The sequence below is a fragment of the Agrobacterium sp. CGMCC 11546 genome (assembly GCF_013365515.1).
GTDB lineage: Bacteria > Pseudomonadota > Alphaproteobacteria > Rhizobiales > Rhizobiaceae > Agrobacterium > Agrobacterium fabrum.
Genome location: NZ_CP047387.1, coordinates 2,026,522 through 2,139,764, shown reverse-complemented (window position 1 = coordinate 2,139,764; position 113,243 = coordinate 2,026,522). Strand labels below are relative to the sequence as shown.

Annotated in this window: 103 protein-coding genes (2 of these 103 only partly in view); 53 read left to right on the top strand and 50 right to left on the bottom strand. The window is 59.5% G+C overall.

Annotated elements, in window-relative coordinates:
- Positions 1–1,106: the 5' portion of an alpha-hydroxy acid oxidase gene (locus GSF67_RS10720; RefSeq protein WP_006311728.1), read on the bottom strand. 28 nt of this gene lie to the left of the window's left edge; 1,106 of the gene's 1,134 nt are visible here — the first part of the coding sequence; the start codon lies at positions 1,104–1,106; the stop codon falls past the left edge of the window.
- A 175-nt stretch (positions 1,107–1,281) separates the two neighbouring features.
- On the opposite strand from GSF67_RS10720, the gene GSF67_RS10715 reads away from it, so the two are divergent.
- Entirely contained in the window at positions 1,282–1,863 is a 582-nt protein-coding gene (locus GSF67_RS10715; protein WP_180217551.1) for a hypothetical protein, read from the top strand.
- A 29-nt stretch (positions 1,864–1,892) separates the two neighbouring features.
- Here GSF67_RS10715 and GSF67_RS10710 read toward each other — a convergent pair whose 3' ends face one another.
- From GSF67_RS10710 to puuD, 3 genes are all read right to left on the bottom strand, one after another.
- Positions 1,893–2,615 (bottom strand): sulfite exporter TauE/SafE family protein, encoded by a 723-nt coding sequence (locus GSF67_RS10710; protein WP_006311730.1) that lies wholly within the window; start codon positions 2,613–2,615, stop codon positions 1,893–1,895.
- 166 nt (positions 2,616–2,781) lie between these two features.
- Positions 2,782–4,092 (bottom strand): guanine deaminase, encoded by a 1,311-nt coding sequence (gene guaD, locus GSF67_RS10705; protein ID WP_006311731.1) that lies wholly within the window; start codon positions 4,090–4,092, stop codon positions 2,782–2,784.
- Complete coding sequence (gene puuD, locus GSF67_RS10700; RefSeq protein WP_035214920.1) at positions 4,089–5,351, bottom strand: urate hydroxylase PuuD; 1,263 nt, start codon at positions 5,349–5,351, stop codon at positions 4,089–4,091. The genes guaD and puuD overlap by 4 nt, the downstream gene beginning before the upstream one ends.
- A gap of 463 nt (positions 5,352–5,814) precedes the next feature.
- Here puuD and GSF67_RS10695 point away from each other — a divergent pair, with 463 nt between their 5' ends.
- On the top strand, positions 5,815–6,153 hold the full coding sequence (locus GSF67_RS10695) for a hypothetical protein (protein WP_035214922.1): 339 nt from the start codon (positions 5,815–5,817) through the stop codon (positions 6,151–6,153).
- Here the strand turns inward: GSF67_RS10695 and GSF67_RS10690 are convergent.
- The 5 genes from GSF67_RS10690 to GSF67_RS10670 all read right to left on the bottom strand — a co-directional run bounded on the left by GSF67_RS10690 (position 6,129) and on the right by GSF67_RS10670 (position 13,082).
- Complete coding sequence (locus tag GSF67_RS10690) at positions 6,129–7,058, bottom strand: LysR substrate-binding domain-containing protein (protein ID WP_006311734.1); 930 nt, start codon at positions 7,056–7,058, stop codon at positions 6,129–6,131. The two genes, GSF67_RS10695 and GSF67_RS10690, sit on opposite strands and share 25 nt — an antisense overlap.
- Before the next feature lie 237 nt (positions 7,059–7,295).
- A complete protein-coding gene (xdhC, locus tag GSF67_RS10685) occupies positions 7,296–8,150 on the bottom strand; it encodes a xanthine dehydrogenase accessory protein XdhC (RefSeq protein WP_006311735.1) in 855 nt (284 codons plus the stop codon).
- Positions 8,151–8,164: 14 nt separating this feature from the next.
- Positions 8,165–10,504, bottom strand: a complete 2,340-nt coding sequence (xdhB, locus tag GSF67_RS10680; RefSeq protein ID WP_006311736.1) for a xanthine dehydrogenase molybdopterin binding subunit — start codon at positions 10,502–10,504, stop codon at positions 8,165–8,167.
- Positions 10,505–10,698: 194 nt separating this feature from the next.
- Positions 10,699–12,168, bottom strand: a complete 1,470-nt coding sequence (xdhA, locus tag GSF67_RS10675; RefSeq protein WP_006314671.1) for a xanthine dehydrogenase small subunit — start codon at positions 12,166–12,168, stop codon at positions 10,699–10,701.
- Between the two features lie 137 nt (positions 12,169–12,305).
- On the bottom strand, positions 12,306–13,082 hold the full coding sequence (locus GSF67_RS10670) for a 3-hydroxybutyrate dehydrogenase (protein WP_006314669.1): 777 nt from the start codon (positions 13,080–13,082) through the stop codon (positions 12,306–12,308).
- A 232-nt stretch (positions 13,083–13,314) separates the two neighbouring features.
- Here GSF67_RS10670 and GSF67_RS10665 point away from each other — a divergent pair, with 232 nt between their 5' ends.
- From GSF67_RS10665 to sbmA, 4 genes are all read left to right on the top strand, one after another.
- Positions 13,315–14,376: an LLM class flavin-dependent oxidoreductase gene (locus GSF67_RS10665; RefSeq protein ID WP_035216115.1), complete on the top strand. Its 1,062-nt coding sequence runs from the start codon at positions 13,315–13,317 to the stop codon at positions 14,374–14,376.
- A gap of 54 nt (positions 14,377–14,430) precedes the next feature.
- Positions 14,431–15,183: a type I methionyl aminopeptidase gene (map, locus tag GSF67_RS10660; RefSeq protein ID WP_006314667.1), complete on the top strand. Its 753-nt coding sequence runs from the start codon at positions 14,431–14,433 to the stop codon at positions 15,181–15,183.
- A gap of 210 nt (positions 15,184–15,393) precedes the next feature.
- Entirely contained in the window at positions 15,394–16,584 is a 1,191-nt protein-coding gene (locus tag GSF67_RS10655; RefSeq protein ID WP_006314666.1) for an MFS transporter, read from the top strand.
- A gap of 194 nt (positions 16,585–16,778) precedes the next feature.
- Entirely contained in the window at positions 16,779–18,047 is a 1,269-nt protein-coding gene (gene sbmA, locus GSF67_RS10650) for a peptide antibiotic transporter SbmA (protein ID WP_006314665.1), read from the top strand.
- A gap of 50 nt (positions 18,048–18,097) precedes the next feature.
- On the opposite strand, the gene GSF67_RS10645 is transcribed toward sbmA, so the two are convergent.
- Entirely contained in the window at positions 18,098–19,081 is a 984-nt protein-coding gene (locus GSF67_RS10645; protein ID WP_006314664.1) for a polysaccharide deacetylase family protein, read from the bottom strand.
- 149 nt (positions 19,082–19,230) lie between these two features.
- Here GSF67_RS10645 and GSF67_RS10640 point away from each other — a divergent pair, with 149 nt between their 5' ends.
- The 5 genes from GSF67_RS10640 (at position 19,231) to GSF67_RS10620 (ending at position 23,756) form a co-directional block, all read left to right on the top strand.
- Positions 19,231–19,815 (top strand): NnrU family protein, encoded by a 585-nt coding sequence (locus GSF67_RS10640; RefSeq protein WP_006314663.1) that lies wholly within the window; start codon positions 19,231–19,233, stop codon positions 19,813–19,815.
- A gap of 155 nt (positions 19,816–19,970) precedes the next feature.
- On the top strand, positions 19,971–20,642 hold the full coding sequence (locus GSF67_RS10635; protein ID WP_006314662.1) for a tetratricopeptide repeat protein: 672 nt from the start codon (positions 19,971–19,973) through the stop codon (positions 20,640–20,642).
- Positions 20,643–20,775: 133 nt separating this feature from the next.
- The gene (gene der, locus GSF67_RS10630) at positions 20,776–22,206 is read left to right on the top strand and encodes a ribosome biogenesis GTPase Der (RefSeq protein ID WP_006314661.1); all 1,431 of its coding nucleotides are present in this window, start codon (positions 20,776–20,778) and stop codon (positions 22,204–22,206) included.
- 208 nt (positions 22,207–22,414) lie between these two features.
- Entirely contained in the window at positions 22,415–23,023 is a 609-nt protein-coding gene (locus tag GSF67_RS10625) for a DUF2026 domain-containing protein (RefSeq protein WP_006314660.1), read from the top strand.
- 121 nt (positions 23,024–23,144) lie between these two features.
- Positions 23,145–23,756 (top strand): hypothetical protein, encoded by a 612-nt coding sequence (locus GSF67_RS10620; protein WP_006314659.1) that lies wholly within the window; start codon positions 23,145–23,147, stop codon positions 23,754–23,756.
- Between the two features lie 191 nt (positions 23,757–23,947).
- Here the strand turns inward: GSF67_RS10620 and GSF67_RS10615 are convergent, their stop codons facing one another.
- The gene (locus GSF67_RS10615) at positions 23,948–24,997 is read right to left on the bottom strand and encodes a bifunctional monoglucosyl/glucuronosyl diacylglycerol synthase (protein ID WP_006314658.1); all 1,050 of its coding nucleotides are present in this window, start codon (positions 24,995–24,997) and stop codon (positions 23,948–23,950) included.
- A 138-nt stretch (positions 24,998–25,135) separates the two neighbouring features.
- Entirely contained in the window at positions 25,136–26,056 is a 921-nt protein-coding gene (locus GSF67_RS10610; RefSeq protein ID WP_006314657.1) for a sugar kinase, read from the bottom strand.
- Between the two features lie 156 nt (positions 26,057–26,212).
- Between GSF67_RS10610 and GSF67_RS10605 the strand changes: the two genes are divergently transcribed.
- From GSF67_RS10605 to GSF67_RS10595, 3 genes are all read left to right on the top strand, one after another.
- The gene (locus GSF67_RS10605; RefSeq protein WP_050813497.1) at positions 26,213–27,877 is read left to right on the top strand and encodes an alpha-glucosidase family protein; all 1,665 of its coding nucleotides are present in this window, start codon (positions 26,213–26,215) and stop codon (positions 27,875–27,877) included.
- A complete protein-coding gene (gene aac(6'), locus GSF67_RS10600) occupies positions 27,874–28,341 on the top strand; it encodes an aminoglycoside 6'-N-acetyltransferase (RefSeq protein ID WP_006314655.1) in 468 nt (155 codons plus the stop codon). The genes GSF67_RS10605 and aac(6') overlap by 4 nt, the downstream gene beginning before the upstream one ends.
- A gap of 216 nt (positions 28,342–28,557) precedes the next feature.
- Positions 28,558–29,109, top strand: coding sequence for a hypothetical protein (locus GSF67_RS10595; RefSeq protein WP_006314654.1), 552 nt, complete (start codon positions 28,558–28,560; stop codon positions 29,107–29,109).
- A 116-nt stretch (positions 29,110–29,225) separates the two neighbouring features.
- Here GSF67_RS10595 and ade read toward each other — a convergent pair whose 3' ends face one another.
- A complete protein-coding gene (gene ade, locus GSF67_RS10590) occupies positions 29,226–30,920 on the bottom strand; it encodes an adenine deaminase (RefSeq protein WP_006314653.1) in 1,695 nt (564 codons plus the stop codon).
- Between the two features lie 273 nt (positions 30,921–31,193).
- On the opposite strand from ade, the gene GSF67_RS10585 reads away from it, so the two are divergent.
- Complete coding sequence (locus GSF67_RS10585; protein WP_006314652.1) at positions 31,194–32,141, top strand: HD-GYP domain-containing protein; 948 nt, start codon at positions 31,194–31,196, stop codon at positions 32,139–32,141.
- Here GSF67_RS10585 and GSF67_RS10580 read toward each other — a convergent pair.
- Positions 32,138–32,647, bottom strand: coding sequence for a GNAT family N-acetyltransferase (locus GSF67_RS10580; RefSeq protein ID WP_006314651.1), 510 nt, complete (start codon positions 32,645–32,647; stop codon positions 32,138–32,140). The two genes, GSF67_RS10585 and GSF67_RS10580, sit on opposite strands and share 4 nt — an antisense overlap.
- Positions 32,647–34,836 carry an anthranilate synthase gene (locus GSF67_RS10575; protein ID WP_006314650.1) on the bottom strand — a complete coding sequence of 730 codons (2,190 nt, stop codon included), beginning with the start codon at positions 34,834–34,836 and terminating at the stop codon, positions 32,647–32,649. Before GSF67_RS10575 ends, GSF67_RS10580 begins: the two co-directional genes overlap by 1 nt.
- Before the next feature lie 282 nt (positions 34,837–35,118).
- Here GSF67_RS10575 and GSF67_RS10570 point away from each other — a divergent pair, with 282 nt between their 5' ends.
- Positions 35,119–36,021 (top strand): extensin family protein, encoded by a 903-nt coding sequence (locus tag GSF67_RS10570; protein WP_006314648.1) that lies wholly within the window; start codon positions 35,119–35,121, stop codon positions 36,019–36,021.
- Between the two features lie 52 nt (positions 36,022–36,073).
- On the opposite strand, the gene GSF67_RS10565 is transcribed toward GSF67_RS10570, so the two are convergent.
- Positions 36,074–38,314, bottom strand: a complete 2,241-nt coding sequence (locus GSF67_RS10565) for a TonB-dependent hemoglobin/transferrin/lactoferrin family receptor (protein ID WP_006314647.1) — start codon at positions 38,312–38,314, stop codon at positions 36,074–36,076.
- Between the two features lie 356 nt (positions 38,315–38,670).
- Here GSF67_RS10565 and GSF67_RS10560 point away from each other — a divergent pair, with 356 nt between their 5' ends.
- Positions 38,671–39,192 carry a TIGR00645 family protein gene (locus tag GSF67_RS10560; RefSeq protein ID WP_006314646.1) on the top strand — a complete coding sequence of 174 codons (522 nt, stop codon included), beginning with the start codon at positions 38,671–38,673 and terminating at the stop codon, positions 39,190–39,192.
- 93 nt (positions 39,193–39,285) lie between these two features.
- Positions 39,286–40,002 (top strand): LuxR family transcriptional regulator, encoded by a 717-nt coding sequence (locus GSF67_RS10555; protein WP_006314645.1) that lies wholly within the window; start codon positions 39,286–39,288, stop codon positions 40,000–40,002.
- Positions 40,003–40,031: 29 nt separating this feature from the next.
- Here GSF67_RS10555 and GSF67_RS10550 read toward each other — a convergent pair whose 3' ends face one another.
- The 3 genes from GSF67_RS10550 to GSF67_RS10540 all read right to left on the bottom strand — a co-directional run bounded on the left by GSF67_RS10550 (position 40,032) and on the right by GSF67_RS10540 (position 42,575).
- Positions 40,032–41,189: a DUF2333 family protein gene (locus GSF67_RS10550; RefSeq protein WP_006314644.1), complete on the bottom strand. Its 1,158-nt coding sequence runs from the start codon at positions 41,187–41,189 to the stop codon at positions 40,032–40,034.
- 238 nt (positions 41,190–41,427) lie between these two features.
- Positions 41,428–41,880: a pseudoazurin gene (locus tag GSF67_RS10545; RefSeq protein WP_006314643.1), complete on the bottom strand. Its 453-nt coding sequence runs from the start codon at positions 41,878–41,880 to the stop codon at positions 41,428–41,430.
- 113 nt (positions 41,881–41,993) lie between these two features.
- Positions 41,994–42,575 (bottom strand): thymidine kinase, encoded by a 582-nt coding sequence (locus GSF67_RS10540; RefSeq protein ID WP_006314642.1) that lies wholly within the window; start codon positions 42,573–42,575, stop codon positions 41,994–41,996.
- Between the two features lie 378 nt (positions 42,576–42,953).
- On the opposite strand from GSF67_RS10540, the gene GSF67_RS10535 reads away from it, so the two are divergent.
- The 4 genes from GSF67_RS10535 to GSF67_RS10520 all read left to right on the top strand — a co-directional run bounded on the left by GSF67_RS10535 (position 42,954) and on the right by GSF67_RS10520 (position 46,904).
- Positions 42,954–43,856: a choline ABC transporter substrate-binding protein gene (locus GSF67_RS10535; RefSeq protein ID WP_371814443.1), complete on the top strand. Its 903-nt coding sequence runs from the start codon at positions 42,954–42,956 to the stop codon at positions 43,854–43,856.
- Positions 43,857–44,146: 290 nt separating this feature from the next.
- Positions 44,147–44,998 (top strand): choline ABC transporter permease subunit, encoded by an 852-nt coding sequence (gene choW, locus GSF67_RS10530; protein WP_035216112.1) that lies wholly within the window; start codon positions 44,147–44,149, stop codon positions 44,996–44,998.
- Positions 44,995–46,041, top strand: a complete 1,047-nt coding sequence (gene choV / locus GSF67_RS10525) for a choline ABC transporter ATP-binding protein (RefSeq protein WP_006314637.1) — start codon at positions 44,995–44,997, stop codon at positions 46,039–46,041. The genes choW and choV overlap by 4 nt, the downstream gene beginning before the upstream one ends.
- A gap of 542 nt (positions 46,042–46,583) precedes the next feature.
- On the top strand, positions 46,584–46,904 hold the full coding sequence (locus tag GSF67_RS10520; RefSeq protein WP_006314636.1) for a helix-turn-helix transcriptional regulator: 321 nt from the start codon (positions 46,584–46,586) through the stop codon (positions 46,902–46,904).
- Positions 46,905–47,023: 119 nt separating this feature from the next.
- Here GSF67_RS10520 and GSF67_RS10515 read toward each other — a convergent pair whose 3' ends face one another.
- Positions 47,024–48,199 (bottom strand): DUF3095 domain-containing protein, encoded by a 1,176-nt coding sequence (locus GSF67_RS10515; protein ID WP_006314635.1) that lies wholly within the window; start codon positions 48,197–48,199, stop codon positions 47,024–47,026.
- A 286-nt stretch (positions 48,200–48,485) separates the two neighbouring features.
- Here GSF67_RS10515 and GSF67_RS10510 point away from each other — a divergent pair, with 286 nt between their 5' ends.
- The 4 genes from GSF67_RS10510 to queF all read left to right on the top strand — a co-directional run bounded on the left by GSF67_RS10510 (position 48,486) and on the right by queF (position 51,631).
- The gene (locus GSF67_RS10510; protein WP_006314633.1) at positions 48,486–49,592 is read left to right on the top strand and encodes a branched-chain amino acid ABC transporter substrate-binding protein; all 1,107 of its coding nucleotides are present in this window, start codon (positions 48,486–48,488) and stop codon (positions 49,590–49,592) included.
- A gap of 67 nt (positions 49,593–49,659) precedes the next feature.
- Positions 49,660–50,061, top strand: a complete 402-nt coding sequence (locus tag GSF67_RS10505; protein WP_006314632.1) for a glyoxalase superfamily protein — start codon at positions 49,660–49,662, stop codon at positions 50,059–50,061.
- A gap of 155 nt (positions 50,062–50,216) precedes the next feature.
- Positions 50,217–51,119 carry a cation diffusion facilitator family transporter gene (locus tag GSF67_RS10500; RefSeq protein WP_006314631.1) on the top strand — a complete coding sequence of 301 codons (903 nt, stop codon included), beginning with the start codon at positions 50,217–50,219 and terminating at the stop codon, positions 51,117–51,119.
- A gap of 47 nt (positions 51,120–51,166) precedes the next feature.
- A complete protein-coding gene (gene queF, locus GSF67_RS10495; RefSeq protein WP_006314630.1) occupies positions 51,167–51,631 on the top strand; it encodes a preQ(1) synthase in 465 nt (154 codons plus the stop codon).
- Positions 51,632–51,656: 25 nt separating this feature from the next.
- On the opposite strand, the gene GSF67_RS10490 is transcribed toward queF, so the two are convergent.
- On the bottom strand, positions 51,657–52,403 hold the full coding sequence (locus GSF67_RS10490) for a DUF2076 domain-containing protein (protein WP_006314629.1): 747 nt from the start codon (positions 52,401–52,403) through the stop codon (positions 51,657–51,659).
- Positions 52,404–52,503: 100 nt separating this feature from the next.
- Positions 52,504–53,094 carry a HupE/UreJ family protein gene (locus tag GSF67_RS10485; protein ID WP_006314628.1) on the bottom strand — a complete coding sequence of 197 codons (591 nt, stop codon included), beginning with the start codon at positions 53,092–53,094 and terminating at the stop codon, positions 52,504–52,506.
- A gap of 234 nt (positions 53,095–53,328) precedes the next feature.
- On the opposite strand from GSF67_RS10485, the gene GSF67_RS10480 reads away from it, so the two are divergent.
- Positions 53,329–53,910, top strand: a complete 582-nt coding sequence (locus GSF67_RS10480) for an ATP-dependent Clp protease proteolytic subunit (RefSeq protein WP_006314627.1) — start codon at positions 53,329–53,331, stop codon at positions 53,908–53,910.
- Between the two features lie 106 nt (positions 53,911–54,016).
- Here GSF67_RS10480 and GSF67_RS10475 read toward each other — a convergent pair whose 3' ends face one another.
- Positions 54,017–54,274: a pentapeptide MXKDX repeat protein gene (locus GSF67_RS10475; RefSeq protein ID WP_006314626.1), complete on the bottom strand. Its 258-nt coding sequence runs from the start codon at positions 54,272–54,274 to the stop codon at positions 54,017–54,019.
- A 219-nt stretch (positions 54,275–54,493) separates the two neighbouring features.
- Between GSF67_RS10475 and GSF67_RS10470 the strand changes: the two genes are divergently transcribed.
- Together GSF67_RS10470 and GSF67_RS10465 are read left to right on the top strand one after the other, a co-directional pair.
- Positions 54,494–55,009 (top strand): sigma-70 family RNA polymerase sigma factor, encoded by a 516-nt coding sequence (locus GSF67_RS10470; protein WP_006314625.1) that lies wholly within the window; start codon positions 54,494–54,496, stop codon positions 55,007–55,009.
- Positions 55,006–55,650, top strand: a complete 645-nt coding sequence (locus GSF67_RS10465; RefSeq protein WP_006314624.1) for an NrsF family protein — start codon at positions 55,006–55,008, stop codon at positions 55,648–55,650. The genes GSF67_RS10470 and GSF67_RS10465 overlap by 4 nt, the downstream gene beginning before the upstream one ends.
- Before the next feature lie 72 nt (positions 55,651–55,722).
- On the opposite strand, the gene GSF67_RS10460 is transcribed toward GSF67_RS10465, so the two are convergent.
- Positions 55,723–56,805, bottom strand: a complete 1,083-nt coding sequence (locus GSF67_RS10460) for an esterase-like activity of phytase family protein (RefSeq protein WP_006314622.1) — start codon at positions 56,803–56,805, stop codon at positions 55,723–55,725.
- A gap of 262 nt (positions 56,806–57,067) precedes the next feature.
- Between GSF67_RS10460 and GSF67_RS10455 the strand changes: the two genes are divergently transcribed.
- Both GSF67_RS10455 and leuA read left to right on the top strand, forming a co-directional pair.
- Positions 57,068–58,246: a benzoate/H(+) symporter BenE family transporter gene (locus tag GSF67_RS10455; protein ID WP_006314620.1), complete on the top strand. Its 1,179-nt coding sequence runs from the start codon at positions 57,068–57,070 to the stop codon at positions 58,244–58,246.
- A 365-nt stretch (positions 58,247–58,611) separates the two neighbouring features.
- Positions 58,612–60,321: a 2-isopropylmalate synthase gene (leuA, locus tag GSF67_RS10450; RefSeq protein WP_006314619.1), complete on the top strand. Its 1,710-nt coding sequence runs from the start codon at positions 58,612–58,614 to the stop codon at positions 60,319–60,321.
- A gap of 204 nt (positions 60,322–60,525) precedes the next feature.
- Here the strand turns inward: leuA and GSF67_RS10445 are convergent, their stop codons facing one another.
- Positions 60,526–61,476 (bottom strand): metallophosphoesterase, encoded by a 951-nt coding sequence (locus tag GSF67_RS10445; RefSeq protein WP_006311219.1) that lies wholly within the window; start codon positions 61,474–61,476, stop codon positions 60,526–60,528.
- A 66-nt stretch (positions 61,477–61,542) separates the two neighbouring features.
- Between GSF67_RS10445 and GSF67_RS10440 the strand changes: the two genes are divergently transcribed.
- Positions 61,543–62,034, top strand: coding sequence for an NUDIX domain-containing protein (locus tag GSF67_RS10440; protein ID WP_006311217.1), 492 nt, complete (start codon positions 61,543–61,545; stop codon positions 62,032–62,034).
- A gap of 17 nt (positions 62,035–62,051) precedes the next feature.
- On the opposite strand, the gene GSF67_RS10435 is transcribed toward GSF67_RS10440, so the two are convergent.
- Positions 62,052–63,044, bottom strand: a complete 993-nt coding sequence (locus GSF67_RS10435; protein WP_006311215.1) for a glutathione S-transferase family protein — start codon at positions 63,042–63,044, stop codon at positions 62,052–62,054.
- Positions 63,045–63,340: 296 nt separating this feature from the next.
- On the opposite strand from GSF67_RS10435, the gene GSF67_RS10430 reads away from it, so the two are divergent.
- Both GSF67_RS10430 and GSF67_RS10425 read left to right on the top strand, forming a co-directional pair.
- The gene (locus tag GSF67_RS10430; protein ID WP_006311213.1) at positions 63,341–63,910 is read left to right on the top strand and encodes a GNAT family N-acetyltransferase; all 570 of its coding nucleotides are present in this window, start codon (positions 63,341–63,343) and stop codon (positions 63,908–63,910) included.
- 89 nt (positions 63,911–63,999) lie between these two features.
- Positions 64,000–65,313, top strand: a complete 1,314-nt coding sequence (locus GSF67_RS10425) for an MFS transporter (RefSeq protein ID WP_006311211.1) — start codon at positions 64,000–64,002, stop codon at positions 65,311–65,313.
- Positions 65,314–65,322: 9 nt separating this feature from the next.
- Here GSF67_RS10425 and GSF67_RS10420 read toward each other — a convergent pair whose 3' ends face one another.
- The 5 genes from GSF67_RS10420 to GSF67_RS10400 all read right to left on the bottom strand — a co-directional run bounded on the left by GSF67_RS10420 (position 65,323) and on the right by GSF67_RS10400 (position 72,681).
- Positions 65,323–65,736 carry a GNAT family N-acetyltransferase gene (locus tag GSF67_RS10420; RefSeq protein WP_035214760.1) on the bottom strand — a complete coding sequence of 138 codons (414 nt, stop codon included), beginning with the start codon at positions 65,734–65,736 and terminating at the stop codon, positions 65,323–65,325.
- Positions 65,737–65,825: 89 nt separating this feature from the next.
- The gene (locus GSF67_RS10415; RefSeq protein ID WP_006311209.1) at positions 65,826–67,910 is read right to left on the bottom strand and encodes a hypothetical protein; all 2,085 of its coding nucleotides are present in this window, start codon (positions 67,908–67,910) and stop codon (positions 65,826–65,828) included.
- Position 67,911: 1 nt separating this feature from the next.
- Positions 67,912–70,722 (bottom strand): DUF4159 domain-containing protein, encoded by a 2,811-nt coding sequence (locus tag GSF67_RS10410; protein WP_006311208.1) that lies wholly within the window; start codon positions 70,720–70,722, stop codon positions 67,912–67,914.
- The gene (locus tag GSF67_RS10405) at positions 70,719–71,633 is read right to left on the bottom strand and encodes a DUF58 domain-containing protein (RefSeq protein ID WP_006311207.1); all 915 of its coding nucleotides are present in this window, start codon (positions 71,631–71,633) and stop codon (positions 70,719–70,721) included. Before GSF67_RS10405 ends, GSF67_RS10410 begins: the two co-directional genes overlap by 4 nt.
- A 37-nt stretch (positions 71,634–71,670) precedes the next feature.
- Entirely contained in the window at positions 71,671–72,681 is a 1,011-nt protein-coding gene (locus GSF67_RS10400) for a MoxR family ATPase (protein WP_006311206.1), read from the bottom strand.
- A gap of 175 nt (positions 72,682–72,856) precedes the next feature.
- Here GSF67_RS10400 and GSF67_RS10395 point away from each other — a divergent pair, with 175 nt between their 5' ends.
- From GSF67_RS10395 to GSF67_RS10385, 3 genes are read left to right on the top strand one after another with little or no spacing between them, the layout of a single operon-like run.
- Positions 72,857–73,486 (top strand): DUF1285 domain-containing protein, encoded by a 630-nt coding sequence (locus GSF67_RS10395; protein WP_006311205.1) that lies wholly within the window; start codon positions 72,857–72,859, stop codon positions 73,484–73,486.
- Entirely contained in the window at positions 73,483–74,115 is a 633-nt protein-coding gene (locus GSF67_RS10390) for a CoA pyrophosphatase (RefSeq protein WP_006311204.1), read from the top strand. The genes GSF67_RS10395 and GSF67_RS10390 overlap by 4 nt, the downstream gene beginning before the upstream one ends.
- Positions 74,112–75,368: a CCA tRNA nucleotidyltransferase gene (locus tag GSF67_RS10385; RefSeq protein ID WP_006311203.1), complete on the top strand. Its 1,257-nt coding sequence runs from the start codon at positions 74,112–74,114 to the stop codon at positions 75,366–75,368. The genes GSF67_RS10390 and GSF67_RS10385 overlap by 4 nt, the downstream gene beginning before the upstream one ends.
- A 26-nt stretch (positions 75,369–75,394) precedes the next feature.
- Here GSF67_RS10385 and GSF67_RS10380 read toward each other — a convergent pair whose 3' ends face one another.
- The 3 genes from GSF67_RS10380 to hemF all read right to left on the bottom strand — a co-directional run bounded on the left by GSF67_RS10380 (position 75,395) and on the right by hemF (position 76,994).
- Positions 75,395–75,580 (bottom strand): DUF1059 domain-containing protein, encoded by a 186-nt coding sequence (locus GSF67_RS10380; RefSeq protein ID WP_006311202.1) that lies wholly within the window; start codon positions 75,578–75,580, stop codon positions 75,395–75,397.
- 113 nt (positions 75,581–75,693) lie between these two features.
- A complete protein-coding gene (locus GSF67_RS10375; protein WP_006311201.1) occupies positions 75,694–75,960 on the bottom strand; it encodes a hypothetical protein in 267 nt (88 codons plus the stop codon).
- Positions 75,961–76,082: 122 nt separating this feature from the next.
- Complete coding sequence (gene hemF, locus GSF67_RS10370) at positions 76,083–76,994, bottom strand: oxygen-dependent coproporphyrinogen oxidase (RefSeq protein WP_006311199.1); 912 nt, start codon at positions 76,992–76,994, stop codon at positions 76,083–76,085.
- 126 nt (positions 76,995–77,120) lie between these two features.
- On the opposite strand from hemF, the gene GSF67_RS10365 reads away from it, so the two are divergent.
- Positions 77,121–77,396 carry a hypothetical protein gene (locus GSF67_RS10365; RefSeq protein WP_006311198.1) on the top strand — a complete coding sequence of 92 codons (276 nt, stop codon included), beginning with the start codon at positions 77,121–77,123 and terminating at the stop codon, positions 77,394–77,396.
- A 58-nt stretch (positions 77,397–77,454) separates the two neighbouring features.
- On the opposite strand, the gene GSF67_RS10360 is transcribed toward GSF67_RS10365, so the two are convergent.
- Together GSF67_RS10360 and GSF67_RS10355 are read right to left on the bottom strand one after the other, a co-directional pair.
- Positions 77,455–79,107, bottom strand: coding sequence for a Na/Pi cotransporter family protein (locus tag GSF67_RS10360; protein WP_006311197.1), 1,653 nt, complete (start codon positions 79,105–79,107; stop codon positions 77,455–77,457).
- Positions 79,108–79,280: 173 nt separating this feature from the next.
- A complete protein-coding gene (locus tag GSF67_RS10355; protein ID WP_006311191.1) occupies positions 79,281–79,766 on the bottom strand; it encodes a tRNA (cytidine(34)-2'-O)-methyltransferase in 486 nt (161 codons plus the stop codon).
- A 235-nt stretch (positions 79,767–80,001) separates the two neighbouring features.
- Here GSF67_RS10355 and GSF67_RS10350 point away from each other — a divergent pair, with 235 nt between their 5' ends.
- The 3 genes from GSF67_RS10350 (at position 80,002) to GSF67_RS10340 (ending at position 85,115) form a co-directional block, all read left to right on the top strand.
- Positions 80,002–80,877, top strand: a complete 876-nt coding sequence (locus GSF67_RS10350; RefSeq protein WP_006311190.1) for a phosphodiesterase — start codon at positions 80,002–80,004, stop codon at positions 80,875–80,877.
- 379 nt (positions 80,878–81,256) lie between these two features.
- Positions 81,257–83,107, top strand: coding sequence for an ABC transporter ATP-binding protein (locus GSF67_RS10345; protein WP_006311189.1), 1,851 nt, complete (start codon positions 81,257–81,259; stop codon positions 83,105–83,107).
- 124 nt (positions 83,108–83,231) lie between these two features.
- Complete coding sequence (locus GSF67_RS10340) at positions 83,232–85,115, top strand: ABC transporter ATP-binding protein (protein ID WP_035214764.1); 1,884 nt, start codon at positions 83,232–83,234, stop codon at positions 85,113–85,115.
- A gap of 53 nt (positions 85,116–85,168) precedes the next feature.
- On the opposite strand, the gene GSF67_RS10335 is transcribed toward GSF67_RS10340, so the two are convergent.
- Entirely contained in the window at positions 85,169–86,101 is a 933-nt protein-coding gene (locus GSF67_RS10335; RefSeq protein ID WP_006311187.1) for an endonuclease/exonuclease/phosphatase family protein, read from the bottom strand.
- A 309-nt stretch (positions 86,102–86,410) separates the two neighbouring features.
- Here GSF67_RS10335 and petA point away from each other — a divergent pair, with 309 nt between their 5' ends.
- From petA to GSF67_RS10315, 4 genes are all read left to right on the top strand, one after another.
- Positions 86,411–86,989 (top strand): ubiquinol-cytochrome c reductase iron-sulfur subunit, encoded by a 579-nt coding sequence (gene petA, locus GSF67_RS10330; protein WP_006311186.1) that lies wholly within the window; start codon positions 86,411–86,413, stop codon positions 86,987–86,989.
- 14 nt (positions 86,990–87,003) lie between these two features.
- Positions 87,004–88,326 carry a cytochrome b N-terminal domain-containing protein gene (locus tag GSF67_RS10325; RefSeq protein ID WP_006311179.1) on the top strand — a complete coding sequence of 441 codons (1,323 nt, stop codon included), beginning with the start codon at positions 87,004–87,006 and terminating at the stop codon, positions 88,324–88,326.
- 22 nt (positions 88,327–88,348) lie between these two features.
- Entirely contained in the window at positions 88,349–89,257 is a 909-nt protein-coding gene (locus GSF67_RS10320) for a cytochrome c1 (protein WP_006311178.1), read from the top strand.
- Positions 89,258–89,474: 217 nt separating this feature from the next.
- The gene (locus GSF67_RS10315; RefSeq protein WP_006311176.1) at positions 89,475–90,017 is read left to right on the top strand and encodes an adenine phosphoribosyltransferase; all 543 of its coding nucleotides are present in this window, start codon (positions 89,475–89,477) and stop codon (positions 90,015–90,017) included.
- 45 nt (positions 90,018–90,062) lie between these two features.
- On the opposite strand, the gene GSF67_RS10310 is transcribed toward GSF67_RS10315, so the two are convergent.
- The 3 genes from GSF67_RS10310 to ychF all read right to left on the bottom strand — a co-directional run bounded on the left by GSF67_RS10310 (position 90,063) and on the right by ychF (position 92,401).
- A complete protein-coding gene (locus GSF67_RS10310; protein WP_006311175.1) occupies positions 90,063–90,530 on the bottom strand; it encodes a MaoC family dehydratase in 468 nt (155 codons plus the stop codon).
- The gene (locus GSF67_RS10305; protein WP_006311174.1) at positions 90,527–91,000 is read right to left on the bottom strand and encodes a MaoC family dehydratase; all 474 of its coding nucleotides are present in this window, start codon (positions 90,998–91,000) and stop codon (positions 90,527–90,529) included. The genes GSF67_RS10310 and GSF67_RS10305 overlap by 4 nt, the downstream gene beginning before the upstream one ends.
- Before the next feature lie 297 nt (positions 91,001–91,297).
- Complete coding sequence (gene ychF, locus GSF67_RS10300) at positions 91,298–92,401, bottom strand: redox-regulated ATPase YchF (protein WP_006311173.1); 1,104 nt, start codon at positions 92,399–92,401, stop codon at positions 91,298–91,300.
- Between the two features lie 244 nt (positions 92,402–92,645).
- Between ychF and clpS the strand changes: the two genes are divergently transcribed.
- Complete coding sequence (gene clpS, locus GSF67_RS10295; RefSeq protein ID WP_035214762.1) at positions 92,646–92,957, top strand: ATP-dependent Clp protease adapter ClpS; 312 nt, start codon at positions 92,646–92,648, stop codon at positions 92,955–92,957.
- Positions 92,958–93,003: 46 nt separating this feature from the next.
- Here clpS and GSF67_RS10290 read toward each other — a convergent pair whose 3' ends face one another.
- From GSF67_RS10290 to GSF67_RS10270, 5 genes are all read right to left on the bottom strand, one after another.
- Positions 93,004–93,456: a GNAT family N-acetyltransferase gene (locus tag GSF67_RS10290; protein ID WP_006311170.1), complete on the bottom strand. Its 453-nt coding sequence runs from the start codon at positions 93,454–93,456 to the stop codon at positions 93,004–93,006.
- Positions 93,457–93,463: 7 nt separating this feature from the next.
- Positions 93,464–94,180 carry an aminoacyl-tRNA hydrolase gene (gene pth, locus GSF67_RS10285; protein ID WP_006311169.1) on the bottom strand — a complete coding sequence of 239 codons (717 nt, stop codon included), beginning with the start codon at positions 94,178–94,180 and terminating at the stop codon, positions 93,464–93,466.
- Positions 94,181–94,280: 100 nt separating this feature from the next.
- Positions 94,281–94,994, bottom strand: a complete 714-nt coding sequence (locus GSF67_RS10280) for an ABC transporter substrate-binding protein (protein WP_035214758.1) — start codon at positions 94,992–94,994, stop codon at positions 94,281–94,283.
- 17 nt (positions 94,995–95,011) lie between these two features.
- Entirely contained in the window at positions 95,012–97,399 is a 2,388-nt protein-coding gene (locus GSF67_RS10275; protein ID WP_006311167.1) for an EAL domain-containing protein, read from the bottom strand.
- 302 nt (positions 97,400–97,701) lie between these two features.
- A complete protein-coding gene (locus tag GSF67_RS10270) occupies positions 97,702–98,310 on the bottom strand; it encodes a 50S ribosomal protein L25/general stress protein Ctc (protein ID WP_006311165.1) in 609 nt (202 codons plus the stop codon).
- Between the two features lie 302 nt (positions 98,311–98,612).
- On the opposite strand from GSF67_RS10270, the gene GSF67_RS10265 reads away from it, so the two are divergent.
- The 3 genes from GSF67_RS10265 to adh all read left to right on the top strand — a co-directional run bounded on the left by GSF67_RS10265 (position 98,613) and on the right by adh (position 103,453).
- Entirely contained in the window at positions 98,613–100,697 is a 2,085-nt protein-coding gene (locus GSF67_RS10265) for a bifunctional diguanylate cyclase/phosphodiesterase (RefSeq protein ID WP_006311164.1), read from the top strand.
- Positions 100,698–100,802: 105 nt separating this feature from the next.
- A complete protein-coding gene (locus GSF67_RS10260) occupies positions 100,803–101,762 on the top strand; it encodes a helix-turn-helix domain-containing protein (protein WP_006311163.1) in 960 nt (319 codons plus the stop codon).
- 173 nt (positions 101,763–101,935) lie between these two features.
- Entirely contained in the window at positions 101,936–103,453 is a 1,518-nt protein-coding gene (gene adh / locus GSF67_RS10255; RefSeq protein ID WP_006311162.1) for an aldehyde dehydrogenase, read from the top strand.
- A 142-nt stretch (positions 103,454–103,595) separates the two neighbouring features.
- Here adh and GSF67_RS10250 read toward each other — a convergent pair whose 3' ends face one another.
- Positions 103,596–105,860, bottom strand: a complete 2,265-nt coding sequence (locus GSF67_RS10250; protein ID WP_006311160.1) for a methyl-accepting chemotaxis protein — start codon at positions 105,858–105,860, stop codon at positions 103,596–103,598.
- A 198-nt stretch (positions 105,861–106,058) separates the two neighbouring features.
- On the opposite strand from GSF67_RS10250, the gene GSF67_RS10245 reads away from it, so the two are divergent.
- The 4 genes from GSF67_RS10245 to GSF67_RS10230 are packed head-to-tail and all read left to right on the top strand — an operon-like array spanning position 106,059 to position 109,524.
- The gene (locus GSF67_RS10245; RefSeq protein WP_035214757.1) at positions 106,059–106,898 is read left to right on the top strand and encodes a glycosyltransferase family 2 protein; all 840 of its coding nucleotides are present in this window, start codon (positions 106,059–106,061) and stop codon (positions 106,896–106,898) included.
- 20 nt (positions 106,899–106,918) lie between these two features.
- Positions 106,919–107,206: a lipid-A-disaccharide synthase N-terminal domain-containing protein gene (locus tag GSF67_RS10240; RefSeq protein ID WP_010972149.1), complete on the top strand. Its 288-nt coding sequence runs from the start codon at positions 106,919–106,921 to the stop codon at positions 107,204–107,206.
- Positions 107,181–108,689, top strand: coding sequence for a glycosyltransferase family 39 protein (locus GSF67_RS10235; protein ID WP_035214756.1), 1,509 nt, complete (start codon positions 107,181–107,183; stop codon positions 108,687–108,689). Before GSF67_RS10240 ends, GSF67_RS10235 begins: the two co-directional genes overlap by 26 nt.
- Entirely contained in the window at positions 108,679–109,524 is an 846-nt protein-coding gene (locus GSF67_RS10230; RefSeq protein WP_006311150.1) for a phosphatase PAP2 family protein, read from the top strand. The genes GSF67_RS10235 and GSF67_RS10230 overlap by 11 nt, the downstream gene beginning before the upstream one ends.
- Before the next feature lie 251 nt (positions 109,525–109,775).
- On the opposite strand, the gene GSF67_RS10225 is transcribed toward GSF67_RS10230, so the two are convergent.
- The 4 genes from GSF67_RS10225 to pgeF form a co-directional block, all read right to left on the bottom strand.
- The gene (locus GSF67_RS10225; protein WP_010972147.1) at positions 109,776–110,708 is read right to left on the bottom strand and encodes a ribose-phosphate pyrophosphokinase; all 933 of its coding nucleotides are present in this window, start codon (positions 110,706–110,708) and stop codon (positions 109,776–109,778) included.
- 221 nt (positions 110,709–110,929) lie between these two features.
- A complete protein-coding gene (locus GSF67_RS10220; RefSeq protein WP_006311143.1) occupies positions 110,930–111,673 on the bottom strand; it encodes a hypothetical protein in 744 nt (247 codons plus the stop codon).
- 90 nt (positions 111,674–111,763) lie between these two features.
- Entirely contained in the window at positions 111,764–112,915 is a 1,152-nt protein-coding gene (locus GSF67_RS10215) for a Xaa-Pro peptidase family protein (protein ID WP_006311141.1), read from the bottom strand.
- A gap of 1 nt (position 112,916) precedes the next feature.
- Positions 112,917–113,243, bottom strand: partial view of a peptidoglycan editing factor PgeF gene (gene pgeF / locus GSF67_RS10210; RefSeq protein WP_006311139.1) — the 3' end only. Its footprint extends 468 nt past the window's final position; only the last 327 of its 795 coding nucleotides appear in the window; the start codon falls outside the window, past its right edge; it ends in the stop codon at positions 112,917–112,919.

The window sequence follows — 113,243 nt, the reverse complement described above, 5'->3', positions numbered from 1 at the left end:
GTGATCAGCCGCTTGCCGCAGAGCGCCATGCTGATATCCAGTTCCTTGCGAATGATCTCGAGCGCCGTTGTCACGCCCTGTTTTCCGCCGGCGCCAAGGCCGTAGAGGAAGGGGCGGCCGATATAGGTGCCCCTGGCACCAAGTGCGACCGCCTTCAACACATCCTGGCCGGAGCGGATGCCACCATCCATGTGCACTTCGATCCTGTCACCAACGGCATCGACGATCTTCGGCAGCATGGCGATGGAGGAATGGGCGCCGTCGAGCTGGCGGCCGCCATGGTTGGAGACGATGATGGCATCGGCGCCGGTATCGATCGCGGCGCGGGCATCTTCCTCGTCAAGGATACCCTTGAGGATTAGCTTGCCGCCCCAGCGTTGCTTGATCCATTCGACGTCCTGCCAGGACAGGCGCGGATCGAATTGTTCGGCCGTCCAGGTGGAGAGCGATGAAAGGTCGGACACGTTTTTCGCATGGCCGACGATATTGCCGAAGCTGCGGCGCTTGGTGCGCGCCATGTCCATGCACCATTGCGGCCGGGTCGCCATCTGCCAGATATGTTTGGGGGTGAATTTCGGCGGCGCGGACAGGCCGTTGCGCAAATCCTTGTGGCGCTGGCCGAGGATTTGCAGGTCGAGCGTCAGCACCAGCGCCGAGCATCCCGCTGCCTTGGCGCGGTCGATGAGATTATTGACGAAGTCGCGGTCCTTCATCACGTAAAGCTGGAACCAGAAGGGTTTTGACGTGACCGAGGCGACATCCTCGATGGAGCAGATACTCATGGTGGAAAGCGTGAAAGGCACGCCGAATTCCTCTGCCGCGTTGGCGGCCAGCATTTCGCCATCGGCGTGCTGCATGCCCGTCATGCCCGTTGGCGCCAGCGCTACCGGCATCGCAGCCTTTTCACCGATCATTTCGGTGGCGAGCGAGCGGTCGGTCATATCCACGAGCACACGCTGGCGCAGCTTTATCTTTCCAAAATCATCTTCGTTGGCGCGGTATGTGCTTTCCGTCCAAGCGCCGCTATCGGCATAGTCGAAAAACATTTTTGGCACACGACGTCGCGCTTGCTGCTTCAGATCGGCGATGGTCAGGATTTTGCCCATGGATAAAGCCTTCACATTTGAATGATGGCTTCACGTAGCATATTCTATTTGGATGCGCGAGTTCGTCGATCGTAGTTTTAGGGTTTTTTGAATCGCTTGTATCTAGAAATCAGAGTTGAGTTTTCATTAGAAACCGGCAATCTGTAGTTACCTTATCTCCGTGGAATTGTTGCTCATGTCATCTTCCTTTTTTAAAATTCTTGCAGCCTCTCTTTTATCTCCAAATATTGCTCTCGCAGCAGAGTGCCCTACGATTAAGAGCGACAAGAATGGATTTGTACTCAGTCACAGTGGCGTGCAAAGCGCGTTCAAAACAGCGGGGCCTGTCGTTTCCGTAGAACATGGCTTTGCTGACGGCGGAAAACAAAAGGCATTTCTTTATCAAGGCCTTATCGAAATTTCTCGTTCAGGAAGTGACGAAGATTACAATGCTTATTTCACATCAAATCTTTCTTCTTTCTGGCCTCTGAAAGTCGGTGCCCGCCGGACTTTCGACTTCATTCCGCTGAAGGCTGATGCCTTTAAGGAGAAGTGGACTCTGAGTCTTAACGTTACAAAACGGCGATCTTTTTCTATTGGCTACTGCAGTTATGATGTTTTTAACGTGGTTTACGACGTCAGGAGAAACGACGAGGAAGTCGAGCGGTGGACCGCGGTTTATGCGCCTGATCTGCTTGCAACGGTTGCAAAGATCTACGACGAAGGTACCAATAACGAAGAAACCGTGAGCTACACGGCGATCAAGCCGCTAAAATAAGGTGCTTGCCGGTTTGGCCACAGCACGGGTTAACTCCAGAAAGCTCGAAAGAATAATTCAACGCCCAACACGAGCAGGCAGATGAGAAACCAGCGCCGGAATGTCGCCGGGCTGACGACGTAACGGATTTTCTGGCCAAGCCACATTCCGGCAAGGGCCGGCAGCACGGCCAAAGCGGAAAGCGACAGATGCTCGACGTGAAAGGCATTCTGCGAGGCAAGACCGGCGGCGAGCGCAACGGTGGAGACGGTGAAGGAAAGGCCGAGTGCCTGCACCAGATCATCGCGGTTAAAACCGAGCGACTGGATATAGGGCACGGCGGGCACGACGAAAATTCCGGTGCCGCCGGTCAGCAGGCCCGTCACCAACCCCATGACGGGGGAGAGTTTTGATTCCAGCCTTGCCGGAATCGAGACCGGTCTGGCAAGCAGGCTGTAGGCCGCGTACGCCGCAAGGCACAGGCCGAGCGCCGAGGTGGTCCAGATGCCGGTGCCTGCGGTCATCAGCCGGATGCCGATGAGGGTGCCGAGCGCAATGGCGATCATCATCGGCCACAGTCGCTTCACGATGGCCCGAAAATCCGGTCCGGCCAGCAATTGCCAGATATTGGTGATGAAGGAAGGCAGAATGAGCAGGCCGGCGGCGGCGACAGGCGGCATGAAAAGGCCGAGCACGCCCATGGCGACTGTGGGCAGTCCCATGCCGGTCACGCCCTTGACGATGCCGGCGACAACGAAGGTCGCGAGAACCATGAGCAGGGTGGTTGTGTCTAAAGCCGGCACGGGCACTCCAGAGGTCGTTCGCGTTTCGGCCGTGTTTCTTCTCCCCGCCGGGGAGAAGAAACAAGCGGCGCCCGCTCGCTCCATAGAAAGCCTTATATAAACGACGTCGTGACCTTATGTTTCGGCCCCAGCCGAACTATGCCAGCACGCTCTTCATCGCCCTGCCGGCCACATAGGTCTCCACCACCGTGCGGTCGTCGCCCATGGTCAGCATCAGGAACAGTTCTTCCGTCAGGCTTTTCACGACTTCCATCTTCAGCGCCATGGCCGGCGTCGAGGAGGCATTGAGCACCGTGATGTCGGCGTCCGTGCCTGCCTCCAGCGTGCCGATGCGGTCAACCATCGAAAGCGCTTCGGCATTGCCGCGGGTCATCAGATACCAGCTTTCCAGCGGGTTGAGGCGTTCGCCCAGCAACTGCTGAATCTTGTAGGCCTCATCCATGGTGCGCAGCATGGAATAGCTCGATCCGCCGCCAATATCGGTCGCGACTGCGATACGAACAGGCTTTTCACGTCGTTGCAGCTTTTTCATCGGGAACAGGCCGGAGCCGATGAAGAGGTTGGAAGTGGGGCAATGTACGGCGACCGCGCCGGTTTCCGACAGTACGTCCGCTTCGCGATCGGAGAGGTGGATGGCGTGACCGAGCAGGGTCTTGTTGCCCATCAGGCCGTAACGCACATAGATATCGGTATAGTCAGTCGCTTCGGGATAGAGTTCGCAGGTATATTTGATCTCGTCCAGATTTTCGGAAAGATGCGTCTGGATGAAGAGATCGGGAAATTCCTGCGCCAGCGCCTGGGCGGCTTCCATCTGCTTCGGCGTGGAGGTGATGGCGAAGCGGGGGGTGATGGCGACGTGGTTGCGGCCCTTGCCGTGCCAGTCGGCGATGACCTGACGCGTCTCGTCATAGGAGGTTTCCGGCGTGTCCAGCAGGCCCTGCGGAGCGTTGCGGTCCATCATCACCTTGCCGCCGATCATCAGCATGTTGCGCTTCATGGCCTCAGTAAAAAAGGCGTCGGCGGAGGTTTTGTGCACGGAGCAATAGGCAGCGGCCGTGGTGGTGCCGTGGCGCAGCAGCTCGTCGTAAAAATGCGTGGCGATGCGCTGGGCATGGGCGCTTTCGACGAAGCGGCATTCTTCCGGAAACGTATAGGTGTTCAACCATTCCAAGAGATTGGCGGCATAGGAGCCGATGACCTGCATCTGCGGGAAATGCAGGTGCATGTCGATGAGGCCGGGCACGATGAGATGCGGGCGGTGGTCCTTTTCCTCGACGTCCTCCGGCGCTGTCTCGCGAATATCGGCGTATTCGCCGATGGCGGCAATCCTGCCGTTTTCGAGAAGCAGGCCGCCGTCTTCGATATAAAGATAGCTTTGCGTATCGTCGATCGAGAGCGGCGCGCGGCGGAAGCTCAGCAGGCGGCCACGCAGCAGAACCATGCTCATTCAGTCTTTCCTTCGGCTTTTCCGGCCCCGGAAACCGCGCTTTCGTACCAGGCGGTCAGCACCTTGCGCTCATCCGGGGTGATGGCGGTGATGTTGCCGGGAGGCATGGCATGGCTGCGGCCGGCTTGCAAATAGATTTCGCGCGCATGGGCGGCGATCTGTTCATCGGTTTCCAGCTTCACGGATTTCGGTGTGAAGGGCACGCCTTCCCACACCGGTTCGGCGGCATGGCACATGGAACAGCGGCCATGAACCACATCGCGGGCCTTGGTGAAATGGGCGTCGCTGACGAATTGCTGCTGCATGGGGGAGAGAGTGGCGGCCTTCTGTTCCTCTTCGCCGGTCAGCACCTTCGGCACGGTGGAAAGCCACATGATGACGATGAAGATGAGGGCGGTCGCAAGCCAGGTCCATGTCGGCTTGCCCTTGCGGGCATGGGTTGTGTTGAACCAGTGGCGGATGGTGACGCCCATCAGGAAGACCAGTGCCGCGATGATCCAGTTGAATTGCGTGGCGAATGCCAGCGGATAATGGTTCGACAGCATGAAGAAGATGACGGGCAGCGTCAGGTAATTGTTGTGCAATGAGCGCTGCTTGGCGATGCGGCCATATTTCGGGTCGGGCGTGCGCCCGGCGATCAGGTCGGCCACGACGATCTTCTGGTTGGGGATGATGATGAAGAATACGTTCGCCGACATTATGGTGGCGGTGAAGGCGCCGAGATGCAGGAAGGCGGCGCGGCCGGTGAAAACCTGCGTATAACCCCATGCCATCGCCACCAGCGCGACATAGAGCACGATCATCAGGCCCCAGGTATTGTTGCCGAGCGGTGATTTGCAAAGGAAATCGTAAAACAGCCAGCCGATGGCGAGCGAGGCCAATGACAGACAGATGGCCTGGAACTGGGTGAGATCAAGCACCGAATGGTCGATGAGGAAAAGGTCCGCGCCGCCGTAATAAACGATGCAGAGCATGGCGAAGCCGGAAAGCCAGGTGACATAGCTTTCCCATTTGAACCATGTCAGGTGCTCGGGCATGCGGGCTGGAGCGACCAGATATTTCTGGATGTGGTAAAAGCCGCCGCCATGCACCTGCCACTCCTCGCCATAGGCGCCTGGCGGCATATCCGGGCGTTTGACCAGCCCGAGATCGAGCGCGATGAAATAAAAGGATGAGCCGATCCAGGCGATGGCGGTGATGACGTGGAGCCAGCGGACGGCAAAGGCCATCCATTCCCACGCAATGGCGTATTCGTACATGCGGTTCCCCTGATCCTTGTGCATCGCACCTTGCGAGAAATTTGACCGTTAGGAAAGGGAAAAGCAGCGATGGGGAAGCGATTGTTCACAATCCGATGGCCTTGTGTCCACAACCTGGTTCGGGCTGCAAAGGTACTGCGGTAGGCCCGGTAAAGTTGTAATGCGCACTTCCTGCCTCATAGTTTGTGCTTAGCTGGCTAACGCGACTCAGCTATTATCCTGTTGGCAGTCTGGCGATGTGCTAAAATATAGGGCTGCGGGGCTTTAAGGCTCCCGATGACATGTTTCGCTGGCGGTTATTCCGAAGGCGGGCGCTGCAAACCCTGGGGTGGGGCAGATCAGGGGGCAGGTGTTGCAGTTCCCGGTACCGTTGTGTCCGGGTGCGGGTTATGTGTGAAATTTTGAATGAAGGGACGCAATGACCTTCCGGCAGCCGCCGTTGTTTTCAACGGAGACCATGCCGATGCGCCTTGTTTTGACGGTCCTCTTTCTGCTTCTGGCGTTCAGCGCCACGGCGCCTGCCCATGAATCCCACAAGGGGTTCAAATATGAGAGCTATTGTTGCAATGGCGATACCGAAACCGGCGACTGCCAGATGATCCCGACGCGTAGCGTTCGTGTCACGCCTGATGGCTACGAGGTCTCGCTTGCGCCCGGCGATCATCGGCTGGTGACGCGGCGCCATGTCTTCAGCTGGTCGCAGAGCGAGGCAAGGCGGTCCGAAGATGGTGAATATCATCTCTGTCTGTTTCCGGACGAGGATACGCCGCGCTGCTTTTATGCGCCTGATATGGGATATTGAGGCTGCTGCTGCGGCCGGCTTTCCTCTATGCGCTTCAATATCCAGTCGCGAAACAGTTTTATCTTGCGAATGTTCCTGCGGTTTTCCGGATAGACCAGCCAGTAGTTCTTGCCTTCGCTGCTGAGGTGCTCGAATGGCTGGTAAAGGCGGCCGAGCGCGATCTCGTCGGCATAAAGCTCCGGGGTGAGCATGGCCACCCCCTGATTGGCGATTGCCGCGGCGGCTTCGAAGGCCTGCACATTCAGGCGGCTGCGTGGATAACGGTCAAGGCCCGGATTTTCGACGCCCACCTCACGAAACCACTGGCTCCACCATATGTCGCCGGGATCGATGATGCGCAGGCGCAGCAGATCTTCCGGCCTGTGCAATCCGCCGATGCTCTCGGCGAGGCTCGGATGCAGCATCGGCGTATAAACGCCGCGCAGCAATTGATGATAGGCCAGCCCCTTGCCATCGTCGCGGCTCCAGCGAATGGCGACATCGCAGTCCGACTGGGAAAAATCGATCAATGCGCTTGATGTATCGAGCCGCACCGCGATCGAGGGATGTTCAAGCTGGAAAGCGCCGAGATGCCGCGACAGCCAGCGCGATGCGAAAGTGGCGGTGGAATGGATGGTCAGGGTGGTGTCGGATGTGTCGCGCACATTGTCGACGGCCTCCCGCAGGCTGTGGAAGGCTTCCGCCACTTTAGGCGCCAGTTTCTGCCCGGCCTCGGTCAGCTGAACCTGGCGCGCTTTGCGGATGAAGAGCGGCTCACCGATATTCTCCTCCAAGAGCTTCACCTGGTAACTCACCGCGGTCTGCGTCATGCCCAGCTCTTCACCCGCCTTGGTGAAACTCAGGTGCCTGGCGGCGGCATCGAAGACGCGCAGCGCATTCAGAGGGAACTGGCGAGACATCTTCATGGATAAGTTCTCTTTATGCTAGTCGCCAAAGGTTTCATTGGTTTTTCTCCCGAAACCAGAGCATTTTTAGCCCAATTCATCAACTGAGCTTCTGACATTTTTGAATGGAGACGAACATGCGCACAGCACTTTTGCGCGCGTGGTCCCGCCTGCGTGCGGGTCTGCGAACAGCGGAACGATTTACCCGGGAAAGCCTGGCACCGGACAATCTGGCGGACGAAAGCCTGCCGGACGGGCTCAGGCGCGATCTTGGCCTTGAGGATGGTCGTGTCGATTTTCGCTGCGACGGGTTTCGGCAACGGAAAATGCTTGCAGCAACTCGGCTGCCACAAGGGCCGCTATGACGGCGGGACGCTTGTCCCTGACGCCCGTGCCGCCGATGGGCAGCGTGAGCTTTGCAAGGCGGGAAGGCGGCTCTCCTTCCCGTTCCAGCCAGTGGGCGAAGGTGGCGCGTTTGGTCTTCGAGCCGATCATGCCGACATAAGCGAGATCGTCGCGGGCGAGCGCCTCCTTTGCAATCAGGAAATCGAGCGCGTGATCGTGGGTGACGATGATGGCCGCGCCATTTGCCGGGATTTTTTGAACGAACGCTTCCGGCATGGGCGTGAGGATGGATGCGATGCCTGCCGGAATGTCGCGCAACTCGCTTTCACGGGTTTCCACCACCGTCAGGGTCAGCGGTAACAGCGACAGGGCATCTGCCAGCGCCTTGCCGACATGACCTGCTCCGAAAATAAACGCAGCTGGCTGTTGTTCGGCTTCGCCCTTCAGTCTTGCCTCGAGAGTGGCCGCAATCTCCGCCGTTATCAGCCGGAATCGGATGAGGGTCCGCCCGCCGCAGCATTGGCCGATTTCCGGCCCAAGCGGAATATCCATGCGGTCTTCGGCAGCACCTGTGCGCAGCATGGCGCGGGCGTGGTCTATCGCCATATATTCGAATTGCCCGCCGCCGATGGTTTCCCAGAGGGCTTCCTGGCTGACCAGCATGAAGGTGCCAGCCTCACGAGGTGATGAGCCTTTCACCGCCTCGATTTCCACGAGGATTGTGGGGGCGGGGCGGGCGAGGAAAGTGGATAAGGAGGTGTCAGGCATTGGCGCTGGCCCTCTCACACCTTTTTCAACCGTTCCACCGCCATCAAAACCCGTTCGGGTGTGGCCGGCGCATCGAGACGCGGGCAGACCTTGTAATCGGCGACGGAGGCGACGGCCATGGAGAGCGCTTCGAGAACCGAGATCGCCAGCATGAAGGGCGGTTCGCCCACAGCCTTGGAGCGGCCGATGGTGGGCTCGGCATTTTCGGCCCATTCCGCCAGCTTGACGTTGAAGCTCTTCGGCCGGTCGGAGGCGAGCGGGATCTTGTAGGTGGAGGGCGCGTGGGTGCGCAGCCGCCCCTTGCCGTCCCACCATAATTCCTCCGTCGTCAGCCAGCCCATGCCCTGCACGAAGGCGCCTTCGATCTGGCCGATGTCGATGGCCGGGTTCAGCGACTTGCCGACATCGTGGAGGATATCGGTGCGTTCCATCATATATTCGCCGGTCAGCGTATCGATCGACACTTCCGAACAGGCCGCGCCATAGGCGAAATAATAAAACGGCGTGCCACGGCCGGCGGCGCGGTCCCAGTGGATTTTCGGCGTCTTGTAAAAACCGGCGGCGGAAAGCTGCACGCGGGCGAAATATGCCTTCTTGACGAAATCGTTGAAGGCGATTTCCTCAAGTCCGATGCGCACCCGGTTCGGCAGGAAGACCACTTCTTCTTCCGGCACATTCCAGTTGTCCGCGGCGAATTTCACCAGCCTTTCGCGGATCTGACGGGCGGCGTCATAGGCGGCCATGCCGTTCAGGTCGGTACCGGAGGAGGCGGCGGTGGCCGAAGTATTCGGCACCTTGCCCGTGGTCGTGGCCGTTATCTTCACCCGGCCGATATCCACTTGGAAGGCATCGGCCACCACCTGCGCCACCTTGGTGTAGAGGCCCTGGCCCATTTCGGTGCCGCCGTGGTTCAGGTGGATCGATCCGTCATTGTAGATATGCACCAGCGCGCCCGCCTGGTTGAAGGCGGTCATGGTGAAGGAGATGCCGAATTTGACAGGGGTGAGCGCGATGCCCTTGCGGATGATCGGGCTCGTCCTGTTGAATTCGATGATCGCCTCGCGTCGGGCGCGATAGTCGCTGGATGTCTCAAGTTCCTCGACGACGCGGGCGATGATGTTGTCCTCGACCTCCTGATGATAGGGCGTCGTGGTGCGGCCGGAGCCGGTCTCGCCGTAAAAGTTCAGTTTGCGGATGTCGAGCGGGTCCTTGCCGACGGCATAGGCGATTTCCTCGATGAACCGTTCGGCCCCCAGCATGCCCTGCGGGCCGCCGAAGCCGCGAAAGGCGGTGTTGGAAACGGTGTGAGTTTTCAGCGGCCGAGAGGTGAGGTGCACATGCGGATAGAAATAGCTGGAATCGGCATGGAACAGCGCGCGGTCCGTCACCGGGCCGGACAGGTCGGAGGAAAAACCGCAGCGTGCCGCATAGGTGGCGTCGACAGCGTGGATGCGGCCTTCCTCATCGAAACCAAGTTCGTAATCGACACGGAAATCATGGCGCTTGCCGGTGGCCGTCATATCCTCGTCGCGGTCGGGACGGATTTTCACGGCCCGGTTCAGCTTCTTGGCGGCGATGGCGCAAAGCGCTGCAAACTGGTTGCCCTGGGTTTCCTTGCCGCCGAAGCCGCCGCCCATGCGGCGCACCTGTACAGTGACGGCGTTGGACGGCACCTGCAGAATGTGGCTGACGATATGCTGGATTTCGCTTGGATGCTGAGTGGAGCTCCACAGCGTCACCTCGTCATCCTCACCCGGCACGGCCACGGCGATATGGCTTTCGAGATAAAAATGCTCCTGCCCGCCGATCCGCATCGTGCCGGTCAGGCGGCGGGGCGCGACATCCATTTCAATCTTGGCATCGCCGCGTTTCAGCGTCATCGGATCAATGACGAGCGCGCCGCCATTTTCAATCGCGGTGTCGATATCGGTGAAATGCGGCAGGTCTCTGTAAGTGATCTTTGCCTTGCGCGCGGCCTTTCTGGCGATATCGCGGGTTTCGGCAAACACCGCAAAGATCGGCTGGCCGTGGAATTCAACCTTCGTTTCGGCCAGCAGCGGCTCGTCGTGACGACCGCCGGACGAGACATCGTTTTCGCCGGGCACATCCTTGCCCACCATCACCCACAGCACGCCCGGTGTAGCTTCCACTTCGGAGAGGTCCATCGAAACGATTTCAGCATGGGCACGGTCGGCAAGACCGAGTGCGCCGTGGACGAGGCCGGCGGGTTCGGGAATATCATCGATATATTCGGCACTGCCGGTCACATGCTTATGCGCGGAATCGTGCCGGAGCGACGTGTGCATCGGGCCGTCGATTTCGGTCTCGGTCTTGTCGAAGCTTGTAGTGTCCATGGTTCAAGCTCCTTCTTGGTGAATTACGGCATATGACAGCGAGAACAGTCCCTCATTCCTGTGCTTGTCACAGGAATCCAGCCAGCCCAAGTCTTTGGGCTGAAAAGAGTCTTTGGCCGCGCAGACGCGCGTCGGCTGGATTCCTGTGACAAGCACAGGAATGAGGGAGGGTGCGGGTTTCGCCATCGCCATCATCACGCCTCCTCCAGTGAGAAACGGCTGAGTTCCTGCTTTTCCCCTGATGTCTCCAGGAAGAATCGTGTCAGCAGGTTCTTCGCCGTCAACTGGCGATATTCGGCGGTTGCACGCCAATCCGTCAGCGGGGTGAAATCCTCATCCAGCGCATCACGCGCGGCGTCGATCGTTTCCTGCGACCACTCTTTCCCGAGAAGCGCCGCTTCCAGATGCGTTGCCCGTTTTGGCGTGCCGGCCATGCCGCCGAAGGCGATGAGGATGTCTTCGACGGTGCCTTCGGCATCTAACGTCAGATTGAAGGCGGCGCAGAGCGCGGAGATATCTTCGTCGCGCCGCTTGGAAATCTTGTAGACGGCGTAACGGCTTTCCGGTTTCTGGAACGGAATGAAGAGTTTTTCGACGAATTCGCCGCTCAGCCGGTCCTGTTTGCCGTAGTCGATGAAATAGCTTTCCAGCGGCAGGCTGCGGCCTCCGGAAGACGAGCGCAGGGTAAGCGTCGCGCCCAGCGCGATCAGCGCCGGTGGCGTGTCGCCGATGGGCGACCCATTGGCGATGTTGCCGCCGATCGTTCCCATATTGCGCACCTGCTCACCGCCCAGCCGGTCGAACAGTCGGGCAAGCGGCGGGAAGTGCTCTGCGATGCTCTTGAAGGCCTGGCTGTAGGTGACACCGGCGCCCAGCGTGATGCCGTCTTCACCCACGGTGATCGTCTGCAAATCCCCGAGATTGTTGATGAAGATGACAGGGTTCAGTGCCCGCATCTGCTTCGTCACCCACAGGCCGACATCGGTGGAACCGGCGACGATGGTGGCCTTCGGTTCAGCGGCGTAAATCTCGATCAAATCGGAAAGCGTTGCCGGAATGATGCTGCGATCCTCGCCGTGGGTGACGATGATCGTCTCGTTTTCGCGGACCGCCCAGAGCTTTGCCATGATATCGGTGCGGTCCCGTTGCAGCGGGTCGAACAGCGCACTCGGACGGGCCGCGGCGATTTTTTCGGCGGCCCTCACGATCGGCTCATAACCCGTGCATCGACAGAGATTGCCTTGCAGCGCCTTTTCGATATCGGCGCGGCCGGGGGTTTCGCTTGATAGCCACAGGCCATAAAGCGACATGATGAAACCCGGCGTACAGAAACCGCATTGCGAACCATGAAAATCCACCATGGCCTGCTGCACGGGATGCAACGTGCCGTCGCGGGCGGCCAGATGCTCCACCGTGACGATATGGGTGCCATGCAGCGAGCCCAGAAAACGGATGCAGGCATTGACGCTTTCGTACCGCAGCGAACCATCAAGCAGTCGCCCGACCAGCACCGTGCAGGCGCCGCAGTCACCTTCGGCGCAGCCTTCCTTCGTCCCGGTCAACCGCTTGCTGATGCGGAGGTAATCGAGAAGCGTGTCCGTCGGTCCGAAATCCTTCAGCGAAACGGTTTCGCTATTGAGGATGAAGCTGATCGCGTCTTTCATGCAATGCCCTGCTTTTTTGTCCGGCTGCCGAACCGGTTTCTTGTGATTATCTCTGTGTATCTATGCACGCCCTTGCGCGCATATCGATTTCCGTTTTGGCAATTCATTGTTTCCATAACGGAAAGAAAATCCGGCAATTATTGTGCCGTCCAGCCGCCGTCTACCGAAATATGGGTGCCGGTGATATTGCTTGCCGCGTCGCTTGCCAGAAAGATGGCCGCGGCGGCGACGTCATCGACGGTGACGAATTGTTTGGTCGCCTGCAATTCCAGCATCACGTCGTTCTTCACCGCCTCTTCGCTGATGCCGCGCACCTTGGCCATCTCGGGTATCTGCTTTTCCACCAGCGGCGTCAGCACGTAACCGGGACAGATGGCGTTGACGGTGACGCCGGTCTGGGCAAGTTCGAGCGCTGCCGTCTTCGTCAGGCCCATGATGCCGTGTTTGGCCGCCACATAGGCCGATTTGAACGGCGAGGCGACAAGGCCGTGGGCCGAGGAAATGTTGATGATGCGGCCTTTGCCTGCCTTCTTCATCAGCGGTATCGCGGCACGCATGGTGTGAAAAGAACTGGTCAGATTGATGGCGATGATCCAGTCCCATTTTTCCGTCGGGAACTCCTCGATGGGCGCGATATGCTGGATACCGGCATTGTTGATGAGGACATCCACCGAGCCGAGCTTTTCATGCGAGGAAGTGATGAGGTCGGCGATCTCGTCCGGTTTCGTCATATCGGCGGGATGGTAAAGCACCCGCCCGCCGCTTTCGGCTTCCAGCAGAAGGCGCAGTTTTTCGATCTCGTCGTTGTCGCCAAAGCCGTTCAGCACGATATTGGCACCGTCGCGCGCAAACCGCTGGGCAATCGCAAGGCCGATGCCGCTTGTGGAGCCTGTCACGATAACTGTCCGATGCATGCTTTCCCCTTTTTGCATTACTTCGCACATATTTAAGCAGCCTATGCCCAAAGGGGGCGGGCTGGCAATCGTGATTTCGGGCGCGATTTCGGGCGCCACTTCAGGGAAGGGTGGCAGTGTGGTAAATCCGGCTGCGCCCATCCATTTTTTCGAAGCTAAGCTTCCAGATTTTGCGTTTGTCTGCGAGGGCATCCGTGCCTATCTCTCAGGCAAGCAAACAGAGGTATCGTCTATGGAACTCGGTCTTTACACATTCGCGGATGTCAATCCCAATCCCGCCGATGGCCGCGGGCCTGAAGGCGCGCGTCGGCTGCGGGAATTGCTCGAGGAAATCGAACTCGCCGATCAGGTCGGGCTGGATGTTTTCGGACTGGGCGAGCATCACCGCCCTGACTATGTCGTCTCCTCGCCCTCCACCGTGCTTGCAGCGGCGGCGGTGAAGACGAAGAACATCCGTCTGACGAGCGCCGTCTCGGTGCTGAGCTCGGATGACCCGGTGCGCGTGTTCCAGCAGTTCTCCACGGTCGATCTTCTGTCGAACGGCCGTGCCGAGATCATGGCCGGGCGTGGTTCCTTCATCGAATCCTATCCGCTGTTCGGTTACGATCTCGAAGATTACGACGTGCTGTTTGCCGAAAAGCTGGATCTGCTGCTGGCGCTGCGCGAACAGGAAATCGTCACCTGGTCCGGCACCAAACATCCTGCCATCAACGGGCGCGGCGTTTATCCACGGCCCTTGCAGGAGCGTTTGCCGGTGTGGATCGCAGTCGGCGGCACACCGCAATCAGTGGCGCGGGCCGGCGCCATGGGCCTGCCGGTGGCGCTTGCCATTATCGGCGGCGAATACCGCCGTTTTGCACCGTTGTTCGATCTCTATCATGAGGCCGCCCGTCGGGCTGGCCAGGAAAAGACGAAACTGCGCACCAGCATCAATGTGCACGGCTTCATCGCCGATACGACCGACAAGGCCGCCGACCAGTTTTACGGACCGCAGGCGGAGGTGATGAACCGCATCGGCCGCGAGCGCGGCTGGGGACCGACAAACCGTGCGCATTTCGATGCGGCGCGCGGGCCGGAGGGCAATCTCTTCCTCGGCGAACCGGAACTGGTGGCGGAAAAGATCATCAAGGCACATGGCGTCTTCAAGAATGATCGTTTCCTGCTGCAGATGGCCATCGGCCTGATGCCGCATGATCAGATCATGCGCGGCATCGAGCTTTATGGTACGAAAGTCGCCCCTCTTGTCAGAAAAGAATTGACGGGGAGCGCCGATCCGGTGAAAGCCACGGCCTGATGATTACCAAGGCGGGCGTTTTCAGACCCGCCAGACAGAACGACGGACAGAGACATGGTTATTTCCACCGACGAAGAACTTGATCTGCTGAAGGATATCGGCCGCCTGTGTGCCGTGGCCATGCAGACCATGGCGGACGCGCTGGAACCCGGCATCACCACGGCCGAGCTGGATGCGATCGGCCGCAAGGTGCTGGAGGATAACGGCGCGCAATCCGCGCCGGAGTTCTGCTACAAATTTCCCGGCGCGACCTGCATCAGCGTCAACGAGGAAGTGGCCCACGGCATTCCCGGCCCGCGCATCATCAAGGCAGGCGATCTCGTCAATATCGATGTCTCGGCGGTGAAAAACGGCTTTTTCGGTGACACGGGTTCGTCCTTCGCCGTGCCGCCTGTCAAAAAGGACATGGAGCGTCTGTGCCGCGATGGCAAACGCGCCATGTGGACCGGCTTGCAACAGGTGAAAACCGGCCGGCCCTTCGCCGATATCGGCAATGCCATCGGCGCCTTTGCCAAAAAGAACCGCTATACGCTGATCACCAATCTGGCGAGCCACGGCATCGGCCGTTCGCTGCATGAGGAGCCTAAGGAGTTGGCGACCTGGCCGGACAAGGATGAGCGCCGCATCATGCAGGAAGGCATGGTGTTCACCGTCGAGCCGTTTCTTTCGACGGGCGCTTATTGGGCCGAAGATGGCGACGATGATCCGTGGACGCTATACAGCGATCCGAGCGCGCCGACGGTGCAATATGAGCATACGGTGGTGGCGACGAAGAACGGGCCGCTGGTGTTGACGCTGGTTGAGTGACAAATCCGTTCTTGCGAAGAATGATGGTGCTTGCTCGCCGTTAAGATAAGGTGAGCGGCTGCGGCATTTTTCTTCTCCCCGGCGTGGAGAAGAAACAAGCGGCGACGTAGGAACGCATCGCCGCTCACCGCGTCACCGATAAAGACCACTTATAACGCCGATCAAAATAACTCGCTTGTCGCCTATCCGCCCTGTTGCGATAAGCCACGCATGAGCATCGACAAGCCACTTTCCACCAGCCATCTGACCGCGCTCGGTTTCGCGGGCGCTTTGATGATGGCCTCCGCCATGGGTTTCGGCCGCTTTTCCTTCACCCCCATCCTGCCTGGCATGATGGCGGATGTGCCGCTTTCGGCGGGGGATGCGGGAATTGTTGCGGCTGGAAATTTCGCCGGTTATCTCGCAGGCGCGATTCTCGCCGCCTCTTCCTGGGGGTCGGGGCGGGAGCGGCTGATTGCGCTTTGTGGCCTGTTTTCCACCGCCGCGCTGCTGCTTGCCATGGCCGCGTTCAACTCGGTTGCGGCCTTCACCGTCATCCGGTTTCTGGCGGGTGTCGCCAGTGCGATGACCATGATCTTCACCTCGCAGATCGTCATCGGCCATGCCGCAAAAGCCGGCAGGGACAGTGTGCAGGCGCTGCATTATGGCGGTGTCGGTGCCGGTATCGCGATTTCCTCGCTGGCGGTCTATCTGATCGGCGTCGTCTTTGATGGCGGCGGTTCGTCGTGGAGGGAGGAGTGGATCGCCGGTGCCGTCTTTTCCTTCGTCGCATTTCTTCTCGTCTTCCGGGTGCTGCCCGCAGGCCCGCCGCGGCATGCGTCTTTAGCGGCGGAGCCGCCGCTCGCCTGGACGCGACCGCTGTTCCTGACGACGCTGGCCTATGGGCTGTTCGGCTTCGGATACGTCATCACTGCCACCTTCATCGTGGCGATTGCCCGCATGGCGGCGGCCGGCGCTTTCGTGGAATTCCTTGCCTGGTTCATCACCGGCTGCGCTGCGGCCGTTTCGCTCTTCCTCTGGAAACCGGTGTTGAAGTCACAGGGGCTGAAGCGGGCTTTCGTGATCGTTCTTGCGGTCGAGGCTGTTGGCGTCTTTGCCTCTGTGATGCTGCCGCCCGTGGCCGGCGTTCTGGCCGGCGGCCTGCTTCTCGGGCTGACCTTCATGGTCATCACCGCCTATGGGCTGCAACTCGGCCGGGAATTTGCCGGGCCGAGCCCGCGTCGCGCCTTTGCGCTGATGACGGCCGCTTTCGGCACGGGCCAGATCGTCGGGCCGCTTGCCGCCGGGTGGATTGCCGAAGTGACGGGAAGTTTTACCGCACCCAGCATTCTCGCCTCCGCAGTGCTGGTCATCAGCATTCTCCTGATGCTGCCGGTGCTTGCCGCGGAAGGGCGACGTTAGGCTCGCCATCCGCGTTTTTTGTCCCTCGCTGCTGGCATCCGCCATGTTTTGTGGGGATCGATCCACCGTTTGCGCCTTACATCTTGTTAAGGTGGCCGCTTCGTCGTTGCTGTGCACAAATTTCTGCCCTAGGTTCGGGCCATCTAGTGCTTCGCCAATAATGGCCGACTTCAAACGCGCGTGAGTTCAACAACGTGTTTCATTCCTTCTTTCCCAAGCCGAAATTGTTCTTTACCTCCGCCATCGTTTGGGCCTTCTTCGCCATTCTTGCCTGGTATTTCATAGTTGAAAGGGTAGGGGCGTCCTGGGGCTACGTGATGCCTGAACAAGAACCTTACGATCTCAGTTATTTTCTGGTTCCCGCAAATCTGTTCTTTTACGGCTATCTAGCATCGTGCCTGGCGTTGTTCGGCGTCGTCTGGACCGTCATCGCCAAGGATCACCCCTGGAAGCTCTGGTCCATATGGGGATCGCTGCTGATTATCGCGGTGACCTATTTCGGCGTTCAGATTTCCGTCGTCATCAATAATTTCCGGCGGCCTTTCGGTGACCTTCTGCAAAATGCCCTTTCCAAACAACCGGGTATCGAAGTCTGGGATTTCTATAGCCTCCAGATCGTCTTCGCCAAGATCGCCTTTCTCAGCATGGCGGTTTCGATCCTGACGGATTTCTTCACCAGCCATTATATCTTCCGCTGGCGAACCGCGATGAACGACTTCTACATGTCCAAGTGGGAAAAGCTGCGCCATATCGAAGGTGCTTCCCAGCGTGTGCAGGAAGATACGATGCGGTTCTCCTCCACGCTGGAGGCATTGGGCATCACCCTGATCAATTCGGTCATGACACTCGTGGTTTTCCTGCCGATCCTGTTTGCGCTGTCGTCCTACGTGTCCGAATTGCCGATCATCGGTGAAGTGCCGCATGCATTGTTCTGGCTGGCGATCGTCTGGTCCATATTCGGCACGGTGCTTCTGGCAACGGTCGGCATCAAGCTGCCCGGTTTGAACTTCCGCAATCAACGTGTGGAAGCTGCCTATCGTAAAGAACTGGTCTATGGCGAGGACCACGCAGACCGCGCCCAGCCCCCGACAGTCAAGGAACTGTATTCCAATGTGCGGAAAAACTATTTCCGCATGTATTGGCACTATCTCTATTTCAACGTCGCCCGGTATTTCTACATTCAGGCCGATGCGGTGTTCCTGCTTTTAATGCTTGTTCCAACCATCGTGGCAGGCAAGATCACCTACGGTATCTACCAGCAGATCGCCACGGCCTTCGGTCAAGTCAGCAATTCGTTTCAGTATCTGGTCAATTCCTGGACGACGATCATCGAACTGCTGTCCATTCATAAGCGTTTGGTGGCCTTTGAAGCCGCGATCGACGACAAGCCCCTGCCGGATATCGACGAGCGATATCTGCAACGGGAAGCGGAAGCTGGTGAACTGGCGGCAAATAAGCCCTAAAACATATAAAAAGGCGGCCAATCGGCCGCCTTTTTCTTGAAACGGGGGCCTTAACCCTCGGTCTTCTGCTTCCTGCGCGCCTCGATCATCGGCATCGCCTCGGCATAGCTGACGCAGGCTACATCCTCTTTCTGGCAGACTTCGCGCAGCAGCCGCTCATAGGCGTTCCAATAAGCGCCGCCATTCATCTTCACGAAGTGAAAGCCCATCTGCAACGGAATGCGCTCGCCATTATATTGCCGGTCGAAGGCATTGCGGAAGGCCGTATAGGCGCGCTCCTCAAATTCCCCGGCACGGTCAGGCGTTTCGATGCCGATGGAGTGGCGGATGAAGAGATTGTAGTCCATGGCGATGATCGGGCGGTTGCCGGGCCCCTCTGGAATGAGCGGCAGGCCGAAATGCTGGATGCCTTCGCGCTCCACCGGCCATTCCGGCCCCTTGGTGGTGCTGGTGGCGTCGTAAACGAAGCCGTGCTTCTTCTGCGCGGCGGTCAGCGCCGGACCCTGCGACAGATAGGGGGCGCGGAAACCATTGATCTTCCTCACCATATCGCGCCAGCCTTCGGGCTCCTCGCCCTTCTTGCCGATCATCTGCCAGGCATTTTCCAGGGTGCTGGTGAAGGTGGTGAATTCGCCGTCCCATTGTTCGGCGGTCCACTGCCCGCCATCGAAATGGCCGCAGGTATGGTTGCCGATCTCGTGGCCTTCACGATAGGCGGCCCAGATGTTTCTCAGCCTCGTTTCCACCTCTTCCGGTGACTGCCCGAAGCCGACATTGGAACGGCCGGCCTTCTGGCCCGGTCCCTGATAGGTCTTGGCGCTGGTCTTCCTGTCCATGACAAGCGTGCAGGCGAGAAAATAGGTGAAATGCGCGCCGACCTGCTTGCCCGTCGCCCGGCTTCTTTCCCACAGCGTATTGTCGCCCGCACCGTCGAAGGAGACGATGACCAACTGCTTCGGCTTCTGCGCCTCCTGCGCAAGTGCAGGAAGGGCGGCGAGAAGCGACAGGGAAAAAGCGGCAAAGGGGCGAAACATCAGTTATCCGTCATATGAAACACCGTGGCCTTTTGCGGGTGGAATAAGGCGAAGCTTTGAAGTGGCTGGCGTTTTCATGGCTTTCAGCCTAATTCCTGTTCTTAACCGCGGTGATCGGGCCGCATTCGTTCCATCGGGGGACCTGTTCCATGCTTTTTCTCGCACTCTGTCTTGCCTTGTTCCTGCTGACCCACCTTTTGAAGGTGGTCGCACCGCAATTTCGCGCCCGCATGATCGCGGCGATGGGTGAGGGGCCTTTCAAGGGCGTTTATTCCCTCGTCAGCCTCATTACGCTCGGCCTTGTCATCTATGCCTTCGGTGAAGCGCGGCAGGAGACCGGCATGCTCTGGTATCCGCCGGTCTTTATGAGCCATATCGCTGTGACCCTGATGCTGCCGGCGATGATCTGTCTTATCGCCAGCCTCATCCCGGCTGGCCACATCGCCACAAAGACGAAACATCCGCTCATTCTTTCGGTCAAGATCTGGGCGCTCGCCCATCTTCTGGCCAATGGCGAGACGTCTTCGATCCTGCTCTTTGCATCGTTCCTCGCCTGGGGCGTGGTGATGCGGATTTCGCTGAAGCGTCGCGAACGCGCGGGTGAAAAAGTGGTCCGCGACTTCGTTTCAAGCCGCTATGATCTGGTGGCTGTTGTCGGCGGCATCGTTCTGTGGGGCGCTTTCATCCTGAAACTGCACGAATGGTTGATCGGCGTTCAGCCCATCGCGATGTAGGAAATCGACGTTTCCCCCTTACATATCAGGTAAAATAGGCTAGAAGGCCGACCATGACCCAGTCGGCCTGACTTTTGCCGACCCGGGTAAGCGGCTTGGTATGTCCGCGGACGGATGGATCGGCAACGATCTCCGCGCGGGTAACGGAGAATTTGATGGCAAACGAAAATGATACCTTTATCCGCGAAGTGAACGAGCAGATCCGCTCCGAGCAGCTGTCGCGCTTCTGGGGCCGGTACGGTATCGTGGTCGTGGGCGCCGCCATTCTCGTGGTTGTCGGTGCTGCAGGCGCGGGCATCTACGAATACTGGAACACCAGCCGCGCTTCCAACTCCGGCGACCAGTTCCTGGCTGCGCTGAAGCTCGCTTCCGAAAACAAGACCGACGATGCGCTGAAGGCCTTTGTCGATCTCGAAACCACGGGTCATGGCAATTATCCAGTGCTTGCGAAGTTCCGCTCCGCCACGCTGCTGTCGCAGAAGGGCGATGCGGCCGGCGCCATCGCCGCCTTCACCGCCATCGGCAACGATACCTCCTCACCGCAGGTCTTCCGCGACACCGCGAGGGTGCGCGCCGCCTGGTTGCTCGTCGACAACGGCACCTATGATCAGGTGGTTGCACTTGCCGAGCCGCTCAGCACCGACGGCCAGACCATGCGGGCGTCGGCCCGCGAGGCTCTGGGTCTCGCCGCCTACAAGGCCGGCGATTTCGCCAAGGCCAAACAATGGTTCGAGCAGATCATGAGCGACACGCAGGCCCCGCGCAACGTGACGAACCGCGCGCAGATCATGCTCGACAACATCACCGCTTCGGGCAAAGCTGCTTAAAGCCGCTTCTCCCATTCAGATCGCCCCGGCATTTCTTTGCATTGCCAAAGCGATCCAACTCATTATTTTACGCATGTCTTTTGCCCAAAACAGGTAACGTTTTGGGCAGACTTGCTCTAAGGAACACACAACAATGAGCTTCACCGTCGCCATAGTCGGGCGCCCCAATGTCGGCAAGTCCACGCTTTTCAACCGTCTGGTCGGAAAGAAGCTGGCGCTGGTGGACGACACACCGGGCGTGACCCGCGACCGCCGCCCCGGCGATGCCAAGCTCATAGACCTGCGCTTCACCATCATCGATACCGCCGGTCTGGAGCAATCCGGGCCGGAAACGCTTCAGGGCCGTATGTGGGCGCAGACGGAAGCGGCGATCGATGAAGCCGATGTGACGTTGTTTGTCATCGACGCTAAGGCCGGACTGACGCCCGCCGACGAGACGCTGGGCGAAATGTTGCGCCGTCGCGGCAAGCCGGTGGTGCTGGTGGCCAACAAGTCAGAAGCGCGCGGTTCCGATGCCGGTTTTTATGACGCCTTTACCCTCGGTCTTGGCGAGCCTTGCCCGGTTTCAGCCGAACATGGTCAGGGCATGATCGACCTGCGTGACGCCATCGTCGAAGCGATCGGCGAAGACATGGCGTTCCCGCCTGACGTGGATGAGGCGGAAACCGATATCGTGCTTCCGCGTGCTGAGCCCGGCAGCGAGGAAGAAGAAGACGAAGAGCCCGTCTATGACGAGACCAAGCCGCTGCGCGTCGCCATCATCGGCCGGCCGAATGCGGGCAAGTCGACGCTCATCAACCGTTTCCTCGGTGAAGACCGGCTGCTGACCGGCCCGGAAGCCGGCATTACCCGTGACAGTATTTCGGTCGAATGGGACTGGCGCGGCCGCACCATCAAGATGTTCGATACGGCCGGCATGCGCCGCAAGGCCAAGGTGACGGAAAAGCTGGAAAAGCTCTCGGTCGCGGATTCGCTGCGCTCCATCCGTTTTGCGGAAACCGTTGTCATCGTTTTCGACAGCACCATCCCGTTCGAAAAGCAGGATCTGCAGCTGGTCGATCTCGTCATTCGCGAAGGCCGCGCCGCCGTGCTCGCCTTCAACAAGTGGGATCTCGTAGAAGACCCGCAGGCCTATCTGGCCGATCTGCGCGAAAAGACCGAGCGTCTCTTGCCGCAGGCGCGTGGCATCCGTGCCGTGCCAATGTCCGGCCAGACGGGTTATGGCCTCGACCGGCTGATGCAGAGCATCATCGATACGGACAAGACCTGGAACCGCCGCATCTCGACCGCCAAGCTCAACCGCTGGCTGGATGCGCAGACCACGCAGCATCCGCCGCCAGCCGTTTCCGGCCGACGCCTGAAGCTAAAATACATGACGCAGGTCAAGGCCCGCCCGCCGGCCTTCATGATTTCCTGCACCCGTCCGGAAGCCATTCCGGAGAGCTATACGCGTTATCTGGTCAACGGCCTGCGCAAGGATTTCGACATGCCAGGCGTACCGATCCGCGTGCATTATCGTGGCTCGGACAATCCGTTCGAGAGCAAGGCGAAGAAGCGGCGGTGATCGGCCTGCGGTTTTGAGGCACGACGATGTGGCATTTTCTTCTCCCCGGCGGGGAGAAGATGGCCCGAAGGGTCAGATGAGAGGGCAACCTCTCCTTATATCTTAACCATCGCCCCCTCATCCTGTTGCCGCGGACTTCTCCCCCTCGGGCAGAAGAAACAAGCGGCGGACGCTCGCCCAACGACTTGTTTTTGAAGAGTAAAAGACCATGTTGATCAAGCAGACCGACTATTTCAGGATTTACCGCGTCATCAACAGCCTGCTCATCAGCCAGAACGCCGATCCCGCCTCGGCCTCCATGTATTTCAGCACCTTCGGCGCCTTCATTCTGCAGCAGCACTACAAGGTGAAGGCGGTGCCGAAGGGTGGGCTTGCCGCCTATAATCTCGGCGGAACGGTTCTCTTGTTCGCAGACCATCGCGAAGACGGTTACGTGACGGGTGCGGGAGACAATTTCCATTGCTGGGTCGAGGCCGATGGCTGGGCTATCGATTTCATGGCGCCCGCCTTTTCTGAAGGCACCGATGCGCTTGCGGTGCCGGCAAAGATGTTTCAGCGGCCGCTGTCGGCCATGGCGGCGTCCATCAATGATCTCGGCCAATCCGGCGATTTCTTCTACCGTTCCGAGCCGGAAGCCACGGCCAGGCGTTTTGCCGACTGGCACAAACAGGCAATGATCGGCGATATGGCGAGCGTTGCCGCCAACTGGTTCCGCAAATCCCCCAAGCAGATGGCGGCATCACTTTCGGTAACTGACCGGGACGGCAAGGCGCGAACCGTGCCGCTGACGGGTGAGATGCTGACTGGAGCCTGGTGAGCGCAGATTTCACCGGACGATGTCGATCCCGACAGTTTGGGCAGCAAAGGCCTTTTGATTTAAAGGGGAAATGGCTGTTACAAAGATCGGGCTTCAACAGGGACGGGATTGACGTGCTCAGATGGCTGATGACACCATTTCAATAAGCTTCACACCAGACCCGAAACATGTTCCCGCCTATGTCCACGGCTATCAGCATCAGGCGTATGAAAATTACAGCATGATTTTCGACAAGTCCTGGAAGCGCCGTTTTGCCTCGGCAAGAGCGCATCTATCCTTGTTTGCAGGACTGGCTGCCGGTTTCATCTATTCCTTAAGCCTGCCGTGGTTTCCGGGCGTCTGGCCGGTGGTTGGTTATTGGGTGTTTGCCCCCGCACCGTTTGTGGCCCTCGCCGTGTGGTTCATTATCTCGCGGGGCTCGAGAAGGGAGATGAAATCCTATTACGAGGCCCTGGCACACTGGAATATCGCCCATGAGCGGATGTATTCGCCTCAAATACAGGTCGAGATAGGACCTGAGGGCTACAAGCAGGTCACAAGACTGGACACCGTGCAACTGAGCTGGGCGCGTTATCATCTCGCCATCACGCCGCCGGATAGTCTGGTGCTGGTTTTCCATGGGACGGTCGCCGTGATACCCAGCAGTGCCTTGCCGATGGCGCCAAAGGACATTGTCGAGAAGATCAACCAATGGAGCGCGGCCCAGCAGAAAGAGCTTCTGCCTCTATCCTGAAGCGGCATCTCAAGGGCTGTTTCGGGCTATCATCCGGAAAAAGGACGGCCAGCGTAATCTCGCGGCAACCGCCTGACGTCAATCAGCAGCCCGACCCCGTTCTAGAGATAACGGCAGTCGCGTCCTGATCGCCTTGTGACACTCCCGCACCCTTTCGTCCACTCATTCCCGCACAAATCTCGGGGATTGCCTCATGCAAGCCGCGAGCGCGACAGAAGGGGCAGCGATTTTCCGGCGGCATGGATGACATTGTCGAGGAATTGCCGCGAGGCCTTTTCCCAGCTGTAGCTTTTGGAAAGCGCAAGCGCTGCCTGTGGTGAGCAATGAAGCGCCGCCAGACACGCATCGCGCAGGTTATTGTCCAGTGCGCCGGCGGCGGGGTTGCCGCCGAGAATGTCGATCGGCCCGGTGACGGGGAAGGCGGCCACGGGCACGCCGCTGGCCAGCGCTTCCAGAATGGTGTTGCCGAATGTGTCGGTCTTCGACGGAAAAACGAAGACATCGGCCTGCGCATAGGCATCGGCCAGCTCCTCACCGGTCTTGATGCCGGTGAACAGAACATCAGGGTATTTTTCCTGCAATTCATGGCGGGCGGGACCGTCGCCGATGACGATCTTCGATCCCGGCAGATCGAGGTCCAGGAATTCCGGCAGGTTCTTTTCCACCGCCACCCGGCCCACCGTCATGAAGATCGGTCTCGGCAGGTCGAAGGGCAGCTTTGTTTTCGTGCGGGGATGGAAAAGCTCGGCGTCGATGCCGCGGCTCCAGCGCTTGAGGTTGCGAACGCCGCGCGCTTCCAGTTCGGTCTCGAGGCTCGGGGTGGCCACCATGCAGGTGTTGCCGCCATTGTGGAACCAGCGCACGAAAGCATAAAGCCAGCTTTCCGGGACGGGGAAACGTGCCGCGACATATTCGGGAAAGCGGGTGTGATAGCTGGTGGAAAACCGCATATGGTTCTTCACGCACCAGCGCCGGGCCATGAAGCCCAGCGGCCCTTCCGTGGCGATGTGCACGAAGGACGGTTGGCTTTTTTCAATCTCTGCCGCCACACGACGATAACCGGCGACCGACAGGCGGATTTCCGGATAGGTGGGGCAGGGGATGCTGTAAAAACTCTGCGGCGTGACCATGCGCACATCCACGCCCAGTCGCGCCAGTTCGGTATTGGTGTTTTCGATCGAGCGAACCACGCCGTTGACCTGCGGGTGCCAGGCATCTGTGACAATCGTGATTCTCGTCATGAACACTGATCCTGCTCATCTGCGCGCGGGCGAATCCCCATTGCCCGGCTTCTGCCCGTATATGCGGCGCGCTTGTTACAGGATCATGTCAGGGTCTGTGACGGGTGCGAAACCTCGTTTTCTGGCCGGGCGTGGCCGCTATCCGACAAGCGGAAGCAGTTCGGGGCTGATCAGTGCGCCATGATGGCCGATGACGGTTGCCGCCGCCCTTGCGGCGAAGGTGGCGGCCTCTTCCGGAGAGCTTCCGGTCACGTAACGGGCAAGGAAGGCACCGTTGAAGCTGTCGCCGGCGCTCGTCGTGTCCACCACATCCACGGCTTTTTCCGCCGGGGCGTGGCTGCGGCTACCGCCGAAATCAAGCGTTGCGCCCTTGGCACCGTCCTTCACGACGATGTTTTCAACGCCGAGCGAACGGTAGCGGGTGATAGTCGCTTCCACGGAGACATCGCCGAAATGGCTGGCTTCGTCATCGAAGCTCGGCATGACCAGCGTTGCGGCGCGGGCACCATTGGAGATCGTCTCAAGCATTACATCCCTGTCGGCCCAGAGGCGCGGGCGGATGTTGGGGTCGAAGACCACCAGCTTGCCGGCAGCCCGCGCGCGGCGCAGTTCGGCCAGGAATGTATCGACATCATGGGCGGAGGCGAGAATGGCGAGCGTGATGCCGGAGAAATAGACCACATCGGCGCTTTCGACCGTCCTGCGGAGGTGATCCGCATCAGTGGCCAGCTGTCTTGCGGCGGCGGCATTGCGCCAGTAGCTGAAGGTGCGTTCCCCATCCTTCAGGTTGATGAGGTAGAGACCGGGTGTGCCGCCCTTGATGCGGCGGATTTTTTCGGTGCCGATGCCGGCTTCCGTGATGAAGGCCAGCATGTCTTCCGACAGCGGATCATCGCCGAGCGCTGTAAAATAATCGACGGACCAGTCCTGCGGCAGGCAGGCGCGGGCATACCAGGCGGTATTGAACGTATCCCCGGCGAAACCCTTGCGCAGCAGCCCGTTGCCGGCCTGCGACAGTTCCACCATGCATTCGCCGATCGACAAAAACCGTCCGCCCACGCCGTCATCCTCCCGTTTTTTCCAGCCATGCGGCTTACGACGAGTGCGCGCCGCTGACAAGGGCGATGTGGCTCGTTTGTGCATGTGCGAAGTTCCGGTTTACGCGGGCGCAAGGGCTTTATATTCTCCCGGCGTGACACCCTCAGGAGATCGCCGATGACGCTACCCCATGCCCCGGTCCACAAACCCCAAGCGCAATCGGACTGGTGGAAAGGAGCGGTGATCTATCAGGTCTATCCGCGCTCGTTTCAGGATACGACCGGCGACGGATATGGCGATCTGGCCGGGGTGACGAAACGTCTGCCCTATATCGCCTCGCTCGGTGTCGATGCCATCTGGCTCTCACCCTTCTTCACCTCGCCCATGGCCGATATGGGTTATGACGTTTCCGATTATTGCAATGTCGATCCGATGTTCGGCACGCTTGCCGATTTCGACGCCCTGATGGCCGAGGCGCATCGGCTGGGGCTGAAAGTCATCATCGATCAGGTGATTTCGCATACGTCCGACAAACATCCCTGGTTCGTGGACAGCCGTGCAAGCCGCATCAACAGCAAGGCGGACTGGTATGTCTGGGCTAATCCCAAGCCGGATGGCACAGCGCCCACCAACTGGCTTTCCGTGTTCGGCGGCCCGGCCTGGGAATGGGACGGGGTGCGGAAGCAATATTACATGCACAGCTTCCTCGCCTCGCAGCCGGACCTGAATTTCCACAATCCCGAGGTTCAGGATGCGGTGCTGGAAACCGTGCGTTTCTGGCTCGAACGTGGCGTGGATGGTTTTCGGCTCGATACCGTCAACCACTATTTCCATGACAAGCTTTTGCGCGACAACCCGCCGCTTGTTGACGACGAGAGCTTTGGCCTCGATGCGTCCGACGTCAATCCCTACGGCATGCAGGACCATCTCTACGACAAGACGCGGCCGGAAAACGTTGCCTTTCTCAAACGCTTCCGCACGCTGCTCGATGACTATGACGGTCGCGCCACGGTGGGCGAGGTGGGCGATGGTGCCCGCTCCCTGAAGACGGTTGCGGCCTATACATCCGGCAATGACAAGCTCAACATGTGCTACACTTTCGATCTGCTGGGACCGGATTTCAGCGCGAAGCATCTTCGTGGCTCGGTTGAGACGTTCGGCAAGGTGGTGACGGATGGCTGGGTGTGCTGGGCCTTTTCCAACCACGATGTGGTGCGCCATCTCAGCCGGTTTTCCGAAGGCCCCGAGGAGCAGACACGCGTTGCGAAACTCGCCATCTGCGTTCTCGCCAGCCTGCGTGGCTCCATATGTCTCTATCAGGGCGAGGAGCTGGGGCTGACCGAGGCCGAACTTGCCTTCGAGGATCTGCGCGATCCCTATGGCATTCGTTTCTGGCCCGCCTTCAAGGGGCGCGACGGATGCCGCACACCGATGGTGTGGGAAACGGGCAAGCCGAATGCCGGGTTCTCAAGCGCTGAAAAGCCATGGCTGCCGGTTCCCTATGTACACGCCATGCAGGCCGTGGATGCACAGGAGCGCAAGCCGGATTCGGTTCTCAACCATTATCGGGCCGTCCTGTCCTTCCGCAAAACCCATGGTGCGCTGCGCGACGGCGACATGCATTTCATCAAGACCAATCTCGATGTGCTGGCCTTCACGCGGCAGAAGGGTGATGAAAAACTGCTGTTCGTTTTCAACCTGACCCGTGAGCCGGTGGAATTTCCCGTGCCAAAGGCCATGAGTGTTACGGATATCCTGCCGATGCCGGGTTTTGCACCGCTCTATGATGCTGACATCGTGAAGCTCGAGGGGCTGGATGTGTTTTGCGGGATCGTTACATGAGCGGGCAATTTGTCATCGGAAACGCCGCCGACTACCCTGATGCGTGGTGCCTTTTGCGGCATCGCCTGTGGCCGGATACCACGCCCGCCGAACATAGGGAGGAGTTGCAGGACGTCGGCGAAACCGGGGCTGGATTTATTGTCCATGATCCGGCCGGAGTGGCCGTTGGTTTTGCCGAGGTCAGTCTGCGGCGGGACTATGTCAACGGCTGCGATACGTCGCCCGTGGCTTTTCTCGAGGGAATCTATGTCGAGCAGGCGTTTCGCAAACGCGGCGTTGCCGCCCTCATGGTGGAGGAGGTGACCCGCTGGGCAATCAGCCAGGGCGTGAGCGAGCTTGCCTCCGATGCCGATATTTCAAACACCGATTCCCATCGCATGCATGCGGCGCTTGGGTTTGAGGAAACGGAACGGGTGGTTTATTTCCGCAAGATGCTGCGCTTGAATGACGAGCCGGAACAGTGAAATATAGATTTATAGCCATCTATTTTTAAATATTAATATGTTTATATTTTTATTTATTAATATTATTTGCTCAATTATTCTTTTTAATATTTGGAATTTTTCGTCATTTTTATTTTAAGCCAATATTTGGCGAGCTTAGCGCAAGTTTTACTGTGTAAGCATTGGGGCATTAAGAGTTTTTCATTCGCGGCCTCAGGGCTTGGCAGGGATTGTCTCATGTCCGTTTCAATCAAGAATTTCGGCCAGTTCGGCGCTGGCAATTCGGGAACCTCTCGTGGCAAAGCTCAGGCTGCCGTCCCTTCGATCAGGGACGTCCTGCTTTCCGGGCAATCGTCGGCGCGTGTATCGTCCACGACACAGACGTCGAAGACGTCTTCAAGCGATTATCTCACGTCGTCTGTCTTCATGCAGAATTTGAAAGCCAAGCTTTCGACGGCAGGTGACGACCCGGCTCAATATCTGCGTGCACGGTCCATGATGGACGCTCTGCAGCGCGGGCGTCTGAAGGTTTCGGACCCGACGCAGGGAAAATCGGTCGGCGCCTGGGATCCTGGCCAGAAAAACGCCAAGGCGACAGCGGCCACGGAGATCCCCAAGACCAACTGGGTCGATTTCCTCAATGCCCAGCTGAAACGCAGCGACGACGGTGCGCTTTCGCGGGATGGTAACGGCAGCTATGTCGACAAGGCGACAGGCGGCAATGCCTATTTCGGCAGGGTGGCGGGCAAATATTACTATGTAACCTGGCCCGCTGAAACGAAGGCTTGAGGCCGCTCTCCGCGCCTGCGAAGACGGTTAGAGCATTTTCGGCCGGAAGACCGGGATCCACTTTCCTCGAAATGCTCTAGACGTCTCCGCCGCGTGCGGCGATCTACGCTGCGCAATCAAATCAGCGCAAACCGATCAACATCCACCATGCCCATATCCGAAATCTTCAAATGCGGAATGACGGGCAGCGGCAGGAACGCGACTTGCAGGAAGGGTTCTTCCAGCGTGGTGCCCAGTGCGTAGGCGGCCTTGCGCAGGGTGTGCAAAGTATCGCGCACCGTCTCGTAAGGTTCGAGGCTCATGAGCCCGGCGACGGGGAGCGCGATTTCGCCCGTCACCCGGCCGTCTTCCACCACCACGAAACCACCCTTGATGTCTCCGAGCCGGTTGGCGGCCAGCGCCATGTCGTCTTCGCTCACGCCGACGACGCAGATATTATGGCTGTCATGGCCGACGGTTGAGGCGATGGCGCCCTTTTTCAGTCCGAAGCCCTGGACGAAACCATTGGCATGATTGCCGTTCTTGCCATGGCGTTCGATGACGGCGACCTTGATGATGTCGTTTTCGAGATCGACGGTGGTCTGGTTGCCATCCGTCGGCAGCTTGTAGCGGCGATGTTCGGTGATGATCTTGCCGGGAAGCACGCCCATGACTGGGGTTTCGCCCTCCGTGACCGGCACACCGAAATGGGAGGCAAGCACCGGTCTGGCCTTGACGCTGTCGAGACCGACGGGTGCCACCGGTTTGCGGGTGGCAAACAGGGCGTCATCGACCAGGCGGCCGCCGGAAAGCACCATGCTCGCCTTACAGTTCTGCAGGGTGTCGATGACCACGAGATCGGCGCGCCAGCCGGGGGCGACAAGACCGCGATCACGAAGACCGAAGGCTTTAGCAGCGGAAATCGAGGCGGCTCGATAGATGGCGAGCGGTTCCACGCCGCTGGCGATCGCCGTGCGGATCATATAGTCCAGATGGCCCTGTTCGGCGATATCGAGCGGATTGCGATCATCGGTGCAGAGCGCCAGATAGGGTGACAGGCGTTCGGTGATGATAGGCATCAGCGCATGCAGGTCCTTCGAGACCGAACCTTCGCGTACCAGAATATGCATGCCCTTACGGATTTTCTCCAGCGCCTCAGCGGCGCTCGTGCATTCATGTTCGGTACGGATGCCGGCGGCGAGATAACCGTTGAGCGCCGCTCCCGACAGAAGCGGTGCGTGACCATCGATATGCTGGCCCTGAAAGGCCTCCAGCTTTGCCATGCACACCGGGTCCTTGTGGATGACACCCGGGAAATTCATGAATTCGGCAAGCCCGATGACCTTCGGATGATTTCGGAACGGCAGCAGCTTTTCGATCGGTAGATCGGCGCCTGATGTTTCCAGATGGGTGGCGGGCACGCAGGAGGAGAGCTGCACGCGGATGTCCATGATGGTTTCCATGGCGCTGTCGAGGAAGAACTGAAGCCCTTCCGCGCCCAGCACATTGGCAATCTCGTGCGGGTCACAGATGGCGGTGGTGACACCATAGGGCAGAACGCAGCGGTCGAATTCATGCGGTGTAACGAGCGAGGATTCGATATGGAGATGTGTATCGATGAAGCCGGGAACGACGATTTTTCCGGAAATATCGATTTCATGCCGACCCTTGTAGTCTCCACATGTGCCAACGACAGTATCGCCGCAAATAGCAATGTCCGAAGCAACAAGTTCCCCGGTGACAAGATCGAAAAAACGCCCGCCCTTCAGAACCATATCTGCCGGTTCACGGCCGGTACCCTGATCGATGCGTGATTCTAAATTGGAACTCATGGGCTTCTGTTCGACTCCTGGTATTATTGCCATGCGATATTTTCTTTCATTTGCATTCTTGGGTTGTTTTCAACTTATTTCTTCGCGTTTTCGTGGTTTTTAAATATAGCTATAGTAAAAAATTTTCATATTCGTGCTATCTTATTTCTAGTGTTGCATATTGAAGCATCGCCGGGAGGGCGTGAACTCTATGCTTCGAGGGGAGCGGTTACGCCGGGCTCTTGCAAATTTCGGTTCGACCGTAACATCCGGGAAGGAAATTGAAAGAGTCAGATGTTGAAACGAATTTCAACCCAGCAATTGGCTGTGGGCATGTTTATCGAGGCGGTCGAGGGGACGTTTTCGAACCATAAAATTACACAGAAGTACCGTTTTCTTTTGCAGCGCGAGGAGGTTGTGCAGCAGCTGAAAAAAAGTGGGGCAGAGAGCATCGTCATCAATACTGCCAAGGGCAGCGATGTCGGCGCCAGCCAGGGCCCGGGCAGTGCCGGCGTATCGCAGACGGATCCGTCTCCATCGATGGTAACAGCGGTCACTCAGGCGGTGCGTTCGGCCGCGGATGTGATCGCCGAGACATTTTTGGTTGCCGAAGGCGGCGGCTGTGTTTCCTTCCAGGGCATGACGGCGGCGGCGGGAAAGATTTCCGACGCCATTCAGGCCAACCCGGCCGTCTTCATCGGCGTCACCCGCCTGAAATCGAAGGATGAAACGACCTTCGTGCATTCGGTTTCCGTCAGCGGTCTGATGATCCTCTTCGGCAATTATCTCGGGCTGAACAAGGAAACGGTCAACCTGCTCGGCGTCAGCGGCTTGCTTCACGATATCGGCAAGGTCGAAATACCGTCATCCATTCTGAACAAGACGGAGGGGCTCTCCATCGAGGAGCGCGAAATCATCAATCTCCACCCCGCATTCGGGCGGGATATCCTGTCGCGTGACGGGCAGATGCCTGACATGGTCCTCGATGTCTGCTTCAATCATCACGAGCGGATCGATGGCGGCGGTTATCCCAGCGGTCGTGCCGGCGGCGAGATCAGCCTTCATGCGCGCATTGCCGCGATTTGTGATGTCTATGATGCCGTCACCTCGGTCAGGCCCTACAAGAAGCCCTGGACGGCGAATGACGCGCTGACCTGGATGCTGCGCCGGGACGGACATTTCGACATACAGCTTCTGAAGAAGTTCGCGCTCTGTATTTCGGCTTCGCTCCCAAGAGTTTAGTTGCCGAAGATGATCGCCATGTTCAGACTGTCGATATAGTACCCGTCGATCGAAACGGCATCGCGGGCCCGGCCCTCATGCGCAAAGCCGATCTTTTCATAGAGTGCAATGGCTCTGGCGTTGTCCGCGTGCACGCTCAGTTCAATACGATGCAGCCCGAATTCGCGAGCGGCATCGAGTGTCCGCCGCATCAGCCGCGCGCCCAGTCCCTTGTTACGATAGGCAGGCAGGATACCCATGCCGAGCGTGCCGCAATGGGCGCGGGTCGCTCTGTCCTGGCGGCGAATATCGCACCAGCCGATCACGTCGCCATCCGCAATCGCCACGAATTGCGGATGGTCGTTTTCGATCATGTCGAGAACGAAGGCGCGCACCGCTTCGAGCGGTGGCGCCTCCAGAAAGCTCAGATATTTCCGCTCACGCGACACCGCATCGAGAGCACGATGAAAGCTTTCAACGTGCTCCGCCCGGATAGGCTTAATGGTAACCGTGTCATCGAACGCCATCACGCGGCCTTGGTCTTCGCCTTGCGGGTCAGATGCACCACGACATTCTCGATCATCCGCATGCCCGCGTCCTGGCCGAGCGTCATGATCGATTCCGGGTGGAACTGAACGGCGGCCACCGGTTCCTTGGCGTGTTCGATGCCCATGATCGTGCCGTCCTCGCTTTCTGCGGTGATGATGAAATCACGCGGCAGGGTGGCGGGATCGGCGAAGATCGAATGGTAACGACCGACCGTGACTTCCTTGCCGAGACCGGAGAAGACGAGGCCGGGTTCCAGCACGCGGATGCGCGAAGGCTTGCCGTGCATCGGCACAGCAAGCTGGCGCAGCTCGCCGCCGTAGGCTTCTGCCAATGCCTGCAGACCGAGGCAAACGCCGAAAATCGGCAGATCGCGGGCACGGGCGGCTTTGATCGTCGCCTTGCAATCGAAATCGGTCGGGTTGCCCGGACCGGGAGAAAGCACAACGAGGTCCGGCTGGAAGCGATCGAACACGTCGGCTGCGACCGGCGATCTGACGGTCGAGACCGTGGCGCCCGTCTGGCGGAAATAATTCGCCAGCGTGTGCACGAAGCTGTCTTCGTGGTCGACGAGCAGGATCTTGACGCCGGTGCCGACCTTGGCGGCATCACGCTTGGTGGCGGCAGAGTTGGTGCCTTTTGCGTCACGAATGGCTGATATCATGGCAGAGGCCTTCAGTTCGGTTTCGGCTTCTTCTTCCTGCGGGTTGGAATCATTGAGCAGGGTCGCGCCGGCGCGCACTTCGGCAATACCGTCCTTGATCCGGATGGTGCGCAGCGTCAGGCCGGTATTCATGTCGCCGTTGAAGCCGACCATGCCGATCGCACCGCCATACCAGGCGCGCGGGCTCTTTTCATGACCTTCGATGAAGCGCATGGCCCACAGCTTTGGTGCACCGGTGACGGTGACGGCCCAGGCGTGGCTGAGGAAGCCGTCAAAGGCGTCCATATCGTCGCGCAGACGGCCTTCGATGTGGTCAACCGTGTGGATGAGGCGTGAATACATCTCGATCTGGCGTCGGCCAATGACCTTCACCGAACCCGGCTCGCAGACGCGGCTCTTGTCGTTGCGGTCTACATCCGAACACATGGTGAGTTCGGATTCGTCTTTCTTCGAGTTGAGCAGCTTCAGAATCTGCTCGCTGTCGGCAATCGGATCGTCGCCGCGCTTGATGGTGCCTGATATCGGGCAGGTCTCGATGCGGCGGCCGGAGACGCGCACGAACATTTCTGGCGAGGCACCGACCAGATATTCCTGATGGCCGAGATTGATGAAGAAGGAATAGGGCGACGGGTTGATCGCCTTCAGGCGGCGCGAAATCGCCGACGGATTGCTTTCGCAGCGTTCCATGAATTTCTGGCCGGGAACGACCTCGAACAGGTCGCCGCGGCGGAAGCTTTCCTTGGCCTTGACCACCAGTTCGGAATATTCGCCGGGACGGTGATCGCCCTTGGGCGGGATGGTATCGGTGGTCTTGAAGGGATCGGGGGTAATGTCGGAGGATTTGCCGTCCGTCGTCATGCCGTCCTTCTCGAAATCGTAACGGTCGATCCAGGCCTTGGCGGAATAGTGATCAACGACGAGGATTTCATCGGGCAGAAACAGCACCATGTCACGCTGGTCTTCCGGACGCGCCAGCGAAAGCTTGATGGCGTCGAACTGGAAGGCGAGATCGTAACCGAAGGCACCGAACAGGCCGATGGCCGAATCCGCGCTCGAATAGAAGAGGTCGACGATGGCTCTGAGAGCGGTGAAGACCGTCGGGATTTTCGAGCGTTCTTCTTCAGTGAAGACACGGTCCGGTTCGTTGACGGTAAGATCGAGCCGGCGGGTCGAGGAAGCGCCGAGGGTGAGATCGGGTGTCGCCTTCAGCTTTTCCGTAATGAAATCGAGCAGCACTTCGCCGCGGCCATTATAGGCTTCGATCCACATCTTGCGGCCAAAACAGGAAATGCCGAGCGGCGGATCGACGATGGCCGTATCCCAGCGGGTGTAACGGCCCGGATATTCATAGTTGGACGAAAAAACTGCGCCGCGATGGGAATCAAGCTTTTCGATGTAATTATCGATGGCGTTGGCATAATCGGTGGGCCGGCGCTTTCGACTGACCTGGATGCCGCCTTTCGTCTCGTAGGTCTCCGCTCCGTCATCCTGAATGATCGTTACCATTTCTCTCGTACTTCCTGTTGTTCAGGCCCGATGACAGGCGGCATAATAACAAAAAAGCCGCCTGAAAATTCGGGCGGCTTGGACTTTGTCTGAAGACATGACTGGTCAAGGCCGCAAAAAGCTGCTCCACCACCAGTTAGCAATGTTCTTAGACACGATATTCATGGGAAAATTGTTAGCGTGCGCGATCCGCCTTGGCAAGCGGATTTCGGTGAGGGAATGAACCTTACCTGTCGCTAAGGCGTTGCCCTCCTGCCGAAACGGTCAGGAGTACCCCGTATAATGCTTCATCGCCTGTGTCTTCTGGTAGCCAGCCTCGCCTTGATTTCCGCTTCCGAACCGCCGTCGCAGGTGCCGGTGCCGCAGCCCAAACCGGGCGAGGGGCAATCCTCCACCCCAGAAAAGCCGGCGGAGGAAAAGCAACAGACCCCGGTTGAAGCGCCGAAACCGGCCCCGAAGCCCCAGGTCCCGGACGAGCGGAAACCGGATGCTGAAAAGCCACCCGCTGAGAAAGGTTCTGATGATCCTAAAATGGAAGGCGAGGGCAAGGACGGCGCGGAACAGCAAAAACCGGCTGACGAGGCGGCAAAACCCGAGATGCCGCGAGAACCGGTAAAGCCGGAAGACCCCGCGGCACTTCAGGCCTGCCTTGGCGCATTGAAGGAGATTGGCGCGGAGTTCAAAAAGCTTGAGCCCATCCGCGACGAGGAGCAGGGCTGTGGCATCGAAGCGCCTGTCGAGCTTTCCGTGGTTCTGCCCGGCATCAAGCTCGAACCATCAGGCATCATGCGCTGCGAAACCGCGCTTGCCCTTTCCCGCTGGACCAAGGAGATGATGCTGCCGGCGGCGGCGCTTGCGATGCCGGAGAAAAAGGTGACGGCCATTGCTAACGCCTCGACCTACATCTGCCGCAACCGCAACAGTGCCGAAACGGGCAAGATTTCCGAGCATGCCAAGGGCAATGCCGTGGATATTTCCACGATCGCTTTCGACAAGGGTGAGCCGCTGGTGATGAAACCGCGCGGCGAGGACGGGACACCGGAAGGCGCGTTCCAGCGCACCATCACCGCCGCCGCCTGCCTGTTCTTCCGCACGGTTCTCTCGCCCGGCAGCGACGCCACCCATCAGGATCACCTGCATCTCGACGTGCTGGAGCGAAAGGGCGGATATCTCTATTGCCGCTGACAAAAAAGGGCGACCCTAGGGCCGCCCACTGGAGATGATTTTTTGCCCGGATTTAGAACTTCTGGGTGAGGGAGATTTTGAAGGTGCGGCCCGCCTCCGTGTAGAAATCGACCGGCTGGTTGACGGTGCTGACGGAATTCGGGTTCACGTCGCGGACGCCGACCCCATTCCAGTATTTCCTGTCGAACAAGTTGTAGACACCCGCCTGGATGCGCAGACCCTTGGTCTGTTCCGGCTCCCACCAGCCGGTCAGGTTGAAGACGCCGTAGCCGGGGGCATCGAAGGTGCTGGCCACCCCATCGTCACGCATGCCGGATGAGAAGACACCGGTCAGTTCCGTGCCCCAGACCTCCTGCGCGTAGCCGACGCCGAGGATCGACTTGAACGGCGCCACCGTGCGGATGAACTCGTTGGTGTCGGTATCCTTGCCATAGGCATAAGCCAGCGAAGCATGCGCGAAGAAGCCATTCGCCAGTTCCTTGCGGACCTTGGCTTCGACACCGGAGATTTCGACATTGTTACGGTTGCGATAGGTGAAGAGCGAGCCGTTGCCCCTGCCGCCGAAGCCGGGGAACAGTGTCGTCGAGGTGGTATATTGCTCGATGAAGTCCTTGTACTTGTTGTGGAACAGCGTCAGGCTGCCTGTCAGGTCGCCGGATGCATAGTTCGCGCCGATTTCGAAACCATTGCTGGTCTCGGGATTGAGGGCGGAGTTGCCGACAACGGCGTAACCGGAGCTGATGTTCGAGAAGTTCAGATACAGTTCGTTGATCGTCGGGGCGCGATAGGCCATCGACCATTGTGCGAAGAGCTGCAGTTCCGGCGTGACGTCATAGGTTGCAAGCAGTTTCGGCGAGAAGCGCGAGCCGCTATTGCCGCTCGGCAGGCCGAAGGTACTGTAACCGCTGTTGCTGGATACGGAGCCATCCGGATCGTAATCGTAGGAATCGAAGCGCAGGCCGGGGGTCAGGCGGAAACCGTTGCCGAAGGCGATCTCGTCATCGAGATAAAGGCCGAGGCTCTTGCCGCTCACATCAGGCATGTCCGACTGCGATGACGACGTCACTCCGGCCGTGTTGGCGAAAAGCTCCTGGTTGAAATCGGTGGTCATGGCGTTGCCGCCGAAACGCACCGTGTGCTGCACGCCGCCAAGCTCGAAACCGGATTCGAGGCCGCCGACGATGCCGAATGCGCTGTTGCGCATGCTGTCTTCGCGGATGTAGAGCGAATTGTTGGTCAGGCGGTCGCCGGCGCCGGATTCCTTGGAGAGACGTGTCCAGTAAAGCGACAGATTGGCGGCATCGATCACGCCGTCGGTCGAGGGTGCCTCGTATTCGTAATCGAGCGATACACGGTCGCGCTCGGTATCCTCATAACCCTGGTAGTCGCCGATGCGGTAGGTCGAACCCGAGACGCTGACGCCTTGCAGCGTCTTCATATCGCTGCGGTTTCTAAGCGAATAACGTTCGGCTGTCAGGCCGATGCGGTGGCCGCCTTCCAGATCCTGGCGGATCTTGAACATCAGGTTGCTTTCATAGGTGTCGGCAGGGTTGGGCTTGGTGCGGCGCGTTCCGTAGATATCCGCCGTGCCCTTGTTGTCCGTCTCGTTGCCGCGCTTGTAGGAGCCCTGGAACAGGACCGAGGTGTTATCGATCTTCTTGGCGACGGCGAGCGATCCGCCGACGCTTCGGTCTTCGCTGTCATAGCTGGTTTTGGCGACGCCACCCCAATCCTTGCCTTCGCCGATCAGGTCTTCCGGCTCGAGCGTGCGCAGCACCAGCGCGCCACCGAGTGCGCCCGAGCCGATGCGGCTGGAATCGGCGCCGCGCACCACGTCTACAGACGAAAGCGATGAGAAATCAAAGCTCGAACTCGTGTCGCTAAGGGTGGTCGTGGCCTGGCCCTGACGGGCGAAATTGTTGAAATAGGGAACGGGAATATTGTCGATCAGCGTCACGACACGGGCGCCGCCGAGGCCTCGAATGAACAATCCGCCCGGACGACCCGGCTTGGAATCCACATAGTCGACGCCCGGTTCGGTGGTGTTTCCGAGATCCTTGATGCTGCCAATGTCCTTCTTGCGGATGTCCTCTGCCGTCGTCTGGCTTGCCAGCGGCGTATCTGCTGCGGCGTTGGCGCTTTTGACGCGTTTGCCTTTCACCACGATCTTTTCGAGCGTGGTCGTGCCGTTTTCCTGCGACGCGGCATCCTGCGCTCGCGCAGGCCCGGCAAGGGGAAGAAGAGACATGGCAGTGCACAAAAGCAGCGCGGAATGTGTGCGCGAGATGGACATTAAATACCCCCGAATATGCGCGCAAAGAAGCCACGGCGCGCAAAAACGCGCCGCGCTCAAGCGCGGCTGGACATGGTCTGATGTGTTACGGGCAAGCCGATAGGCGAGGACTAAAAAACATGACGATAACTGTCAACATATTATATATGACTTTTTGAATCATGTTTTAAAGCGTAAGGGTATGTTGCAAAAATATTACGGTTGTCAGGCCGTGGCCAAAATGGCGGATCGGGGCCGAAAAGGCCGCAGTGTGGTCAAAGTCCCGACATTGGCGCTTGCTAGGATATTCGCTGCCAGTTTACATGGCGAAAGAAAAACGTGCCCCATACAAAACAGATTATTAATCGGATACGGAAATGAAGTCTCTTGAACTGCTCGTCGAGCGGATCATTCTCTCCAGCCGCTGGCTGCTCGTCGTCTTTTATCTCGGGCTCGTCGCGGCACTGGCGGTTTATGCCTTCTCCTTCGCGCTGAAATTCCTCAAAGTTGCGAAGAATGTTTTCATCTACGATGAATCGGACATGATCCTTGCCATGCTCGGTCTGATCGATGCGGCGCTGGTGGCCAGCCTGATCGTCATGGTGATGATCTCCGGCTACGAGAATTTCGTCAGCCGCTTCGATGAGGCGGATGACGAGGTTTCGTTTCTCGGCAAGCTCGATTCGGGCAGCCTGAAGATCAAGGTCGCGTCATCGATCGTGGCGATTTCGTCGATCCATCTGCTGCAGATATTCCTCAACGCCAGTCAATATACGGACAGCCAGTTGATGTGGTTCACCATCATCCATCTGGCTTTTGTCGTTTCGGCGGTCATGCTCGGTTTTCTGGAAAAACTGATGGCCAAGCCGAAGGACAAGTCTGAAAAACAGGTGCTTTAGGTCAGTTGGTCCGCTTGTTATGAAGGTCGCCCCCCGTTTGACCCGCTTGCGTGTTTTTTGCTCCGGCCAGCCCGGTATGGCGGCGGTGCGTGAATGGTGAAGACGGAGCGTCAGGCCAGACTATGCCGGGATCTGTCGGCCGCCGCCGACAAATCCCAATGGCTGGAGGCGCTGCAGGAGGTCATGCATGCGTTTGGTTATGCCCATGTGACCCTCCTGAGGTTACCAGGTGGACAGAACGCCTTTGCTTTGCCGTTGGTTGTTGAAAGCAGCCTGCCGGTCTGGGTCGTGAATGCGATGACCAAGGATGGTGCGCTTGGGGACTGTCCGGTCATCAAGCGTGGCGCCTCATCGATGATGCCGCAATATTGGTCGCTGGAAGACCCGGAGATGGCCTGCGGATCGCTGGTGGATGCGGTGAACTCGGTGGGCAGCATGGGCATTACGTCCGGTCTCATGGTGCCGGTGAATGGCATGTCCGGAAACCGGCATCTGATGAATTTCGCAGGCGACCGCGATACCCTGCCGCAGGCATCTCTGAACGAACTTTGCATGATCGCGCTGCATGCGCTGGAAACCTATGACCGCCTTTGCCGCGTCGCTTCGAAAGGGCCGTCGCCTTTGACGAAGCGGGAGCTCGATGTGGTGCGCTGGACGGCGCAGGGGAAGACCTCGGTGGAGATCGCCGAGCTTCTCTCCATCTCGGAGCACACGGTCAATACCTACATGAACAACGCCATGCGCAAGCTCGATTGCGTCAACCGCACACAGCTGGTGGCGAAGACCATCCGTCTGCGGCTGATAGAGTAAGCCGGCCGGACAGCGGGCCGGCCTCCTTATCAACGGTCGAGAACCGAGCGAAGCTCGACGAGGTTCGAGCGCACCCGCAGAACATAAAATCCCATGGTGGCGAGGTGCGACGGCATGAGCCAGCCGCTTTCCTCGCCGTTGGAAATGATGGCCGGCTGGATGCGCAGCGCCGCGCGGGTCTGCGACAGCGTGTCGTTCCAGAGGTTGGTCAGGTTGCGTTCGCGGATGACCTGCGCAAAGTCGGAGCCGGCGGCGGAAAGCACGCCGTAATAACCATAAAGCTGGCCATAGGCGAACCAGAAGCGGTCATCGGCACGCGTGTCGAACCAGCCGCCATTATAGTTTTCCGAACGTTCGCGCAGAATTGCAGACGTGGAACCGATATCGCCTGCGATACGGTCGATGAACTGGATCAGGTTGTCGGCGCGGGTATCGAAGACGGCTTTGCAGGCGGTGAGTTCGCCGTTGAAGGCCTGGAAGCTGCGGATGGCGGCGCGGTAATAGCTGGGGGTCGGCGTCTTCGGGCCGAAGGGATCGAGGCCGAAATACCAGGAATATTCGCTGAACTGCATGTTGCCACGCGCTTCCTGGAGATTGTTATTGATACCCGAGGTGCCGCGCACGCGGCCGAGCGTATCTACCAGCTCCACCGAGGTGCGGCGCACAGCCTGGTTCACGCCGCGCTGGAACGAGGCCTTGTTATCGAGAAACGGTGTGCTGTCCCAGTCCATACCAAAGAGGCCGAGGCGATAGAGCAGCATGGAGGAAATCCATGCATTCTGGTTGACGTTGAAGTCGGTAAGGTCGACGGCAGCATCCACGATGGCCGAGCGCTGGCACACGGGTGCGGAGGTGTTTGCTGCAACACCGGTTGCGCCGGCGGCAGCAGCCGGAGTTACGGCCGGCAATTCCTGTCCGGGGGGCACGGTGCGTTCGGCAAGTTTGTAGCGGGAAATGTAATCCGGATCGAAATTCGTCCAGACCTGGGTTTGCCAGACGAAATATCCGTAGAAACCGGCCAGCAGGATGGCGATCAGAGCAATTGGGCCCTTGATGAGCCAGTTGCGGCCGCTGTACCAGCCATGCGCGGCCATGAAGGGCCATAAAAGCCATGCGACGAGAAGACCGGCAGCCTTGCCGATAGCGCTGAAACCTGCCTGAATCAAAGCGGTGATCCGGTCTATCATGTCGTCATCGTCTCCTCTGCCCGTGGGCCGGATGCGGCAAGAAAAATCCGCGGTTCGGCAGGGTGCCTTTGGCGTTCCCTGTCAACCGCGGCCATTTACTGTCTTCCAGATATGTCCCGGTCAACCGGGATACAACATGATTGCGAAACTTTTCTCAACCTGCGGTCCGCGCCTGATGTTGCGGCATTTCGATGATGCCGGATCAACGAGGCCGGTGCGGGACCGAGGCGATATGAGGTTAGAGGCCGAGCTTGGCGATCTCCTCGTTCAGCCGGTCGCGTGCCTTTTTCGGCAGTTTGCCGTTCTTGACGACGTCCAGATTGGCGGGTGTCGCATCGCCGACAACGACGAGCGCGATCATGCCCATGCCGAGATGCGGGGTGCATTTGACGACATAAGCACCTTCCTTCTCGACCGTGATCTTCACCGCTTCGTTCATCTTGCCCTTGAACTCTGCAACACCCTCGGGGATCATGTCCTTCACGGCTGCCGCATCATGGCCCTTGTCGACCGGCACGAAAGTGATGACGTCGCCGACGGCGGCCTTGACGGTTGCAGGTTCAAAGACCATCGCCTGACCGTCGCTGCCCTTGTTGAGCATCTTCACTTCGATTTCGGCGGACAAGGCGGGAAAAGCGCAAAGAGCGGCGACGATGGCGAGGCCGGCGAATTTGGCAGTTCTGTTCAGCATAATTCTGCTCCTGAGAGAAAGCACATCCACGCGAATGTGTCCCCGTCGTCTTAGCGCAGGAGCGGACAGGCCATCTTTGCGAAAAATCAAATGCGGCAACCGGACGCAGCGGGTCAACTGCAGTTAAATGTTTCCACCCAGTGGCGGCGGCAGAAGGAAACGTATTTCCCGTTGCCGCCAACTTCGATCTGGGCGCCTTCGGTCACGACCTTTCCTTCGCTGTCGAAGCGGGCCACCATCGTCGCCTTGCGGCCGCAATGGCAGATGGTGCGGATTTCGCGAAGCTCGTCGGCAATGGCGAGCAGTTCCTTCGAGGCCGGGAAGAGCTTGCCCTGGAAATCCGTCCGCAGGCCATAGGTCATGACCGGAATGTTCAGCCGGTCGGCAATGTTGGCAAGTTGCCAGACATGGTGCTCGGAGAGGAAATTGGCTTCATCGACGAAGACGCAGGCGACAGGTGCCTGCGCGTGCAATGCCGCTACCTCGGCGAACAGGTCGGTATTTTCATCGAAGGTCCGGGCTTCGGAGGACAGGCCGATACGCGAGGCAACGCGGCCAACGCCGGCCCGATCGTCAAAGGCGGCCGTGAAGATCAGAGTGCGCATGCCGCGTTCCTGATAATTATAGGACGCCTGCAACAACATGGTCGATTTGCCGGCATTCATCGTCGAATAATTGAAATAGAGTTTTGCCATGATCCACTCCCGGAGCGCCTCGCGTCTGCGGACGCTTCGCAATGCTTCAACCTATTTGCGGACATCGCGTCCCACGAAAGCGATTCCCGTTTGCACCGATGCCATATGCCGCGTGTTTTGACCGCGGAAAAGCGGGTTGAAAAGTGCCATCGAGGGAAAAACACAGATTTCCGCACGCTGCCGTTTCAGCGAATCGGGTTTGCGAAAAGGCGGCGATTTTCACGATTTTGTCGCAAACGGGGGTCCAAAGCACGCAAATGCACGCGAGTTGATTGTGGCCGGAAGATATTGATAATGGCAAGGGAACGAAAAAACAGGGAGCAAACAATGTTTGCAAATAGAAGTCGCTGTCTGGCGCTCGCCGCGGCAATCTCCTCCATGACGTTCAGCGCGGCCGTTGCCGCCGAACCGGCAAGTTGTGGCACGGTGCGTTTCTCTGATGTTGGTTGGACCGACATCACCGCCACGACGGCGACCGCCACCGTGCTTCTGAAAAGCCTTGGCTATGAAACAGACGTCAAGCTTCTCTCCGTACCCGTCACCTATACGTCCTTGAAAAACAAGGACATCGACGTCTTCCTCGGCAACTGGATGCCGACCATGGAAGGTGACATAGCGCCCTACCGCGACGACAAATCGGTGGAAACGCTCAGGGAAAACCTGACCGGCGCGAAATATACGCTGGCGACCAATGCCAAGGGTGCCGAACTCGGCATCAAGGATTTCAAGGACATTGCCGCCCATAGCGCGGAACTCGGCGGCAAGATCTATGGCATCGAGCCCGGTAATGACGGCAATCGCCTGATCCTCGACATGGTAGCCAAGGACAGTTTCGGACTGAAGTCCTTCGAGGTGGTGGAATCCTCCGAGCAGGGCATGCTTTCCCAGGTGGCCCGCGCCGAGAAATCCGGCGAGCCGATCGTCTTCCTCGGCTGGGAGCCGCATCCGATGAATGCGAATTTCAAGCTGACCTACCTGACCGGCGGCGACGACGTCTTCGGCCCCAATTTCGGCGGTGCGACGATCTACACCAATGTCCGCAAGGGATATGTCGAAGAATGCCCGAATGTCGGCGCGTTTCTTAAGAACCTGGAGTTTTCCCTGCCGATGGAAAACGAGATCATGGGCAAGATCCTGAATGACGGTCTTGAGGGCGAGGCGGCCGCAACCGCCTGGCTGAAGGCCAATCCGGCGGCGATCGAGCCCTGGTTCGCCAACGTCAAGACAAAGGATGGCAGCGCGGACGCCCTGCCTGCCGTTAAAAAGGCTCTCGGCCTTTAGGCCACAAGACGATGCATGACTGCACCCGGCCTGCGCGGCAGGTCGGATGCAGTGGGAAATACGATGCCCATGCATGACCTTGCCCGCGAATTTTTCTCGCATCGAAGGCCATGGATCTGCACCGCGCCCGGCAAAGACGATGCCGGCCGTCGCTTCTGTATTGGAGCAATTCCGGTGACAATAGATCACTGAAAAAGCTCCGCTTCTTTGTTGTCTGCGCAATTCCGGACGCAAAACCGCTCTGCATTTTTGCCGGAATTGCTCTCATTCACGAAAGGTCTTTTCTTACCGTGGAATGGCTCAGCGCTCCTGAAAACCGCCTGCCTATCGGCCGATATGCCAAGGAGGCCATTGACTGGCTGACCGGCAATCTCGCTTTTTTCTTCGATTGGCTCTCTTTCATTTTCCAAAGCGTCATCAACGCCCTGCTCTACGTGCTGCAGGCGCCGCATCCGCTGATCATCGTCGCGATCGTGACGGCGCTTTCGGCCTGGACGCGCCGCTCGGCCGGCATGCCGATCTTCACCGCACTCGGTCTGTTGCTCATCATCAATCTCGGCTACTGGAAAGCGACGACGGAGACGCTGGCCCTGGTCATCGCCGCCAGCGCCGTGTGCATGATCATCGGCATACCGCTCGGCATATTGGCGGCACGGCGTAAGTGGATCTATGCCGGCATGCGCCCGGCGCTCGATCTGATGCAGACCATTCCCACCTTCGTTTATCTCATTCCGGCGCTGGTGCTGTTCGGCCTCGGCATGGTTCCGGGGCTGATCGCAACCGTCATCTTCGCCATTCCCGCTCCCGTCCGGCTGACGCGCCTCGGCATCGTCTCGACGCCGCCGGCGCTGGTGGAGGCGGCCGTCGCCTTCGGCGCAACGCCATCGCAGGTGCTGCGCAAGGTCGAACTTCCATTTGCCGCGCCGCAGATCATGGCCGGTCTCACCCAGACGATCATGCTGTCGCTGTCGATGGTGGTCATTTCCGCCCTGGTGGGTGCCAATGGTCTCGGCGTGCCTGTTGTGCGCGCCTTGAACACGGTCAACATCGCCATGGGTTTCGAAGCAGGGCTTTGCATCGTCATATTGGCGATCGTTCTCGACAGGCTTTTCCGCCTTCCCGGTACGGAGGATGATCTATGAGTGACGCCATTATCTTCGGAAATGTCGATATCGTCTTCGGCGACCGGCCGGACGCGGCGCTGGCGCTGATAGACAAGGGCAGCACGCGCGACGAGATCAATGCGCAGACCGGGCTGGTGCTGGGTGTCGCCAATGCCTCGCTCTCGGTCAGCGAAGGCGAGATCCTTGTGCTGATGGGGCTTTCCGGTTCTGGCAAGTCGACCCTGGTCAGGGCCGTCAACGGGCTTGCGCCCGTCGTGCGCGGCAGTGTCAGCGTGAAGACCAAGTCCGGTTATGTCGATCCCTATCGTTGTCCGGCGAAAGCGCTGCGCGATCTGCGCATGCACACGGTTTCCATGGTCTTCCAGCAATTTGGCCTGCTGCCCTGGCGCAACGTCGCGGACAATGTCGGCTTTGGGCTCGAACTGTCCGGCGTGCCGGAAGCCGAGCGCAAACGCATGGTGGCCGAACAGCTTGAACTGGTAAACCTTTCCGCCTGGGCCGACCGCAAGGTGGGAGAGCTTTCCGGCGGCATGCAGCAGCGTGTGGGCCTGGCCCGGGCCTTCGCCACCGGCGCACCCATTCTTTTGATGGACGAGCCGTTCTCGGCGCTCGATCCCCTCATCAGAAGCCGCCTTCAGGACGAACTCCTCGAATTCCAGAGTCGGTTGAAGAAAACCATTCTGTTTGTCAGCCATGATCTCGATGAGGCCTTCCGTATCGGCAACCGCATCGCCATGATGGAAGGTGGGCACATCATCCAGTGCGGAACCCCGCAGCAGATCGTCAGGCAGCCGGCAACGCCCTATGTCGCGGATTTCGTGCAGAACATGAATCCGATTTCCATGCTGACTGCCGCTGATGTGATGAAGAGGGGCGTGGACGAGAGGAGCGGCCGGTTGACTGTTGCCGCCACCGCCCTTCCTTCGTCGCCGCTGATCGATATTCTCGATGCGCTGTCAAAACACGCAGGTGCGATCGGCGTCGTTGACAATGGCGCGATCATAGGCACGATTTCGGCGGATGAAGTCGTGGCGGGGCTGACGCGACACCGCAAGAAATAGTGATTCGCCTATTTTGAACAAGAGCAAAGGGCTTCCTCAATGGAGGCCCTTTTTCTTTTCGGGCAAAGTCCGTGCAGCACAAGCATACCTTCCCACGCTGGCAAAGAATATTTTTTAATATCACAAGTTATGCATTAAAATAATTACGTATAAAAATCATATTGCAAATTTGGCAAAAATTGCGCAATGTTAATCTAGATTCTTTGGTTCACTATTAAATTTAAGGTGGTAATAGATTGAAGCGCCAAAATCCGGCGTCAAGCCTTGAGATAGAGGCGTCTAAGTTTTAATCTTTTATTTCTTATAAATACTATTTCTAATACATATTTTTATTATACTTTTCATAAAATCAGGCGAAACGCCAAAAAATTAAGCGCAATTTATTAACTCAATAATCGGTCAAGAATAGTCTTTGGAAGGGGCGCGATATAAGCAAGATTTAGGTATATACAACGTATCGACCGAATTATAAAAACACCTTTAGAACACCTATAATAGCCACCATGACCGTCTCTCCGACTGTCATCAGGAGACTTGAGCGTATGGATAATCAATCTCTGTCGGAACATAGCATCGCGGCTGCAGACTTGCTCTCAGCGATGGCGAACCCTAAGCGCCTGATGATCTTGTGCACGCTGGTGGATACGGAAGTGCCTGTTGGTGTTCTCGCTTCACAGGTTGGTCTCAGTCAGTCTGCTCTTTCGCAGCATTTGTCGAAATTGCGTGCCCAGCGACTGGTGAAGACACGACGGGATGCGCAGACCATCTATTATTCCAGCAACTCCGAATCCGTGAAGAAGATCCTCGCTTCACTTGAGGACATCTACTGCCAGGCGCAGAAGAGCAGCAAAACAGCGGCTTAACGTTGGCCGATGCAAGCCCAGGCAAGATGAGTGAATTAAGACCGGCGCGTGACGCCGGTTTTTTTTGTTGAAGTGGCCTTTTTCCTGCGTAAGCGTCTTGGTGGGGCATTGAGGTGTTTTCAGTTCGCCGCCGCGGCCTGCATCTGCGCCTTGAGGCGGCTTGCCGCAGCGGCATAGCCGCCATCGGCGCCATCGACGAAATGCATGTGATCCTTCGAAAGCGGAGAGGGCACGATACAGGTCATCAACGCGGCATCCTGCTCGTGCAGGCCATAATAACAGCTCCCCGAGAGGCGGCCCGCTTCCAGCCTTGAGCGGATTTTTTCGAGCCGTGTAATATCGATATCGACAGTCATTTTCAGGCCGTCGTCGAATTTCCTGAAATCGGTGTTGCTGGCGACCGAACGCCGGTAATGCGCGGCGCTGAACCGTCCGAGCGATAGTCCAGTTACACCGAGGAAATTGACAAGCAGGTTTTCGCCGAGAATACGAAGCGAACGGCGCGTCTTTCCCCAGACATCGTGATAGGCAGCGCCGGCACGGGCCTCGAGGCCAAGACCCTCACGCACGAAACCGAGTTTCGGCCCATCTTCGGGGACAGGGTGACCGTGTCTTGCATCCTGCTCTGCGAGATCGACGAGATCGATGACCAGTTGTCGAAAGGCCGACATGTCCCGCGAGGGGCCCGGCACGGCGATGATCGACACCACCTTGCCGTGGTTTGTGGGAATGGGGTTCCAGCGACAGGAAAGTCCCGTGAGGTCCGGTCGCTCGCCTGCTTCGGCTACGGGCAGGGCATATTGCCCTTCCTTCATCCGCGTTTCCGCCCAGCTGTTGCCGCCGCCCGAAAACATGGCGTAGGAAACATCCTCGCTTGCCTGAAAGCGGGCGACGCGAATATCGAAACCGTTCTTGCGAATATCCTCGACGGGAACCAGCGCCACACGCATCGCAAGGTCGAGATCGTCCTTCACCCAGCGCTGCACATTCGAAAGGGCGGTGCGTGCAACCGGCAGGCCATGGGGCGGCACGGCAACGGCGGCGCCATCGCCACCGAAAACGAAGGGCAGGTCATGACGTCCCAAGCTGTTCGATACGCCTGATATGACCGCGGCACCTGCCATGTTTACGGCCTTGTATCGGCCGGTGCCGATTGCCGCGGTCGAATCAACGATATCGGCAATGGCCAGCCCCCAACCCGGCGGCAAGGCGCGGTAAAGCGCCGGGTCTGCCACGTCTTCAAAATGCCGGAAGACGGGAAGGCCCGTCAGAAACTCTTCATCTGCTGCGATCATGGCGTATTATCCTCCAGCGGCGGCCAAACGCCAAGCATTTAGGCAAGGCCGATTTGCCCGTTCAGAAGGGGACGGTCCCGGCCAGTCTGGCGAAGGATTTAACGCTAATAGAGCTTATCCAGCAAAGGTGACTTGCATAAATCATCAAACCTTCCGTATGAGTTGAAAGGAAGGCTCGGAATTCAAACATGGAACGAGTTTTCGCCGGGAGGCGTCCGATAGTTTCATTCGGTCGACGCCCATGGCGCTCACCGGGTCCGCGACCCCTTTTTAAGGAGACACCAGGATGAAACTGAAGACATTGACCAGCGTGACGCTCGCAGCGTCCTTCGCATTCGCACCCCTTGCCCATGCCGAAATCGTCATCGGCCTGATTGCGCCGCTCACCGGCCCCGTTGCTGCCTATGGCGACCAGGTCAAGAATGGCGCCCAGACGGCAGTCAGTGAAATCAATAAAAAGGGCGGCATCCTCGGCGAGCAGGTCGTGCTGAAGCTCGCTGACGATGGCGGCGAGCCCAAGCAGGGCGTTTCCGCGGCCAACCAGCTGGTTGCCGAAGGCATTCACTTCGTCGTCGGTCCGGTGACATCTGGCGTTGCCATTCCGGCATCGGATGTCTTTGCCGAAAACGGCGTCCTGATGGTCACACCGACGGCGACCGCGCCGGGCCTGACCAATCGCGGCCTTTCCAACGTCTTCCGCACCTGCGGTCGTGACGACCAGCAGGCCGAGGTTGCGGCGAAATACGTTCTCGCCAACCTCAAGGGTAAGAAGATCGCCATCATTCACGACAAGGGCGCTTACGGTAAGGGTCTTGCCGATTCCTTCAAGGCGACGCTGAATGCCGGCGGCGTTACCGAAGTTCTCTACGATGCGCTGACACCTGGCGAAAAGGATCTCGGCGCGCTGACGGCCCGCCTGAAGTCCGACAATGCTGATATCGTCTATTTCGGCGGTTACCATCCGGAAGCTGGTCTTCTGGTTCGCCAGCTGAAGGATATCGGCTCCAAGGCTGCCGTCATCGGCGGTGATGGCCTCTCGAACAGCGAATTCTGGAACATCGGCGCGAAGGCCGGCGAAGGCACGATCTTCACCAACGCTTCCGACGCCCTGAAGAACGATGATTCCAAGGCCGCTGCCGAGGCCCTGAAGGCCGCCAACATTCCGGCGGAAGCCTTCACGCTCAACGCCTATGCCGCCGTCGAAGTCTTGAAGGCCGGTATCGAAAAGGCCGGAAGCGCCAAGGATTCCGAAGCGGTCGCCAAGGTTCTGAAAAGCGGCGAGGCTTTCCCGACCGCAATCGGCAAGGTCACCTATGGTGACAACGGCGACCTGACCTCGCAGGCCTTCTCGCTGTTCAAGTGGCAGGACGGCAAGATCGTCGCAGCCGAATAAGCTGATCGTACCGGCCGCACCTGTTGCGGCCGGTTTCATTTTACGGTCTGAAAAGAGGTAGGGCAGCGTGGTCGATGCCGAAACGCAAACCTTTGGGGAAATCGGCTTCGAGCGGATATTCCCGATCGTCAGAATTTTCGACGAGGCCAAGGCGCGGGAGTTTTATGTCGATTTTCTCGGTTTCGAGGTCGACTGGGAACATCGTTTTGGTGAAAACTTCCCGCTCTACATGCAGGTTTCGCGGGCCGGAATGGGGCTTCACCTCAGCGGCCATCACGGTGATGCGACACCGGGTTCCAACATCTTCGTGACCATGCGGGGCGTTCACACCTTTCAGAAGGAACTGGTCGGCAAAAAATATCGCTTCCTCAATCCGGGTGTTGAAGAACTGCCCTGGGGCGATGTCATGGAAGTCATTGATCCGTTCGGCAACCGTATCCGTTTCTGCGAGCAAAAAAACGGGGATTGAGGTTCGGGCCTTCACCGTCCGGCTCTTGACCTCGCCTGCGGTTTGAACGATAGAAAAGCCAATAGCGAACCGCGCGCACGGCCACCCCGTGCGCGCGGTTCGTGCGTTTTGGCAATCGATCATGCAATTCGTTCGCATCCGCACGGGGGCAGAAAATGAACAATGAAGGCAATGCGCTGGTCAGGAAGCTCGCATTCTGGGGCATCCCGCTTTCTTTCGGTGTACTCGGTCTCAAGCTCGTGGCCTGGTGGGTCACGGGCTCGGTAGCACTCCTGTCCGATGGTCTGGAATCGACCGTCAATGTGGTCGCGGCCTTCATCGCCTATTTCGTCATTCGTTACGCGCAGAAGCCGGCCGATGACGACCACCAGTTCGGCCACCACAAGGCGGAGTATATTTCCGCTGTCGTGGAAGGCGTGCTCATCGTCGTCGCCGCGCTTCTGATCGTGCAGGAGGCCTGGGGTGCTCTTTTCAATCCGAGGCTGCCGGAAGCACCGGCCCTCGGTCTGGCCATCAACGCCATGGCCGGCGTGATCAACGCGGTGTGGGCGACGATCCTGATCCGTGTTGGTAAAAAGCATTCTTCACCCGCGCTTGCGGCTGACGGTCACCATATCATGTCTGACGTCGTGACCTCTGTCGGCGTTCTTGTCGGCCTCGTTCTGGCGCTGATGACGGGTTACGCCATTCTCGATCCGCTGCTTGCCATACTGGTCGCCATCAACATCCTGTTCCAGGGTTCCAAGGTCATTATTCATTCGCTTGGCGGGTTGATGGACCGGGCGGTGGAGCCGGAAGAGGACGAGGCGATCAAGAAGGCGATCGCCGAAAATTCAGGTGGCGTCATCGGCGTGCATGATCTGAGAACCCGCCGCGCCGGTTCGGCCGCCTTCATCGATTTTCATGTGGTCGTTCCTGCCAGCATGACGGTGCGGGAGGCGCATGATATTTGCGACCGCCTTGAAGATGCCATAAGGGACGTCATACCGGGCGCCAGCCTTGCCATTCACGTCGAGCCTGAGGGCGAAAAGGCGCATGGCGTCAAAGTCATCGTTTGAACAGTCCGGGTCGCAATGATCCGGTTTTGAATAATCAGGAGTTTTGCATGTCCGTGACGGATGTTTCCGGCCTGTCGCAGCTGGGCACGAAGGTCGATACGCCAGAGAGCCCGGAAAAGGCCGTTCTTGAAAAGGTGCCGAACGGCAATGCCGGCACCGATTATGTCGTGCGTTTCACCGCGCCCGAATTCACCTCGCTGTGCCCGATGACCGGCCAGCCGGATTTCGCCCATATCGTCATCGACTATATTCCGGGCGAGTTTCTGGTGGAATCGAAGTCGCTGAAGCTCTTCCTGCAATCCTTCCGTAATCACGGTGCATTCCATGAGGATTGCTCGGTCTATATCGCCAAGCGGCTGGTGGAGCTGTTGCAGCCGAAATGGTTGCGCATCGGCGCCTACTGGTATCCGCGCGGCGGAATCCCGATCGACGTCTTCTGGCAGACGGGAGCGGCGCCCGAAGGCGTATGGCTGCCGGATCAGGGCGTTGCACCGTATCGGGGTCGCGGCTGATCCGGTTTTTCAGGCGATTGCAGGCTCAGGCGAACGAACCGTCGTCGCCTGAATCGGAATCCATGTCGTCGGCGCTATCGTCGTAATCGGCCTGCTGGATATCGTCATCGTTGTTATCCTGCGGGTTGGCGCTGTCGCCGTAATAGTTGTTGATGACGGTTTCCTCGACGGGCGCGTTACCAGCAACATTGCCGCCGCCGAAGGGCGAGCCAAGGCCAAGCGACGACATGTGGCTGCCGAAAATGCCGCTCAGCGAATTGGCAAGCAGCATGCCGCCGGCGACACCTGCGGCGGTGCCGAGCGCGCCCTGCAAAAAGCCGCCACCCGAACGTCCGACGGCGGCGGGTTGCTGGCTCCAGGGCCCGGCTGACTGCTGAGCGGCAGGTGCGCCCCAGGGTCCGGCAGTCTGGCCGGCGGTATCGTTGCGCCAGGAGCCTGGTGCGGCCGCCGGGGCTGGTGCCGGTGCGGGTGGCTGCGGCTGGCCGGTGCCGAAGATGGAGCTGAGGAAACCGCCCTGCGCCGCCGCTTGCGGGGCGTTGCCACCGCTTTCCAGCGCATGGATGCGGTCTTCGAGCTGTTTGATATGGGCGGCTGCCGCTTCCAGACCCTTTTCCTGAACGATCACCGCCTGGGCGAGATAATAGGGAGCTGCGGGCTGATCGCGCACGGCGTCTGCGATCAATGTTTCCGCCTCGCGGTCACGCGGGGTGGCGGATGCGGTTTTGGTCCTGTCGAACAGCCCCTTGAGAAGCTGGCTTTCTTCCGGTGACATATGCTGCCTCCTTACCGTGAAGCGTAAATCCACGATAAGGAGGTAGGCCACAATTCAGGCTTTTCAAAGCGGTCCAAATTTTAAATTTCGGTAATGATCCTCAACCGCCAAAGGCAAGCGAGAGGCCCGCAATCGCCGTCAGCGCGCCGACGGTGCGGCTTGCGGCCGAGCCGAAACGGGCGATGCCGAGACCGAGCGCGATGCCGGCAAGATGCAGGATGGCGGTGGCAATCATGAAGCCGATACCGAATTGCAGGGCACCCGCGCTACCGAGTTCACCGCCATGGGCATGGCCGTGAAAAAGGGCGAAAGCACCAACGACGGCCGCCGCTGCTGCCGTGGGGAGCCTTGCCGCCATGGCCACCAGCAGGCCAAGGCCGATGACCGAGGCGAGAATGGCGGGTTCGACGAAGGGAAGTTCGACGCCGTAAACCGCCATCAGGAAGCCGACGGCCATGGTGCCGACGAAGGCGGCGGGCACGATCCACAGCGCCTTGCGGTCGTTGCGGGCAGAGGCGATCTGCGAGGCCCAGATACCGACGGCCACCATCGCCAGAATATGGTCCGCACCGAAGAAGGGGTGGGAAACACCAGCCATGAAGGAGCCGTGTTCTTCCGGGTTCAGATGGGCAAACGCGGGCAGGGTGGTGAGGCCGAGTGCGGCGGCGGCGAGGCTTAGTCTTTTCAGCATGATTCCCTCTTGAAATTGTTGCCGTTCACAGCGGGATCTTGGGCTTCCCGCCACGGGCGGCGCGGCAATGAGACACGGGACGATATCTCGAAGGCCAAGAGGCTGTCCATGCGTCATCTGCCGGTGGTGGTGTTTATTGTTGGCGGGCAAACCTTGCCTTTTTCTCTCATTGCCTTACGTAACAAGTCGCACTATGTCCGAAGGGCATGCATGAATTACGCTGGAGAGCCGTTGATGAACGAAGACGAAGACGACAAGAGCAAGGAACTGCCGATCGGCAAGGAAACGGAAGCGAATCTTTTCAAGTCGCGTTCGATCTTCATCTATGGTGGCATCACGCAGGAACTGGCGCAGAAGGTCTGCACGCAGCTCGTGGCCCTTGCCGCCGCCAGCGACGACGACATTCGCGTTTACGTCAATTCGCCGGGCGGTCACGTGGAATCGGGTGATTCCATCCATGACATGATCAAGTTCATCAAGCCGAAGGTCTATATCATCGGCACGGGCTGGGTCGCTTCCGCCGGAGCGCTGATCTATGTTTCGGTGCCGAAGGAACGTCGCCTTTGCCTGCCGAACACCCGCTTCCTGCTGCACCAACCCTCCGGCGGTACGCGCGGCATGGCATCCGACATCGAAATCCAGGCCCGCGAAATCATCAAGATGAACCAGCGCCTGATCAAGATCTTCTCCAAGGCCACCGGCCAGACCGAAGAAAAGATCGCCAAGGATATCGATCGCGATTACTGGCTGAGCGCTGATGACGCCAAGGATTACGGCCTCGTCGGCAAGATCGTCGAAAGCCAGTCGGAACTCTGAGTTTCCGATTTTCAGTTGAGAAAGCCCGCATCGGTGAGAACCGGCGCGGGCTTTTTGCGTTCAGGCCGGCGGGTGTGTTTCGCCGCTGGTCAGCCGGGCTGCGCGCTTATTTCATCGTGTCGCAGGCCTTCATCATGTCGGCCTTTTTCATCTTGTCCTTTTGCATGCCGGCCTTGTGCATGCAGTCTTTTTTGCTGGTCATGGACATGCCGTCTTTCTTCATCGTTTCCGCCTTCATCATGTCACTATGCATGGTATCCTTCTTCATCGTATCGGTTTTCATGCTGTCGGCATGGGCGATGCCTGCAAAGGACAGAACGGAAAAGAGGGAGGCGGTGGCAATGGCGGTAAAGATGCGGGTCATGAAGGTCTCCTCTGGATGTCGTTGCGTGTCCGCCGGCATTGTGCCGGGGGTTCACGATTGTCCATTCGGATGCGACCAGCCGGTCGTTACATCTTCACGCGTTTGTGACGACAAGTTCGGGCGAGATTTTTTTAAAGCCACTATGTAACAATAGCCTGCCGATTTGCGAATAACCCGATAGTGACGATGACTGGCAGCCCCTCGGAAGAAACACTGAAAATGCTGATGCTGCGTTCCCTTGATGGGGACGAAGCCTCCTACAGGCATTTGCTCCATGCCTTGAGGCGACTGCTGGTTGCCTATTACGGTCGGCGCATGGCCGATGCGGCTCGAGCCGATGTGGAAGATCTTGTGCAGGAAACCCTGTTGTCGCTTCACGCCAAGCGGGAGACCTATGACCGTGCGCGACCGTTTACGGCGTGGTTCTTCTCGATAGCGCGCTACAAGCTCATCGATCACTACAGGGGCAGGGGGAGGCGCATGTTTTCGGAAGTCGAACTCGATGAAACACTGGAAGCGGAGTCGTCCGTCGACGCGGTCACGGCCCGCATGGATGTGGAGCGGCTGCTCAATGAATTGCCCGAGCGGCAGCGCGACCTCATCCGAAGGGTGAAGCTCGAAGGCCAGTCGATCGCCGAAGCGGCAGAGAAATCCGGCCAGACCGAGCTTGCGGCGAGGGTCGGCATTCACAGAACGCTGAAAGTCCTGGCGGCAAAGTTGCGGGGGGACATATGAGGAAGACGGAAGACATCATCGAAAAACTGGCGGGTGATCTGAAACCCGTCCCCGCTTCTGCGCTGGAGCGCAGGCTGGCGCGCGCAGCCTTGCCGGCACTCGGCCTCTCGCTCCTGTTGATGTTCCTGATTCTGGGGCTACGCAGGGATATGAGCGATGCGATGACCGAACCCGGTTTCTGGGTCAAATCCGCCTATAATGCTCTGCTGGCCCTGACGGCATTTCTGGCCGTCATGCGTCTTGCGCGGCCGGATGGCGACAGAGGCGGCCTGTTTGCCTGGCTTGCCGTGATCTTTATCGCCATGGCGGTGATCGCGCTGGTCCAGCTTGGATTTGCCCTGCCGGGCACCTATCGCACTCTCATTTTCGGATCATCGGCGCTGCATTGCCCGTTCCTGATCGTTGCTTTCGCGCTGCCTCTGTTTCTGGCGAATTTCACGGTTCTCAGGCATTCGGCTCCCGCCGATCCCACGCTTGCGGGATTTGCCGCCGGCCTTGCGGCCGGTGCGGCTGGGGCCTGGGTCTATTCGTGGTTCTGCACCGAAAACGGCATGGCTTTCGTGCTGATCTGGTACTCGCTCGGCATTCTCCTGACCGGCGTGATAGGCGCTTTTGCCGGTTCACGCCTGCTGCGCTGGTGAGCCTGCTTCTCACCGCGGTTTGTGATGCCGGCCCGGTGAAAGTTCCGCGCCGGCAGTCTGTCTTGAGCGACTTTACTGACCCAGATTGGCGGGAATGGCAAAGGCCACAAACTGGGTGAACTGCTTGCCTGGATTGAAATTATCGTCCGAGGCGATGACGAAAATCTGCTTGCCATCCACCACCGGGCCGAAGGCCAGGCTTTCAATATTGTCGATGTCGAGACCGAAATCGCCTTCGTTGATTTCGAACCACGGCGTCTTCGATACGGCGCGCACATTTGCCACGTCGATCTTGTCCTTGCCGAGGATGTTTTCCGCACCGCCGAGGTCGACGATGAAAAAACGGATATGATTGCCGACGCCGGACGCGAAATTGCGCTCAACCGCCACGAAGCGGCCATCCGGCAGTGCGGTGAGGGCGGAGAGGCCGTTATCATTATATTTCGGCTCGGCGGCGGTAGGCGTCTTGGAGATCGCCTCGGTGACGTAGACATGTTCGGCGACAGGCTTCTGTGTTGCCGTGTCGATGACAAGAATGCGGGCCGGGCTGCCGGCCTGCGGTGTTGCCTTCTGGCCATCCTGGGTCAGGGCGTTTTCCGTCGCGGCGATCAGCCGGCCAGGCGTCACCGTCAGGCCTTCGAATCCGAGATTGTTCTGCACGCCCTTGGTCTTCGCCTCATCGACGAGATAGGCGTCGGGCAGTTCCAGCCGTTTGACATTGCTGCCGTCGAGATTGGAGAAATAAAGTGCTGGCTGGTTCTTCAGGTCGCGTTCGGAAGACCAGTAGAGCTTGCCGTCCTTGCGGTCGAGCGCGATGCCTTCCGCATCGATGCCCTTGGGCGCAAAGGCTGCGCCTGTTTCGTCCTTCAATTCGTGCATGGCGGCGATATTCAGCGTCGCCACCCCTTCCGTCAGGCCCAGTTCCAGCTCGTAATAACGGGCCGGGCCTTTTTCCACGCGATCATCGGAAATGGCGAAATAACGACCGGTCTCGCTGTCAAAAGCCAGATCCGAAATGCCGCCGAAGGCGACGCCATTGATGGAGAGGCCCGAAGGCACGACGATCTGGCCGAGAAGGGCCGGCGGCGGCAGGGTCTGGGCGGCGGCCGGAATGGCCACGAAGCAGCAGGCGGCAATGGTGACGATGCGGAGCATGGCAAGGGTTCCTCTGTGGCTGTTGCCGGGAGGATTAGCGCCCCGCCGCTAAACTTTGATGACGTTTTGCACGCAGCCGTACCTGAAGTCCGGTGGCTCATCTTGCCAAGCCTTGTCTTTTTTGATCCTGAATATAGTCATGCTTCATCCAAAGCGTGTCGCCATCTTGGGATTAGCGTGTCACGCTTCAAGTTTCGTTCCTGCCCGTCGCCCTGCAGACAGCTGCGGTTCTTAGGACGGGCAGCAGGCCGCAGAGTGCATCATGCTGAAAGATTTTTCCGTCCAGAGCCTGTTCATGGGGTGCCTGACCGCCTTTGTCGGCTTCGCCAGCTCTTTCGCCGTCATATTGCAGGGTCTGAAGGCTGTCGGTGCGACGGATTTTCAGGCGGCATCGGGGCTGATGGTGCTTTCGGTGGCGATGGGCCTGTGTGCGATCATTCTGTCCGTCGCGACAAGGATGCCCATCAGCATGGCCTGGTCGACGCCCGGTGGCGCCCTCTTGGCAACCACGGGGGTAATCGAGGGTGGTTTTCCGGCGGCCGTCGGCGGCTTTGTCGTCTGCGCCATCCTGATCATCATTGCTGGCCTGTTCAGGCCGCTCGGAAGGGCCGTTGCCTCCATTCCCGCGCCGCTTGCCAATGCCATGCTCTCCGGGGTTATCATCGGCCTGTGTTACGCGCCGATCAAGGCAATCGGTTTCAACCCGGCGCTTGGCCTGCCCATCATCCTCGCCTGGATCGTGGTGGGCGCTTTCAGGCGGCTTTTCGCCGTGCCCGCAGCGCTTGCAGCCTTTGTGCTGGTGATGATCTTCGGTGTCGATATTCCCGCGGGCGCTCTCGACAGCGTGGCGCAATCGCTGACGCCGCCGATGGAATGGGTGACGCCCACCTTCAGCCTGCACGCCGTCGTCTCCATTGCGCTGCCGCTCTTCATCGTCACCATGGCCTCGCAGAATATCCCCGGCATCGCAGTGCTGAAGGTCAACCACTACGATCCGCAGCCCGGACCGCTTTTCGCCGCGAGCGGGTTTTTCTCGTTGCTTTCAGCGCCGTTCGGTGGCCATGCGGTCAATCTCGCGGCAATCACGGCCGCGATGTGCGCCGGCGAGGATGCCCATCCCGATCCAAAACGACGCTACTGGGCGGCTATCATTGCCGGTGTCGGCTATATCATCTTCGGTCTGCTCGCGGGCGCCGTCACGGCCTTCGTGGCGCTGGCGCCGCCCATCCTCATTCAGGCGGTGGCGGGTCTGGCGCTGGTCGGCGCCTTTTCCGGCTCCGCCATGGCAGCCTTCAAGGAGCCGGATACCCGCGAGGCGGCGGCAATCACCTTCCTCATCACGGCATCCGGCCTCTCTTTCGCCGGCGTTTCCGGGGCCTTCTGGGGACTGATCGGCGGAGGGCTGATGATGGCGTTGCAGCGGGTTGTGAAGCGTGGTTAGGCTGAATGGAACACTGAAATGGTGGGGAGTGGCAGAGCGGGAAAATAAGCCTGCACCTCACAAGATCACTTGTCAGACCGCCGGCCGCTGTTTATACACGTCGCCATGAGCAATAGCATCGCAACCATTTCCGGCATGAGCGCGCAGATTTCTGCGAAGGCCTCGACGTGCGGTGCACTCTCGCTTCTTAGCCTCGACCTTACACGCGGTTGCCGGGTCCAGTGAGGAGCGCCCGGCGGCCGAAAGCCCGCTGGCGCAAACGCTCCTCATCTCGAAATCTCATTTTATACTGGATTTAGGCTCTAAAGGGCCGCGCATCCGCCGATGGCTTCAGACGCCCGCGGACTGCGCATGGAGGAAGCGACATGGACGGCAAGATCACCACTATTTCCAAGGGCATGAACGACGCGAACGTCAAGTATCGCCCTTACCCGACCATCAATATTCCTGACCGCACGTGGCCGGGCAAGACCATCACCAAGGCGCCGATCTGGTGTTCGGTGGACCTGCGTGACGGCAACCAGTCGCTGGTCAACCCCATGGGCCATGACCGCAAGGCCCGCATGTTCAAGCTGCTGCTCGAAATGGGCTTCAAGGAAATCGAGATCGGTTTCCCCTCCGCTTCGCAGACGGACTTCGATTTTGCCCGCTGGTGCGTGGAGCAGGGCAATGTGCCTGAGGATGTTTCCCTGCAGGTGCTGGTGCAGTGCCGTCCGGAACTGATCACCCGCACCTTCGAAGCGCTGGAAGGCGCCAACAAGCCGATCATCCACTTCTACAACTCCACCTCGGAATTGCAGCGCCGCGTGGTATTCGGCAAGGACGTGCACGGCATCAAGCAGATTGCCGTCGATGCCGCCAAGATGATCACCGACATGGCGGCCAAGGCCGGCGGCGGTTTCCGCTTCGAATATTCTCCGGAAAGCTTTACCGGCACCGAGCTGGAAGTGGCGCTGGAAATCTGCAACGCGGTGGTCGAGGTGGTGAAGCCGACGGCGGATAACAAGCTGATCCTGAACCTGCCTTCCACAGTCGAAATGGCCACGCCGAACATCTATGCCGACCAGATCGAATGGATGTGCCGCAATATCGACAATCGCGAAAACGTCATCATTTCGCTGCATCCGCACAACGACCGCGGCACTGGCATCGCTGCGACGGAGCTCGCTCTGATGGCCGGTGCGGACCGCGTCGAAGGCACGCTGTTCGGCAATGGCGAGCGCACCGGCAATGTCGATGTCGTGACGCTGGCGCTGAACATGTATACGCAGGGCGTGGATCCGGAACTGGATTGCCGCGATATCGAGCGCATCAAGGCGGTCTATGAATATTCCAACGAGATGACGATCCCCGAGCGCCACCCCTATGTCGGCGAACTGGTCTATACGGCGTTCTCCGGCTCTCATCAGGATGCGATCAACAAGGGCATGAAGGCGATCAAGGTCGCCAATCACCCGGTGTGGGAAGTACCCTATCTGCCGATCGATCCGAAGGATGTCGGTCGTTCCTACGAGGCGATCATTCGCATCAATTCGCAGTCCGGCAAGGGCGGCATCGCCTATATTCTGCAGCAGGATTACGGCATCAACCTGCCGCGCAACCTGCAGGTGGAATTCCGTGAGGACATCCAGCGCATTACCGATGAAGAGGGTGTTGAACTGCCGGCCAAGCGCATCTATGAGCGTTTTATCGAGCGTTACGTGACGCAGCCGAATGCCCGCATCAAGTTCGTGGATCACCACACCTATCCGGCCGGCGATTTCAAGGGCGTGCGCATCGTCGCCGCCGAGATTACCGACAATGGCGAGGTGAAGCGCATCGAGGGCAAGGGAACCGGTCCGATCGACGGGTTCATCAATGCGCTGTCGGTCTATCTCGGGGTTGATCTGTCGGTGAATGATTATTCGGAACATTCGCTGCAGCACGGCTCCAATGCTTCGGCCATCGCCTATGTCGAGATGGAGCATCCGGGCGGGAAGCTGTTCGGGGCGGGTGTTAATACGAATATTGTGGCTGCGTCGCTGGAGGCGATCGTTTCGGCGGCCAATCGGGTGTTGGAAGAGCGGGCGAGGTAAGCTTGCTTTGAGGGTGGGGCTTACCCCCCTCTGCCCTGCCGGGCATCTCCCCCTCAAGGGGGGAGATCAGCAGGAGGCGCTACCGCAATTTCATTCGCAAACGTTGAGATGGGCGAGACCTACCCTCGAGTCGATCTCCCCCCTTGAGGGGGAGATGCCCGGCAGGGCAGAGGGGGGTAAACCCCACCCTCCGAGCCGGCGAACCTACTCCCCCAACCGCGAAAACCCCAGCGGCCGCCCATTCTCATAAAACACCCTGATATCCTCAAGCGCCACACCCGTTCCCGTCTCATTGAGGCTGTGCCGTTCGCAGGCAACGTTCCATGTGCCGGGACCGCCGGAAATGTTGAAGAGATTGTAGGCCGCGCGCGGTTTTTCGCCGCCCGGACCCTGGCTGGCGGAGGAAATGCCGACGACGGGAATGTGGTCCTCCCCGTGATGCGTATTCAGCCAGTAAACCGTGTTCAAATGTGTATGACCATGCAGCACGAGCTCCGCGCCGCCGACGCCGAGCGCGGCTGCAAAACGGCGCATGCCGAACATGCGTTTATGGGCGGCAGCCGCACCCCGGATCGGCGGATGATGGATCATCACCACCCGGAACAGCCCCTGCTCACCAGCTTTTTTCAGAAGTTCCGCCGTGGCGCGCGCCTGCCGGTTGCCGAAATATCCTGTTGCGGAAAAGGGCGGCGTCGCAATCGAGGTCGAGCAGCCGATCAGGGCGACGGGGCCGCGCACGCGTATGTAGGGGAAAATCTTGCGGTCATCATCCCATTCCGCGGGGTCACCGTCACCGCGCACATAGGGGTACCAGGCCTGCATGGCCTTGTCGTGCGCGCCGGACACATAGGCGTCGTGGTTGCCGGGAACCACCGAAGTCTTTTCAGGGTCGCCCACTTCCTCCAGCCAGTCGGCGGCAGCGCGGATTTCGATGCCGGTCGCAAGATTGACGAGATCGCCGGTAATAGCCAGATGATCCGGTGATTTGGTCTCGAGATCGTCGAGCAGTTTTTCCAGCGTATCGGTGAAGAGATGCTTGCGGCGGTTGCGGTGCCAGTTGACGAAACCGGTGATGCGCTTGGATGCAAGTTCCCGGAAAGTGAGCTTTGGCAGTGGCCCTAAATGGACGTCTGAAATATGCGCAAGTTTGAACATGGCGGCAGAGATAACCTATGATATGTGGCACGTCCAATAAAAGCCTGCCAGCGCGGAGAAACTAGGGTGAATGACGAGACAACAGGGCAGAAGGCCCGTCCGTTCCACAGGCGTGTCTTCATCTGCTTTATGCATTTCGTTTTCCTGCTCACGCGCGGGGCCACGCTTGGCGTGCGTGCGGCCTGTTTCGATGAAAAGGGCAGGATCTTTCTGGTGCGCCATACCTATCTGCCCGGCTGGTATCTTCCGGGTGGCGGGGTGGAGCGGGGCGAGACCCTGCTGATGGCACTGCACAAGGAGATCCGTGAGGAAGGCAATCTCGATGCTGCCTCAATCCCGGAGCTTGTCCATGTCTACCTCAATCTGGAAGGTAGCAACCGCGATCATGTGGCGCTCTATCGGCTTCAGGTCACCCAGACGACGCCGAAAAAACCGGATCATGAGATCACCGAAAGCGGCTTTTTCGAACTCTCAGCCCTGCCCGAGGGATTGACGCCAGCGACCCGCCGCCGCCTTGCCGAGCTTGCCGGCGAAGCGGCGATTGCCGACTATTGGTAGCGGCGGGCGGCTTTCCGTCAGGAGAGCGCCTCGCGGCCATGGGCCATGGTCAGGTCCAGTTCCGGGCCGATGGGCACGATGCCGGTCGGATTGATGGTGCGGTGGCTGCGGTAATAATGTTCCTTGATGTGGCGCATGTCGACCGTGTCGGGCACGCCCGGCGTCTGGTAAAGATCGCGCAGGTAACCGGTCAGGTGCGGATAGTCGTGGATGCGGCGGATATTGCATTTGAAATGGCCGACATAGACGGGGTCGAACCGCACCAGCGTGGTGAACAGGCGCCAGTCCGCTTCCGTTTGCTCCGAGCCGAACAGGAAGCGCCGGTCTTTCAGGCGGTCTTCCAGCATATCCAGCGTTTCGAACACCTTCACCGCATTTTGCTGGTAGGCATCCTGCGTGGTGGCGAAACCGGCCTTGTAGACGCCGTTATTGATGGTGTCGTAGATGACGTCGTTCAGCGCATCGATCTCGGCGCGCAGCGCCTCGGGATAATAATCCGCGTCCGATCCGGTGAGATCGTTGAAGGCGACGTTGAACATGCGGATGATTTCCGCCGATTCATTGGAGACGATGGTGCCGCGCTTTTTGTCCCACAGGACCGGCACGGTGACGCGTCCGGAATAGGTGGGGTCCGCCTTGATGTAGACCTGCCAGAGCGTGGAGGAGCCGAAGAGGTGATCCTGCGTCGCGCCCGGCGTGCGCTCGCCTTCAGGCTTGAATTCCCAGCCGTTTTCCAGCATCAGCGGATCAACCACGGAGACCGAGATCAGGTCTTCCAGCTTTTTCAGCTTGCGGAAGATCAGCGTGCGGTGCGCCCACGGGCAGGCGAAGGAGACATAGAGGTGGTAACGATCCTTCTCCGCCTTAAAACCGCCCTCTCCGGAAGGGCCGGCTGCGCCATCCACCGTGACCCAGTTGCGGAATTGCGAGGCGCTACGCTTGAAATGCCCCTTGGTTTCCTTGGTGTCGTACCAGACGTCTTTCCATACGCCTTCCACCAGCATGCCCATGACGATCTCCTTGATTGTTTCCTTGACGGCAATCCTAACTGCTTTGCGCGACGCCGCGAACCCGCAAGGTATTGAACAATGCGTTTCCGGTCCTGCACGGGCTGAATGGGATGGCCTCGAGATTTGTTCTGGACGGGCGGGAATTTTCCTGATAATTGCGATTTTCACAAATCTGAGGAAATTGCTGACTATGATCGAACCACGGATGCTCCGACGACGCTGACGCTCCTGAACGCCCTCACCGGCGCAGCCGTCATCTATTGTCGCATCCGTATTCTGGAAGTTTCGGTCTCTTCATGTCCAAGCACGATCTTGTCTACCTCACCGAGGACGCGTCGCACGACGCCATCATCGACCTCATCAACGAAGAAGCATTTGGTCCCGGCCGGCATACCCGTGCGGCCGCGCGCATCCGCGAGCAGGGGCCGCATGACCGGTCGCTGTCCTTCGTTTGCGCCGATGATGGCGAAACCATCGCTTCGGTGCGCATGACGCCGGTTCTGGCCGGTGGGGTGAAGGGCCACATGCTTGGCCCGCTTGCGGTGCGGCCCTCGCACAAAAATATGGGCATTGGCCGCGAACTCGTCCGGATCGCCATTGCGGCTGCAAGGCGCAAGGGCTCCGAGGCCGTCATTCTGATCGGCGATCCGCCCTATTACATGCCGCTCGGTTTCGAAAAGGTCGCTTATGCCGCGCTCGATTTTCCTGGGCCTGTCGATCCGAACCGGGTGCTGGTGGTGCCGCTTGGTGATGACGTTCACCAGCGGCTGAGGGGCAAGATCGGCTGGCGCAAATGCGAGGCCGCCATGCCTGCCGCTGCGGCGGAAGATGAGGGTTTTGAGGAGCCTCTTCGGGTTTACGGCTGAAGAAATTCTTTAAAAGGGCTTTTTCCTCTCTCTTTTCCTCCCCCTATACGATAGCAAGTGAAAGTCGATTTCGGCACGGGGGCGAGCATATGACGGCAATCACCATGAACGATGCGCTGGAGCGCGCGGGCGCGGGCGCCTATCAACGGCGGCTGATGGGCATATTCGGCCTCGTCTGGGCGGCGGATGCCATGCAGGTTCTGGCGGTTGGTTTCACTGCAGCCTCGATTGCCGCGACCTTCGGCCTGACGGTGCCGCAGGCGCTGCAGACCGGAACGGCGTTCTTTTTCGGTATGTTGCTGGGTGCTGCTGGTTTCGGGCGGTTGGCGGACCGCTATGGGCGCCGCCGGGTGCTGATCGTCACCGTGGCCTGCGATGCGCTGTTCGGCGTGCTTTCGATATTTTCACCCGATTTCACCATTCTGCTCATCCTGCGTTTTCTCACTGGTGCGGCCGTGGGCGGCACTTTGCCGGTGGATTATGCGATGATGGCCGAATTCCTGCCTGCCAAAAATCGCGGGCGCTGGCTGGTTTTTCTGGAAGGTTTCTGGGCTGTTGGCACGCTGATCGTGGCACTGGCGGCTTGGGGTGCCAGCCTTGCGGGCGTGGCCGATGCCTGGCGCTATATTTTTGCGGTGACGGCTTTCCCGGCCGTTCTTGGTCTCGGGCTTCGCTTTCTGGTGCCGGAATCGCCGCTCTACCTGCTGCGCACGGGGCGATCCGAAGAAGCCAAGGCCGTCGTCAACCGCATGCTGGTGGTGAACGGCTGTGAACCGCTCGATGCCGGAACCGCGCTTTTCCAGCCTGACGTCGGCAAGGGGCAGGGGATATTTTCACCTGCGCTCCGGCAGCGCAGCATCATGATCCTCGCAATCTGGTTCCTCGTTTCCGTCTCTTATTACGGCGTTTTCACCTGGATGCCGGCGAAACTGGCAGGGGACGGTTTCGGTTTCGTGCGCGGTTACGGGTTTCTGGTCCTGGTGGCGCTGGCGCAGATCCCCGGTTATGCACTTGCCGCCTATGGCGTCGAGAAGTGGGGTCGCAAGCCGACGCTGATCGGTTTTTGCCTGCTCTCCGCACTTGGTTGCCTGCTCTTCACCCTTGCCACCGGTGGCGGAATGATTGCCGCCTCGCTTCTCATCATGAGCTTCGCGCTGCTCGGCACCTGGGGTGCGCTTTATGCCTTTACGCCGGAACTTTACCCGACGGAGTCGCGGGCGACCGGCATGGGCGCTGCGGGCGCCATGGCAAGGCTCGGCGGCCTGCTGGCGCCGTCACTGCTTGGTTATGCCATTGCGCAGGGTTTTGGGGTCGCGATTGGCATCTTTGCCGGGCTGCTGGTGCTGGCCGCCATTGCGGCGACCATGATCAATGCGGAAACACGGCAGGTGGCGCTGACCTGAGATACGCTATCAGAAGCGTTTCTCCAGCCATGTGATCGACTGGCCGCTTGAGAGCGGCCCGAGCGAACCGATCTTCGTGAAACCGTATTTTTCGTAAGTTCTCAGGGCATCCGGGTTCATCGTGTCGATATAAGCGCCCATGCAGCCGCGGTTTCGTGCTTCTTCTTCAGCCATTGCAAGCAGCTTCGGGGCAATCCCCTGACCGCGCATGGCTTCGGGCACGAAAAGAAGCTGCACGTAAAGCCAGCCGCGTGCAGTGTGACCAACCAGACCGCCTGTGACGCTATTGTGGTCGTTGCGGATGGTGATGTTGAGGTCGCGTTTGTCGCTTTCGCCGAAGCGGGCGAGATTATAGGCCACCAGCGGATCGCGGATGGCCTTTTCGGCCTCTGGATCCGCGACGTCGCTCAAAACGAAATTCATGATGTTTTTCTCCAGACGCCGGGCGGCGACCGATTTGGGTTTCAATCGGAGACGGAGAAGCCCGGCGCTGCCGCCGGGTTAAAGCCCCTTTACCGGCCCTCACGCCACCAGAGCGCGGAGAAGGCAAGCAGCAGGGCGCCTAGCCCGGCAAAACCGGCAAATAGCGGCAGGGTGTTGACGCCTTTCAGCACCGTCTCGTCGGTCAGACGTATCAGCATGCGATCCTCGTCGGCAACCCTGATGTCACCCCGCACCGGCAATATATCGGGTAGCGCGATGCGGCCGGAATTGTCGGCCACGCGGTGCACGCTGCCCTTGGTGGCGTCAGCCAGCGGTTTCAGCGTCTCTGTCGTTGAAATCATCGCCTTGAATTCCGGCGCATCCACCGCGCCGACATGGACGAGGGTGGTGAAATCACCGTTCTTGATCTCGAACAGGCCGGTTTCATCCATACGGCGCTCGATCTTGTAAAGGCCGGGCTCGGTGGTGGTGAAGGCCATGTTTTCGGTCTTGCCGGAGGGGAAACGCACGCTTGCCTGACCGGGATCGTCGCCGATGGTCTGGCGGGTGATCTGCAGGGTGCGGCCATTGGCGCGCGCCGTCAGCGCCTCTTCCTCAAGTTCGGGTTCCTTCATCAGCCAGTGGGCGATGCGGCGGTAAAGTGCCACATGCGGTCCGCCACCTTCAAAACCACGCGCCCAGAGCCAGCCCTGATCCGACAGCAGCATGGCGACACGGCCTTCGCCCTGACGGTTCAGCACCAGCAGCGGGTCCTGCCCGTCGCCCAGCATCACGGTCTGACCTTGCGGCGGGTCGACGCTGATGGTGCGGAACCAGCGGCCCCATTGCGGCGGCTCGTTGCCCGAGCCTTCCAGCCCACGGGTGACAGGGTGTTTCTTGCCCGCTTCCGAAAGGCGTGGATAGAAGGCGGCCTGATGCACCTGACCCGTCGGCTGAGCCGGAAGCACGGAGGCGAGCGGGGTCATGGCGATCGAATCCTGACCGGCATGTTCCGGCCCGGCTGCGATCAGGAGCGCGCCGCCCTTTTCGACATATTGGGCGATGTAATCGTAATAGAGGATCGGCAGCACGCCACGATGCTGGTAGCGGTCGAAGATGATGAGATCGAAATCATTGATCTTCTCGACGAACAATTCGCGGGTCGGGAAGGCGATCAGCGACAATTCGTTGATCGGCGTGCCATCCTGTTTTTCCGGCGGGCGCAGAATGGTGAAATGCACCAGATCGACCGAGGCGTCGGATTTCAGGAGGTTGCGCCAGGCGCGTTCGCCGGCATGCGGCTCGCCGGAGACGAGCAGCACGCGCAGGTTCTGGCGGATGCCTTCGATCAGATGGACGGCGCGGTTGTTCGCAGCCGTCACTTCACCGGGAAGTTCGGCGACGGAAAATTCCATGACATTGTTGCCGCCGCGCGGAACCTTGAAATTGAACGGCGTTGGCTGGCCGGGTGTGGCCTGCAGCGTGGCGATTTCTTCGCCGTTCATCTTCACCGTCACTTCCGCCGAACCACCACCAGCGGGGCGGCCGTCGTCGAAGACGCGTAACGTCAGCTGCTGTTCTTCATTGACGATGCCGAAGCGCGGGGCGCGGACGATCTCGATACGACGGTCGAATTCATCGGCCTTGCCGGTGATTAGGCCATGCACGGGCGCGCGGAAGCCGAGCGCCTGTTCGGCATTGGGCAGTGCATTGGGGATATCGTGAATCTGGCCGTCGCTGAGGAAGATCGCGCCGCCGACGCGGGACGGCGAGACATCGGAAACGGCGGAGGAGAGTGCCGAGAAAAGCTGCGTGGAGGGCGAATCGCTCTCGCCATTGTCGCGAACTTCGACGATGCGTGGCTCGATGCGCGGGAAGCGGGAGAGCCGGTCCTTCAGCGTCTCCAGCGCCGTATCCGTCATCTGCGGCCGGTCCTGTACGTCCTGGCTCTGCGAACGGTCGACGATGACGGGCACGATGGTGGAAAGCGGCTCGCGTTCTTCCTGCGTCAGAAGCGGGTTGGCGATGGCCACGAGCAAGGCGACAAGCGCCAGCCCGCGCAGCCATGCGCCACGCACGCCGCGCCACAGGCCGATGAAGGAGAGGGCAAGGGCTGCAACGGCCAGAATTGCGATCACGATCCACGGAAGGAAGGGGGCGAAGGTCAATGTCATGTCACTGCCCCAACCGTTCGAGAAGTGCGGGAACGTGAACCTGATCGGCCTTGTAGTTGCCGGTCAGCATATACATCATGATGTTGACGCCGGAGCGGAAGGCGTGTTCGCGCTGCATTTCGTCGGGCGGCACTGTGGGCAAAACCGGCGCGCCCTGCGCGTCCACGGCCCATGCTCCGGCGAAATCATTGCCCGTTATCATGATCGGCGTCACGCCGTCGCCGGAGGAGGAGAGGCCGGAGGTGGTCTTGGCCGCGCCCTGCCGGGATTCCACCCAGAGCGGCGAACCATTGTAACGGCCGGGGAAATTGGTGAGCAAGTAGAAGGATCGCGTCAGAACGTGGTCTTCCGGCACAGGCTCCAGCGGCGGAATATCGATATTGGCGAGGATCGCCTGCAAACGTTCGCCATTGGCGCTGGTCGAGCCGGTGTCGAGCGAGGAGAACTGGTCGCGTGTATCGAACAGCACCGTGCCGCCGGCGCGCATATAGGCATCGATGCGTGAGATGGCGGCGCTCGACGGCATGGGGGCAGTTGCCGATACGGGCCAGTAGATGATCGGATAAAACGACAATTCATCCTTGGAGATATCGAGCCCGACCGGCTGGCCGGGTTCCAGCGTTGTGCGCCAGGTGAGGAATTCGCTCAACCCCTGCAAACCCTGTTCGGAAATGCGGTCTACATCGTCCTCGCCGGTGCGGACATAAGCGAGATGGGTCGTGTCCAGCCGCTCGAAAATCTGCTCGTCGCCCGGTTTTGGGTCGTCGGCGCGCGCGTCCGTTGGGGACATTGCGGCGAAGGCGCCGAGCGCCAGAAGCAGGGTGGCGACCGTCGCGCTGCGGGCTTTCGGCAGGCGCGCGAAGGCGCCGTTCATGAAGAGCACGATCAGGCTGTCGGCGATCAGCATCATGAAGGCGGCGATGAAGAGGGCGGGGCGCAGCGATTTCGCGGTTTCGCCGATCAGCGCTTCGTTTGTCGTGCTGACACCGGCAACGGATGTGTCGAGCGGGCGCAGCGTCGCACCTGCCGGTAGGAGATTGAGAGCCACGAAACCATCCTCTGTGCCATAAAGGCCGGGGGGATTGTCGAAACCGGTGCGGGGCGGCTGGCCGGCACGCATTTCGAGCGGACGGGCGGTGCCGATTTCGGCGGACATCGCGCCTTCTGCGGTCAACAGGCGGAAGGGGGGCAGGGCCGCAGCGGGGGCATTGGCGGAGGCGGAAGCACCGCCTGCCTTCGACAGTTGCACGATACGGCGCAGCATGTCGACGAAATGGCCTGAGATCGGCAGGTCGGACCAGCTGGCCTCGGCACTGACATGGAACAGCACGATGCGGCCTGCCTCGACATTGCGGGTGGTGACGAGCGGTGTGCCGTCGGCAAGGCTTGCCCAGGTGCGCTCAGCCAGATCCGGCGTCGGTTCGGCCAGAACCTGGCGTTTGACGAGAATGCCATCGGCCTTCGGCATGCCGGCAAAGGCGCCGAAAGCGGGAAAATCGGCAAGCGGCTGCGGTTCGGCCCAAGAGAGTGCGCCGCCGAGTGCGCGTTCGCCCTGCCGCAATGTCACCGGCACCAGCGGATCGTCGGCGGGGGCTGCGGCAAGGCGCGGCCCGGCGAAGCGGATCAGCGTGCCGCCGCCGGCCAGCCAGCGCTGTAGCGGCTCATAGGTTTCCTGCGGCAGACGGCCAATATCGGCCATGACGATGACGGATGGGTTGGATTGCAGGATTTCCGGGATGGCTTGAGCAAGGTCCGCCTGCCGCTGCGGAATGAGATCGGCGAAAGGCTGGAGCGCACGGCTGATGTAATAAAGCGGCTGCAGCAGCGGCTGGAAATCATTGCCGGTTTCCCCGGCCAGCAGCGCCACGCGGCGGCGGCGGAAACCGTCATCGAGAAGATGCACCGCACCCGCCGTCGACACACCTTCGATGGAGAGGCGGGCGAAATCGTTGCGCAGTTCGAAGGGTGCTTCCACCGTGGCCGTCGTTTCGGCCGCGCCGGGCGCAAAGCTTGCGGTGCCGTTGGCGAGAATGCGGCCCTGGCTATCCTGTGCATTGACGGTGAGGCTTGCCGCTTGCGCCGTATCGAGCCGCGAAAGGGTAACGCTCATGGCATCGGCATTGTTGGTGGCGCCGGTAATAGCGGTGATGGCTTTGCCGTCACCTCTGACGATGCGGAATTCCGCGGGTGAGAGGCTGGCGAGCGTTCTCATCGCGCTTTCATCCTGCGCCGTCTGAACGCCGTCGGCAATGTAAGCAAGCGTGCCGGGGGGCGTGCCGTTCAGCGCTTCAGTGATGGCTTCGGCCGTGCGCACGCGGTCGGGAACCAGCGGCTTCGGCTTGGCGGCGGCAAGCTTGTCTAGCGCCACGGCCGTCGTTCCCGATACGGCATCATGTTCGGCATCGGCGGTGAAGCTGATGGAGACGGGGCGGTCGGCCCGTTCCGCATCGCCGATCAGCGCCTGCGCGGTTGCCACGCGTCTTTCCCAGTCGGGTGCGGAGGCCCAGCTGTTATCGACCACCAGCACCAGCGGGCCGGAGCCGGCAATGCTGTTGTTACGCGGGTTCACCACGGGGTCTGCCAGCGCAAAAATCACGGCCGCGGCGAGCGCGATGCGCAGCAGGGTCAGCCACCACGGGCTTTTCGACGGCGATTCCTCGCGCTTCAGCACCGTCGCCAATATCTTCAGCGGCGGAAAAACCTCCGCCTTGGGGCGCGGCGGGGTGAGCCGCAGCAGCCACCAAATGGCGGGCAGCGCCAGAAGACCGAAGAGGATGTAGGGGCTGGTGAAGACAAAAGGCAATGCGCTCATCGGCGGCCACCGCCCTGTGCCGGCGCGCCGGAAAGATACATGTGAACGGCGACAAGCGCCTCGGAGGCGAGATGATCGGTGCGGTGGAACACGAAGTTCCAGCCGAGACGACGCAGCGACGAGGACAACGCCTCACGTCTTGCGAGATAGGCGCGGGTGTAATCCTCGCGAATGGTCTCGGCGCGGCCGGAGACGAGTTTTTCGCCCGTTTCGGGATCGCTGAATTCGGTGCGGCCGGAATAGGGGAAGGTTTCTTCGGCCGGATCGGCGATTTCCACCACATGGCCGCGTAAGCCGCGCCGCGCGAGCGGCGAAATCCGCTCCATGACGTTTTTCGCATCATCGAGAAAATCGCCGATCAGGACGATATCGCTCGCGCCCCGGATCATGGAAGTGTCCGGCATGCCCGACGTCAGCGGCGCATGCATGATGGCGGCGGCCAGCCGCTCGGCAGCGTTTCTTGCCGAGACCGGCTCCATGATGCCGGGGCAGCCGATGCGCTCGCCAGAGCGCGCCAGAATTTCCGCCAGCGCCAGCATCAGCACCAGCGCGCGGCTTTCCTTGGAAACGGAGCCGAGGGTGGATTTGAACATCATCGACGGCGACATGTCGGCCCACAGCCAGATGGTGTGTGCTGCTTCCCACTCCCGGTCGCGCACATAGGTATGGTCGTCGCGGGCCGAGCGTCGCCAGTCGATGCGCGACAGGCTTTCGCCTTCGGCATAGGGGCGGAACTGCCAGAAATTTTCACCGATGCCGCGCTTGCGGCGGCCGTGCCAGCCGGCGGTGACGGTGTTGGCGATGCGTTTTGCCTCGACCATGCAGTCCGGCACCAGGGCGGCACGCTGGCGCGCACGCGCCAGAACTTCGCTACCCGGCGTCTTGTCTACGATCTGGCCGATGGATGCCACAGGCACTCCTTTCGCGAAAGGTTAGGTTCGCGTCTTTTTAATTCTTCGCCTGTTCCACGAGGGCTGCGATGACATCACGCACCGACATGCCTTCGGCGCGGGCCGCAAAGGTCAGCGCCATGCGGTGTTCCAGCACCGGTTCGGCCAGTGCATGGACATCATCCAGCGACGGCGCGAGCCTGCCTTCATAGAGCGCGCGGGCGCGTGCGGTCAGCATCAACGACTGGCCGGCGCGCGGGCCCGGGCCCCAGACAACATTTTTGTCGGTGAGTTTGTTGCCATGGCCGGGGCGGGCGGAGCGGACGAGCGACAGGATCGCGTCCACCACCTTGTCGCTGACCGGCATCTGGCGGATGAGAGCCTGAATTTCCATCAGGCGTTCGGCGCCGATCACCGGGCGCGCTTCGCCCGAAGCGGTGCCCGTTGTGTCGAGCAGAATCTGACGTTCGGCGGCGAGTTCTGGATAACCAACGTCCACCTGCAGAAGGAAGCGGTCGAGCTGGGCCTCGGGCAGCGGATAGGTGCCTTCCTGCTCCAGCGGGTTCTGGGTGGCAAGAACGTGGAACGGCTTCGGTAGCTCATAGGTCTGGCCGGCCATGGTGATGTGGTATTCCTGCATGGCCTGAAGCAGTGCGGATTGCGTGCGCGGGCTGGCGCGGTTGATTTCGTCGGCCATCAGCAACTGGCCGAAAATCGGGCCCTTGATGAAGCGGAAGGAGCGGCGGCCGTTTTCATCCTGGTCCATGACTTCGGAGCCGAGAATGTCCGAGGGCATCAGGTCCGGCGTGAACTGGATGCGGTTGGCATCGAGGCCGAGCACGGTGCCGAGCGTGGTGACGAGCTTGGTCTTGGCGAGGCCGGGCACGCCGACAAGCAGCGCATGGCCGCCGGAAAGGATGGCGAGAAGCGTGTTCTGCACCACTTTCTCCTGACCGAAAATGACCTTGGAGACTTCCGTGCGGATCGCCGCTATGTCGGAAAGCGCCTTTTCGGCCGAGGCGACGATGGCCTTTTCATCGAGGGTTTCGCCGGTATTCATCACGCCCATGTCGCTCTCCTCATACCTTCGCCGCTCTCACAGTCGCATCCCGGTTTTGCTGATAGCTGGTCGGGACGGATTTTGCGCTGCATATAGCTTATTGCTCTCTTGGCCGCTGACAAGCGCCATTCGAATGACTATGTCGTGACTTAGTATTTCCTTATCGGCAAAGCGAGACTCGAATATGCCAGCGGAGACGATAAATTCGGCTGGTGATGCGGCAGGGCTTGCGGCGATGATTTCCCGTGCTGCCGAACAGACCGGTGACGCCAAGCGCGGACCGGCTCCAGTCGAGCGCTGGAATCCGCCTTTTTGCGGCGATCTCGACATGGAAATCCGGGCCGATGGCACCTGGTTCTATCTCGGCACCCCCATCGGCAGGGCACCTCTGGTGCGGCTGTTTTCCACGGTTCTGCGCAAGGATGAGGATGGCAAAACCTATCTCGTAACTCCTGTGGAAAAAGTCGGTATCCGCGTGGTGGATGCGCCGTTCGTGGCGGTGGAGATGAAGGCGACTGCGGGGGAGGAGGACGGCGAGCCGTTGCTTACCTTTCGCACCAATGTCGGCGATGTGGTGGAGGCGGGACCGGAGCATCCGCTGCGCTTCGAGATTTTCGGTGAGAACCGAGAATTGAAGCCCTATATTCTGGTGCGCGGCCGGCTGGAAGCGCTCGTTTCAAGGGCGGTGATGTATGATCTCGTGGCGCTTGGCGAGGTGGTCGCCGTGGATGGGGTTGAGATGTTCGCGGTGCGCTCGGGCGGGATGATCTTCCCAGTGATGCCGGCCAAGGAACTGGAACGGCTTTCGCAATGACAATGACGACACTGAAAGGTTTTACCGCCAGCGATTTCCGCCGCCGGGTGCTGCAGGAAGGTGAGGGCGTGGCCGAGCGGGAAAACGGCGACCATGTGCTCAATCCGGGCGTGGTGCTTTCTGGCAACGGCATCCGGCTGAAGGATGCCGCCGTGCTGATACCTGTTATCGACGATGGCGACGATGCGCGGGTGATCTTCACCCAGCGTACATCCACCCTGCGCAAACATTCAGGCCAGATTTCCTTTCCGGGCGGTGGCATCGACGCGGAGGACCGCACGCCGGAAGAGGCAGCGTTGCGCGAGACGGAAGAGGAAATCGGCCTGTCGCGGTCTTTCGTAGAAACGGTTGGACGGCTGCCGGATTACATTTCCGGGACGGGATTTCGTATCAAACCGGTGCTGTCGGTCGTCCGCCCCGGTTTTGACCTGACGCTTAATCCCACTGAAGTTGACGAGGTTTTCGAGGTGCCGCTGTCCTTCCTGATGGACCCGGCCAATCACGGGCGCGGCAGCCGCATCTTTCAGGGGAAGGAGCGGTTTTTCTACGAAATGCCCTATGGCGAACGCTACATTTGGGGCATTACCGCGGGCATCGTACGAACGATTTACGAGAGGTTTTATACATGAATAGCCTTGCCGGGCAGGACTGGTTCGAAAAACCGGCGCTGAAGCGCATCTTTGCGCTTCTGAATGCCGATGGCGGCGAGGTGCGGATCGTTGGCGGCGCTGTGCGCAATGCGCTGATGGATTTGCCGGTCGTCGATGTCGACATGGCGACGACGCTGACCCCTGACGTGGTGGTGGCGCGGGCCAAGGCGGCGGGTATCAAAACGGTGCCGACCGGCATCGACCATGGCACGGTGACGCTGGTCATCGATGGCGAGGGTTTCGAGGTGACGACGTTGCGCCGCGATGTCGAAACCAATGGCCGCCATGCCCAGGTAGCCTTCGGCACGGACTGGCAGACCGATGCCGAGCGGCGGGATCTCACCATCAACGCCCTTTACGGTAACGAAAAGGGTGAGATCATCGACCTTGTCGATGGTCTAGCGGATGTGGAAACCCGCACGGTGCGCTTCATCGGGGATGCGGCGATGCGGATTTCGGAAGATTATCTTCGAATCCTGCGGTTTTTTCGCTTTTTCGCCCATTATGGTTCAGGTCGCCCCGATGCCGATGGCTTGCGGGCGAGTGCGCGGGCCAAGGACAAGCTTGGAACGCTTTCGGCCGAACGGGTGTGGAGCGAGACGAAGAAGCTGCTGTCTGCCCGCGACCCATCCCGCGCACTCCTGTGGATGCGGCAATCGGGTGTTCTCTCGGAAATTCTTCCCGAGACGGAAAAATGGGGCATTGATGCCATTCACGGGCTGGTGGCGACGGAGCAGGCGCTTGGTTGGGCCGCTGATCCGATGCTGCGGCTTGCCGCCATCGTTCCGCCCGACAGGGAGAGGCTCGCTGCGCTTGCAGCCCGCCTCAGGCTGTCAAAGGCCGAGGCGGCTTATCTTACGCATTGGGCTTCTGCCCCTGCCGTCGATCCGGAGATGAAAGAAACGGCATTGGACCGCCTGCTTTACCGGCAGGGTGTCGAGGGCGTGAAGACACGATTGAAACTTGCGCTTGCTTCGGCTCGCGCCGATCTCTCAGCCGGCGATACGGCCATGCACAAAGTCGCGCGCCTTTCGACGTTGCTGACGAGGGCAGAGAAGTTCCGCAAGCCGGGTTTTCCGCTGAGCGGTGCCGATGTGATGGCCGCCGGCGTCGAGGCTGGTCCGAAGGTAGGCGAGGTGCTGAAAAGCCTCGAAGAAAAGTGGATCGACGTCAATTTCTCACTCGACCGGGCAGCGCTGACCGCCCGGCTGAAGGATATGCTCGAGAATTGAAGTCGCGGCGAGGGCTGCTTTGCGGCTCAGGCCGCATTTGCCTCGTCGCGGATGCGGGATTTGATGTTTTCGATCATGTTTTCGCGGATGATGGTTTCACCGTGGGCTGAGCGCATATGATCCACGGTACGGCGCACCACCTCCGCGTCATCGTCTGCGCGGGTGTGCCAGGCACAACCGGGAACAAGCGTTCCACATTCAAAAAGTCTCATGGTCTTGCCTCCCTGTTCAAGTGAGGGACAGCATTGATGTGATGCTGTCCCTCCGACAAGAAACGAACGTTCGCCGCTTATGTTCCAGAGTGGCGTCCGCCCTGTTCAGGCCCCTATTCGGGCATTGCCCAGCACTGGAAAACAGAGGAAGTTCCAGCTGCCGGGATTTTTGTACGAGGCATTTCGTCATTATCGGCGCGCTTGACCGTCTTTCCGGCCAGCGTGCGTTTTACCTGTTCGACATAAAAGGAATGCGGCAGTTCGCGATCACCCGTAGCACGCATTTCCGCGGCCAGGCGGTCAATCAATTCGGGGGTATCGATGGATTGCGATGCTCCCTCGGGGGAAGCGGAAATAGGCATGCTGTTTGAAGTAATCATGACGATAGCTCCTCCAGTACGTCTGCGGGAGGAGACTACCACTGCCTTGATTTTTCCATAAGTCCTAATTTGCGCTATTTGCGACCAAATGGCTGATAAGCGTCAAATTTTCGTGAGGTTTTTTAAGGCCAGCGCACCACCGGCGGCAGCGATGACAGGATTGATTCGACGTTACCTCCGGTCTTCAGACCGAAGATCGTGCCGCGATCGTAAAGCAGGTTGAATTCCACGTAGCGGCCGCGGCGGATGAGCTGCTCGTCGCGGTCCTCTTCCGTCCAGTTCTGGTTGAAATTGGCACGGACGATTTTCGGATAGACGAGGTTGAAGGCGCGGCCGACATCCTGCACGAAGGTGAAATTGGCGTCCCAGCCGCCTTTCTCCTCGTCAGGGTGCAGCCAGTCGAAAAAGATGCCGCCGGTTCCACGCGGCTCGTCGCGGTGCTTCAGGAAGAAATATTCGTCGCACCACGTCTTATATCGCGGATAATCGGCGACCGGATGACGGTTGCAGGTGATCTCGAAGGCGCGGTGGAACAGCTGGGTATCCGGGTCCTGCTGTGTCCGCCTGCGGCCGAGCACCGGCGTCAGATCCGCACCGCCGCCGAACCAATGGCTGGTGGTGACGACCATGCGGGTGTTCATGTGCACGGCCGGCACATTGGGATTGACCGGATGGGCGATAAGCGAAAGGCCGGAGGCCCAGAAGCGCGGGTCTTCTTCCGCACCGGGTATCTGCTTGCGGAACTCGGGCGAGAATTCGCCATAGACGGTGGAGGTGTGCACGCCGACCTTTTCGAAGACGCGGCCTTCCATCATCGACATCTTGCCGCCGCCGCCTTCGCCATTGTCGCGCAGCCAGTCCTTCTGCACGAAGCGACCGGGCTCCTGATCGGAAAGCGGGCCGGTGAGTTCGTCTTCCAGGGTTTCGAAGGAGGCGACGATGGTGTCGCGCAGATGCTGGAACCACGCCTGGGCAACGGCCTTCTTGTCTTCAATGTCCTCGGGCAAGCCCTTCGGCAAGATTGGCCGTTCCATGCATAGTCTCCTTAGAAGTCGATTCCCTGTCGCGTCTAGCAGGTGCCGGCTTCATGCACAAATTCGACTCGCCAAGTTCACATGCGGACACTATCTTTATCGATGTAGGTGCCAGAGGTGAATATCATGACGAAATTTGCCGGACTGCCGCCCCTCGACGGGCTGAAGCGCAGGATCGCCAATCATCGCAGGGAACGCGAAAGCGCCGGCGGCGAACAAAAACGCGACGGCATGTTCGTGCGCCAGACCTTCTGTCTCGGCCGCGAGGAAGCCCGCGCCAAGGCGCGCGAATGGTTCGACAGCTTTCCGAAGGCGGCCTATTGGACGGAAGTGGAAAGCTGGCGGCAGCTGGAAGGCGACCGCATAGAATTCACGATGCGGCGGCTGCCCTCGGCCGATTGAGTCTTAGAGGGTTTTCGTATTTCCGGACGGAAAACCGGGGCCACTTTTCTGGAAATGATCAGGCGCGCGGTTCGGCGTAACGCAGGCGGCTTTCGATCAGCACGCCGCTTTCATCCAGAATGGGATGTGCCACCGTCACGATATGGGCGTTGATGCGCTTCAGGTCGCGCAGCATGTCTAGATGCAGCGAACTGGTCTGCATGCTCTCCGCCAGCCCGTCGCGCAGCCGCTCCAGATGGCGGTTGGAGGATTGTTTTTCGAGGCGGCGTATATCCACCTTGCTTTCCATCAACCGGCGGGCAAGCTCGAAATCGCCTGTTACCAGAATGCTCTGGGCAGCACGCAGGTTCTCGATGGTCATGTCGAACAGGGTTTTCAGCTCCTCATAACCGTCGTCGGAAAATTTGAAGCTGTTCAGCACCTTCTTGCGGATCTGCTCGCAAATGCCCTTTTCGATGATATCGCCGATATGTTCGAGATTGATCGCATAATCGATGATGGCGATCGAACGGCGCGCTTCCTCGTCAGTCAGTCCCTTGCGGCCCAATTGCGAAAGATAGACCTTCACCTCCTGCTGGCGGCGGTCGACCTTCTTTTCGAGCAGGGCCACTTCCTGAAGCGGCGCCAGATCATTGTGCTTGAAGGCGTTTTCGGCGCGGATCAGCATCCGCTCGATGCTGTCGCCGACGCTGAGGACTTCGCGGGTGGCATTGGCAAGCGCCACGACCGGCACGTCCAGCGCCTGCTGGTCGAGGAAATTCGGGCCGTCTTCTGCTTTCGGATCGCCGGGCACCAGCTTAGCCATCAAATCGGATATCAGGCCGGAGAAGGGCCAGGCGAGTGTCGCCAGAATGAGGTTGAAGATGAGATGGGCATCAACAGGCAGTTTGGCGGGCGAAAGCGGCAATTGCTGCAAATACGTTGCGCCATAGGAGGCGAGCGGCATGGCAATCAGGCAGCCGATGGTGCGCACGACGAGATTGCCGATGGTGATGCGACGCGCCGATGCCGGACCGGAGAGCGTGGCGATGACGGGCGGAATGGCGCCGCCAAGATTGGCGCCGAGAATGAGAACGATGATGAGGCCGGTAGACAAGGTGCCAGTGGCGGCCAGCGACAGGATGAGCACCACGACGGCAAGGCTGGAGGAGGAGACGAAGGCGAGCACGGCGGAAAAGATCAGCGCGACAGGCCATGCGCCATCCAGCAGGCCAATGAAGACGCCTAGCGCTGGCGAAGCGCGCATCGGTTCGGTGGCGCCGCTCAGAAGATGCAGCGACAGAAGCATCAGGCCGATGCCGATGACGGCGGTTCCGCCACCCTGTCTGGCATTGGAACTGCCTTTTTTGAGGATAATGCCGGCAAGGATCAGCAGCGGCGAGAGCCATTCGACGCCGGCCGCAACAATCCAGGCGGTAACGGCGGTGCCGACATTGGCGCCAAGCAGCACGACTTGCGCCATGCGCGGCTTGATGAGGTCCCGTTCGGCGAAGGAGGCGACGGTTAGCGCCGTCGCCGTCGAGCTTTGCAGGGCGACGGTGGCGAAGAAGCCGGAAAAGAAGGAGCGCGGGCCGTTCTGGGTGCCGGTAGCGAGCACGCTTCGCAGTTTCATGCCGAAGGCACGGGTGACGCCATCCTTCACCTGGGCAAGGCCGAAGAGCAACAGCGCGACGGCGCCGAGAAGGTTGACGATGACAATTGTGGATTGCATGCGACGTCTCCTCACACCCGCCGGCGCACGGTCCCGGCGAGAGCGATTTTTATTGTCCGGCTAATCAGTATAGGAGCGTGAATGCTCACCGTACAGGCCGGGTTGCGACAGTTTCGCGGTAAAAGCGGTCAATTTTCATATTTGCCTGAAAAATTGGCTGCAAAGATGGCAGGTCACGACCATGCCGTCTGGCGCAGGGCTTCGCCGGTGACCATCGCCGCCGACATGGCGACGTTGATCGAGCGCTGTCCGGCCACCATCGGGATGATGATTCGCTCATCCGCCTTGTCATGCACATGATCAGGCACGCCGGCACTTTCCCGGCCAAACAGCAGGATGTCATCGGCGCGATAGGTGATGTCGGTATAGGGCAGCGCGGCCCTGGTGGAGGCGAGAACGAGGCGGCGACCGGTGCTGGCCCGCCACTCCTCGAAACGATCCCAGCTGACATGGCGCGTCAAAGCCGCCGCCGCGATATAATCCATGCCCGCCCGTTTGAGATTGCGGTCGGAAATATCGAAGCCGGCAGGCTCGATGATGTCGACGCCGAGGCCAAGACAGGCGGCCAGCCGTAGGATGGTGCCGGTATTGCCGGGAATATCGGGCTGGTAGAGGGCGATCCTGATGTTGGGCCCTGTTTCAGGCAGAGTGTCGGGCATGGTTTTCTCTTCGCATTCGGGACTGTCGGACCGATTATCACGGGTGAATAGCCTGTGACAGATGCGGCTGGGAAAAGTGCCTTTTTAAGACCGTTGGTCGACGGATGTTCATTCGCATGACACATAGGCAGGCTACCCAATAACCAACCTATCGTCAGAGAAATCAAAAGGTCCGGGAATGTCCAAGGGCGGTTTCGGATGGGATTTCTGTGCCTAGCAAAACGGGAAAAAAGCCATGTCCGACCGGGTGAATTTCGTCCATCTGACCGATCTGCATATCGGCAATCCGCAGGTGCAGGATGATGATCTTTATTCCGAGACCTCGGCCACGCTGTCCGCCACGCTCGCGCAGGTAAAGGCGCTGGTGCCGCCACCGGAATTCATCGTCGTCAGCGGTGACCTGACCAACCGGGGCGATGCCGGCAGCTATGAGGAACTCAAACGGCTGATGGCTGAGGCGGAACTGGATGCGCCTGTGCTTTTCGCGCTCGGTAATCATGACCGTCGCGACGGGTTTTACCCTGTCATGCTCGACCGTCATGAGGGCGTGGACGAGCCGTATGACCATGCCGAGGTGATTGCCGGTATCCACATCATCGTCATGGACACCAGCGTTCCGGGCAAAGTCGGTGGCGCTTTCGAACCCGGCCAGATCGAATGGCTGGAGGAGGAACTCGAAAATCATCCTGAACTGCCGAAGCTGCTGGTGATGCACCATGCGCCGGCGCTCGATTTCGACCGTCCCGAGGCGGAATGGGAATCCCTGTCGTTTGACGATACCGAGGCTCTGGACGAGCTGTTGTTCGAACATGATGTCATCGGCATTCTGGCGGGTCATATCCACTATGACCGTATGTCGCACTGGCAGGGCATTCCGGTGGTGGTCGGCATCGGCCAGCATTTCGCCACCGATCCGCTGTGGTTGCATGAGGGCGTGCGCATGTTGTCCGGTGCATCCTTCGCCATCGGCACGATTAGGGACACCGGCCTCACCGTCACCTTCGCGCCGCAGCCCAGCGATCGCCGGGAACTGAAGCGTCACACGCAGGCCGGCATGACCGAGTTGATCACGGACTATGAGAGTGGTCAGGCGCAGGACGCAGCCGAATAGGACAGAGCATCACGGCAGTCGATGGGCGTAAACCTTTGCGGGTAATCCGCCCCTTTGCGCTACCCGACACAATCTTGAGTTTTCGCGCGCATCGGTATCTTTCCGACTGGTCATTGCTTAATTTTTGCGCTACAAGGCCATATCTTCAACACCAGCCAAGGGAGGTTTTCATGCCAAATGACATTCGTATTCGCCTCCCGGCCCCAGTAGTGCTGCTGCTGGCCTAGGTGTTGCCCCGCGGTTCAACCGCGTTTCCCATTTCTCGATTCGTCATGTGGCTGTTGCGGCCATATCCAAAGACTTTTCCGTTCCGTCGTGAGCCATATTTGTGTCTGCTCACCATGTCACGATGGAACGATTGATTGCCGGAGCTTGGCCTATGTTTGGCTGGTTTGAAAAACGCCTCGATCCTTTTCCCTCTTCGACGCCTGATGTGCCGCCGAAGACGCTTTTGTCGTTCATCTGGCATTATGTGAAACCCGCCTGGCCGTGGCTGCTGCTGCTCGGCCTGATGTCCATGGGCATCGCCATTGCGGAAGCCATGCTCTACAAATTCCTCGGCAATATCGTCGACTGGCTTTCCACGGCCAATCGCGAGACGTTTTTTGCCGATGAAGGCTGGCATCTGATCGTCATGGCGGGGCTGGTGCTATTCCTGCTGCCGCTGATGGGCGCGATCCACACCATGACGATGCACCAGACGCTTGCCGGCAATTTCGGCATGATCGCGCGCTGGAAAATGCACCGTTTCCTGCTGCGCCACTCCATGAACTTTTTCGCCAACGAGTTTGCGGGCCGGGTTTCGACCAAGGTGATGCAGACGGCGCTGGCGATCCGCGAAGTGGCGCTGAAGGTGATCGACGTGTTCGTCTATGCGATCAGCTTCGTCGTCTCGATGCTGTTCATGGTCGCGGCGGCGGACTGGCGGCTGGTCATTCCGCTGCTGGTGTGGCTCGGTATCTATATGGCGATCCTTGCCTATTTCGTGCCGAAACTCGGCCGGCTGGCGCAAGAACAGGCCGATGCACGCTCGATGATGACGGGACGGATCGTCGACAGCTATACCAATATCTCGACGATCAAGCTGTTTTCCCATGCGGGGCGTGAGGAAAGATATGCGCGTGAGGGCATGAACGTGTTTCTCGGCACGGTTCACCGCCAGATGCGCAAGATTTCCGGCTTCAACATCCTGATCGACCTCAACAATGCCGTCGTATTGTTTTCCACGGCAACGCTTGGGCTGTATTTCTGGATGCAGGGTTCGGTGACGGCCGGTTCGGTCGCCATCGCCATCAGCCTTGCCATGCGCGTCAATGGCATGTCGCAGTGGATCATGTGGGAAGTCACGTCGCTGTTCGAAAATATCGGCACTGTCTATGACGGCATGTCGATGATGACGAAGCCTCATGATATTGTCGACGTTGCGAAAGCGCCTGAGCTTGCAGCGCCGCAGGGTGCAATCCATTATGACAACGTCCGCTTCCACTACGGCAAGAACAAGGGCGTGATCGACGGACTGACGCTCGACATCAAGCCGGGCGAGAAGGTCGGCCTTGTCGGCCGTTCCGGTGCGGGCAAGACGACGCTGATGAACCTGCTTCTGCGCTTCTATGATCTGGAAGGCGGCAGGATCACGATTGACGGGCAGGATATTTCCAAGGTGTCGCAGGACAGCCTGCGCGAGCTGATCGGCGTCGTGACGCAGGATACCTCGCTTCTGCACCGTTCGATCCGCGACAACATCGCCTATGGCCATCCCGAGGCCACCGACGAGCAGGTGATCGCGGCGGCGAAGCGGGCAAATGCCTGGGACTTCATCGAAACGCTTTTCGACATGCATGGTCGGCAGGGTCTCGATGCGCAGGTGGGCGAACGTGGTGTAAAACTCTCCGGCGGCCAGCGCCAGCGTATCGCGATTGCCCGCGTCTTCCTCAAGAACGCGCCGATCCTGGTGCTTGACGAAGCGACCTCGGCGCTCGATAGCGAAGTCGAGGCGGCGATCCAGGAGAACCTGTTCTCGCTGATGGAAGGCAAGACGGTGATCGCGATCGCCCACCGCCTTTCGACGCTGACCGAAATGGACCGGCTCATCATCCTCGACAAGGGCCGGATCGTGGAAGCGGGCAGCCATGCGGAACTGGCGGCGATGGGCGGCATCTATGCCGACCTGTGGCGGCGTCAGTCCGGCGGCTTCATCGCCGACCACGAGGCGGAAGTGGCTGCGGAATAAGGAAAGCGAGAGGGCGGGGGAACATTCTCCGCCCTCTTTCATTTTCCTGATGTTACCGAAATATAATCTTTTCCCGAAGCCGCTGCGGCTGTTCCCGAGTGGGGAATCCGCCTATATCCGGATCATGGTCACTACCCGCATCTTCGAGTATTTCGAAAACTGGATAAAGCCCTTCGCCCGCAAGGACGATTTGCGGCCGCCTGAAAGTACATTCGCCTTCATCTGGTTTTATATCTCGCAGGCCAAGGCGCCGTTTTTCGCGATGCTGGTGCTCGGCGGGCTGACGGCGGCCATCGAGGCGGCGCTGTTCTGGTTCGTCGGGCGGCTTGTCGATATTCTCTCGACGGTGAAACCGGATGAGGGTTGGGCGGGGTTGCTTGCAGCCCATGGCGGGGAACTCGTCGGCATGCTGGTGCTGATCGGCATCGTGCGGTTTATCGTCACCATGATCACGGCGCTGGTGGACCAGCAGATCATTACGCCCGGTTTCTACAATCTGGTGCGCTGGCAATCCTATATGCATGTGGCGCGGCAGTCGCTGACCTTCTTCCAGAATGATTTTTCCGGCCGCATCGTCACCAAGGTCTGGTCCGGCGGGCAGGCGGCGGGCGATCTCGTCACCTCGCTGATGGAAAGTGTCTGGTTCGTCGGTATCTACTCGGTTTCCATGCTGTTCCTTATCGGCGGGCTGGACTGGCGGCTTGCGGTTCTCGTCGTCGTCTGGGTGGCCGTCTTCTCGCTGCTGGCGCGGTATTTCGTGCCGCGCATCCGTTACCATTCAAAGGAGACAGCGGAAGCTGCCTCGATGCTGTCAGGCCGCATGGTGGATGCCTATAGCAATATCCAGACGCTGCGGCTGTTCGGGCGCGACGACGCCAATGATCGCTACATGCGCCAGGGCTTCGATATTTTCCAGACCTCGACGATGAAGTTTACGCGGTTCATCACCGGCGTGCGCGCCTCCATGGCGCTGCTATCGGGCGTGATGATCACCTCCATGGCGGCGCTCTGCATCGATCTATGGCTGTCCGGCAAGATCAGTTCCGGTGCGGTGGCTTTCACGCTGGCGCTGGTGCTGCGCCTCAACTTCCTGCTTGGGCGGTTGATGACGCAGTTCAACGGTATCATGCGCAATTTCGGCACGGTGCAGAATGCCGCCGAATTGATCTCGCAGCCGATCGGTCTCGTTGACGCGCCTGACGCGGCGGTGCTTGAGGTCAAGAAGCCGAGCATCCGTTTTGAGAAGGTCAGCTTCCATTACGGGCGGGCGAATGGCGTCATCGACAATCTCAACCTCGAGATCAGGGCCGGTGAAAAGGTCGGCATCGTCGGCCGCTCCGGCGCCGGCAAATCCACGCTCGTCAACCTGCTCCTGCGGTTTTACGATGTCGAGAAAGGCCGTATCCTGATCGATGGGCAGGATATAGCCCGTGTTAGCCAGGAATCCCTGCGCGCCCATATCGGCATGGTTACGCAGGATACATCCCTGCTGCATCGTTCTATCAGAGACAACATCATGTTCGGCCGTACGGATGCCACAGAAGCGCAATTGATTGAGGCGACGCGCCGGGCCAAGGCGGATGATTTTATCGACAGGCTGGAGGACCAGCGCGGCCGCAAAGGTTTCGATGCGCATGTTGGTGAACGCGGAGTGAAACTCTCTGGCGGCCAGCGCCAGCGCATCGCCATTGCCCGCGTGATGCTGAAGGACGCGCCGATCCTCGTGCTCGACGAGGCGACTTCAGCGCTCGATTCGGAGGTGGAGGCGGCGATCCAGAGCAATCTGGACGAGCTGATGCAGGGCAAGACGGTGCTGGCCATCGCCCATCGCCTGTCGACGATTGCCGCTCTCGACCGGCTGATCGTGATGGATCAGGGGCTTATCGTGGAAGAAGGGAGCCACGCTGAGCTTGTCGCACAGGGGGGGCTTTATTCGGAGCTTTGGGCGCGGCAATCGGGCGGCTTTCTCGACGCGGAAGACGTGAAGCAACGGGACGAAGCGTCATAAGCGGCGGCCTTCGGCCGCCGTTTCTGCATGGCGATGCCATTGCCTGTCGCGCATTACCGGCCGATCATGAAATCCGCCATCAGTCCGAAATGATTGGAACCGAGGCTGTCCGGCAGGCGTGTGGTTTTCATCAGGGTCGCCGGCTCGCGGGCGAAGATGTGGTCGATGGCGATACCGAAGCGGCCGGCCTCTGTCGGCCATGTGGCGGGTTCGAAGGTCGCTTTTTTAAGATCGTTGGCGGCGAGGAAAGCACGCATGTCGGGGGCGATGCTCGCCGAATTGAAATCCCCGGCCAGAATGAGCGGGCCGGTGACACGAAAGAGAATTTCGCTGACTTCATCGAGCTCATCGCGGTGGTATTCGTCGAAATAGGGTTTGGTGATATGGCCGGCGGCAAGCGTCAGTTCCGTGCCGTCGAGATCGACATGCGCAATCGCAAACCGGTCTCGTCGAAGATCGCTGAGGCTATGAAAACGGCCTTCCAGCAATGGTCTTTTTGACAGGATGACCAGATCGCAGCCGGGCGTACCCTCATAGCAACCGAGCCTGTGCGGATAGGTTTGCTGCAAACGCGGCAGAACCGATTGCAATGCCGCCGCTTCGAAAAGGTACACCGCATCCGCACCTGATTCGATGATCCTGTCGGCAATTGCATCCGCATTGGCCGCGTTGTCCATCAAGACGTTGAAGGACAACAGCCGAAAAGGTTTTGCGCCGGGTGCGGCGGTGGCGGCTGTGGAAAATTCCATCAGCATCGCGACGGCGTGGATGGCGAGCGCAAGCGCCCAGACCAGAAGCACGGCCGTAACGACATCGCGCGTCAGCCAGAAGATGAGGCCTGACAGCAGGATGCAGACGATGGCGATGTGAAGCTGGAAGCTGGTGACGAAGGCGAGAAGCCAGAAATCCGTCACATAACGCAGGCTGGCAATGAAAAGAACGGCAGCCACAGCCGTGGATACCATGCAAGAGAGCTTCGCCGTCATCCGAATCCCTGCTTTCCAAGCTCTCCCTTGAAGTCTCCTAACATGGTGCATAGATGCACACAATGTTGCCCGCCTGCCAAGGTCGGCGAAAAAATGACAGCCAAATCGGGCGCTTCGGGCAGAATTACGGCAGCTTTGTGTGCTTTGCTCTTGCCAAGTCGGTCAATATTTTGCGATCACACAGAGTGACGCGGTTTCTTGATGCCGCAGTTGTGTCCAGGGCGATGGGACGGAGTTTGTCCTGGATCAAATCATAGCGGGAGGACTCATGCGATTTACGGCAAAAACAGCGCAGAGGATGGTGTAGCGGTGAGCGAGCACGTAACCAATCACGACGCTTCGGGTGAACCGACCCGTCGCGATTTTCTTTATCTAGTGACGGGAATGGCGGGCGCCGTCGGTGCCGCCGCCGTTGCATGGCCCTTTATCGACCAGATGCGTCCCGATGCATCGACGCTGGCACTCGCCTCCATCGAGGTGGATGTCGCGGCCGTCGAGCCGGGCATGTCCTTGACCGTGAAGTGGCGCGGCAAGCCGATTTTCATCCGCAACCGCACGGCAAAGGAAATCGACGAAGCCAATGCGGTCGCGCTCGGCGATCTTAAAGACCCGGTGGCACGCAATGCCAACATCGCCCCCGACGCGCAGGCGACGGACATTGACCGCTCCGCCGGTCAGGGCAAGGAGAACTGGATCGTCATGATCGGTTCCTGCACCCATCTCGGTTGCGTTCCGCTCGGCCAGGCCGGCGATTTCGGCGGCTGGTTCTGTCCCTGCCATGGCTCGCATTACGATACGGCGGGCCGCATACGTAAGGGTCCGGCGCCGCAGAACCTCGCCATCCCGACATTTGCATTCACATCCGATACCGTGATCAAGATCGGATAAGGGGACAGTTATTCATGAGTGGCCATTCCAGTTATCAGCCGTCCACCGGCATCGAGAGGTGGATCGATTCGCGGCTTCCCTTGCCGCGCATGATCTATGACAGCTTCGTTGCCTATCCTGTCCCACGTAACCTGAACTATGCCTACACTTTCGGTGCGATGCTTGCCGTCATGCTGATCGTGCAGATCCTCACCGGCGTCGTGCTGGCCATGCATTATGCGGCCGAAACGACGGTCGCCTTCAATTCCGTCGAAAAGATCATGCGTGACGTCAACCATGGCTGGCTGCTGCGCTACATGCATGCCAACGGTGCGTCGTTCTTCTTCATCGCGGTTTACCTGCACATTGCCCGCGGCCTTTATTACGGCTCCTACAAGGCACCGCGTGAAATCCTCTGGATTCTCGGTTGCGTGATCTATCTCCTGATGATGGCGACGGGCTTCATGGGCTACGTGCTTCCCTGGGGTCAGATGTCCTTCTGGGGCGCGACCGTCATCACCGGCTTCTTCACGGCTTTCCCGCTCGTGGGTGAATGGATCCAGCAGTTCCTGCTCGGTGGCTTTGCGGTGGACAATCCGACGCTCAACCGCTTCTTCGCACTTCACTACCTGCTGCCCTTCATGATTGCCGGTGTCGTCATCCTGCACATCTGGGCGCTGCATGTGACGGGCCAGACCAACCCGACCGGTGTGGAAGTGAAGAGCAAGACCGATACGGTGCCCTTCACGCCCTATGCGACGCTGAAGGATGCGCTTGGCGTTTCGGTGTTCCTCATCGCCTATGCCTGGTTCATCTTCTACATGCCGAACTTCCTCGGCCACCCTGATAACTACATCATGGCGGATCCGCTGAAGACACCGGCCCATATCGTGCCGGAATGGTATTATCTGCCGTTCTACGCGATGCTGCGCGCCATCACCTTCAATGTCGGGCCGATCGATTCCAAGCTCGGCGGCGTTCTCGTGATGTTCGGCGCGATCATCGTGCTGTTCTTCCTGCCCTGGCTCGATACGTCGAAGGTTCGCTCCGCCGTCTATCGTCCCTGGTACAAGATGTTCTTCTGGCTGTTCGTGGTCAACGCCATCCTGCTCGGCTGGCTGGGTTCGCGCCCTGCGGAAGGAACTGGCCTGATCGGCCTGCTCACCGGCGATCTGAAGGGTAATTATGTCGGCTATTCTCAGCTCGGCACGCTCTATTACTTCGGTTTCTTTCTCGTCATCATGCCGATCCTCGGTCTGGTCGAAACGCCCCGGCGTATTCCGAATTCGATTACCGAGGCCGTTCTTGAAAAGAACGCCGCCAAGAAGGGCGCCGCTCCAGCGGCCGCCCAAGTCTGAGCGCGAAGGAAGGATGACGACAATGAAGACGCTTCTCACGAGCATCGCGCTTATCGCCGCCATCGGCTGTTCCGCCGCCGCTTTTGCGGCGGAGGAGAGCCACGATCTCGCCGCCCAAACCACGCATGCGATCGCCGGCAATCACTTTCCGATCATCAAGCCTGAGGAACAGAGCTGGTCTTTTGCCGGTCCCTTCGGCAAGTATGACAAGGGCCAGCTGCAGCGCGGCCTGAAAGTCTACAAGGAAGTCTGCTCTGCCTGCCATTCGATGAACCTTGTTTCCTTCCGCACGCTGGGAGATCTCGGTTATTCGGAGGAGCAGGTGAAGGCCTTCGCTGCCGAATATGAAGTGCAGGACGGCCCGAATGCAGAAGGTGAAATGTATAATCGCAAGGCCGTGCCTTCCGATCATTTCCCTTCGCCATTCCCGAACCACGAAGCGGCGGCTGCCGCCAATGGTGGCGCCGCACCGCCTGACATGTCGCTGCTTGCCAAGGCGCGCGGCGTGGAGCGCGGTTTCCCGCAATTCATCATCGACATGATCCCGATCATCGGCGGTTATCAGGAAGGCGGCCCGGATTATATCCATGCGCTGCTGACCGGCTATCAGGAGCCGCCGGCCGGCATAAAAAACCCGGATGGTTCGGATTACACGGTGTCTGAAGGGACGCACTTCAACCCGTACTTCGTTGGTGCGACTTCCTTAAAGATGGCGCCGCCGATCAGCGCCGATCAGGTGACCTATGACGATGGTGCACCGCAGACGGTTGATCAATATTCCAAGGACGTCGCTGCCTTCCTGATGTGGGCTGCGGAACCGCATCTGGAAGCGCGCAAGCGCACCGGCTTCATGGTCATGGTATTCCTGTTCATCTTCACGGCACTGATCTATCTCACCAAGAAATCGGTCTACGCCAACAAGGAACATTGAGTATCAATTTTGATGTCTGTATTCATCAGCCTCCGCGGTCTTCCGCGGGGGCTTTTTTATGGGCATTCGTTCGAGGATGTCTGCCTGGTCTGGGCGCGGATCGAGGGAATGTCGGCGGCGGAATGAGCGCCGTTGCCTTTTTAGTTGGTCCGCGGCCGTCAAATTGATAGGGTGGCCCGAACTTCCTGATCCATTTCCCATTTTAACTGGAAATACCATGACCGTTATCGCTTCGGAGCTTTCCGCTGCCATCCGTTCCATTCCCGACTATCCGAAGCCGGGTATCATCTTCCGGGACATCACGACGCTGCTCGGTAACCCGCGAGCTTTTCGCCGCGCCGTCGATGAACTCGTGCAGCCCTATGCGGGAACAAAGATCGACAAGATCGCCGGCATGGAAGCCCGCGGCTTCATTCTGGGCGGGGCGGTGGCGCATCAGCTGTCGGCCGGTTTCGTGCCGATCCGCAAGAAGGGCAAGCTGCCGCATACCACCGTGCGGGTTGCCTACAGCCTGGAATATGGCGTCGACGAAATGGAGATGCATGTGGATGCCGTACAGCCGGGCGAGAAGGTCATTCTTGTCGACGACCTGATCGCCACCGGCGGCACCGCTGAAGGTGCGGTCAAGCTTTTGCGGCAGATGGGTGCGGAAATCGTCTCCGCCTGCTTCGTCATCGACCTGCCTGATCTCGGCGGCCGCAAGAAGCTGGAAGATCTTGGCGTCGGCGTCCGCACGCTGGTGGAATTTTCCGGCCATTGAGGCGGTAACCAGGGCAAGTCGCGATGGTTTGCCCCGGGGCTCGCTTTAGTCGAATTCCAGAACCCCGCTCTGGAAGGTCAGTACCGTTTCTCCCGACTGATTGACGCCCTCGTTGAAGGTGGTGTTCAGCCAGATGCCGGGTCTCGATTCCAGCGGGCGGGCGTCGAGCAGGGTGACGAAATAGGTCACGTCGTCACCGGCAAAAACCGGCTTTTTCCATTTGAGTTCGCGGAAGCCCGGGGAGGGGCCGAGTTTCGGTGGTTCCAGCCCCTGTAGCTTCAACCGCTTCACTTCCTTTGCCCAATGGGACAGGAAGGATTTCATCCAGCCCGCGCCAGTGTGCCAGCCGGAGGCACAGAGCCCGCCGAACACGCTGTTCCTGGCCGCCTCGGCATCGAGATGAAAGGGCTGCGGGTCGAAATCGCGAGCGAAGCGAATAATGTCTTCGGCGGAAAAATGCAGCGTATCGAGGGTGACGCGTTCGCCGATCGGGGAAAGTTCTGCCAGTCTCATGCCGCAACGCCTCCATCGCCACCCATCAGGAACATGACGGTGTTTTCTCCCTGTGAGACCAGAATTCCGCGCTGGTTATAAAGCTCGTGGCGCAATTTCACGAGGCCGATGCCGGGGCGCGACGCGGAAGGGCGCTGTTCCAGTACGATGGATTTTCCCGAAAGCGTGTCTCCGGCCAGAACCGGCTTTTTCCAGTCGACATAATCGATGCCGGGGCTGCCCTGCGAGGTGGAGTTGGAGATGTAGCTGTCTGCCATCATCCGCATCAGCAGGCTGCAGGTGTGCCAGCCGGAAGCCGCCAGCCCGCCAAGAATGCTCCGGCGGCCAGCCTCTTCCGACAGATGCATGGGCTGGGGGTCGAACTCGCTGGCAAATTCGATGATCTGCGCTGCGGAAATCGATTGTGGGCCAAGGGGAAATTCCCGCCCGACGGCAAAATCCTCATAAGTATATGTCGCGACCGGCGCCATGGTTTCCTCCCTTCGCACAGTCAGTGTTGTGCGCATCTAAGAGGATTTTTCCTTTTACGTAAAGGTCAAATTGAAGGTGCGGCTGTTGACTGATAATGCTCTGGGGGTCGAGCGGGTGCTTCTATCGCCTTCTCCCCGCCGGGGAGAAGGTCGCGGCGGCGGGATGAGGGTGCTGGGGCAGAGATATCCAGAGAGGTGGCCCCCTCATCTGTCCCTTCGGACATCTTCTCCCCGGCGGGGAGAAGAAATGTGCCGCATTGTCCGGGTGGTTTCATTCCACCCGTCGTTCAAACCAGATCAGGTGTTAAAGCGGAAGTGGATGACGTCGCCGTCCTGAACGACATATTCCTTGCCTTCGTCACGTCCCTTGCCCGCTTCCTTGGCGCCGACTTCGCCCTTATAGGCGATGTAGTCGTCAAAGCCGATGGTGAAGGCGCGGATGAAGCCGCGTTCGAAATCGGTATGGATGACGCCGGCGGCGGCGGGGGCTTTGGTGCCGCGCACGATCGTCCAGGCGCGCGTTTCCTTCGGGCCGACGGTGAAATAGGTGATGAGGTCGAGCAGGTGATAACCGGCACGGATGAGCCGGTCGAGACCAGCTTCGTTAAGGCCGAGGGCCGAGAGGAATTCCTCGGCTTCATCGGCCGGAAGCTGTGCAACTTCGGCCTCGATCGCCGCCGAGATGATCACGCATTCAGCACCCTGTTCCTTTGCCATCGCCGCGACGGCTGCGGTGTGCTCGTTGCCGGACGATGCGTCGGCTTCCGAGACGTTGCAGACATACAGCACCGGGTGCGACGTCAGGAGATTGAGGCCCTTGAGGATTTCAATTTCCTCAACCGGCAGCGTCTTCAACAGCAGGCGTGCCGGCTTTCCGTCGTTGAGCAGCGCGATGACCGCTTCCATGACCGGCAGTTGAGCCAGGGATTCCTTGTCCTTGCTGGTGGCGCGCTTGCGCGTCTGCTCGACACGGCGCTCCAGGCTTTCGAGGTCGGCGAGCATCAGCTCGGTCTCGATCGTTTCGGCATCGCCGACCGGGTTGATGCGGCCTTCCACATGGGTGATATCGTCGTCTTCGAAGCAGCGCAGCACATGCACGACGGCATCGACTTCGCGGATATTGGCGAGGAACTTGTTGCCGAGACCTTCACCCTTAGACGCGCCGCGCACCAGGCCGGCAATGTCCACGAAGGAGATGCGGGTTGGGATGATTTCCTTCGAACCGGCGATGGCGGCAAGCTGTTGCATGCGCGGGTCAGGCACCGCAACCTCGCCGGTATTCGGCTCGATGGTGCAGAAGGGATAGTTGGCAGCCTGTGCGGCGGCCGTTTTCGTCAGCGCGTTGAAGAGGGTGGACTTGCCGACATTTGGCAATCCAACGATACCGCATTTAAAGCCCATGGCTTGAAACCTGTCCGTTTGAAAGAATTCGTTGAGGAGCCTTTTGCGGAAACGGCAGGGCAAGGTCAAGCCCGGGGGCCGATTTGGGCGGACAAAGCCTTCCGAAAGGTGCGGAATTCCGGGCAGGGTTGCCGGTGGCGCGGTTGCGGCGCAATATGAGCGGGTCTAAGGCACGATCTTTCGCCATGCAGCGGGATTTTTCCCCCTCAACCACCATGATAAACCACCATGACGAGCGACGATGATGAGTGACAGTCCTGTCGATCTCAAACCGAAACCGAGAGTGAAATCGAAGCTGGAGCGGCCTAAGCTCTACAAGGTCATTCTGCTGAATGACGACTATACGCCGCGCGAATTTGTCACCGTGGTGCTGAAGGCCGTCTTTCGCATGAGCGAGGATACCGGACGCCGGGTGATGATGACGGCGCATCGCTTCGGCAGCGCGGTGGTGGTTGTCTGCGAGCGCGATATTGCCGAGACGAAGGCCAAGGAGGCGACCGATCTCGGCAAGGAAGCGGGCTTCCCGCTGATGTTCACGACCGAGCCGGAGGAGTGAGCGCTTTTACGGCGGCTCTGGGGTTGCCGAGATTGACGAGTTGTCACTAATCCTGCCGGATCTGGAAACCTGTCTTGTTCTGCACGAAGCCGCAGCTTTCGTAGAAGGCATGAACCGCCGGGTCGTGGCGGCCTGTCAGGAGCATCACCTTGTAGCAGTTCGCGCCGAAGGCTGTCTCAATGGCGTGGCGCACCACCGTGCGGCCATATCCCCGACCGCGGCGCGCCTCCAGTGTCACCACGTTTTCAATGAAGGCATAGGGGCGGGCGGCGCGGGTCAGGTTCGGAACGATCAGAAGCGTGGCAGTCGCGACGGGTTTGCCATTCTCTGTCGCCACAAATACGGTCAGGCCGGGTTGGGCGAGCATGGCGACGAAAACCGCACCTGCTTCCTGTGTCGTTAATTTCGGGTCTGATGGGTTTAGTACCTGGTAGAGTTCAAGCAAACCGGGTAGATCGCCGGGGCCGGCCGCCCGCAGGGAAATAGTGTCGGAAGACATGCGGGTTTTAGTCCTTCTTGCCGAACATTCGCTTCAGCATCTCGGCCATTGGTCCGGTTTCCGGCAGCTTTTTCGGCTGGGCGCTGTTGCGCGCCTGGTGGATGTGGGACTGCGCGGCCGGCTTGGCCGCCTTTACCGGTTTTTCCGCTTCCGGTTTGCTGCCCGTCGCCAGCGCCAGCTTGTTCATCAGCTGCGAATCCTCACCCTTCACCAGCATGGCGGCGTTGTCGGCAATGGCGTCCAGCAGCGGATCGAGCCAGACGCGGTCCGACTTGGCGAAATCGCCGAGCACATGGCCGTGCACCCGCTCCTTGTCACCGGGATGGCCGATGCCGAGGCGCAGACGGCGGTATTCCTTGCCGCAATGGGCGTCCAGCGATTTAAGGCCGTTATGGCCGCCATGGCCGCCGCCGATCTTGATGCGCGTGCGGCCGGCCAGCAAATCGAGTTCGTCATGGATGGCGATGATGTCGGCCGGCGTCAGTTTGAAGAAACGCATGGCCTCGCCGACGGATTCGCCTGACAGATTCATATAGGTGAGCGGTTTCATCAGCAGAACCTTTTCGCCGCCGATCTCACCTTCGGAAATCTCCGCCTTGAACTTCTTCGACCAGGGCGCAAACGAGGGCAGGCGCTGCAGCGCATCCACGGCCATGAAGCCGATATTGTGACGGTTTCCCGCATATTGTGCGCCGGGATTACCAAGTCCTGCGATGATCTTCATGGGGCATGTCCGCGTTTTGCCTGATGATGCCGTTGTCACCACCCCGAAAAGTGCCTGATGTCAATCTTTTTATGGGTTTGCGGGGCGATCGGCCGATTGGTCAGGGGCTGACCAGACTGTAACGATCGAATATCTGCTGCTGCGTTCCATCGGCGATCAGCCTGTCCAGCCGGGCCTGCAATTTCGCGATGATCTCGTCAGGAACGGTTTTGTTACAGGCGAGGCCGAGCTGTTGCCGGCTCAGCGTTATCACCTCCTTGAAACTGTTCGCAGGCAGGCTCTTGAGGGTGCTTTCCGACATGGGCATGAGGTCGATGCGGCCGAGTTTCAGCTTGTTGAGCGTGATCTCGAAATCCGCGCCGACATCCACCTGCGGGAAACCGAGTTTTTCCAACAGTGCTTCGGTATAGTCGCCCCGCTGGGTTCCCACCCTATATCTTCTGGCGTCCTCGAGGCTGGAAGCCTCGATATTCGCCTCGCGGCGGGCCACGAGAATGTTGCGGTCGGTATGGATTGGCGCAACCCATTTGAAGAGCTTTTCCCGCTCGGGCGTTCGTGCCGTGGCGAAGACGCAGTGCATGGCCTGTGTTGTGGCCAGTGCAATGGCCCGCGCCCAGGGCATGACGGCGACTTCGTAATCCGTATCGGTGTCCTGGAGCACGATCTTGAGCTGGTCGAAATAGACGCCGTGCACGCTGCCATCGCTGGCCTGCAGATTATAAGGCGGATAGACCTCGGTCGTCAGGAAGAGCTTGGCCGCGTTGACTGGTGTGGCGAGAGCAAGAAAGAGCAGACAAAAGCGGATCAATCCCATCGCTGCCTCCATCGGCTTCACGCTTGTCGCGCCGCAAAGCGGCTTTGTCCGGACGTCGCATCGAATGCGGCGATCAGCTTTTGGACCGGCTGCGGGCGCGCAAAATAATAACCCTGTCCGAAATCCGCGCCCATATCGGTCAGAAGGTCCTTCTGCTCTTCCGTCTCCACGCCCTCGGCAATGACGGTGCAGTTCATCTTGTGCGAGATGGCGGCGATGCCTTCGACAAGCATACGGCTCCGCTGCCTGATGTCCACGGTGTCGTCGCAGATCGAGCGGGTGAAGGACTGGTCGATCTTGACGATATCGACCGGAAAACGGCTGAGATAGCTGAGCGAGGAATAACCCGTGCCGAAATCATCCAGCGCGATGCGGCAGCCGAGCTGGTGAATGGCATTGAGGATCGCCCGGATTTGCGGATCGTCCTTCATGATGACGGCTTCGGTGATCTCAATGACCAGACGTGCGGGGAGAATACCGTGCCGGTGCAGCACGCCGGCGATGCGAGTCGGCAATCCCGGTTCGAATTGCAGCGGCGAAAAATTGACTGCCACATAGGTCTGATCCATTCCGGGCAGGCGCGACAGCCTGGCGAGATTGGCGATCGACTGATCGAGAATGAGATTGCCGATGCGTTGAATGGTGCCGTTTTCTTCGGCAAGGCTGACGATCGCGGCGGGGGAAAGCAATCCCTTGTCGGGATGGTTGAGACGCAGCAGCGCTTCGAAACCCGCTGTCTGGCCGGTTGCGAGGTCTTGAATGGGCTGGAAATAGGCTTCGAACCAGTCCTCGGAAAGCGCCTGGGCGATATCCCGCTCCAGCTCCGCATGTTCGCGCGCGCGGTCCATGATCGAGCTGTCGAAGACCTGCGAGCCGTTTTTGCCGGTTCTCTTGCGGCTATACATCGCCATGTCGGCATTCTGCAAAAGCTCCGACGCGCTGGAGGCGTGCAGTGGATAGACAGCCATGCCGATGCTGGCGCTGAGGCGGATGCTGTTGTTCTCGATCTCGAAGGGCATGTCCAGCATCGCGCAGACACGCTCGCAAAATTCCAAGGCGCGTTCTTCCACCTTGTCGCCGGCCAGCAGAATGGCGAATTCGTCGCCGCCAAGCCGCGACGCGCTGTCGAGCGGCGTGAGCAGGGGTTCGAGTTTCAGCGTGAATTGCTTGAGAACGGCGTCACCCGCCGCATGGCCGAGATTGTCGTTGATGGCCTTGAAACGGTCGAGGTCGATGAACAGGCAGGCCAGTTCGCTGCCTTTCCGGTCCGCATCGCGGATCTGCAGGTCGAGGATCGCCTCGAAGCCCTGACGGTTGAAGAGGCCGGTCAGATGGTCGGAAATGGCTTGCTGCCGGTTGCGTTTTTCCGACTGGCTCAGTTCGGTCACATCGGTCATGACGCAAAGACACGTGCTTTGCTGCGTGGTATCGCCGGAATCAAGGGGCTTTTCGAGGATAAGCGCGTCCATGACACCGCCATCCATGCAATGGAAACGCACGGTGATGCCGTTGTGCGAAGCGTCGGGCGAGGAGTGCGCCGTCTTGCGCTGCTGAAACAGGGACCTGTCGTCGGGATGGATGAGATCGGCGAAGTTCAGGCCGAGTATTCTGGTGCGGTCGTAACCGGTCGCCTGCACCCAATAGTCGCTGACGGCGGCAATCCGGTCGTGCCTGTCGAGCGAGAACAGCATGGCGGGTGTACGGTTGTAGATCTCCGTCTTGCGTTCGTGGGCATTCTTGATCTCCAGCTCTTCCTTTTCGAGCTGGGTCTGCATTTCGTTGAAGCTTTTTGCCAGCCGGCCGATTTCATCCTTCGAGCGCCAGTCGACATGGTGGCGTGAGCCGAGGCGGCGTGTCGCCTCTATCGCCGCCGCCAGTCGCATCAGCGGGCGAATGACCATGAAGCGGTTGCCGACGATGGCGGCAAGAACGATGGTGAGGACGGCGAGGATGAAAATCGTGATAAAGGCCAGTTCGGTTCGGCTGAGCGAGGTCAGAAGGCCGACATCATCGTAATAGACCGTCAACTGCCCAACGGTGACTGGTCCCTTGGTGGTCTTGTAGATCACCTCGCGTGTCGTCGAGGCGGCGTCCTGGATGATGTCGCTGCCGGCAGTTTGGACCACATCGAGCTGGCCGGATGTATCCTTGACCTCGACCATGCGGATCATGGGATCGGAAACAAGGGTTCCGGTAATCTGATTTATGGTGTCGTCATCAAGGTCCCACAGGGGGCGGGCCAGCGCCTGCGTATTCGTCGACAGCAGAATTTCGATATGGTTGCGCTGGCTGCGGATTGCCTCGTTATAGGAAAGCGTCAGCAAAAGCGTGAAAAGCGGGGCGACCACTGTAAGAAGTGCGCCGGAAACAATCGCGATAAAGCGGCTTTCGACGGAATGAGCCATGTTGAATTGCAGCTACCCTTTGCCCCAGACTTGCTGCGCTGCGTTTTTGCCCATCCGGATGGGGTTTGCGAGGGGTTTTCGGCAAAGGCCGCGTTCCCTCGTGCAATTTCCCAGACCGTCCGATGTTTCCACGACAGCGCAAGGGTATCGTTTCATGGAAGTGTTAATCGACACTGAAACGCTTCCCATCTCAGCTGCGGAGGCCAAGCTTTCTGGTTTTAAAGTTCATAAAAACTAAAAAGCCCGTTCCGAAAACGGAACGGGCCTCATTCTTCAAAGCTGTCAGGCCTTGCGGCCGCCGATTATTCCTCGGAAGCTTCTTCGGTCGTTTCTTCTTCAACGCCTGCTGCCGGAGCAACGATCGTTGCGATCGTGAAGTCGCGGTCGGCGATGACGGGCGTGATGTTCTTCGGCAACTTGACGTTCGAGATGTGAACGCTGTCGCCGATCTTCAGGCCGGAGAGGTCAACCGTGATGGCTTCCGGAATGTCGTTGGCCGGGCAGTGGAATTCCACCGTGTGGCGAACGATGTTCAGAACGCCGCCGATCTTGATGTCCGACTTTTCTTCGTTTTCGAAGTGAACCGGAATTTCAACGTTGACGAGCGTGTTGCCCGAAACGCGCAGGAAGTCGACATGCATGGTGAAGTCGCGGACCGGATCAAGCTGGTAGTCCTTCGGGAGAACCTTGATCTTCTTGCCGTCGACGTCGATCGTCCCAACCGTCGTCATGAAACCGCCGGCGTGGATACGCTTGGTGACTTCGTTGGTCGACAGGGCGATGGAAATGGGGGCCTGCTTGTCACCATAGATGACAGCGGGAATCAAACCGTTGCGGCGAAGTTCACGAGAGGACCCCTTACCAACTCGTTCGCGCGCCTCGGCCTTGAGCTCATACGATTCTTTGCTCATGGCAATTCCTTTCGAGGTTATATGGAGAGTTCATGCCCGCGGACACTGAACTGGGGAGGCGCAAGCGCCATCCCACCCGCGTTGCCTCCAAGGGTGTCTACACGGGTGCGGGCGCTATAATACAAACCGAAGCTAAAGACAAGAGTGGCCCCGTTTTCGCGGATGCCACTTTATAATTTTATTAGTAATTACTAATTCACTCGGGTGTTGCAACTTTTAATATATGCTTATCCATGCACATAAACCGGGTGAAAACTTGGCGAATGATAAGGCTACGCAGAATTCCAATTGCGTAGATGACAATGTTCAAAGTTCTCCAGTGCCTCACCATCGATCACGACTATCGATACACCGCTGCGGCGGTTGTCGTGTGCATGCTCGGAAGCTTCGTCACGATGCGTCTTTTTTCGAAAGCGCGTCTGGCGACGGGATTGCAGAAGGTCAACTGGCTGTTTCTGGCGGGCGTCAATGGCGGCGCGGCGATTTGGACCACCCATTTCGTGGCGATGCTGGGTTATGTCGCGGCGGGCGATGTGGGTTACGATCCCTATCTGACCGGGCTTTCTCTTCTTATCGCCATTACGACGACGACCGCCGGTTTCGGCATTTCCGCCTATGGCGGCCGTAGCGTGCTGGTGGAAGCCGGCGGGATCATCCTCGGCCTCGGCATTGCGGCCATGCATTATACCGGCATGGCGGCCTATAATGTGCAGGGCATGATCTTCTGGGATCAGGCCTATGTCATCGCTTCGCTGGTGCTGGGATCGGTGCTCGGCGCCATTGCGGTCAATCGCATTGCCCGGCCTCTCAACCGTTTCTGCCAATATAGTGCGGTGGCGTTTCTCATCCTCGCCATTGCCTCGATGCACTATACCGGCATGGCCTCCATGTCGTTCGCCTTCGATCCGCGCATCATCATTCCGGAAAATCTGCTGCCGCCGGCCATCATGGGCGGAGGCGCAATCGCGGTGACGCTGCTGCTTCTGGCGCTCGGACTTTCCACCTATGTCATCGACGCCCAGTCCACCCAGCAGGCGGTTGCCCGCTATCGCCATCTTTCATTGCACGATCCGCTGACGGGTATTCCCAACCGCGCGGCATTCATCGAACATCTCAACCGCCGCACGCGCCATATCTCCATGGGTGCGCATACCGCGCTTCTGTCGATCGATCTCGACCGTTTCAAGGAAATCAACGACGTGCATGGTCACGCGGCCGGTGACGCCGTGCTGCGCGCCATCGCCGATCGGGCGAGTTCCGTGCTGAAGGCCGGTGAATTCCTGGCGCGCATGGGCGGCGATGAATTCGTGGCGATGACCCATTCCTATTACACCCGGGCCGATGGTGCAGAATTCGCGCAGCGACTGATCGAGCAGATCAGCAAGCCAGTCGAATGGAACGGCCAGACATTTTCGGTCGGCGCAAGTGTCGGCATATCGGTCCGCAACACCGGCTCCATCGATGCCGATACCCTGATGGCGCAGGCCGATGTTGCCATGTACCGGGCGAAAAGCGCGACGTCTGACACGATCTGCTTTTATGACAAATCCATGGACGAGGCCGCGCGCGCGCGCAATGCGCTTGCCATCGCCATGCGCAGCGGCCTCGCCAATAACGAGTTCGAGCTTTATTACCAGCAGCAGAACGACACCAAAAGCGGCAGCATTGTCGGTTTCGAGGCGCTTCTGCGCTGGAAACATCCCGAACGCGGCATGGTATCTCCCGTCGAATTCATTCCGATTGCCGAACAGACCGGCTTCATCGTCGAACTGGGCGAATGGGTTCTGAGAGAAGCATGCGCGCAGGCTGCGCGGTGGAAAAAGTCACTCGCCATTGCCGTCAACGTCGCGCCGCAGCAGCTTGCGGATAATGATTTCCCCGACAAGGTTGAGAGAATTCTTGCAGAGACGGGACTTGCGCCGGAAAGGCTCGAGCTTGAAATTACCGAAGGCAGCATCATCGCCGATCATCGCCACGCGCTCGTCACCATCCGCAAGCTCAAGTCGCTCGGCGTCAAGATCGCCATGGACGACTACGGTACGGGTTATTCCTCGCTTTCGACCCTGCAGAGCTTCCCCTTCGACAAGATCAAGATCGACCGCGCCTTCATCGATGGCCTGTCCACCAATGTGCAGTCGGAGGCGATTGTTCGCTCGACGCTCATTCTGGCGCACAGCCTGAATATTCCGGTGCTTGCAGAGGGAGTGGAGACGAAGGCCCATATTGAATTCCTGCGGCGTGAAGGCTGCTTGCAGGTGCAGGGCTTCTTTTTCGGCAAGCCCGGTCCGCTGACCTCCATCGCCAATCTCGTGGACGACACGTTCCTCTCGGCGGAGGATGAAACGGAAGAGGCCTCCGGCCGGCGTTATATCAAGGTGGTTCGTTAGTCCGGCGCAGCCAGCGGGTGCTCCCGGCAGGACCGGTCGCGAAGTTTTTTGTTGAAACATGCACGCTTCCAGCGCACCATCGCACAAAAGCTTTGGGAGGAGCGTATGCCGACAGACATCGCCCATGCGGAACGCGTGTATGAAACAGCACGCCATCGTTCCGCGGCCGCAAGTTCTCCGATTATTGCCTCATGGCGGCGCTGCATGGTCAAGCACCGTCTTGCGCCGGAGGAAAACCGCAAGCCGATCTTTCTCAGCGAGGTTGAGTTTCGCCGCGCCCGCGAAAGTGCCGCCGGCCTGATCGCCGAGAGCACGGACGAACTGGACCGCATTTTTCACAGCGTCGGCAAATCCGGCTGCTGCCTGCTTCTGACCGACGCGCAGGGCGTTGCCCTGGAGCGACGTGGTGCTTCCGGTGATGACCGCGATTTCCGGGCGCTCGGCCTCTGGAACGGGGCCGTCTGGAGCGAAGAGAGCGTGGGCACCAACGGCATCGGCACGGCGCTGGTGGATGAGCGCTCGGTGGTGGTCTATCGGGACCAGCATTTCTTCACGTCGAACACCGAACTCTGCTGCACCACCGCGCCCATCCGCGACCATACCGGCCGGGTGACGGGCGCGCTCGATATTTCCACCTGCCGCGACGATATCAACGAGATGACCTTCTCCTTCGTCACCCAGGCGGTGAAGGATGCGGCGCAGCGTATCGAAGGCAATCTTTTCCGCCGCGCCTTTCCCGGCGCGCGCATCGTCGTCGTACCGACCGGGTTCGGCGCGGCGATGTCACTGCTGGCCGTAGATCAGGACGATCTGGTGCTCGGTGCGACGCGGGCCGCCCGCCTCGCATTGAAGCTCGATGATATCAGGATCGCGCAGGGTCTGCCGGCGGCGGATATTCTGCAGGAACAGCGCCACGACGGCGGCTCCGACCTTGCGGAAGCGGAACGTTCCGCACTCCGGCGCGTCCTGTCGCGCACCAACGGCAATGTTACGCAGGCCGCTTCGCTGCTCGGCATTAGCCGCGCCACGCTTCACCGCAAGATGAAGAAATTCGACGTGCGTTAAGGCCCGTAAGTGTGCGATCCGGCCGATTCCGCCGGATCGCGGTGGCTTTGTCGCAGATGTGAGACAATGTGCGCTGCGGAACAACGGCGCCCCTCTACCGAACCGCGCCATCTAGGCCCACCTTCCTCCCATGCGGTCCGCTCAGGATCGTTTTAATCAGGGAGGATGAAATCATGAACATTCAGGTTCAGCAGAAAGCGGGCGAAGCGCCCTTCAAGCTGAAATACGGCAATTACATCGGCGGCAAATGGGTGGAGCCGAAGTCCGGCCGCTACATGGACAATCTCTCACCGGTGACGGGCCACAAGATCTGCGAAGTACCGCGCTCGGATGCATCCGACATCGAGTTCGCGCTCGACGCTGCCCACAAGGCGCGCGAAAAATGGGGCAAGACGAGCATCACGGAACGCTCCAACATCCTGCTCAGGATTGCCCAGCGGATAGAAGACAATCTTGACCTCATCGCCCGGGCTGAAACCTGGGACAATGGCAAGCCGCTGCGTGAAACCACCAATGCGGATATTCCGCTGACGATTGACCATTTCCGTTATTTCGCAGGCTGCATTCGCGCTCAGGAAGGCACGATCGGCGAAATCGATAATGACACGGTCGCCTATCATTTCCATGAACCGCTCGGTGTCGTCGGCCAGATCATTCCGTGGAACTTCCCGATCCTGATGGCTGCGTGGAAACTGGCACCTGCGCTTGCCGCTGGGAATTGCGTGGTGCTGAAGCCGGCGGAACAGACCCCGGCTTCCATTCTCATCGTGATGGAACTGATCGAAGACCTTCTGCCGCCCGGCGTCCTCAACATCGTCAACGGCACGGGCCTTGAAGCCGGCAAGCCGCTGGCTCAGAGCAACCGTATCGCCAAGATCGCCTTCACCGGTTCCACCTCGGTCGGCAAGGAAATCATGCGTTATGCGGCTGACAACGTCACCAACATCTCGCTGGAGCTGGGCGGCAAGTCGCCGAACATCTTCTTTGCCGATGTGATGAACGAGGACGATGCCTTCCTCGACAAGGCGCTCGAAGGTTTTGCCTTCTTTGCGCTGAACCAGGGCGAGGTCTGCACCTGCCCCTCGCGTGCGCTGGTGCATGAATCGATCTATGACCGCTTCATGGAAAAGGCGATCAAGCGCGTTCAGGCCATCAGCCAGGACGATCCGCTCAACCCGTCGACCATGCTAGGCGCGCAGGCCTCGCAGGAACAGTTCGACAAGATCATGAGCTATCTGGAGATCGGTAAGAAAGAAGGCGCCAAGGTTCTGACCGGCGGTGATCGCAAGACGCTGTCGGGTGATCTGAAAGACGGTTATTACATCCAGCCGACCGTCTTTGAGGGCAACAACAAGATGCGGATTTTCCAGGAGGAAATTTTCGGTCCCGTTGTTTCCGTCACCACCTTCAAGACGGTGGAAGAAGCGCTCGAAATCGCCAATGACACGGTTTACGGTCTCGGCGCGGGCGTCTGGAGCCGCGACACGAATATCGCCTACCGCGCCGGCCGCGGCATCGAGGCGGGCCGCGTGTGGACGAACTGCTACCACGTCTATCCGGCGGGTGCTGCCTTTGGTGGTTACAAGCAGTCGGGCATCGGTCGCGAGACCCACAAGATGATGCTCGATCATTACCAGCAGACCAAGAACCTGCTGGTTTCCTACAGCCCGAACAAGGTCGGTTTCTTCTGAGGTTCCTCCCCGGAAGCCGGCGAGGGCAACGGTGCCAGGTCGCCGGCGTGTTCCCAGGGGCTTCGGCCCCTGGGAGCCCGGATCGGAGTTTTAAGCAAAATGAAAGGCCGGAGGTTTTGCCTCCGGCCTTTTCTGTTGTTGCTTACGCCGCGTACCGTTGGTCCCGATGCTGGATCGCACCTACCGAGAACTGGCCCACCTGTTCGGTCAGGCCATCCGCCTCACTTGCCAATGAGAAGGCCGAAGCCGTGGTTTGTTCCACCATCGCCGCATTCTGCTGCGTGACATGGTCGAGTTCGTTGACGGAGGCGTTGATTTCGGTGAGGCGGCCGGACTGTTCGCGCGATGCGGTGGCGATTTCGCCGATCTGGTCGTTGACCGACTGGATGCGTTTCTGGATCTGCTCCAGGCTTTCGCCAGTCTTCAGCACCAGCGCGACACCGCTTTCCACATCGCCCGCCGAGGTGGCGATCAGCGTCGTGATGTCACGCGCGGCGGCGGCCGATTTCTGGGCCAGTTCGCGGACTTCCTGCGCCACAACGGCAAAGCCCTTTCCGGCTTCACCGGCGCGTGCGGCTTCCACGCCGGCATTCAGGGCCAGCAGGTTGGTCTGGAAGGCGATCTGGTCGATGACGTCGATGATCTGGCGGATCTTGGACGAAGAGGTCTCGATGCGTTCCATGGCGACGATCGCTTCTTTCACCACAGCCGTGGACTTGTGGGCGTCCTGCATCGTGCCTGCCGTCGCCTCGACAGCAACATTGCAGCGCGACAGGGAGAGATCGACGGCCTGCGTCATCTCTCCGAGCGCTGCAGCCGCTTCCTCGAGGGCTGCGGCCTGACGTTCGGTGCGCCGCGACAGGTCTTCCGATGCGCTCTTCAGTTCGCCGGAGCCGGAGCGGATGGCGTTGGCGCTTTCGCCGATATTGGAGATCGTCGCTTCCAGCCCGGCCATGGAGTTGTTGAAGTCGACGCGCAGATGATCGAGCGACGGCACGAAGGATTTTTCGATGCGACGATCAAGTCTGCCGGCGGCCAGATTGGCAAGACCGGTCGCGAGTGCATCGACGGCCTCTTCCAGTTCCTTGGCGCTTCTGGCCTTTTCCATTTCGCGCTGGGCGCGTTCCTCATCCAGTTCCTCGCCCTTGCGATGGGATTCGGCTTCCATGCGCTGCTTGTCCAGAATGCCCCGGCGGAAGGATTCCAGCGCCCGCGCCATGGTGCCGATCTCATCGCCGCGGGAAACCGCCTTGATCTCGATATTGTTGTCACCGCCGTTGAGACGCTCCATCAATCCGGCAAGACCGGTCAACGGCTTGGTGAGGCTTGCGGATACAAAGATGCCGATCAGCGTCATGATCGCAAGAACGGCAAGGGTCGCAACGGCCGCCCAGAAGGCAAGATCGTTGGCGGCGGCCAGTACCTTGCTCTCCTGCTGGCCGATGGCCAGAAGATGCTTCTGGCCAAACACGGTGACCGGGCGATAGGCATAGAAGATGTTGCCGGCAGGCGTCTGTGCCAGCACCATTCCAGGGTCGCTTGCGCCCGAAAGGGCCGCGAGATTTTCGGAAATGGCAGCATCCGCGCCGCCCGAGAGCACGCCGGCGCGGCGTTTGCCCTCCGCGCTCAGAAGAACGGCGTCATCAATGGTCTTGCCGGTTTCTTCGGGTGTGACGACTGCGCCGATACGGTCGGCGGCAACGCGCATGATGACGGCGCCCTTGCGCTGCAGCTGGCCCCAGTTTGAGACCGCGAGCGGCATGCCGATCATGGCCGAATCACTATCGCCGCCGCTGAAACCGGTGGTGCTGACGACACCATCCTTGCCGGCTTCGATGCGCTGGAACAGGTCCTTGATCGCGGCGTTCTGCGGTTCCGTCACGTTGGTCAGGAAGTTCTTTCCCTTGGTCACGGAATAGATAATGAGGCCGTTCTTGTCGATGACATAGATATCGCTGACGCGGGTATTGCGCCAGACGCTGGCGATGGCGGCGTTGATGGTCGCGTGGCGAATGGCATAAAGCAGTCGCAACCCTTCGCCGTTGAAGGAAGCGCGCTCCTCCTCGGAGACGCCTTCACGGCGGAAAGCCTGGATGATGGCATCCTTTTCCGTCGGCACGACAGTGGTCATCGTTTCCAGCGCCTGGGCGATTGCGGCATTCTGCGACAGTTCGGTGATGCTTTGTTCGACACGCAAAGTATAGGCGTCAAGCTGCTTGGATTGGTTGCTTGCAACCGTTTCGAGCCTGATTTCGCTGGCGTCGATAAGGCCCGACTTGCCCATCTCGTAGGACAACAACCCCACGGACAGGCAGGAGACCAGCGTCGCGCCCGTGACGAGCGCCGCGAATTTGGCCTTGATTGACAATGATTTAGCTTTGACAGCAGTCGGATTTACACCCGGCATCCTGTTTCCTCCCCCCAAAAAAACGTTGCCGCACGGTGGCAAAAATTGCTTACGGTCGCGTTAAAGGGCTGCAAATTGTACGATTATTTCCCGCATGCCGCGAAAAAAACTTTGACCGCCACCGACACTCCACCGACACGTGCCGTAATAAAACTGCAATAGAACAGGCGCATATGCAGCGAAGATCAACGGCTGTTCATGTTCATGCAAGCTTTTCGCGCTCCTTCTCTCGCCACTATCGATGATGTCTGCGGAACCCGAGCAGATGGATATGACGGAGCCCCTTTGCAATCGATCCCGGATTTCGCGGTTATCGTGCCGATGCACAATGAGGAAGCGAGCGTTGAAACGCTCGTGGCCGAGATCGTGACGGCCTGCCAGCCGGTCGGCCAATTCGAAATTGTGGTGGTGGACGATGCCTCCTCCGATCGGACGGTGAATGCGGTGCTTTCGCTTGGTGATCGTTACCCGATGCTGCGGCTTGTCCGGCACGACCGTCAGGGCGGGCAATCGGCAGCGATACATAGCGGCGTCCAAGCAGCGCGGGCGCCTGTTATCTGCATGCTTGACGGTGACGGCCAGAACCCGCCGGACAATCTGCCTGCACTTCTTGCGCCGCTTCTCTCCGCCACTGCAACAAGCCGGCTCGGCCTCGTGGCCGGCCAGCGCGTCGGCCGGCGCGATACGCTCGGAAAACGCCTTTCGTCGCGCTTTGCCAACGGTTTGCGGGCGCGCATCCTGAAAGACGGCACGCGCGATACGGGCTGCGGGCTTAAGGCCTTCCGTCGCGACGCCTATCTCGCCTTGCCCTATTTCGATCACCACCACCGCTATTTCCCGGCGCTTTTTAATCGCGACGGCTGGCAGGTGGCCCATGTCGACGTCACGCATCGGGCGCGGCAGCACGGAAATTCCCACTACACCAATATTGGCCGCGCGCTCGTCGGCATCCACGATCTGATCGGCGTCGCCTGGCTATTGCGCCGGCGCAAGCGGTCAAGCTGGGCTGAAACCTTCAAAACGGAGACATCGCCGTGAATGCACCGGCTTTATGGTCCATGCTGCATGTGAACAGCTGGAAAGAATTCGTATGGGTCTTGACCGGCTTCATGGGCCAGATGCTGTTCACCATGCGTTTTCTGGTTCAATGGATTTCCTCTGAGAGGGCGAGCCGCTCGGTCATGCCGGTCGCCTTCTGGTATTTTTCCATTCTCGGCGGTGTGGTGCTGCTTTCTTATGCACTGTGGCGGCGCGACCCGGTCTTCGTTATCGGGCAGGCATCCGGCCTTCTCATCTATGCTCGAAATCTCTGGTTGATCCATGCAGAACGCCGCCAGCATGCATGACGGCGTGGCCCTGCCTCATGCGCAGGCGAGCGAACAGCATCGGTGGCTGACATTTGCGGTCGCGGCGATCATTGTCGTGACAGTGCTGCGGGTTGTTGGGCTGGCCTTCAATCGTACCGATCTCTTCGTCGATGAGGCGCAATATTGGCTATGGGGCCGGGAGATGGCGCTCGGCGCCTATTCCAAGCCGCCGCTGATCGGCTGGCTCATTCGCGCGGCAACTATTCTGGGCGGCGGCGAGGGCACCTTCCAGGTGCGGCTGGCCGCACCGGTGGTGCATGGCGTTGCGGCGGCGGCCATTCTTGTGCTGGGCCGGATGATCTATGATGTCAGGTTGGCCTCGCTGGCCGCCCTTGTCTATCTGACGCTGCCCGCCGTGACACTCGGTAGCCTGCTGATCTCGACCGATACGCCGATGATGCTGTTCATCGTGCTGTCGATGATTTCGGTCAGGAAGCTTGCGCAGGCGCGGGCCGAAAGCAGGGGTGCGCTGGGCTGGAGCATCGCTCTCGGCCTCTGTTTCGGCCTCGGCCTGATGTCGAAATATGCGATGATCTATTTTCTGCCCTGCTTCATCGCCGCCGGCTGGCTTTGCGAAGCATGGCGCATCCGGCTGCGCGACGCGGCGATTGCCGTGCTGATCTGCGGTGCCGTCATCGCCCCCAATCTGTGGTGGAACGCCGCGCATGATTTCATGACCGCGCGCCATACGGCTGATAACGCGAACTGGCATGGCGTCCAGCTGAAGATCGGTTCCGCGCTGGAATTTTTCTTCTCGCAGGCCGGCGTGGTCGGTCCCTTCGTTTTTGTCGGCATGATTGTCGCAACAATCCGCGCAAAGACAGCCGAAGACCGTGCGCTGGTCGCGCTTTCGGTGCCGATCGTGCTTTTGATTACGGCGCAGGGCCTGATGTCGCGCTCACTCGCCAATTGGGCGGTGGGGGCTTATGCGGCTGGCGTGCTTCTGGCGGTGCCGGTGCTGGCGTCACGGCGCTGGCTCACCGTGTCCACTTTGGTGCTCGGCGGTGTCGTTGCCGTCGCATTGCCGCTGATGACGATTGCCGGAACGGAGTTGCGCCTGCCGAAGGGCGAGCTGGCGATGTCGCGTTATCTCGGGCGCTCCGAGTTGGTGTCGACCGGCCTGTCGCGGGCGCGTGAGGCGGGGGCGGATGCCATCGTCGCCAATGATCGTTCGATATTGGCCGAGCTTTTTTACCAGTTGCGGGATGAGAAACAGGTGTTGACGCGCGCCTTGCCCGAAACCGGTGTGCCATCAAGCCATTATGCGCTTCTTTATCCGCTGAAATCAGGCGAAGCAAAAAATCCGCTGTTTCTGGCAGGCGTGGATGGTTTGCCGGCATGCCTTGCCGGCGAGGCGCCGGTTGCGCATTGGACCGCCGGGCCGGGCTTTTTGGAGGGCCGGGAAATCGGGCTCTGGCGCCTGCCGCCGCAATGCATTCCGGAGGGCGCTCATGGACAATGATCTCTCCCATATGCGGATCACCATCTGGGTAACGCTTGTGGCGCTCGCGCTCGTCATCCTGTTTGCGACCTTCCCCTCCATCGATCTGCGGTTTTCCGCTCTGTTCTTCTCGCCGGTGGGGCAGCCATGGCCTGGCCGGGAGCCGTTTCCCGAATGGCTGCGCGACACGCTGCGCGAAGGCGCGGAGCTTGCCACGCTTCTGGCTTTCCTGGTTCTCGTCGGTAATCTCCGGCTGGGCACTCTGCAGCGAACCGGCTGGCGGGTCTGGGCGTTCCTGTGCGGGCCGGTGATCCTGTGTGCCGGACTTCTGGTCAATGGCGTGCTGAAGGCCATGATCGGTCGTGCGCGTCCATTCAGCATTACCGAATTTGGCGGGCACCAGCTGTTTACGCCACCTTTTCAGTTCAGCACACAATGTTATTCGAACTGTTCGTTTTCTTCGGGCGAAACCGCGCTGATCGCCAGCTTTTTCCTGCCGCTCTGCGTGCTTGTCTGGCCGCGTCTGCGTTCCCTGGGGCAATGGGTGTTGGGTGTTCTTGCCAGCGGGGCAGTCATCCTCATGTCCGGTCTTCGCATCGCAGCCGGCGGGCATTTCCTCAGCGATGTGGTGATGTCCATTCTATTTTCCGCCCTGACGACGCTGTTTCTGTACAGGGTATTGGCGATAAGCCGACACCGTCACCTCTTCACCGGTGATGCCGTCTCGGCCGATACGATCAGCCTTTGGCGCAATGGTCGCCATGCCGTCCTTGCCCGTGTTCGGCGCTGGTGGCCGAAAATCAAGGCAGCAGCTTCCCGCCTGCGGCCGCCGGGCGCGGGTGCGGCCTCGCCCTAAGAGGACGTTTGAAGTACGGCATCAATGAGAGGAATGGTGACGTTCGCCAGATAGTCCACCTCATCCCGGACTTGTCTTGAGGATTTGCAACGTATTGATTTTGTTGGCGTGTTTAAAACCTCGGGACTAGCCCGAGGATGGCGTCAGGAGGCGATGTGTCTCCGCAATCGACCCCGACATAAATGCAGTCTGCCATCCAAGCTGGACGGGGTTGGGCCGGCCTGGCATGACGATTGAGACTTCTGGAGCCCTTAGTCGAACAGGCCGGAGACCGACTGTTCCTGCGCGGTGCGGTTGATCGCTTCACCAAGCAGGCCTGCGGTGCTGACCACGCGGATATTGTGCGCCGATTGCACGCCTGTGGTCGGCTGAATGCTGTCGGTGATGACGAGTTCGCGCAGCTTCGAGGAGGCCACGCGGGCAACCGCGCCGCCGGAAAGCACACCGTGGGTGATATAGGCGGTAACGCTGGTCGCGCCCTTTTTCAGCAGCGCTTCGGCGGCGTTGCAGAGCGTGCCGCCGGAATCGATGATATCGTCGATCAGGATGCAATCCTTGCCGGAGACATCGCCGATGACGTTCATGACCTCGGATTCGCCCGGACGGTCACGGCGTTTGTCGACGATTGCCAGCAGACAGTCGAGACGCTTCGACAGGGCGCGGGCGCGAACCACGCCGCCGACATCAGGCGAAACGACCATGACATTGTTGGTGTCGTAATGGTCCTTCACGTCGCGGGCGAGAATGGGCGCTGCGAAGAGGTTGTCGGTGGGGATGTCGAAAAAGCCCTGGATCTGGCCGGCATGAAGATCAAGCGTGAGAACGCGGTCGGCGCCGGCTTCGGTAATCAGGTTGGCAACGAGCTTGGCGGAAATCGGGGTGCGGGGGCCGGCTTTGCGGTCCTGGCGGGCGTAACCGAAATAGGGAAGCACCGCGGTGATACGTTTTGCCGAGGAGCGGCGCATGGCATCGATCATGATGAGCAGTTCCATCAGATGATCATTTGCCGGGAAGGAGGTGGATTGAACGATAAAGACGTCCTCGCCGCGCACGTTCTCGCTGATTTCTACGAATATTTCCTGGTCAGCAAACCGCTTTACAGTGGCATTTCCGAGAGGAACGTTCAGATACTTGCAGATCGCTTCGGCGAGGTGCCGGTTCGAATTGCCTGCGAAAACCTTCATTGCGGCCGCCTGTTTCCATGCCATCGCCTTGCGCCACGGGGCTCAATCCACCGTAACCAAGCGTCGTTCAAGGGGGAGGAACATCCGGCCGAAAAGCCTTTGCCGGATACGCCTTGTTGCCATGCGCGCCTTAATAGCGCTGTTGCTTCCGATTGCAAGAGGACTCCGCGCTTTCGCAATGATTTTCGTGAAATCTCTATGACTTCTCCCGCCGTTTCACCTCATCCGCGTTGAGAATTCTTCCAGGACGTGTAGTCGTTCAGTGTTTTTGCGGCGATATCCTGCATGGCCCTGTCGGTCACAGCGGCCCATGGATCGCTGCCTTTTGCCGCCACCGTTTCCTGCCCCTGCAGGCGATGCAGCCGCACGCCATTGGCATCGAGAACGTCCCAGACGTAGACAATATTGACCTTGCTGCCATCGGCGAAGGCGGAGAAATATCCCTTGAGGATGTTTTCGGCCGAATTGTCGTTGGAGGCGCGGATGGTCAGCCCCTTGGCCCGTGCTTCGGCACCGAGCTGGCGCGACAGCGGCGTGACGGCCTGAACGGGCGCGCCGATGATCGGCAGGAAGCGGATGGAATTTGCCGAAGAAGCGGGCGCGAGTGCGGCAGTCTGCTGCGAGGGGGCGGCCGCGGGAGGCTGAGCCGCGGTCGGGGCCTGGCGAAGCGGTTCGCCATACTGGTTGCCGCTGGACATCGCCTGTGCCTGCGCCTGCAGCGAGTTTTGCGGCGCATAGGCTGGCACGGAGGTTGCCGTTGCCGAAGCCCCTGCGGGTGCGCGGTCGGCGGCGGCGGCCATCTGGTCGAGATCGCCCTGCGTTACCGGCGTCGATTGCGAGGCATTATTGTGGCCGACATTCACCTGCGGTGTCAGCGCCTCCGTCGTGTTGCAGCCCGAAAGGGTCAGCACCAGTACTGGAACAATGATGGCCGGAAAAAATGGGGGGAACCCCGTCCGGCTCATGCGATTTTCCCTCTCATGTTCCGCTCCTTCTTGCCCCAAGGTGGCGCAATGTAAGGGCGGTTTTCCCGCTCTGTCAAACCCGGCGGCGATTTAAGCTGTGAGAAGATCGAGGTTATGGCGCGAGAGTGCTTCCGGAGCGCCCTCCGTTGTCAGATAGGTCTGGCCGAGCGTCATGGCCGTGCCGGAATCGGAATCCATCACGATCATATGCACAAAGAGCGTCATGTCGGCGGTGATTTCCTGCGGATTGCCGGCATGGAACATCTGGTGCTCCATCCAGGAAGGCGAGAAACGCGCGCCCAGCGAATAACCGCAGGAGTTCAGCCGGTGGCGGGTCAATCCGCGTTCGTCCATCACGCGGGCATGCACGTCGAAGACATCGCCGAAAGTCTTGCCCGGCCGCAGCACTTCCTCGATGGCGGTGATATTTTGCAGGCAGGCGCTGTAAAGCTCCTTCTGGCGGAAATCCTGTTCGCCGATCACCACCGTGCGCATCATGGCTGCATGGTAATGGGCGCTGACACCGGCCCATTCCAGCGTCAGCTGATCCTTGGTGTCGAGCCTGCGGCGTCCGGCCTTGTAACGGCAGAGCAGCGCATCCGCGCCGGAACCGACGATGAACTCATTGGCGGGATAATCGCCACCGCCCGCCAGAACGGCGCCCTGCATCGCGGCAAGGATCGCGGCTTCGTCCGCGCCCGGCTTGATGAGCGGCAATGCCGCATCCAAAGCATCATCTGCCAGTTGCCCGGCCTTGCGGGCATAAGCGATCTCGGCCGGGCTTTTGACGAGCCTGAGGGTGCTGACGAGATAGGAGGCGTCGCTCATCTGGCAGAAGCTGGCGAGCTGGTTGTCCAGCAGGCGGGCGACACGGCCGGTCATGCCGTGGGTGTCGTATTCCACCCCGATCTTGGCACCGAGCAGATCGAGATCGCTCAGCAGGTTTTTCAGATCGAGTGTGGGGTCCGCATTGGGCCGGTCGACCCAGATGAGGATATTGTCGATGACGGAGGTATTGCGGGCCTGCCGCAGATCGGCCGAGCGGGTCAGCAGCGTCATAGAGCCATCCGACTTGACCACCAGCGTCTGGAAGAAGCAGTAACCGAAGGTGTCGTAGCCAGTCAGCCAATACATGCTCTCCTGCGCAAAAAGCAGCAGGGCGTCCAGTTTCTCTTCGGCCATTTTTGCGAGCAGACGCTCGCGGCGGGCATCGAATTCCGAAAGCTCGAAATGCAGGGCCATGTCAGTCCTCCAGAATTGCGATTGCGGAAATCTGCCGGCCGTAATCGGGTTCGGCGCGGTGGGTGGTGCGGCGGTAGGAATAGAAACGATGTTCGTCGGGATAGGTGCAGAGACCGAGGTTCTCCGCCTTCACGCCGGCTTTCGTCAGCCGGTCGACGGTGAATTGCTTGAGGTCGAACAAGGCGTGGCCTTGCCTTTCCGTCCCGGCGAAATAATCCGCATAGGCCGGATCGATATCGGTGAAGCGCGCCACATATTCCGGCCCGACCTCATAATTATCCTGGCTGATCGAAGGGCCAAGCGAGGCGGCGATGCGCTCGCGACTGGC

Excerpts from the sequence above, each read along its gene's own strand:
- choV (WP_006314637.1), top strand. The coding sequence starts at position 44,995 with ATGAGTGACGCCATTATCTTCGGAAATGTCGATATCGTCTTCGGCGAC.
- GSF67_RS10535 (WP_371814443.1), top strand. The coding sequence starts at position 42,954 with ATGACGTTCAGCGCGGCCGTTGCCGCCGAACCGGCAAGTTGTGGCACG.
- GSF67_RS10390 (WP_006311204.1), top strand. The coding sequence starts at position 73,483 with ATGACAATGACGACACTGAAAGGTTTTACCGCCAGCGATTTCCGCCGC.
- GSF67_RS10635 (WP_006314662.1), top strand. The coding sequence starts at position 19,971 with ATGGCAAACGAAAATGATACCTTTATCCGCGAAGTGAACGAGCAGATC.
- queF (WP_006314630.1), top strand. The coding sequence starts at position 51,167 with ATGTCCGTGACGGATGTTTCCGGCCTGTCGCAGCTGGGCACGAAGGTC.
- GSF67_RS10240 (WP_010972149.1), top strand. The coding sequence starts at position 106,919 with ATGCTGCATGTGAACAGCTGGAAAGAATTCGTATGGGTCTTGACCGGC.
- der (WP_006314661.1), top strand. The coding sequence starts at position 20,776 with ATGAGCTTCACCGTCGCCATAGTCGGGCGCCCCAATGTCGGCAAGTCC.
- GSF67_RS10395 (WP_006311205.1), top strand. The coding sequence starts at position 72,857 with ATGCCAGCGGAGACGATAAATTCGGCTGGTGATGCGGCAGGGCTTGCG.
- clpS (WP_035214762.1), top strand. The coding sequence starts at position 92,646 with ATGAGTGACAGTCCTGTCGATCTCAAACCGAAACCGAGAGTGAAATCG.
- GSF67_RS10365 (WP_006311198.1), top strand. The coding sequence starts at position 77,121 with ATGACGAAATTTGCCGGACTGCCGCCCCTCGACGGGCTGAAGCGCAGG.
- GSF67_RS10410 (WP_006311208.1), bottom strand. The coding sequence starts at position 70,722 with ATGAGCGCATTGCCTTTTGTCTTCACCAGCCCCTACATCCTCTTCGGT.
- map (WP_006314667.1), top strand. The coding sequence starts at position 14,431 with ATGGTTATTTCCACCGACGAAGAACTTGATCTGCTGAAGGATATCGGC.
- GSF67_RS10360 (WP_006311197.1), bottom strand. The coding sequence starts at position 79,107 with ATGCAATCCACAATTGTCATCGTCAACCTTCTCGGCGCCGTCGCGCTG.
- GSF67_RS10545 (WP_006314643.1), bottom strand. The coding sequence starts at position 41,880 with ATGCTGAACAGAACTGCCAAATTCGCCGGCCTCGCCATCGTCGCCGCT.
- puuD (WP_035214920.1), bottom strand. The coding sequence starts at position 5,351 with ATGTACGAATACGCCATTGCGTGGGAATGGATGGCCTTTGCCGTCCGC.
- GSF67_RS10235 (WP_035214756.1), top strand. The coding sequence starts at position 107,181 with ATGCAGAACGCCGCCAGCATGCATGACGGCGTGGCCCTGCCTCATGCG.
- GSF67_RS10510 (WP_006314633.1), top strand. The coding sequence starts at position 48,486 with ATGAAACTGAAGACATTGACCAGCGTGACGCTCGCAGCGTCCTTCGCA.
- GSF67_RS10375 (WP_006311201.1), bottom strand. The coding sequence starts at position 75,960 with ATGATTACTTCAAACAGCATGCCTATTTCCGCTTCCCCCGAGGGAGCA.
- GSF67_RS10640 (WP_006314663.1), top strand. The coding sequence starts at position 19,231 with ATGCTTTTTCTCGCACTCTGTCTTGCCTTGTTCCTGCTGACCCACCTT.
- GSF67_RS10455 (WP_006314620.1), top strand. The coding sequence starts at position 57,068 with ATGCTGAAAGATTTTTCCGTCCAGAGCCTGTTCATGGGGTGCCTGACC.
- GSF67_RS10340 (WP_035214764.1), top strand. The coding sequence starts at position 83,232 with ATGGTCACTACCCGCATCTTCGAGTATTTCGAAAACTGGATAAAGCCC.
- GSF67_RS10655 (WP_006314666.1), top strand. The coding sequence starts at position 15,394 with ATGAGCATCGACAAGCCACTTTCCACCAGCCATCTGACCGCGCTCGGT.
- GSF67_RS10595 (WP_006314654.1), top strand. The coding sequence starts at position 28,558 with ATGTCCGTTTCAATCAAGAATTTCGGCCAGTTCGGCGCTGGCAATTCG.
- GSF67_RS10480 (WP_006314627.1), top strand. The coding sequence starts at position 53,329 with ATGAACGAAGACGAAGACGACAAGAGCAAGGAACTGCCGATCGGCAAG.
- hemF (WP_006311199.1), bottom strand. The coding sequence starts at position 76,994 with ATGGAACGGCCAATCTTGCCGAAGGGCTTGCCCGAGGACATTGAAGAC.
- GSF67_RS10275 (WP_006311167.1), bottom strand. The coding sequence starts at position 97,399 with ATGGCTCATTCCGTCGAAAGCCGCTTTATCGCGATTGTTTCCGGCGCA.
- GSF67_RS10625 (WP_006314660.1), top strand. The coding sequence starts at position 22,415 with ATGTTGATCAAGCAGACCGACTATTTCAGGATTTACCGCGTCATCAAC.
- GSF67_RS10250 (WP_006311160.1), bottom strand. The coding sequence starts at position 105,860 with ATGCCGGGTGTAAATCCGACTGCTGTCAAAGCTAAATCATTGTCAATC.
- GSF67_RS10280 (WP_035214758.1), bottom strand. The coding sequence starts at position 94,994 with ATGGGATTGATCCGCTTTTGTCTGCTCTTTCTTGCTCTCGCCACACCA.
- GSF67_RS10355 (WP_006311191.1), bottom strand. The coding sequence starts at position 79,766 with ATGCCCGACACTCTGCCTGAAACAGGGCCCAACATCAGGATCGCCCTC.
- GSF67_RS10230 (WP_006311150.1), top strand. The coding sequence starts at position 108,679 with ATGGACAATGATCTCTCCCATATGCGGATCACCATCTGGGTAACGCTT.
- GSF67_RS10445 (WP_006311219.1), bottom strand. The coding sequence starts at position 61,476 with ATGTTCAAACTTGCGCATATTTCAGACGTCCATTTAGGGCCACTGCCA.
- GSF67_RS10565 (WP_006314647.1), bottom strand. The coding sequence starts at position 38,314 with ATGTCCATCTCGCGCACACATTCCGCGCTGCTTTTGTGCACTGCCATG.
- GSF67_RS10385 (WP_006311203.1), top strand. The coding sequence starts at position 74,112 with ATGAATAGCCTTGCCGGGCAGGACTGGTTCGAAAAACCGGCGCTGAAG.
- GSF67_RS10345 (WP_006311189.1), top strand. The coding sequence starts at position 81,257 with ATGTTTGGCTGGTTTGAAAAACGCCTCGATCCTTTTCCCTCTTCGACG.
- GSF67_RS10580 (WP_006314651.1), bottom strand. The coding sequence starts at position 32,647 with ATGGCGTTCGATGACACGGTTACCATTAAGCCTATCCGGGCGGAGCAC.
- GSF67_RS10690 (WP_006311734.1), bottom strand. The coding sequence starts at position 7,058 with ATGAAGATGTCTCGCCAGTTCCCTCTGAATGCGCTGCGCGTCTTCGAT.
- GSF67_RS10605 (WP_050813497.1), top strand. The coding sequence starts at position 26,213 with ATGACGCTACCCCATGCCCCGGTCCACAAACCCCAAGCGCAATCGGAC.
- GSF67_RS10540 (WP_006314642.1), bottom strand. The coding sequence starts at position 42,575 with ATGGCAAAACTCTATTTCAATTATTCGACGATGAATGCCGGCAAATCG.
- GSF67_RS10665 (WP_035216115.1), top strand. The coding sequence starts at position 13,315 with ATGGAACTCGGTCTTTACACATTCGCGGATGTCAATCCCAATCCCGCC.
- GSF67_RS10670 (WP_006314669.1), bottom strand. The coding sequence starts at position 13,082 with ATGCATCGGACAGTTATCGTGACAGGCTCCACAAGCGGCATCGGCCTT.
- GSF67_RS10425 (WP_006311211.1), top strand. The coding sequence starts at position 64,000 with ATGACGGCAATCACCATGAACGATGCGCTGGAGCGCGCGGGCGCGGGC.
- GSF67_RS10315 (WP_006311176.1), top strand. The coding sequence starts at position 89,475 with ATGACCGTTATCGCTTCGGAGCTTTCCGCTGCCATCCGTTCCATTCCC.
- GSF67_RS10560 (WP_006314646.1), top strand. The coding sequence starts at position 38,671 with ATGAAGTCTCTTGAACTGCTCGTCGAGCGGATCATTCTCTCCAGCCGC.
- GSF67_RS10335 (WP_006311187.1), bottom strand. The coding sequence starts at position 86,101 with ATGACGGCGAAGCTCTCTTGCATGGTATCCACGGCTGTGGCTGCCGTT.
- GSF67_RS10290 (WP_006311170.1), bottom strand. The coding sequence starts at position 93,456 with ATGTCTTCCGACACTATTTCCCTGCGGGCGGCCGGCCCCGGCGATCTA.
- GSF67_RS10485 (WP_006314628.1), bottom strand. The coding sequence starts at position 53,094 with ATGCTGAAAAGACTAAGCCTCGCCGCCGCCGCACTCGGCCTCACCACC.
- GSF67_RS10415 (WP_006311209.1), bottom strand. The coding sequence starts at position 67,910 with ATGACATTGACCTTCGCCCCCTTCCTTCCGTGGATCGTGATCGCAATT.
- xdhC (WP_006311735.1), bottom strand. The coding sequence starts at position 8,150 with ATGCCTGACACCTCCTTATCCACTTTCCTCGCCCGCCCCGCCCCCACA.
- ade (WP_006314653.1), bottom strand. The coding sequence starts at position 30,920 with ATGAGTTCCAATTTAGAATCACGCATCGATCAGGGTACCGGCCGTGAA.
- GSF67_RS10215 (WP_006311141.1), bottom strand. The coding sequence starts at position 112,915 with ATGGCCCTGCATTTCGAGCTTTCGGAATTCGATGCCCGCCGCGAGCGT.
- GSF67_RS10520 (WP_006314636.1), top strand. The coding sequence starts at position 46,584 with ATGGATAATCAATCTCTGTCGGAACATAGCATCGCGGCTGCAGACTTG.
- GSF67_RS10420 (WP_035214760.1), bottom strand. The coding sequence starts at position 65,736 with ATGAATTTCGTTTTGAGCGACGTCGCGGATCCAGAGGCCGAAAAGGCC.
- GSF67_RS10325 (WP_006311179.1), top strand. The coding sequence starts at position 87,004 with ATGAGTGGCCATTCCAGTTATCAGCCGTCCACCGGCATCGAGAGGTGG.
- GSF67_RS10620 (WP_006314659.1), top strand. The coding sequence starts at position 23,145 with ATGGCTGATGACACCATTTCAATAAGCTTCACACCAGACCCGAAACAT.
- GSF67_RS10270 (WP_006311165.1), bottom strand. The coding sequence starts at position 98,310 with ATGAGCAAAGAATCGTATGAGCTCAAGGCCGAGGCGCGCGAACGAGTT.
- ychF (WP_006311173.1), bottom strand. The coding sequence starts at position 92,401 with ATGGGCTTTAAATGCGGTATCGTTGGATTGCCAAATGTCGGCAAGTCC.
- pth (WP_006311169.1), bottom strand. The coding sequence starts at position 94,180 with ATGAAGATCATCGCAGGACTTGGTAATCCCGGCGCACAATATGCGGGA.
- GSF67_RS10400 (WP_006311206.1), bottom strand. The coding sequence starts at position 72,681 with ATGGGCGTGATGAATACCGGCGAAACCCTCGATGAAAAGGCCATCGTC.
- GSF67_RS10220 (WP_006311143.1), bottom strand. The coding sequence starts at position 111,673 with ATGAGCCGGACGGGGTTCCCCCCATTTTTTCCGGCCATCATTGTTCCA.
- xdhA (WP_006314671.1), bottom strand. The coding sequence starts at position 12,168 with ATGAAAGACGCGATCAGCTTCATCCTCAATAGCGAAACCGTTTCGCTG.
- GSF67_RS10305 (WP_006311174.1), bottom strand. The coding sequence starts at position 91,000 with ATGGCGCCGGTCGCGACATATACTTATGAGGATTTTGCCGTCGGGCGG.
- xdhB (WP_006311736.1), bottom strand. The coding sequence starts at position 10,504 with ATGGACACTACAAGCTTCGACAAGACCGAGACCGAAATCGACGGCCCG.
- GSF67_RS10645 (WP_006314664.1), bottom strand. The coding sequence starts at position 19,081 with ATGTTTCGCCCCTTTGCCGCTTTTTCCCTGTCGCTTCTCGCCGCCCTT.
- GSF67_RS10575 (WP_006314650.1), bottom strand. The coding sequence starts at position 34,836 with ATGGTAACGATCATTCAGGATGACGGAGCGGAGACCTACGAGACGAAA.
- GSF67_RS10245 (WP_035214757.1), top strand. The coding sequence starts at position 106,059 with ATGTTCATGCAAGCTTTTCGCGCTCCTTCTCTCGCCACTATCGATGAT.
- adh (WP_006311162.1), top strand. The coding sequence starts at position 101,936 with ATGAACATTCAGGTTCAGCAGAAAGCGGGCGAAGCGCCCTTCAAGCTG.
- GSF67_RS10500 (WP_006314631.1), top strand. The coding sequence starts at position 50,217 with ATGAACAATGAAGGCAATGCGCTGGTCAGGAAGCTCGCATTCTGGGGC.
- GSF67_RS10715 (WP_180217551.1), top strand. The coding sequence starts at position 1,282 with ATGTCATCTTCCTTTTTTAAAATTCTTGCAGCCTCTCTTTTATCTCCA.
- GSF67_RS10380 (WP_006311202.1), bottom strand. The coding sequence starts at position 75,580 with ATGAGACTTTTTGAATGTGGAACGCTTGTTCCCGGTTGTGCCTGGCAC.
- GSF67_RS10320 (WP_006311178.1), top strand. The coding sequence starts at position 88,349 with ATGAAGACGCTTCTCACGAGCATCGCGCTTATCGCCGCCATCGGCTGT.
- GSF67_RS10260 (WP_006311163.1), top strand. The coding sequence starts at position 100,803 with ATGCCGACAGACATCGCCCATGCGGAACGCGTGTATGAAACAGCACGC.
- GSF67_RS10435 (WP_006311215.1), bottom strand. The coding sequence starts at position 63,044 with ATGGGCATGCTGGTGGAAGGCGTATGGAAAGACGTCTGGTACGACACC.
- GSF67_RS10310 (WP_006311175.1), bottom strand. The coding sequence starts at position 90,530 with ATGAGACTGGCAGAACTTTCCCCGATCGGCGAACGCGTCACCCTCGAT.
- GSF67_RS10570 (WP_006314648.1), top strand. The coding sequence starts at position 35,119 with ATGCTTCATCGCCTGTGTCTTCTGGTAGCCAGCCTCGCCTTGATTTCC.
- leuA (WP_006314619.1), top strand. The coding sequence starts at position 58,612 with ATGGACGGCAAGATCACCACTATTTCCAAGGGCATGAACGACGCGAAC.
- GSF67_RS10515 (WP_006314635.1), bottom strand. The coding sequence starts at position 48,199 with ATGATCGCAGCAGATGAAGAGTTTCTGACGGGCCTTCCCGTCTTCCGG.
- GSF67_RS10225 (WP_010972147.1), bottom strand. The coding sequence starts at position 110,708 with ATGAAGGTTTTCGCAGGCAATTCGAACCGGCACCTCGCCGAAGCGATC.
- GSF67_RS10555 (WP_006314645.1), top strand. The coding sequence starts at position 39,286 with ATGGTGAAGACGGAGCGTCAGGCCAGACTATGCCGGGATCTGTCGGCC.
- GSF67_RS10585 (WP_006314652.1), top strand. The coding sequence starts at position 31,194 with ATGTTGAAACGAATTTCAACCCAGCAATTGGCTGTGGGCATGTTTATC.
- GSF67_RS10350 (WP_006311190.1), top strand. The coding sequence starts at position 80,002 with ATGTCCGACCGGGTGAATTTCGTCCATCTGACCGATCTGCATATCGGC.
- GSF67_RS10710 (WP_006311730.1), bottom strand. The coding sequence starts at position 2,615 with ATGGTTCTCGCGACCTTCGTTGTCGCCGGCATCGTCAAGGGCGTGACC.
- GSF67_RS10695 (WP_035214922.1), top strand. The coding sequence starts at position 5,815 with ATGCGCCTTGTTTTGACGGTCCTCTTTCTGCTTCTGGCGTTCAGCGCC.
- GSF67_RS10460 (WP_006314622.1), bottom strand. The coding sequence starts at position 56,805 with ATGCTCCGCATCGTCACCATTGCCGCCTGCTGCTTCGTGGCCATTCCG.
- GSF67_RS10430 (WP_006311213.1), top strand. The coding sequence starts at position 63,341 with ATGTCCAAGCACGATCTTGTCTACCTCACCGAGGACGCGTCGCACGAC.
- GSF67_RS10465 (WP_006314624.1), top strand. The coding sequence starts at position 55,006 with ATGAGGAAGACGGAAGACATCATCGAAAAACTGGCGGGTGATCTGAAA.
- GSF67_RS10490 (WP_006314629.1), bottom strand. The coding sequence starts at position 52,403 with ATGTCACCGGAAGAAAGCCAGCTTCTCAAGGGGCTGTTCGACAGGACC.
- GSF67_RS10265 (WP_006311164.1), top strand. The coding sequence starts at position 98,613 with ATGTTCAAAGTTCTCCAGTGCCTCACCATCGATCACGACTATCGATAC.
- GSF67_RS10470 (WP_006314625.1), top strand. The coding sequence starts at position 54,494 with ATGCTGATGCTGCGTTCCCTTGATGGGGACGAAGCCTCCTACAGGCAT.
- guaD (WP_006311731.1), bottom strand. The coding sequence starts at position 4,092 with ATGAGCATGGTTCTGCTGCGTGGCCGCCTGCTGAGCTTCCGCCGCGCG.
- GSF67_RS10550 (WP_006314644.1), bottom strand. The coding sequence starts at position 41,189 with ATGATAGACCGGATCACCGCTTTGATTCAGGCAGGTTTCAGCGCTATC.
- GSF67_RS10475 (WP_006314626.1), bottom strand. The coding sequence starts at position 54,274 with ATGACCCGCATCTTTACCGCCATTGCCACCGCCTCCCTCTTTTCCGTT.
- GSF67_RS10615 (WP_006314658.1), bottom strand. The coding sequence starts at position 24,997 with ATGACGAGAATCACGATTGTCACAGATGCCTGGCACCCGCAGGTCAAC.